The sequence below is a fragment of the Variovorax sp. Soil_C_12 genome (genome assembly GCF_057657375.1).
In genome coordinates, this window is sequence record NZ_JBDGIO010000003.1 from 221,959 (window position 1) to 331,100 (window position 109,142).

Sequence of the window (109,142 nt, forward strand, 5' to 3'; positions counted from 1 at the left end):
CGCCGCCGATCACCGGCACGTCGTTGGTTCCGATGATGGTCACGGTGACCACCTGGCTCGCTGTCCCATCGGAGGACACCGCGGTGAAGCTGTCGCTGATCGACTGGCCGGTGCCCAGTTGCTGGATCGCGCTTTGGCTGTTGTCGGCCCCATACGTCCAAGCCCCGTCGGCCGCCAGCGTGAAGCTGCCGTAGCCATTGGTCCCGGTCGTGCTTGCTTGGGGCGCGAAGTTCGACTGACCTTGGTCGACATCAGCGATCGTCAGCGCACCGCTGGTGCTCAGGTTCGGAGTCGAGGCGTCCTCACTCACCGCATCGCTCGCCACGCCCCCGATCACTGGCACATCGTTGGTTCCGGTGATGGTCACAGTCACCACCTGGCTGGCCGTGCCGTCGGACGAGACGGCAGTGAAGCTGTCGCTGAGCGATTGATTCGCGCCCAACTGTTGGATCGCCGCCTGGCTGTTGTTGGCCGTGTAGCTCCAGTTCCCATCGGCCGCCAGCGTGAAGCTGCCGTAGCCGTTGCTGCCGGCGGTGCTCGCCTGCGGCGTGAAGTTTGACTGGCCTTGGTCGACATCGGCGATCGTCAGCGCACCGCTGGTGCTCAGGTTCGGCGTCGAAGCATCCTCGCTCACCGCACCGCTGGCCACGCCACCGATCACCGGCACATCGTTAGTTCCAGTGATGGTCACCGTGACTTGCTGATCAACCGCGCCCCCATGACCGTCGCCGATGCGCACGGTGAAGTTCTCCGTGACCGTCTGGCCCGCGACCAAGTGCTGCGTGGCCGCGTTGGAGACGCTGTAGTTCCAGCTCACGGTGCCGTCGCCAGCACCCGTGGCCGCGTCGCCGACGACGGCCGTCAGCACCCCGCCCAGCGTGTTGCCCGGATCGACCGCCACGCTGACGCTGTGCGCATCGCTCAGGTCCACGTCGTCGAAACTGATCGTGCCGCTGTCGCTCAGGGTCGGCGTCGCCGCGTCCTCGGTCACTGCCCCGCTCGCGTCCGCTGCGCTGATCGCCGGCACGTCATTGGTACCGGTGATGGTCACGTCGATCTGCCGGGTGGCGAGGCCGCCGTGCTGGTCGTCCAGCGTGATGGTGAAGCTCTCGACCCGTGTCTCGCCTGCAGCCAGGTACTCGACGGCCGTCGCGTCCACGGTGTAGGTCCAGGTGAGCTGCCCGCCCGTACCGGTGCCTGTGCTGTCGCTGTCCATGACCGCCGTCAGGCTGCCCAGCACGCTGCCGATCGGCGTGCCCGTGGCGCTCACCAGATGAACATCGCTCAGGTCCGCATCGCCGAAGCCGATGACGCCGCTGTCGCTCAGCTGGCCCGCCGGCGCAAGCTGCTCGCTCACCGCGCCCGCTAGGTCCTGCGCCGTGATCACAGGACCGTCGTTGGTGCCGGTGATGGTGATGGTCACCGTGGCCACACTTGTGCCTCCGTCGGCATCCGTCACCTCATAGGTGAAGGTATCGGTCGCGCTCTCGCCCGCCGCCAAGTGCTGGAAATCGGCCGAACGGGGCTGATACTGGAAATACCAGGTCGATGGGTCGTCCATCGCCGGCTGGACGAGCGTTGCTGTCCCGTGGGCCGGAGCCGAGGCCAGCGTCAAGCTCTTGACCAGGTCGGGGACCACATCGTTCTGCAGCACGTGGACCTGCACCCCCGTGCCCTCTTCAGTCGCCGTTCCCGCATCGCCCAGCGCCCTCACCGCCTCGTTGGCCGGATTCACCTCGACGCCGTCCACGAGGACTCTCAGGACTTCCGTCATCTGGACCGTCAGCGTCGACGACCCGAATCTGAAAACGAAATCGCTGGCCGAGCCACTGGAAACCTCGCCGGTCCTGGTGTTGGTCACCGCAGCCAGATGGGCCAGATAGGCGGCGATCTGCGTCTGGGTGGCAGAGTCCAGCCACTGCGCCCGCGTGAGCTGGAGCTCGAGCGTATCGACGCCCGCCCCGCCCGTGTACACGTCTTTGGTGCCCGCTGCGATGTTTTCGCTGACGTTGTAGACCAGGGTGTCGTTCCCCGATCCCCCGTTGAGCTGGTCGCTGCCGCTGCCGCCATCGAGCGTGTCGTTGCCCGCGCCACCATTCAATGAATCGTTCCCGGCTCCGCCGGTGACGCTGTCGTCCCCATTGCCGCTGTTGATGGTGTCGCTGCCGGCCGTGCCGGTGAGAAGGTCATTGCCGTTGGAGCCGGTGATTGCGGTCATGTGCGTCCTTGATGAGCGCCGGAAGGCTGGCACATGCCGACCTCGACGCTGTATTCCTTTTGTTTTCAAATTGGACCGCACCAGCGACGCGAGCACATGGAAGGAATGCCCTTTCCTTTCCGATCGATAAGTACCGGGGCGACCCTGAAAAGCCTGGTACTTTTGTCCTGCCGAAGTCCCGGACCCGGACGAACGTGGGAACGGCGCGGGCATGGCCCGCATTGCGTCGGGCCGGACAAAAAAAAGAGCTCGCCGAAGCGAGCTCAATGATTGCCTTTGCAGCAATCCCCCAGAGAAACCATGGACGTAGTTTGCGCCGATTCCGCCGGGAAGCGCGTGAAGAAATAGACGGAACGCTGACCAGAAGCTGATGCTTTGTCACGGCGATGGCAGATCGCGTGGTTTTTTGCGCGGCAGCGGGCAAGACCATGCTCGCCGTGTTGGTTGAGATCTGCGCCGCAGGCCCGATTTCCCAGGGATCGCAGACTTCGCCGCAGCCGCGTAACATGCTTCGGCAGCGGCCGCCGTGCGGCCGCCCTCACCTGCTCTCCGCCCGTGCCCCTCGCCGATTTCCATCCTGCCGTCAGCGGCTGGTTCAGCCGCAGCTTTCCCGCTCCCACCGAAGCGCAGAAGGCCGCCTGGCCGCCCATCCGCGCCGGGCGTCACACGCTGGTCGCGGCCCCGACCGGATCGGGCAAGACGCTGACCGCCTTCCTCGCCGCGCTGGACGGGCTGGTGCGCCAGGGCCTGGCACCCGGCGGCCTGCCCGACGAGACCTCGGTGGTGTACGTCTCGCCGCTCAAGGCGCTGTCCAACGACATCCGCCTGAACCTCGAGGCGCCGCTGGCGGGCATCCGTGCCGAGCTGGCCAAGCTGGGCCTGCCGGACGTGCAGATCCGCAGCGCGGTGCGCACCGGCGACACCCCCTCCAGGGACCGCCAGCAGAGCCTGCGCCAGCCGCCGCACATCCTCGTGACCACGCCCGAGTCGCTCTACGTGCTGCTCGGCTCGGCCTCGGGCCGGGGCATGCTGTCGACGGTGCGCACGGTGATCGTCGACGAGATCCACGCCATCGCCGCCGGCAAGCGCGGCAGCCACCTCGCGCTCTCGCTGGAGCGGCTGCAGTCGCTGTGCGACCGGCCGCTCCCTGGAGTACCTTCGCCTTCGGCTGCGGAATTCGCCTTGGGAGCGGCCCGGCGGCTCACGCGCATCGGCCTGTCGGCCACGCAGAAGCCGGTCGACGAGGTCGCGCGCTTCCTGGTGGGCGCGGGGCACGTGCATGACGGCGTGGCCGACTGCGAGATCGTCGACATCGGCTACGCCAAGGAACGCGACCTCGCCCTCGAGCTGCCGCCGCAGCCGCTGGGCGCGGTGATGACCCACGAGCAATGGGACCAGGTCTACGCGCGCGTGGCCGAGCTGGTGCTGCTGCATCGCACCACGCTGGTCTTCGTCAACACGCGCCGCATGGCCGAGCGCGCCGCGCGCCACCTCGGCGAGCGCCTGGGCAAGGAAGCGGTGGCCGCGCACCACGGCAGCCTCGCGAAGGAGGCGCGTCTCGATGCCGAGCAGCGCCTCAAGCGCGGCGAGCTGCAGGTGCTGGTGGCGACCGCCTCGCTCGAGCTGGGCCTGGACATTGGTGACGTCGACCTGGTGTGCCAGCTGGGCTCGCCCCGCTCCATCGCCACCTTCCTGCAGCGCGCCGGGCGCTCGGGCCATGCGGTGGGCGGCACGCCCAAGGCGCGCCTCTTCCCGCAGTCGCGCGACGAGCTGGTCGAGTGCGCGGCCCTGCTGGACTGCATCCGCCGCGGCGAGCTCGATGCCCTGCGCGTGCCGGCCGCCCCGCTGGACGTGCTCGCGCAGCAGATCGTGGCCGAGACTGCGTGCCGCGAATGGGACGAGGACGCGCTCTTCGCCCTCGTGCGCCGCGCCTGGCCCTACGCGCAACTCGCGCGCGAGCGGTACGACGCCATCGTGCGCATGCTGGTCGACGGCTTCGCCACCCGCAACGGCCCGCGCGCAGGCTATGTGCACAAGGACGCAGTGCACCACCGGCTGCGCGAGCGCCGCGGCGCCCGCCTCACGGCCCTGACCTCCGGCGGCACCATCCCCGAGACCGGCGACTACAGCGTGGTGCTCGAGCCGCAGGCCCACCAGATCGGCACGGTGAACGAGGACTTTGCGGTCGAGAGCCTGGCCGGCGATGTGTTCCAGCTCGGCAACACCAGCTACCGCATCCTGCGCATCGAGCCGGGCCGCGTGCGCGTGGAGGACGCGCAGGGCGCCGCGCCCAACATCCCCTTCTGGCTGGGCGAGGCGCCGGGGCGCAGCGAGGAGCTGTCCTTCGGCGTTTCGCGGCTGCGCGAGGCGCTCGGCGAACGCATTGCCGCGCACGGTGCCGACGACGCCGTGCGCTGGCTGCAGGCGGCCATCGCGCTGTCCGAAGACGCCGCACGCCAGCTGGTCGACCATCTCGCGCGCACCCTCGCCGTGCTGGGCGTGCTGCCGAGCCAGCGCCAGATCGTCTTGGAGCGCTTCTTCGACGAATCGGGCGGCATGCAGTTGGTCATCCATTCGCCCTTCGGCAGCCGGCTCAACCGGGCCTGGGGTCTGGCGCTGCGCAAGCGCTTCTGCCGCAAGTTCAACTTCGAGCTCCAGGCCGCAGCGACCGAGGACGCGATCGTGCTGTCGCTGTCGACCAGCCACAGCTTCGCGCTCGACGAGGTCGCCCGCTACCTGCATTCGGCCACCGCGCAGGGCGTGCTGGTGCAGGCCCTGCTGGACGCGCCGCTGTTCGGCGTGCGCTGGCGCTGGAACGCAACCACCGCGCTGGCGTTGCCGCGCTTCGTCGGGGGCCGCAAGGTGCCGCCGCAGCTGCAGCGCATGAAGTCCGAGGACCTGCTGGCCAGCGTGTTCCCCGACCAGGTGGCCTGCGCCGAGAACCTGGCCGGCGAGCGCGACATCCCCGACCATCCGCTGGTCGCGCAGACGCTGGACGACTGCCTGCACGAGGCGATGGATGCCGAAGGCTGGCTGCGCCTGCTGCGTCGCATGGAAGCGGGCGAAGTGCAGGTGACGGCGCGCGACCTGCCCGCGCCCTCCCCGCTCGCGGCCGAGGTGCTGAACGCGCGGCCCTATGCCTTCCTTGACGACGCGCCGCTGGAAGAGCGGCGCACACAGGCCGTGCAGAGCCGGCGCTACACCGATCCGGAGAGCGCGGACGACCTGGGCCGCCTCGACGCGGAGGCGATCGAGAGCGTGCGGGAGGAAGCCTGGCCCCGCCCACGCCACGCGGACGAGATGCACGAAGCGCTGAACGGCCTGGCCGCGCTCACGGACGAGGAGGTCGCGCGCGATGCGGCCTGGAAGCCCTGGCTCGCAGCGCTGGCCGATGCCGGCCGCGCGATCCGCCTTTTGGCGGCGGACGGCAAGGGTGCGGGCCTGTGGGTGGCGGCCGAACGCATGTCGCTTGCACGCGTGCTCTATCCCTCTGCCGGCCTGCAGCCCGCCATCGAGCCGCCCGCCGAATATGCGCAGGGCCCGTCGACGCGCGACGAGGCGATGCGGGAGATGCTGCAATCGCGGCTGGGCGGGCTGGGACCGGTGTCCACGCGCGTGCTGGCGCAACAGCTTCGACTGCCCGAAGCCGAGCTGGAAACCGCGCTGCTCGGACTGCAAAGCGAAGGCCTGCTGTTGCAGGGCCGCTTCACGCCCGGCGCCGCGGAGCCCGAATGGTGCGAGCGCCATCTGCTGGCCCGTATCCACCGCTACACGCTCAAGCGCCTGCGGCGCGAGATCGAGCCGGTCGAGCCGCGCGACTTCGCGCGCTTCCTCTTCGAATGGCAGCACGTGAGCGCCGCCTCCAGGGTCAGCGGCCCCGACGCGCTGGCCGGTGTGCTGGCCCAGCTCGAAGGCTATGAGGCGCCGGCCGCGCTGTGGGAGGCCGAGCTGCTGCCGGCCCGCGTCAACGACTACGCGAGCGCCTGGCTCGACGATCTCTGCACTGCGGGCCGTGTGATGTGGACGCGCTTGCGCCCGAACGCGCCCGAGAGCCGGACCGGCCGCGCCGGCAGCTCCCTGCGCACCACCCCGATCCTGCTGCTGCCGCGCCGCAGCGCCGCACTGTGGACCCAGCTCGCGCCGGTGCCCGCCGACGATGCGACGCTCGGCTCGCGCGCGCAGCGCGTGGCGGCCTGGCTGGGCGAGCATGGCGCCTCCTTCTTCGACGAGATCGCGGACGGCGCGCGCCTGCTGGGCACCGAGCTCGAGGACGCGCTGTCCGAACTGGTGGCGCGCGGCCGCGTGCGCTGCGACAGCTATGCGGGCCTGCGGGCCCTGCTGGTACCCGCCTCCAAGCGCTCGCCGTCCCACGCGTCCCATCGGCGCCGGCGCGGCGCCCTGTTCGGCATCGAGGATGCGGGGCGCTGGTCGCCGGCGCGGCCGTCCTCGGCGGGGAGCGAGAACTCCGCTTCAGGTGCCCTCGAGCAGGTCGCACGCGTGCTGCTGCGGCGCTATGGCGTGATGTGCTGGCACCTGATCGAGCGCGAGGCCGGGTGGCTGCCGCCCTGGCGCGAGCTGGTGCGCACCTACCGGCGGCTGGAGGCCCGCGGCGAGATCCGCGGCGGCCGCTTCATCGCCGGCCTGTCGGGCGAACAGTTCGCGCTGCCGGAGGCCATCGGCCTGATGCGCAACGTGCGCCGGCAGCCGCCGGATGCCAGCCTGGTCTGCCTCTCGGCCGCCGACCCCGCCAACCTGCTGGGCAGCGTGCTGCCGGGCAACCGGGTGCCGCGCGTGCCGGGCTCGCGCGTGCTCTACCAGGGCGGCGTTCCGATCGCGACCAGCGTCGCCGGCGAGATCCAGTTCTTCGCGCAGCTCGACGCGGCGCTGGAACAGGAAGCGCGCAAGGCGCTGACGCTGGATCCGGCCTGGCGCTCGATGTCCGTCGCCACGCAGGCCCTGGGCTGAGGAAGCGCACCGCTGGCCCGTCGTCCGCCCTGCTCCACCACGCGCCCCGGTTGCCGCCCGTTCCCCAGGACCTCTGGCCAGTCGCCATCGCGGACCGCGCGACGCGGCACGCGAAGCCGGCCTGGGCACGCGCCAGTTCACACGCCATTTCACCGCCACGCTCGGCGTCGGCCCCAAGCAGTACCACCGGGTGGCACGCTTCGGCTCCATGCTGGGCGAGGCGCTGCTGGCGCCCGATGCGCTCAGCAGCCTCGCGCTGGCGCACGGCTACTTCGACCAGTCGCACCTGACCAACGAGTCGCATGCGCTGTCGGGGCTGCCCATGGGCCAACTGCTGGCGCGGATCGACGGCGGCGATCCGGGCTATTGGTCCTATCGGGTGGGGCGCGACATGCTGCGCTTCGCGCGGGCGCTGTCGCCGCGGCACTGGCCCTATCGGGTACGGCAGCGCAAGACCTTCTCGCGCTGATCGGTGATCGGCGTGCGGCCCTCGGCCCCGGCAATGGCCGCGCTCTGCGAATTGCGGCGCGCTCCTACACAGCGTCCTTGTGATCGCGCCGATGCTCAGAATTCTCTGCAGACTCGGAGGATCCCCAGATGACCAGCGACGCCGCATGTCCAACCGATGCATGCTGCAGTTTGCGCGTGCTGGTGGTGGAAGACGACCCCGAGGTCCTGGAGGCATCTCTCGAAGCACTCGAGTTGCTGGGTCACTGGGCCACGGGGGTGCGCAGCGCCGAAGGCGCGCTCGATCGTTTCCTCGAAGGCGCCTTCGATGTGCTGATGGCCGATATCGGGCTGCCGGCCCTCTCCGGTCTGGAACTCGCCGACAAGCTGCAAGCTCGCTGCGCGCTGCCGATCATCTTCGCGACGGCGAGCGAGGCTCCGGACAGGCCCATCGCCGGCTCCGTCTGGCTGTGCAAACCCTTCGGCCTCGATCAGCTGGCCGAGGCCTTGCGCCAGGCCGCCCAACGTCGCACGGCCATATCGGCATTGGCGCCCATGCAGGTGCCTGTGCCGCCCTTGACCCAAGAAGCTCAGCCCACCTGGCAGCGCGCGTAGGCCAGCGACAGATAGTCGGCGTGCCTGCGGAGGCTCTCGAGCTGTTGCAGCGTGCTGCCGCGAATCGGATCCTTCGGATCGAGGCGCAGCTCGCCATCGGGCATCAGGATGAAATGCGTCTTGTCGGCAGGACCGCCGCGCGGGTCCGACGCGCTGACGTAGCCGCAGGCCGTGCCGGTCTTCTTGTTGTAGACGACGCCGGAGAAGCTCGCAGTCGCCGGTTCGGGCAGCAGGCTCTTCACCCGGGCCTCCACCTGCCAGACCGGCCAGTAGAACCACCAGCCGCCGAGGCAGGCGGCGAAGACCATGGCACTGACCAGCAGGCAGAGGAAGACTCTCATGGCATCTCCTTATCGTCGGGTTGCACGAACTGCATCGCGAACCGGCCCAGCGGGGTCAGTTCCGTCACCGTCGCCGTTCCCTTGCGGCCAGGAGGCGCCGAGAACGAGGCCTTGACCCAGCCGCCATCCCTCAGGATACGCAGCGCCTCGATGTCCTCCATCGAGGTGAAGATCATCGGAAGTGGTCCCTTGGCCACGCGCTGGAGCACCCTATAGGACAAGGACGCCTCCGCAGCACCGGCAGGACGGCGGGTTCGACTTCGTCTCGGGACGTGAATGCATGTAGCCAATTGTAATTACATGTAGTACTTACAGGCTACTATTCTGTGTGTTGCATTTCACGAAAAAAGCACGGGACACCCCTGGGGGCCGCGGCTGGCGTCCGGCGCTGCCGGCCCGAATCTCGACAGTCGCTTAAACCGGGAAGAAGTTGCAGAAAGCAGCCAGCGTTTCCCACCCCTGCCATCGCCATGAGTGGCCGCTTTGTGTAGTCTTTGGCTTCGCAACTTCGCGAGCGTCGATGCCAAGGCCTCGCAGAATTGCGAACTGGAGGCAACCATGCAGGACTCGCTGACGCCTATCGACACATCGTTCGAACGATGGACGAAGCTGTCGGACGCCTTCGAGCAACATCTCGTGCGCATGCAGCAGGGCGACGAGAAAGCACGTGCTGAAGCACTGCGCCTGGCCCGCGAGCTCGATGCGCTGACCCGTCTGATCAGCCGCGATCTGAACACGGCGCAACAGCACAACGGCGCCTGAGCTCGGCCCCGCCCACCTTTATTCGGCAAGCCGACCGCCTCCTGCCCCTCGTGAAGCGGGCCGCAGGCGCGGCGCTCGGACCCGGGCCATCCGGCCCGATTGTTTCCGTCATGAAAACGCCGTGATTCCCAATGGCTAGGGTTTTTACCTAGTTTTGAAGGCAAACTTCATCCCACAGAGCAGCCATTCACTGTTCTGAGTGAACAGGGCACCGAGCGAGGTGGCCGCCCCCTCCGGGCGACGACCCCACCCAAGACCGGTTCGAATCAATCCAAGTCACTGCAAGGAACTGAAATGAAGACCTCGAAGATCATCGCTGCCGCCGCTCTCTCGCTTCTCGCCGCGGTCGGCGCCCATGCCGAAACCTACGAAGGCGTGCATGCGCCGGTGTCGGCCAACAGCCGCTCCGAAGTGCGTGCCCAGGCCGTCGTCGCCGCGCGCAGCGAGAACCCCTATGCCGAAGCCGTCTCGTCGCGCGTCGCGCCTGTGCTGACTGCCTCGACCGACCGCACCGGCGTGCGCAACGAGGCTGTCGCAGCCGCACACACCGTCAACCCCTACGCCGAGGGCTACGGCCAAGGCGTCGCTCCGGTGCTGGCCAGCACGGTCGACCGCGCGACGGTGCGCGCCGAGGCCCGCGCCGCCGCTCGCGGCCAGCAGCTCGCGCTGTAAGCACCATCGCGCTCGACGCGCGAGGCCGGGGTCATGCGAAATGCATGGTCCCGGCTTTTTTTCTTTCTGTCGCAAGGCGACACCTGGCTGGAGAATTGGAATGCTCCGCGCCCGCGAGCGCGGCACAATCTCGTTCAGCATGACGCAGCAATTGCCCCACCCTGACGACCTGAGCGATGCGGAACTCGCAGAACAGGCCCATGCCTGGAGGCGCCTGGCCCTGCGCGGCGACCGCAGTGCGCGGGCGCCCGCGCACGCGTACGAGACCGCCCTGCGAGAACGCGTGCGCGCCTCGATGGCCGCCGAACTGATCGCCAACGCCTCCGCCGCAGCCCCCGAACCCAAGCGCCCGTGGTGGCGCCGCTGGTGGCCGCTTTCGACGGACGAGCGCGTCACCTCCTGAGCGCCGCGCCGGCCCTGTCGCCGGCCTGTCGCTTCAGGTGCGCGGACCGTCCTTGCCGAACAGCTTTCGTATGGCCGCGACGCCGGCCACCAACGCGTTGGCGTAGCTCGCCTGCGGATCGCTCGCGGATTCGAGCGGCAGATAGGGAAGCGCATCCTCCATGGCGTAGTCGGTACCTTCCATCAATACCCAATAGAACTCCCCCTCTTCGAGTTCGTGCACGGTGAGCGCGATATTTCGCAGTTGCGACATGAGGTTGGCAGAGGTGGTCCAAGTGAGCGCTTCGATCCTATGCACCGGGCCCCGCCCGAGCCAGCGACAATTTCACGCTTTGTCGCAAATGTGACGAAAAGTAGTATTCTTGGCGAATCCCAAAAGCGCTCAGCAGTCAAACGTGTTCCATCGGCAGCTACGGGCTTTTCCTACAGCATGCAGCTGCGGTGAAGCCTAAGCTGGTTTCTCCAGCAATAAGCGTGATTGAGGAGGCACCATGAAGCACTTCGTCCTCGACTCCCACATGTGCGCAGCCTTCGGGGGCGCCTTCTACCCGACCGGCCATTCGATGGTGATGTTTCCGAAAGCGGAGGACGCGAACCTCGTCGGACATCAATTGATCGACAAGGGCTTCAGCGGCGACGAGGTCTACCTGATCCCGCCCAAGACGATGCTGGCCCAGATCTCGCCGACCGTCCGGGACGACGCCGACACCCCGCTGCCCTCCGCCGGCACCGACGGCGCGACCGTGCGGGTCTACACCAAGCTGGCGCAGGAGGGACACACCGGCCTGCTGGTCAAGACCGAGAACCGGGCGGCGGCCGAGCGCCTCATGGAAGTGGTGCGCACGGTGCCCTACTCGGTGGCCGAGCGCTATTGCCGGCTGGTCATCGAAGACCTCTGACGCCGGCCCTCAGGCGGGAGCGGCAGCACGGCTGAGCACCGCGCGCGCCATCGATTGCGCCAGTTCCTGCTCGCCCAGGAAGACGGTGGCCGCCACCTCCTGCGTCAGCAGCCGCGCCTCGTCCTCGTTGTGGCTGCGGATGACCGTCTGGATCGCCGGATTCAGGGTGCGCGCCGCCTCGATCATCTGCCGCACGTTGATCGCGTCGGCGGTGGCGACCACCAGCACGCGGGCCCGCGCGATGTGCGCCTGGATCAGCACCGCCGGATCGGCCGCATCGCCCCACACCGCCGCCATGCCCTCGCCCCGCAGCTTCTCGACCAGCTCGCGGTTCTGCTCCGCCACCACGAACGGGAGGTCGTGGGCCATCAGTTCCGCCGCGATGCGGCGGCCGACACGGCCATAGCCGACCAGCACCACTTGGCGCGACAGGTATTTCTCCTCGGTGCTCATCGGCAGCTCGGCCAGCGGATCCTCGCGCTGGGCCAGCCCGCGCGCGAGGCGCGAATACGCGTGCAGCCATCTCTGTAGCGGCCCGATCAGGCTGAACCACAGCGGGTTGGTCGCGATGGAGATCAGCGCCCCCGCCAGCAGCAGGCTCTGGCCCTCCTGCGGCAGCAGGCCCAGCGAAACCCCCAGCGCCGCCAGGATGAAAGAGAACTCGCCGATTTGCGCCAGGCTCGCGCTCACCGTCAGCGCCGTGCCCAAGGGATAGCGAAGCAGCAGCACCAGGACGCAGGCCGCGACCGACTTGCCCACCACGATCACCAGCACGACGGCCAGCACCTGCAACGGCCGCTCGATGAGCACCGCGGGGTTGAACAGCATGCCGACGGAGACGAAGAACAGCACCGCGAAGGCGTCGCGCAGCGGCAATGATTCCTGCGCCGCCCGATGGCTGAACTCGGACTCGCGCATCACCATGCCGGCGAAGAAGGCGCCGAGCGCGAAGGACACGCCGAAGAGCGCCGCCGACGCGAAGGCGATGCTCACCGCCGCGGCCACCACGCACAGCGTGAACAGCTCGCGCGAGCCGGTGCGCGTGACCTGCCAAAGAAGCCATGGGAAGACGCGGCGTCCCACCACCAGCATCAGGACCACGAAGCCGCCGACCTGCAGCAGCGTGAGCCCCAGCGTCTGCCAGAGCGGCGCCGCATCCGTGCGCGCCGCGCCGCCGCCGAGCGCCTCGGCCAGCGGTGGCAGCAGCACCAGCACCAGCACCATCGCGAGGTCTTCCACGACCAGCCAGCCCACGGCGATGCGGCCGGTGAAGGAGTCGAGCAGCCCCAGGCTTTCGAGCGCGCGCAGCAGCACCACCGTGCTCGCCACCGAGAGCGCCAGTCCGAAGACCAGCGCGCCGCCCGGGCTCCAGCCCCACCAGCTCGCCAGTGCCGCGCCGAGCAGCGTGGCCACCACGATCTGCACCAGCGCGCCGGGCAGCGCGATCTTGCGCACCGCGAGCAGGTCATCGAGCGAGAAATGCAGCCCGACGCCGAACATCAGCAGCATCACGCCGATCTCGGCCAACTGCGCGGCGATGCTCGCGTCGGCCACGAAGCCTGGCGTGAAGGGGCCGATGATCACGCCCGCGAGCAGGTAGCCCACCAGCGCCGGCAGCCGCAGCCACGCCGCCAGGAAGCCCAGCAGCAGGGCCAGGCCCAGGCCGGCCGCGACGGTGTTGATGAGGGAAACGCTGTGGGGCATCGCCTTGCATTGTGCAAGAGCGAGGCCCCGGACCGCCTCAATGCCCCGCCATCTTCCCGGTGCGCGCGTCACCAAGAAAAAAGACCCGCCAGGCGGGTCTTTTCGGGCGGGCGTCGGACGCGCGCCTCAGTGCATGTGCAGGCCGCCGTTGACCGAGAAGTCAGCGCCGGTCGAGTAGCCGCCCTCATCGGTCGCGAGCCAGGCGATGATCGAGGCGATCTCGCTGGGCTCGCCCAGCCGCTTGACGGGGATGGTGCTCACGATCTTGTCGAGCACTTCCTGGCGGATGGCGCGGACCATGTCGGTGCCGATGTAGCCCGGGCTCACGGTGTTCACCGTCACGCCCTTGGCGGCCAGCTCCTGCGCCAGCGCCATCGTGAAGCCGTGCATCCCGGCCTTGGCGGCCGAGTAGTTGGTCTGGCCGGCCTGGCCCTTGGCACCGTTGACCGAGCTGATGTTGATGATGCGGCCCCAGCCCTTCTCGACCATGTCGCCCACCACCTGCTTGGTGACGTTGAACATGCTGTTGAGGTTGGTCTCGATCACCGCACTCCAGTCCTCGGGCGTCATCTTGAGGAACATGCGGTCGCGCGTGATGCCGGCATTGTTGACCAGCACGTCGATGCTGCCATGCTCGGCCTTGGACTTGGTGAATGCCTCCACCGTGGACTCCCAGTCGCCGACGTTGCCGACCGAGGCGTGGAACTCGTAGCCCAGCGCCTTCTGTTCTGCCAGCCACTTGGCGTGATCGCGCGTGGGGCCGCAGCCTGCGATCACCGTGAAGCCATCCTTGTGCAGGCGCTGGCAGATCGCCGTACCGATGCCTCCCATGCCGCCGGTGACGTATGCAACTCTTTTGCTCATGATTTTTCCCTCGATGTTGACGCGCCTGAAGAGGCGCGATTCACTGTAGCGAAGTTTCTCACGGCTCCCGGCTCAGGAAAACACTGACCCCTCAATGCAACGGGGTGTCACAAGCCGGGCTCATATACCGAGTTCGAGATCAAGGAAGGCAGGCATCCTATGAAACTCGTGACCTGGAACACGCAATGGTGCCGCGGCCTCGACGGCCATGTGAGTACCAAACGTATCGTCGACGGCGCGCGCGCGATGGATGACTTCGACGTGCTGTGCCTGCAGGAAATCGCATCGGGCTACGACGGCATGCCCGGTGCGCCCGGCGACCAGCCGGCCGAGCTGCAGGCGCTGCTGCCGGGCTTCCGGCTCTTCTTCGGTGCGGCGGTCGATGAATTCGACCGCGAGGGCCACCCGCAGCGCTTCGGCAACCTGATCGCCACCCGTCTGCCCGTGTCGCTGGTCAGGCACCATCCCCTGCCCTGGCCGCCCGATCCCACCGTGAGCAGCATGCCGCGCATGTGCACGGTCGTGACCCTGACCAGCCCCGAGCTGGGCACCGTGCGCGTGATGACCACGCACCTCGAGTACTACTCGTCGGTACAGCGCAGGGCGCAGGCCCAAACCCTGCGCGCCCTGCACATCGAGGCTTGCGAGCAGGCGGCCGCGCCGCCGGCCGCGGAGTTCGACGACTCGCCCTTCCAGCCCAAGCCGCACACGCAGCAGGCGATCCTCTGCGGTGACTTCAACATGGAGGTTGGCGACCCGGCGCATGCCGAAATTCAGGAGCCTTTCACGGCCCCCTCGCTGCCGGCCGGCGGGGCGCCCGACCAGCGGCTGCAGGACGCCTGGCCGCTGGCGCATCCCGAACGGCCCCACGACCCCACCTTCAAGCTGTTCGACAAGACCTACGGCAAGGTCCCCGCCGCATTCGACTTCGTGTTCGTCAGCAATGCCCTTGCACCGCGCGTGCGGCGCATGGAAGTCGACCTCCGGACGCAAGCCTCGGACCACCAGCCCGTGCTGATCGAGTTCGGCGACTGAGCGTCCTCGGGCCCGTGCGGTCTACTCCGCCTGCACGCCCGCCGCGCGGATCACCTTGCCCCCGGGCGACGGGGCTCCAGCAACATGCCGACGGCGGGCGCACGCGCAACGTGCCAGAGCCGCTCCAGGGCCGCTTGCATCTCTCCCTCGCTCGCACCGCCGCTGAAGGCGGCGAGGCGCAGGGCCTTTGCATCGATCTCCTCGCGGCTGAGCGTGTTGCCGGGGTCGCCCTTGGGCTCGTCGACGCGGCCCTTCAGCACGCGGCCGTCGCGGGTATGCACCGTGACCTTCCCGATCCAGCGTTTCGGATAGGCCGCATCCACCTCGGCATCGAGTTCCATCCGCACGCAGTCGCGCAGGGCCTGGGTCTCGGCATCGCGGAAATGGGCGTCGAACTCGGCGAGGCCGGCCTGGCCGAAGCGCGCCGCCAGCGCGAGCACCGTGCCCATCGAGAACTTCGACTGATGCACCGTGGCCGGATCGACCACAGGCCCCAGCACGTCGATGGCCCCCTGGTGCACATGCGTGCTCACCTGCTCCAGATCCTCCGCGCGCAGCCCGTGCTCGCGCATCACCAGCAGCAGCGCATCGGCGGCCGGGTGCGTATGGCGGCAGGAGGCGTGGTACTTGAAGGAAGTTTCCGCCAGCGCCCAGCGCGTGCCCAGGCCATCGACCAGGCGCTGCGGGTCGGCGTCCTGCGACATGCCCGCGGCCAGGCCTTGCGCACCCTCGAGGATCTGCTGCGCCCCGGTGAAGCCGTCACGCGCCAGCGTCGCAGCCATCAGCCCGGCGGCGGCCGCATGCGCCGTGTGCAGTGGCTTGGAATCGGCCGCGGTGCGCAGGAACTCCCACAGTCCCGCCGCCTGCGTGCCGGCCGAGCCGAAGGCATGCTGCATGCGGGCGGCGTCCAGCCCCAGCAGGTGGCCGGCGGTGGCCGCCGCCGCGAGCGTGCCGGCCGTGCCGGTGGTGTGGAATACCTTGTAGTGCGAGCGCCCGAGGAATTCGCCCACGCGGATGCCGACCTCGTAGCCCGCGGCCGCAGCCGCCAGCAAGCGCTCGCCGCTCGCGCCCAGGGCCTGGGCCAAGGCCAGCGCGACCGGGAACACCACTGTCGCCGGATGGAAGACCGAGCCGTTGTGAACATCGTCCTGCTCGGCCACGTGGGAGGCCGCGGCGTTGACCATGGCCGCGAAGTACGGGCTGCTGCGCGTGCGGCCCATCAGCACTTCGCTGGGCCCGGCCGCGGGTCCCATCGCGCGTGCGAAGGCGGCGATGGTCTCGACCGGCCGCGCGCCATGCCCGGCGATGGCCGAGCCGAACCAGTCGACCAGCAGTTCCTCGGCACGACGCACGACCGGCGCCGGGATATCGCCGAAGCGAAGGCCGGAGGCAAAGCGCGCGAGGGTTTCGGTGGGTGATGTCATGGGGGCCACTTCAGATCGCTTTCGTTGCGCGCAATGCGGTGATGTCGTTCTCGCTGCATCCCGGCGAACGAAGGACGGATCCGGTGTCGCGCCCTGCCCTGCATGGTGGCCATGGCCCGGCCCACGCGCAATCTGCGATTTCGAGATCGAGCCTTCAGAAATTCCGAAGGCTTGCTAGGATGCCGCTGCCATGCAATTCGACCTGACCGATCTGCGCCTCTTCGTCGCCGCCGCCGAGCTGGGCAGCCTCACGCGCGCGGCCGAGCGCCAGCACCTGTCGCTGGCCGCGGCGAGCGCCCGCATCAAGGCGCTGGAGGCGCAAGCGGGCCTTGCGCTGCTGGCGCGGGAGGCCCGCGGCGTGCGCCTGCTGCCGCCGGGCGAGGCCTTCCTCCACCACGCGCGCATGGTGCTTCACCAGGCCGGCCAGCTCGGTGCCGAGCTCAAAGAATACGGCGGCGGCCTGCGCGGCCATCTGCGGGTGTTCGCCAACACCACCGCCGTGAGCGACTTCCTGCCCGAGATCCTGCCCGGCTTTCTGGCGCGCCATCCGCGCATCAACATCGACCTTCAGGAGAAACCGAACGCACAGATCCCGCACGGCGTGCTCGACGGCCGCGCCGACATCGGCATCGTCGCCGGCCTCATCGACACGCTGGGCCTGGAGGCGATCCACTTCAGCACCGACCGACTGGCGCTCGTGACCGCGCGCAAGCACCGCTTCGCACGGCGGCGGCGCATCGCCTTCGCCGAGACGCTGGACGAGGACGCGGTGGGCATGCAGCCGGGCAGCACGCTGCAGGCCTTCCTGGCGCAAATCACCGAGAGCCTGGGCAAGAGCCAGAAACTGCGCATCCAGCTCGGCAGCTTCGATGCCATGTGCCGCATGATCGCCAGCGGCGTCGGCATCGGCGTGGTGCCGGAGTCGGCCGCGCGCCGCAACCTCGAGAGCATGAAGCTGGCGCTGATCGAGCTCAGCGACCCGTGGTGCGTGCGCGAGCGCTACCTGCTGGTGCGCGACCGCGCCGCACTGCCCACCTATGCGCAGGCGCTGGTCGACACGCTGTGCGCGCACTACGCCGCGCAGGAGGCGCGCGCCGGCTGAGGCGCGCGCACCATGCGCTGGAACAGCAGCGCGACCGCCAGCGCGAGCAGCAGCAGGTAAGCCGACGAGGCGACGAAGGCGAACTGCGGCTTCGCCCAGCCCGCATAGAAAAGGATGCCGATCAGCGCCACGCCGACCGAGTTGCCCACCTGCTGCACCGCGGAAGCCACGCCGGCCGCGACGCCCGCATGGGCCGCAAGCGCGTCGCAATGACCTCGAAGGTCAAGTGACCGCATTCCTCGGCGCAAAAAAAAGCGCCGCGAATGAGCGCGGCGCTTTCGCAAACAGCAGGACGACTCAGCGCTCGATCGTGAGCGCGACCCCCATGCCGCCGCCGATGCACAGCGAGGCGATGCCCTTCTTCGCGTTCTGGCGCTGCATCTCGTGCAGCAGCGTCACCAGGATGCGGCAGCCCGAGGCGCCGATCGGGTGGCCGATGGCGATCGCGCCGCCGTTCACGTTGACCTTGTTGGTGTCCCAGCCCATCTCGCGGTTGACGGCGCAGGCCTGGGCGGCGAAGGCCTCGTTGATCTCGAGCACGTCGAGGTCCTGCGGCTTCCAGCCGGCGCGCTGCAGCGCCTTCTGCGAGGCCGGCACTGGGCCCATGCCCATGAAGGCCGGGTCGAGGCCGGTGCTGGCGTAGCTGGCGATGCGGCCCAGCGGCTTCAGGCCCAGCGCGGCCGCCTTCTTGGCGGTCATCACCAGGACGGCGGCAGCGCCGTCGTTGAGGCCGGAGGCATTGCCCGCCGTCACGCCGCCGGCCTTGTCGAAGGCGGGGCGCAGGCCGGCCAGGCCTTCGGCGCTGGTCTTGCGGTTGATGAACTCGTCCTGGGCGAAGACGACCGGGTCGCCCTTCTTCTGCGGGATGTTGACGGCGACGATCTCGTCCTTGAACTTGCCGGCGTCCTGTGCAGCGGCGGCCTTGGTCTGGCTGGCGAGGGCGAGCTCGTCCTGCGCGGCGCGGCTGATGTCGTACTTCTTGGCCACGTTCTCGGCCGTGATGCCCATGTGGTACTGGTTGTACACGTCCCACAGGCCGTCGACGATCATCGAGTCGACCAGCTTCCAGTCGCCCATGCGCTGGCCGTTGCGCGAGTTGGGCAGCACGTGCGGCGCGAGGCTCATGCTCTCCTGCCCGCCCGCCACGACGATCTCGCTGTCGCCGGTGGCCACGGCCTGCGCGGCCAGCATCACGGCCTTCAGGCCCGAACCGCAGACGGCGTTGATGGTGAGCGCCGGCGTTGAGTTGGTGATGCCGCTCTTCAGCAGTGCCTGGCGCGCCGGGTTCTGGCCGCTGCCTGCCGTGAGCACCTGGCCCATGATGACTTCGCCGATCTGGTCGCTGCCGACCTTGGCGCGCTCGAGCACTTCCTTGATCACGATCGAGCCGAGCTCCGTGGCCGCGATGTTGGCCAGCGATCCGCCGAACTTGCCCACGGCCGTGCGTGCGGCCGAAACGATGACGATGTCTTCCATGGTGTGTGCTCTCCGAGGCTTGAACAAAAAAGTTGAGGTGAAGGTCAGGCTCGCGCCTTGACGTAGCGGCCCGGCGCGGACTCGATCGCCTTGTAGGCGCTGCCCTTGCCGTAGGACTTCGGGGCAGGGATCTGCTTGCCCGCGTGGGTCTTGAGCCAGTTGGACCAGTCGGTCCACCAGCTGCCGGGGTGCTCGGTGGCACCGGCCAGCCATTCGGCCTGGGTCTTCGGCAGCTTGCCGTCGGCACGAATCCAGTGGCTGCGCTTCTTCTTGGCCGGCGGGTTGATCACGCCGGCGATGTGGCCCGAGGCCCCCATGACGAAGCGCTTCTTGCCCTTGAGCAGTTGCGTCGACGCATAGGCGCCGCCGATGGGCACGATGTGGTCCTCGCGCGAGCCGTAGAGGTAGACCGGCGCCTCGATGCGGCCCAGGTCGACCTGCTCGCCGGCCACGGTGAGCGCGCCGGGCACGGCCAGCTTGTTCTCGTGGTAGGTGTTGCGCAGGTACCAGCAGTACATGGGGCCGGGCAGGTTGGTGGCGTCGCTGTTCCAGTACAAGAGGTCGAAGGGCGGCGGGGTCTCGCCCTTGAGGTAGTTGCCCACCACGTAGTTCCACACGAGATCGTTGGGGCGCAGGAAGCTGAAGGTGGACGCCAGTTCGCTGCCGGGCAGCAGGCCGCCCGCGTTCATCTGCATCTCGCGAAAGCGCACGAAGCCCTCGTCGATGAAGATGTCGAGGATGCCGGTGTCCTCGAAGTCCAGCAGCGTGGTCAGCAGCGTGACGGAGGACGCGGGCTGCTCGCCGCGTGCCGCCAGCACGGCCAGCGCGGTCGACAGGATGGTGCCGCCGACGCAGAAGCCCAGCGTGTCGATCTGGCCGCCCTTCTTGTCCTGGCCCGTGATCTCGCGAGTGACCTGGATCGCCTTGATCGCGGCGTCCTCGATGTAGTCGTCCCAGGTGTACTGGCTCATCGAGGCATCGGGATTGCGCCAGCTCACCACGAACGTGCGGTGGCCCTGCTCGACCGCGTAGCGGATCAGCGAGTTCTCGGGCTGCAGGTCGAGGATGTAGAACTTGTTGATGCAGGGCGGCACCAGCAGCAGCGGCCGCTCGTAGACCTTGGCCGTCAGCGGCTTGTATTCGAGCAGTTGGAACAGCTCGTTCTCGAACACCACGGCGCCCTCGGTGGTGGCCACGTTGCGGCCGACCTCGAAGGCGCTCTCGTCGGTCATGCTGAGATGGCCCTGCTGCACGTCCTTCAGCAGGTTCTGGATGCCCTTGGCGATGCTCTCGCCCTGGCTTTCGAGCGCCTTCTTCTGCGCCTCGGCATTGAAGGCCAGGTAGTTGCTGGGCGACGAGGCTGCCACCCACTGCTCGACCGCAAAGCGCAGGCGGGCGCGGGTCTTGGCGTCGCCTTCGACGGCTTCGGCCATGCCGAGCAGCGTGCGCGTGTTGAGCAGGTAGACCGCCGCCGAGAAGGCTGCCACCGGATTGCTGCCCCAGGCCTCGGCCGCGAAGCGCCGGTCGCCGTGGGTGCGTGCCGCGATGTCCTGGCGCCACAGCTCGGTGGCCTCTTCGATGTAGTGCCGCTGCAGTTCCTGGAGCCTGGAGGCGGAGAAGGAGAAGCGGGGCATGTCCCAGGGCATGTCGGCCTGGGGGGCCTTGCCGAGCGACTGGAAGGCCTCCAGCGCCTTCTCCCAACCCTGCGTCAGCGCCTGTTGAAACGGCGCGAAAGTGGCGTCGGCCGCGGCCTGTTGTTCTTGTCTCATGTCGTCTCCTGGTTCCTCACCTTGTCGTATCGGCTTTTGAGTATGCTGCATCCGGAAGGGCCCAGCCAGCAAAAGCCCGTTATACCTTCCTGAAAACCTCGCCTATGCACCTCGTCGTCATCGCCTGGCTGTATGTCGCTCTCATGATGGCGGTGGCCGAGGCCACCAACACCAACGGCACGGTGCTCGGTGCGGTCTTCACCTTTCTACTCTATGGCTTGGCGCCGGTGGCACTGGTGGTTTACCTGATGGGCGCACCGGGGCGCCGCAAGGCCATCCGCGCACGCGAGGCCGCCGAACGAGAGGCCGCCATGCGAGCGGCAGCACCAACCTCAATCACGCCAGATGCAGGCAGCGAAACGGCCGCTGACGCGGTCCCGCCGGTGCGAGAAAAAACGTAACGGGTTGTTCACGGTGCACCAGGCGGCGCTGCCGTCGTTGCCGTAAAGCTGCACGACGCCCACCGCCTGCAGGCGCTGGCGCGCCAGGCCTGCGAGATCCGCCAGCCATTTGCCGGGAGCCGGGCCAGGCTTGAAGCACTGGGCGGCTTGCGGCGCGGCCGCTTCGAAGGCCGCCCGGACCTCGTCCCCGACCTCGAAGGCCTCGGGGCCGATGCAGGGGCCGAGCCAGGCCATGAGTTCCTCGGGACCGGCCTCGGGCGCGAAGGTGCCGACGGCCTCCTCCAGCACACCGGCGGCCAGGCCGCGCCAGCCGGCATGGGCGGCAGCCACGCGGCGGCCACGGCCATCGGTGAAAAGCACCGGCAGACAGTCGGCGACCATGATGGTGCAGGCGATGCCGCTCGCAGTGGTGGTGCAGGCGTCGGCCGTCCCGCCGTCGGGCGTGTCGGCTTGCAGCGCCAGCAGCCGGGTGCCGTGCACCTGCTGAAGGAACACCGGCCGCGCACCGATCGCCTCGCGCAGCAGCGCACGGTTGGCCGCCACGTCGGCCGGCGCGTCGCCCACGTGATCGCCGAGGTTGAGGCTTCGCCACGCGCCACCGGAGCCCCCACCCTCGCGCGTGGTACACAGCGCATGCACCCCTGGGGGCGCGGGCCAGTCGGGCACCAGCCGCTCGGCCGGCAGCATGCTCAAGGCTCCGCGTCGGGGCAGCGCGAGGGCTGGGCGCGCTGGAAGGCGTCGAGCTGCATGCAGGCCTCGAAGGCGGCCATGGTGCGCGGCAGCCCGCTGAAGTCGCAGTCGAAGCGCTGGCCGTTGAAGACCTGCGGCACCAGGCAGCAGTCGGCCAGCGTGGGCGTGTCGCCCCAGCAGTAGAGGCTGGCCGGGCGCAGCGCGAGTTGGCGCTCGAAGGCCAGCATGCCCTCGCGCACCCAGTGGCGATACCAGGTGTTCTTGGCGTCGTCGCCGAGCTTGAGCTCGCGCACCAGGTACTTGAGCACGCGCAGGTTGTTGAGCGGGTGGATCTCGCAGGCGACCGTTTGCGCCAGCGCCCGCACGTGCGCACGGCCCACGGGGTCGTGCGGCAGCAGCGCGGGCTCGGGGTGGATCTCGTCCAGGTACTCGATGATCGCCATCGACTGCGTGAAGCGCTCGCCGTCGTCTTCCAGCAGCGGCACCAGCATGTCGGGCGAGATGGCCGAGAAGGGCCCCGTCTTGTGCTCGCCGCGGGCGATGTGCACCGGGAGGTAGTCGTAGTCCAGGCCCTTGAGATTGAGCGCGATACGGACCCGGAACGAAGCGGAGGAACGGAAGTAGTTGTAGAGCTTCATCATGGCCCCGAGCATAGCGCCGGCGCCCCGGCGGGGCCAAAAGCCCGGCGGTGCCCCGCGCCCTCTGGCAAACTGCCGCTTTCGCTCGAAAAGGACTTTCCGCGCCATGGCTTCCGAATACGTCTTCACCCCGCCGGCACCGGTGTCCCTGCCGGTGGTCGGCCAGGCTGCCCGCTTCCCCGTGCACCGCATCTACTGTGTCGGCCGCAACTACGAAGAGCACGCCAAGGAAATGGGCTTTACCGGTCGTGAGCCGCCCTTCTTCTTCATGAAGCCGGCCGATGCCGTGGTGGTGGTCGATGCCGGGACGACCGGCACCATGGCCTACCCGACCTTGACCAAGAACCTGCACCACGAGATCGAGTTGGTCGCGGCGATCGGCACCGGCGGCAAGAACATCAAGGCCGCCGATGCGATGAAGCACATCTTCGGCTACGCCGTGGGCCTGGACATGACGCGCCGCGACCTGCAGGGCGACATGAAGAAGCAGGGCCGCCCCTGGGACATCGGCAAGAGCTTCGAGCAGAGCGCGCCCACCGGCCCGATCGTGCCGGCGGCCCAGGCCGGCGACATCGAGCACGCCGAGATCTCGCTGCAAGTCAACGGCCAGGACCGCCAGCGCAGCAATGTGAGCAAGCTGATCTGGAACATGGCCGAGACCATCGAGCACCTCTCGGCCGCCTGGGAGCTGCAGCCCGGCGACCTGATCTTCACCGGCACCCCGGAAGGCGTTGCCGCCGTAGTGGCCGGCGACACCCTGGTCGGCCAGGTCGCCGGCCTGCCCACGCTCACCGTCAAGGTGGCCTGAACCAACCCGCCGGCCCACGCCCGATGCTCCTGCGCGTCCCCATCAAGCACTGCAAGAACTGCGGCACCGCCGTGGTCTACCGCATCCCCGACGACGGCGACACGCGCGAGCGCGCCGTCTGCCCGGCCTGCCACACGGTGCACTACGAGAACCCGCTCAACGTGGTCGGCACCATCCCCGTGCTGGGCGACCGGGTGCTGCTGTGCAAGCGCAACATCGAGCCGCGCTGGGGCAAGTGGACGCTGCCGGCCGGCTTCATGGAGCTCAACGAGACCACCGCGCAGGGCGCAGCGCGCGAGACCGACGAGGAGGCCGGCGCCGAGTACGAGATGGAAGGCCTGTTCGCGGTGATGAGCGTGGTGCGCGTGGGCCAGGTGCACCTGTTCTACCGGGCGCGCCTTTTGAGCGACAAGTTCGACCCCGGCCACGAGACCATCGAGGCCCGCCTCTTCACCGAGGAAGAGGTCCCCTGGGACGAAATCGCCTTCCGCACGGTGCGGGAGGCGCTCACCCATTACTTCGAGGACCGGCGCCGCGGCAGCTTCGACCGCGTCCACACGCTCGACATCGTATGAAGCACCTGCGCGCCACGCTTTGCTGCGCCGCCCTGCTGCTGGCCGCGCAGGCGCAGGCCGAGCAGGTGGGCGAAGTCGACACCGCCTTCAAGCTGATCGGCCCGGACCACAAGATCGTGGTCGAGGCCTACGACGATCCCAAGGTCAGCGGCGTGACCTGCTATGTCTCGCGCGCCAGGACCGGCGGTATCTCCGGGGCCTTCGGCCTGGCCGAGGACAAGGCCGAGGCCTCCATCGCCTGCCGCCAGGTCGGGCCGGTGCGCGTGACCCAGCCGCTGCCCAAGCGTGAAGAGGTGTACAGCGAACGGCTCTCCATCCTCTTCAAGCGCCTGCGCGTGGTGCGCATGGTGGACGCCTCGCGCAACACGCTGGTCTACCTGACCTACTCCGATCGCCTGGTCGAAGGCTCGCCCAAGAACAGCATCACGGCGGTGCCCATCGACCGCGCGATACCGATCCCGCTGAAATAGATGAGCGCGCCGGCATCGCGCGAGTCACGCGGCGCGGCGCGTGCACCGCAGGGCCTTCAGCCCTGAAAAACCGCCGCGGTCCTACGCACGAGCGGGAACCACCGCCGCAAAATGAGTTCGAAAAAGCGCCATGCAATCCAAGACCTACGTTCTCCGCGCCGGCCTCATGGTCGTCGCGGCCGCCGGCCTGGTGGCCTGCAGCACCACGCCTCTCCCGCCCCAGCGGCCGTTTCCCCCTGGCCCTGCTCCCACAGTCAAGCCACCACCACCGGCGCCGGCCGCCTTCATTCGGCCCGCCGCCGGGCCCACGCTGTCGCGCTACGACGGCAAGAACAACAAGGGCCTGGACATCGCGGGCAGTCCGGGCGATGCGATCCTCGCCGCGGCCGATGGGCGCGTCGTCTATGTCGGCAGCGAGCTTCGCGGCTACGGCAACATGGTGATCGTGAAGCACAACGACACCTTCCTCAGCGCCTACGCGCACGCGCAGCAGATCCTGGTGAAGGAGAAGGACGTGGTGCGCCAGGGCCAGAAGATCGCCGAGATGGGCAACAGCGGCGCCGACCGCGTCAAGCTGCACTTCGAGCTGCGCAAGCAGGGCGTTGCGGTCGACCCCGAGCCCTATCTCAACGGCCAGCTGCGCTGATGCACTGATGCGCTGAGCTAGAGCAGGCTTTCCGGCACCAGCGGCGCGAGCAGCTCCAGCTTCAGGCGCGAGCCGAAGTCGGTCTCGGGCTCGGTGTGCTGCACCACGTCGGGCCCGCCGTCTTCCGACGGGCTCACCCATTCGACATCCCCGCGCGGTCCGAGGCGCACGCGGTAAGCCGCATCCATGGTGATGAAGCCGACCAGGCTGGTGAGCTGCGCCGCGATCTGCGGGCTGTGGATGAACAGGCCCAGCTCGGTGTTGTGCAGGTCCGAGCGCGGATCGAAATTCAGCGAGCCGATGAACACCACCTTGCCGTCGACCACCGCCGACTTGCCGTGCAGCCGCCCGCTGGCCGAGCCGAAGATGCCGAAGCGCTGCGTCTGCTCGACGCGCTTCGGGCTCAGCTCGTAGAGCTCCACGCCGAGGCGCACCAGCTCGGGCCGGTAGCGGCGGTAACCCAGGTGCACCAGCGACTCGTCGGTGGCGGCCAGCGAGTTGGTCACCAGCGTGAAGCGCACGCCGCGCTCGCGCAGCTGGCGCACGGACTCCATGCCGCCGCGCCCCGGGATCAGGTAGGGCGTGGTCACCAGCGCCTCGCGCTCGGCCGCGCGCACGTAGCGCCGGACGTTGAAGAGCACGCCCTCGGGCGAATCGGCCGCAACGCGCGGCCGCGCCTCGCGCGGGCCCAGTGCCTTGTGCGGTGTGTCGGCATAGGCCTCGGCCCGCGCCCAGATCAGCGACAGCTCGCCCGCGTCCAGGTCCTCGGCGAGCGCCTGATAGCCCAGCAGGTCGCGCTCGATCGGCGTCTGCGGCGCCCAGATCGCGGCGTCCCAGGTCATCTCCTCGAAGCGCTGGCGAAGCTGCGCGGGCGTGCCCTCCACCTGCGCCAGCGACTCGATCGGATAGACGAAGGGGCTGTTCCAGTACATGTCGAACAGCGAGGACAGCCGCGGCACCACGGCACCCGTCACCAAGGTGTCGATGTCGATGAAGTTGGAGCCGGCATTGCGCATGAAGTATTCGTTGGCGATGTTGCGCCCGCCCACCACCGCCATCGCGTTGTCGGCGACGAAGAGCTTGTTGTGCATGCGGCGATGGATGCGGTCGATGTCGAGCAGCGAGGCCCCCAGCCGCGTGAGCAGCCGGTCGCGCCCGGCCGGGAAGGGATTGAAGATGCGCACCTCCACGTTCGGATGGGCCGCCAGGCTCGCCAGCAGCGTGTCGGCGCCTGCCGTGTAGAGGTCGTCGATCAGCACGCGCACGCGCACGCCGCGCTCGGCCGCGTCGCGCAGCGTGCGCAGCAGGTAGCGGCCGGTCTCGTCGTTCTGCACCAGGTAGTACTGGATGTCGATGCTGCGCTGCGCGCGCCGCGCCAGCTCGAGCCGCGCATGCATCGAGTAGGCCGGCATGGGCAGCAGCCGGAAGCCGCTTTGCTGCCCATCCGGTGCACCGGCCACGGCCAGGCGGCCGAGCGCCGTGTTCGCGGTGTCGGCAACCGCGTACGAGGGCGGGCGCTCCACGTCCCTCGGCAGGCCTGCGCAGCCGGCCAGCAGCAAAAACAGCGCCAGGGCGGCGAGCCAGCCGATTCCCCTGCCCCAGGTGCCAAGGCGCATCGCGCGTTCAGCCCCCATCGCCGCCTTCGATCCGGGACAGCGTCCCGCGATCGGGCCGGCCGCCGAAGTACTTGTTGAGGCAGGCGCGAAAGACCGGATCGGACGGATCGGCCCTATCGAACAGGGTCATGGACGACCAGAACTTGATATCGTCCGGCGCGCCGAAGATCTGGTGGACGCCGCGGCCCTCGACCGCGAGCACCAGCGCGCTGCAGTCGCGCAGCCGCGGCCCGAGGAGCGGATGGGCCAGGTAGGCGCGGGCTTCGGCGAGCGAGGCGATGGCGTAGCGCTGCGCCATCGCGCTGTGGCCAAGGCCCGCCAGCTGCGGGAACACGAACCACATCCAGTGGCTGCGCTTGCGGCCAGTGCGCAGCTCGCCGCGGACCTCGTCGATCACGGGGTCTTGCGCATCGACGAAGCGCTGCAGCTCGAAAGGGTCGTCCATGGGCGAAATGTGTCTCTGTAGGCGCCGTCTTTCCTCGGCTCGCGAAGTATGCCGCGCCGCACGGCCTGCGCGGCAGCGTCAAATCGCGACGCGAAAAAAGAGAGGCTCTGACAAGAGAACACAATGAACTGCGAAGCGATCCATTGCGCCGAGACCAAAACCGTCCGGTTCGCCATCTATCCCGACGGCCTCGACGGCCCCCGCATCATGGCCCACGTCTCCGACACCGCCCTGCGCGGCCTCTGCGACAGCCCCGACGAAGACCTCGACCTGCCCGGTACCTGCGAGGCCTACTTCGACTGCATCGAGGCCAAAGCCCTGGAGCGCTACCGGGCAGCACCTTCCATGCCCATCGTGCTGGGGCCCGCGGACCTCAGGGAATGCGCACTCTTTCACTGAAGGCCGCGGCCCCCCGTCAGGCCGCCTGGGCGAGCACGAAGTCGAAATCCAGCGTGTAGAACGGCACTTCGCTGGTGCCGCCGTCCGGCGTGCGGCCGGGCGGATGCTCGACCCAGTCGGCGATCAGCGAGCGGCGCACGCCGAACACGGCATCGGAGTCCAGGTACTGGTCGCCGTCGCGGAACACATGCGTGATCAGCCGCTGGAAGCCCGGCGCCGTGATCATGAAATGCAGATGCGCCGGCCGCCAGGGATGACGCCCCAGCGCCTCGAGCATGCGGCCCACCGGCCCGTCGTGCGGGATCGGATACGCCTCGGCCCGGATCGACTTGAAGTGGAAGCGCCCCTCGGCATCCGCATGCAGCGTGCCGCGGGCGCGATGCTCATGGTCTCCCTTGTACTGCACGTCGTAGAGGCCGTCGGCATCGGCCTGCCAGACCTGCAGCTCGGCGTTGGGCACCGGGCTGCCGTCCGGCGCCAGCACCCGGCCGCGCACGTAGCAGGGCTCGCCGCGCGCGCCGTTGGCCACATCGGCGCCCAGCGGGTACTCGGGCGAGCCCTCGACGTGGAAGGGCCCGAACACGGTGGCCTCGGTGCACTCGCGCGGCTTGCGGTTGTTGAGCGCCGTGACCAGCATCGACAGGCCCAGCGTGTCGGACAGCAGGATGAATTCCTGGCGCTTGTCGTCGGTGATGTGACCCGCCTCGGTCAGGAAGCGGATGCCCTCGAACCACTCGGCCTCGGTGAGCCGAACGTCGCGCGCAAAGGCGTGCAGGTGCTGGACCAGGCTGGTCATGATCTCGCGCAGCCGGGCATCGGGGGCGCCGGTGTGCCGGGCCAGCACGGCCTGGGTGATGGTGTCTTCGTCGAGGTTGCGCATGTGGGGTCTCCTTGGAATCTCAGCCGGGGGACTATGGGACCGCCGCGCAGTCGCGGACAGGGGCTCCAGCGGAAAACTGTTTTGCGCAAAGGCAGGCTCCGGGCCCTGGCGGCTCGCGGGGGCTTCGGCCTACCATCGGCGTCATGCGCTCCACCTCCTCCTTCGTTTACACCAGCCAGCCGCAGCGCGTGGTCTTCGGCGCCGGCAGCCTTGCCCACCTGGGCCGCGAGATCGAGGCGCTGGGCGCGAGGCGCGCCCTGGTGCTCTCGACGCCCGAGCAGCGCACCCAGGCCGAGCGCGTGGCCGAGCTGCTCGGCCCCCAGGCCGCCGGCATCTTCGACCGGGCCGTCATGCATGTGCCCATCGAGACTGCCCGCGAGGCGCGCGAAGTCGCACGCAAGCTCGACGCCGACTGCGCCGTGGCCATCGGCGGCGGCTCCACCACCGGCCTGGGCAAGGCCATCGCGCTGGACTCGGGCCTGCCCATCCTGGCCATTCCCACCACCTACGCCGGCAGCGAGATGACGCCCATCTACGGCCTGACCGAGGCCGGACTCAAGAAAACCGGCAAGGACTTCCGAGTGCTGCCGCGCACCGTGATCTACGACCCCGAGCTCTCCCGCAGCCTGCCGGTGGGCCTGAGCGTGACCAGCGGCATCAACGCCATCGCGCACGCGGCCGAGGGCCTGTATGCGCAGGACAGCAACCCGGTGATGGACCTGATGGCCGAAGAAGGCATCGCCGCCATCGCGCGGGCGCTGCCGGCGATCCGGCGCAGCCCCGAGGACATCGAGGCGAGGTCGGACGCCCTCTACGGCGCCTGGCTGTGCGGCAGCGTGCTGGGCAACGTGGGCATGGCCCTGCACCACAAGCTGTGCCACACGCTGGGCGGCAGCTTCAACCTGCCGCATGCGGAGGTGCACACGGTGGTGCTGCCGCATGCGATCGCCTTCAATGCCGAAGCGGCGCCGGGCGCGATGCAGCGCATCGCAAGAGCTCTCGGCACGGCGGACGCGGCGCAGGGCCTGCAGGCGCTGGCGCGCGACAACGGCGCGCCGATTGCGCTGAAGGACATCGGCATGAAGGAAGCCGACCTGGACCGCGCCGCCGATCTCGCGGTGAGCAACCCTTACTGGAACCCGCGCCCCTTCGGCCCGGCCGAGCGCGGCGCCATCCGCGCGCTGCTGCAGCGCGCCTACGAAGGCGCGCCGCCGCGCTGAGCAACGCCCCCCTCCCCGCCCGCCACCGCATCGAAGCTGGTCCACTTGCGCTCGTAGTCCATGCGCTCGAAATGCGCGGCGAGGAAGTCGATGAAGGTGCGCACCTTCGCCGACATGTGCCGCCGGCTCTGGAAGGCGATGTTGATGCGCAGGCGCGGCAAGTCCCAGTCGTCGAGCACCGGCACCAGCCGGCCGGCGACGATGTCCTCGTAGACGATGTACTTGGGCTGCACCAGGATGCCGAGGCCGTCGAGCGCAGCCGCGCGCAGCACCTGGCCGTCGTTGGACTCCAGCAGGCCCTTGACCTTGATCGTGCGCTGCTCCTCGCCGCGCCGGAAGGCGAGCTCGTCGGGGTTGTTGCTGTAGGTGTAGAGCAGCAGGTCGTGCACGGCCAGTTCCTCCACCGTGCGCGGCGCGCCGCGCCGGTCCAGGTAGCCTGGCGAGGCGGCGAGGACGCGGCGGGTCTCGGCCAGGCTGCGGATGGTGATGCCGGAATCGCTCTCGTACTCGCGGGTGCGGATCGCCACGTCGATGTTGTTGTCGATCAGGTCGAGGTAGCGGTTGGCCGCCTCCACATGGACCGTGACCTTGGGGTAGCGCCCGGTGTAGGCGCGCAGCAGCGGCGCGATGTGCTGCATCGCGAAGGACAGCGACGCGGTGACGCGCAGCGTGCCCATCGGGTCGAGCGCCGTCGCGTTGACGGTCGCGTCGGCATCGCGCAGGTCGGCCAGGATGGTCTTGCAGCGGCCGTAGTAGCTCTCGCCCATCTCGGTCAGGGCCAGGCGCCGCGTATTGCGCTGCACCAGCTGCGCGCCCAGCCGCGCTTCGAGCGAGGCCAGGTGGCGGCTGGCCGCGGCATTCGACAGGCCCACTGCCTCAGCAGCGCGCGACAGGCTGCCGAGCTCCGCGGTCTGCACAAACAGTTCGATTTCGGTCCAGCGATCCATGTGTCTGCGTTGCCCGTTCCGGACCGGCATCTTAGGGTCTGCGGGTCCGGCGGGCTCCGCGGTCGCCAAAACCGCCGCCCAGAGGTTCAGCCCTTGATGAAGGCCAGCAGGTCGGGGTTGATCACCTCGGGATGCGTGGCGCACATGCCGTGCGGCAGCCCCGGGTAGACCTTGAGCTGCGCACCCTTCACGAGCTCGGCCGACAGCAGGGCCGAGGCGCCGATCGGGACGATCTGGTCGTCGTCGCCATGCATGACCAAGGTCGGCACGTCGATCTTCTTGAGGTCTTCCGTGAAGTCGGTCTCCGAGAAGGCCTTGACGCAGTCGTAGTGGGCCTTGATGCCGCCCATCATCCCCTGCAGCCACCACTGCTGGCGAATGCCCTCGGAGATCTTGGCGCCCGGCCGGTTGTAGCCGTAGAAGGGCAAGGTGATGTCGCGATAGAACTCGGCGCGGTTGCCGGCAACGCCGGCCCGGATGCCGTCGAACACGTCGATCGGCAGGCCGCCGGGATTGGCGGCGGTCTTCAGCATGATCGGCGGCACGGCGCCGATCAGCACGGCCTTGGCCACGCGCTTGGAGCCGTGGCGCCCCAGGTAGCGCGCCACCTCGCCGCCGCCGGTGGAGTGGCCGACGTGGATCGCATCGCTGAGGTCGAGCGCCGCGGTGAGCGCCGCCAGGTCGTCGGCGTAGGTGTCCATCTCGTTGCCGGTCCAGGTCTGCGTCGAGCGGCCGTGGCCGCGGCGGTCGTGCGCGATCACGCGAAAGCCCTGGCCGAGGAAGAACAGCATCTGGTTGTCCCAGTCGTCGCCGGAGAGCGGCCAGCCGTGGGAGAACACGATGGGCTGTCCCTTGCCCCAGTCCTTGTAGTAGATGGTGGTGCCGTCCTGCGTGGTGATGGTGGGCATGATGGGGTTTCCTTGGGGTGGGTCGGAGCAGGGAGTGTCGTGAAAAGACGCGAACCACGCAACGATCGACGCCCCTCGACGGCTCAGCGCAGATAGCGCTGCAGCCGCTGCCCGTCCTCCGCCAGCTGCTGGCGCATGACGGACAGAAAGGCCCGGGCCGTGGCCGACAGCACCTTGCCGGCGGGCAAGGCCAGCAGGCAGGCGAAGGGCACGTCGATCGAGAGCTTGCGCACGACCAGCCCGCGCTCGGCATAGTCGAGCGCGGTGATCGGATTGACCAGGCCGACACCCAGGCCTTGCAGCGCCATCTCGCAGACGCTGGCCGCGTAGGGCGTCTGCGCAGCCAGCCGCAAGGCGATGCCCTGCGACGCCATGGCAGCCTCGAGCCGCCGATGCGCCGGGTCCTCGGGGTTCAGGGCAAGGAACGGAAGCTCCGCGAGCTGCTGGGGCTTGATGGTCTTGAAGCGCGCCAGCGCATGGCCCTGCGGCATCACGATGACGCCGGGCATGCGCGCGAAGGTCGAATGCTCGATGCCCTCCAGGGGCAGCTCGTCGGCCATGAGGCCGAAATCCGAGATGCCCATGGCCACGCGGTCGCGCACGTCCTTCGAGCTCAGCACCTGCAGCGACACCTGCGGCCATGCGCCTTCGCCGCGCTGTGCCTTCAGCCGCGCCAGCGCGCGCGGCATGAAGCCGAGTCCGAAGGCCGGATAGCAGCTGAGCTGGAGCTGGTTGACGCCGAAGTCGCGCAGGCTGCGCAACCGGTGCTCGATGGCGTCCATGCCGATGAACACGCGCTCCACCTCGGTCCAGAGCGCATGCGCTTCCGGCGTGGGGACCAGCCGCGCGCCGATGCGCTGGAACAGCACCATGCCGGACTGGGTCTCGAGCCGCTTGAGCGACTGGCTGACGGCGGGCTGGGTTACCTGCAGCTGCGCCGCGGCCTTGCGCGTGGTGCCGCTGCGCATCAGCGCCCGGAAGGTTTCGATCTCGGTAAAGCGCATTGATAAGTTGCGTTATCGGATGAGTAGATGGGCCACTTTCATTTTATTTGCCCGCGCCTAGGATGAGGACATCGATTCACCCAGCCACGAAAGCAAGCCCAAGCAATGAGCACTGCGCTTCGCGCCCCCATGCAGCCGGCCCGGCCGATCAGGAATCCGCTCCTGCGCGGCCTGCAATGCCTGCGCTGCAACGCCCCCTATCCGATCCGCCTGACGCACGAGGGCTGCCCGGCCTGCCGCGCCGAAGGCAAGCACGTGAGCCTGCGCGCGAGCTACGGTTACGACGCGGCCCACGCGGCCGCCGCCTCGGTCCCGTTGTTGCCGTACACGCAAGGCTTCACCCTGGGCGAAGGCGACACGCCGCTGCTGGCGTTGCCGGAGCTGGCGCGCCGCTTCGGCATCGCGCACCTCGCGATCAAGGACGAGTCCTGCAATCCGACCGGCTCGCACAAGGACCGGATGACCGCCGTGGGCGTCTCGCAGGCGCTGGACTTCGGCGCCCACACGTTGGTGCTCGCCTCCTCGGGCAACGCCGCAGTCTCGGCGGCGCATTACGCGCAGCTCGCCGGCCTGACCTGCGAGGTCGCGACCTACGAAGACATGCCGGCTGCCTACGCGAAGGCCCTGGAGATCGCGGGCGCCCGGCGCTTCGCCTTCGCCGACAACGCCGGCCGCTGGGCCTTCGTGCGCGAGCGTGCGCAGCGCGCGGGCTTTTTCGCGCTCACCAACCACAGCCTGCCGGCGCTCGGCAGCGCGCCGCTCGCGATCGAGGGCTACAAGCCCATCGCCCACGAATGCCTGGAACAGGGCGGCCTGCCCGACCATGTGATCGTGCCGACGGCGCGCGGCGACCTGGCCTGGGGCCTCTTCGCCGGTTTTCGCGACCTGCTCGCCGCCGGCCGCATCGCGAAGCTGCCGCGCATCTGGGCCGTCGAGCCCTTCGCCCGGCTCTCGCACGTGCTCGAGGGCGGCGCGCTGGAGGCCGACTATCCCGGACGCACCGCGCAGTTCTCCACCGCCGGCGCCACGGTGACCTTCCTCCAATGGCAGGCGGTGGTGGCCAGCGGCGGCGGCGCGGTGGTGGTGGGCGACGACGAGGCCCGCACGGCCCGGCGCCTGCTCACGCAGGCGGGCGTCAGCGCGGAGCTTTGCGCGGCGTCCGGCCTGGGCGCACTGCAACGCCTGCGCGAGCGCGGCGCGATCGCCGCGGGCGACCACGTGGTGCTGATGCTCACCGCCGATGCCTCGCGCGATCCGAGCTGGCCCGATCCTGTCTAAGAGCTTCAAGGAGTCTTCATGTCACCGATGCATCGCCGCACCTTCCTGAGCGCGGCCGCGCTGATGGCCGCCGCGCCAAGGGCCTGGGCCGCCTTTCCGGACCGGCCGATCAAGCTGATCGTGCCCTGGGCTGCCGGCGGCAGCACCGATGCCATCGCACGCGCCATCGCCCAGGGCATGAGCGGCGCGATGGGGGTTTCCGTCGTCGTGGACAACCGGCCCGGTGCCGCCGGACAGATCGGCACAGAGGCCGCTGCCCGCGCCGCGCCGGATGGCTACACGACCGCCATCGTCGAGCTCCCGCATGCCATCGCGCCGGCGGTGATGACCCGCCTGCCCTACGACCTGCTGCGCGACTTCACGCCGGTGACGATGATCGGCACCTCGCCGCTGGTCTTCTTCGGCGGCACCGGCGCCGATGCGAAGGACTTCAGGAGCTTCATGAAGGCAGCGGCTGCCGCAGCCTCGCCGCCGGCCATCGCGCACAGCGGCGCCGGCACCGTCAGCCATCTCGCCGCCGAGCTGCTGGCCACGCGCAGCGGGATCCGCTTCAACATGGTGCCGTACCGCGGCTCGGCACCCGCACTCAACGACGTCGCGGCCGGCCTGGTGGCGGGCCACTTCGCGACGCTCGCCAGCGGCGCCAGCCTGCTCGCGTCCGGCAAGATCCGCGCCCTGGCCGTGGCCAGCCCGCGGCGCGTGCCGATGCCGGCGCTGAAGGACGTGCCCACGCTGGCGGAGGCCGGCATCAAGGGCGTCGAGATCGACCAGTGGTGGGCCATGGTGGCGCCGGCCACCACGCCGCTCGAGGTGGTCGAGCACCTGCGCAAGGAGGCCGCGGCAGCCCTCGCGCAGCCGGTGGTCAAGGAGCGGCTGTCGGCGCTGGCCGTCGAACTGAAGGCCTCGAGCAGTGGCGAGTTGCGCAGCTTCATGCGGGCGGAGGCCGAGCGCTGGCAGAAGGTGGCGAAGGAGATTGGGTTGCAGCCGCAGTAGTGGCGGGCTGTCGGCTGTGCGCCGCGAAGGCATTGCCATGAAGCCGTGCGGGCGGCCAATAAAAAAACCGGTCAGCGATTGCTGACCGGTTTTTTCTTTCTGTCGTTTGGTCGGTGTGAAAGGATTCGAACCTTCGACCCCTTGCACCCCATGCAAGTGCGCTACCAGGCTGCGCCACACACCGAAGCTCGCGATTATAGCCTGCGGTTTTCAGTGGCTCGGACTGAGCAACTCGCGAATTTCATACAGCTCGCGCCTCAGGCGCAGCAGCTGCGACAGGTCGAGGCTCGGACCCGCGGCGCTGCCGGGCGCATCGAAGTCTTCCTGGAGCGCGGCGTCGAACTCCTCCTGGTCGATCTCCACCGCTTCCATGCCTTCGAGCGGCACCTCGCCGGCCTTGCGGCGGTCGCGCTCGGACTGCACCATCTCCTGCAGCTTGTTGCGCGCGCCGCTGATGGTGAAGCCCTGGTCGTAGAGCAGGTCGCGGATGCGGCGGATCATCAGCACCTCGTGGTGCTGGTAGTAGCGGCGGTTGCCGCGCCGCTTCATCGGCCGCAACTGGGTGAACTCCTGCTCCCAATAGCGCAGCACATGGGGCTTCACGCCGCACAGCTCGCCCACTTCACCGATCGTGAAGTAGCGTTTGACGGGGATGGGCGGCAGGAGCGTTTTCTCCATTGAAATCAAGGTGGTGCGAGAGGAACCTTAGAGATTACTCCACGCTGGGCACAAGGGCCAAGCACTATTCGGTGCCGAGGCTCCACTCGACCTCCTGCGGGCCTTCGTCGCCGGCGCTGCCCTGGATCTGCTCCTTCAACTTGGCACTCGCGTGAAAGGTCGCGACGCGGCGCTCGCCGATCGGGATGGCCTCGCCGGTGCGTGGGTTGCGGCCCGGACGCGGCGCCTTCACGCGGATCTGGAAATTGCCGAAGCCCGAGATCTTCACGTCCGTGCCCTCGATCAGGCTGCGCGCGATCAGGTCGAAGAAGGCCTCGACCATGTCCTTGGACTCGCGCTTGTTGAGGCCGATCTGCTCGAACAGAAGATCGGCCAGGTGCGCCTTCGTCAGTGCCGGCGTTTCCAGGGCTTCGAGCGTGAAATCCATGAGCTTCATACCCGCAGGTGCGCGCCGAGCCGCGCGCTCAGTTGTTCGAGGATCGCGGCCACTGCCGCTTCGACCTGCTCGTCGGTCAGCGTGGCGCCGTCGCTGTTGAAGCGCAGGCGCACGGCCATGCTCTTCTCGCCGCGCGCCAGGCCTCCGGGGCCCACGGGCGCGTCGCGGTCCACCGGCGGGCGGTAGATGTCGAACAGCACGGCGTCGCGCAGGAGGGCGGGATCGGCGGCTGCGCGGATGGTCCGCATGAGCGCGTCGTGCGCGACGGCTTCGGCCACCACCACGGCGATGTCGCGCTCCACCGCCTGGTGCTTGGGCACCGGCCTGGCCACGGGCACCGGCCGCGCGGTGACGGCATCGAGTTCGAGTTCGAAGAGCACGGGCGCCTGCGCGAACTCCCATTGCTGGCGCCAGCGCGGATGGAGCTCGCCGATCACGCCCACCGGCCGGCCGTCGAGCAGCACGCGCGCGGCGCGGCCCGGATGCAGTGCCGGATGCTCGGTGGCCTCGAAGCTTGCGACGCGGGGCGCCAGCAGGGCCTCGACGTCGCCCTTGAGGTCGTAGAAGTCGGCGCGCTGCGGCTTGCCGTCCCAGCGCTCGGCCTCGGCGTCGCCCCAGGCCAGGCCGGCCACGCGCATGGGCTGGTGCACGCCCTTGACGGTGCCGTCGGTGGTGGCGACCGTGTCGTCGCGCAGGAACACGCGACCCAGTTCGAACACGCGCACGCGCGGCGCGCGGCGGTCGAGGTTGAACTTCAGCACCTGCAACAGCGAGCCGATCAGCGACGAGCGCATCACGCTCATCTGGCTGGCGATCGGGTTCAGCAGCTTGATCGGGTCGGCGTTGCCTGCGAGCTCATGCTCCCAATGCGCCTCGACGAAGCTGAAGTTGATGGTTTCCTGGTAGCCCAGCGCGGCGAGCCGGTGGCGCACGGCGAAGTTGCTGCGCTGCGCCTCGGGCGGCACGCGGGCGGTGATCGGTGCCAGCGGGGCCACGGTGGGCAGGTTGTTGTAGCCGACGAGGCGCGCGACCTCCTCGATCAGGTCTTCCTCGATCAGCAGGTCGAAGCGGTGCGGCGGGGGCGTGACCACCAGCACGCCGTCGCCCTCCTCGATCGGAAAACCGAGCCGGCGCAGGGCGTCGCGGCACTGGGCCTGGGTCAGCGGCATGCCGATCACGCGCGCGGCACGCGCGACGCGCAGCGTGACGGATTTCGCTTCGGGCTGGCGCAGGGTCTGGTCGTCGATCGGGCCGGCCTGGCCGCCGCAGATCTCGATGATCAGTTGCGTGATGCGATCGATGATCTGCACCGTGCGGCTCGGATCGACGCCGCGCTCGAAGCGGTGGCCCGCGTCGGTCGAGAAGTTGAAGCGGCGCGCACGGCCCTGGATGGACTCGGGCCACCAGAACGCGGCCTCGACGTAGATGTTGCGGGTGTCGTCGGACACCGCGGTCGCGTCGCCGCCCATGATGCCGGCCAGCGACTCGACCTGATTGCGCTCGTCGGCGATCACGCCGACCTGCTCGTCCAGCGTCACTGTGCTGCCGTTGAGCAGTTTGAGCTGCTCGCCTGCCCTGCCCCAGCGCACGACCAAGCCGTCGCCGTGGATCTTGTCGAGGTCGAAGATGTGGCTGGGCTGGCCGTACTCGAACATCACGTAGTTCGAGATGTCGACCAGCGGCGTCACGCTGCGCTGGCCGCAGCGCGCCAGGCGCTCGACCATCCAGGCGGGCGTGGCGGCCTTGGTGTCGACGCCGCGGACGATGCGGCCGGAGAAGCGGCCGCACAGGTCCGGGGCCTCGACCTTGACCGGCAGCCTGTCCGAGACGGCCGCTGCCACCGGCGGGATCGGCGGCGTCTTGAGCGGCGTGCCGGTCAATGCAGCCAGCTCGCGCGCGATGCCGTAGACGGACAGGCCGTGCGCGAGGTTCGGCGTGAGCTTGAGGGTGAGCAGGGTGTCGTCGAGCTTGAGCAGCTCGCGCACGTCGGCGCCGACCGGCGCGTCGGCCGGCAGCTCGAGCAGGCCGCCGTGGTCCTCGCTGAGCTTGAGCTCGCGCGCCGAGCACAGCATGCCCTGGCTTTCGACGCCGCGCAGCTTGCCGAGCTTGATCTGGAAAGGCTGGCCGTCCTCGCCCGGCGGAAGCTCTGCACCGACCAGCGCCAATGGGACCTTGATGCCGGTGCGCGCGTTGGGCGCGCCGCACACGATGTTCAGCAGCGTGCCCTGGCCGGCGTCGACTTGGCACACGCGCAGACGGTCGGCATTGGGATGCGGCGCGGCTTCCTTGATCTCGCCCACCACAACTTTGGTGAAGGGCGGCGCGGCGGGCCGGCGCTCCTCGACCTCGAGGCCGCCCATGGTGAGCGTCTCGGCCAGCGCTTCGCTGTCGATGGGCGGGTTGCAGAACTCGCGCAACCAGGACTCGGGGAATTGCATCTCGCGTTCTCGTTCTGTCTGTTACTGGAATTGGCTCAGGAAGCGCAGGTCGCCGTCGAAGAAGAGCCGCAGGTCGTTCACCCCATAGCGCAGCATGGTGAGCCGGTCCGGGCCCATGCCGAAGGCGAAGCCGATGTAGCGCTCGGGGTCCAGGCCCATGTTGCGCACCACCTGCGGATGCACCTGGCCTGAACCCGAGACCTCGAGCCAGCGGCCGGCCAGCGGGCCGGTCTGGAACTGGATGTCGATCTCGGCGCTCGGCTCGGTGAAGGGGAAGAAGCTCGGGCGGAAGCGCAGCACCAGGTCGTCGGTCTCGAAGAAGGTGCGGCAGAAGTCGGTGAAGATGACCTTCAGGTCCTTGAAGCTCACGTTTTCACCCAGCCACAGGCCTTCGCACTGGTGGAACATCGGCGAGTGCGTGGCGTCGCTGTCGACGCGGTAGGTGCGGCCCGGCGCGATCACGCGGATCTCGGGCGCCTTGACCGTGCCGGTGGTGTCGGCCGCCGCGGCGGCGAACTCGGCCGCGTATTTCTTGATGTGCTGCTGTGCGTAGCGCACCTGCATCGGGCTGGTGTGCGGACGCAGGTTGTAGGGGATGCCGTCCTCGCCGTTGATGTCGACGTAGAAGGTGTCCTGCATCGAGCGCGCAGGATGGTTGGGCGGGTTGTTGAGCGAGGTGAAGCTGTGCCAGTCGCTCTCGATCTCGGGGCCGTCGGCGACGTCGAAGCCCATGCTCGAGAAGATGGCCTCTATGCGCTCCATCGTGCGGCTCACGGGGTGCAGGCCGCCGCCCGCGCGCCGGCGGCCGGGCAGGGTCACATCGAGTGCCTCGGCGCGCAGCTGGACGGCGAGCTCTTCGTCGGCAAGTTGCTGGCGGCGCTCGTTCAGCGCGGCCTCGATGGCCTGCTTGGCCACGTTGATCGCGGCGCCACGCGACTTCTTCTCGTCGACGGACAGCGCGGCCATGCCCTTCATCAGCTCGGTGATGCGGCCGGCCTTGCCGAGAAACTGCGCCTTGGCGTTTTCGAGCTCGGCCGGTGCCTTGGCTTCGGCGAAGGCGGCGCGTGCGGTGGCGACCAGGGAGTCCAACTCGTTCATGGGAATTCTTGAGCGTGAAAGAGAAAGAGGCTGGAGGTGCGAATAAAAAAGGGCTGGAGCCCTTTCAAGCGCCAGCCCTTGTGCCGTGGGCGCAGGCCGCCGTCCGAGGAGCGGCAACCTGCTTGCGGGATCAAGCAGCCAGCTTGGCCTTGACCTGCTCCACGATGCCGGCAAAAGCGGCCTTGTCGTGCACGGCGATATCGGCCAGGACCTTGCGGTCGATCTCGATACCGGCCTTGCGGATGCCGTTGGCGAACTGGCTGTAGGTCAGGCCCAGTTCACGCGAAGCGGCATTGATACGGGCGATCCACAGTTGGCGGAACACGCGCTTCTTGGTACGGCGGTCACGGTAGGCGTATTGGCCCGCCTTCATCACCGCCTGCTTGGCGATGCGGAAGACATTGCCGCGGCGACCGCGGAAACCCTTTGCGAGTGCGAGAACCTTCTTGTGGCGGGCGCGGGCCGTTACACCACGTTTGACGCGAGGCATGTGTGTACTCCTTGTTCGTCGTGATTAGATGCCGCTGCCGGGCAACATGGCGGCCATCGAGACCATGTTGGTCTCATGCACTGCCGTTGCACCACGCAGGTGGCGCTTGTTCTTGGTGGTCTTCTTGGTCAGGATGTGACGCTTGAAGGCTTGACCGCGCTTGACGGTGCCACCGGGACGAACGCGGAAACGCTTTTTCGCGCTGCTCTTGGTCTTCATTTTGGGCATGTGAATGCTCCTTTCGTTTGTGCTCGTGAGGCGCCGGGGAGATTCCCACGGACTTGTCGGCCCCGAGACACTTCTTCATCCCACCGCTGCCTGCGCCCGAAGGCGCAGGCAGCGGCGAAATCTCTTCAAAACCCTGTACTGACGCTGCCGCTCAGGCCCTAGGCCGCTGCGGGCGCTGTCGTCGGCTCAGTGGCCGGCTTGGCCGTACCCCCGCCGCCCTTCTTGCGGCCCGGCGCGATCATCATGATCATCTGCCGGCCCTCGAGCTTCGGGAACTGCTCGACCACGATGGTGTCGCCGAGGTCGTCGCGGATGCGCTGCAACAGCGCCAGCCCCAGTTCCTGGTGCGTGATTTCGCGGCCGCGGAAGCGCAGCGTGATCTTGCACTTGTCGCCTTCATCAAGAAAGCGCCGGATGTTGCGCATCTTGATGTTGTAGTCGCCTTCGTCGGTCCCGGGCCGGAACTTGATTTCCTTGACCTCGATGACCTTCTGCTTCGACTTCGCCTCGGCGGCCTTCTTCTGCTCGTGGTACTTGAACTTGCCGTACTCGATCAGGCGACAGACCGGCGGATTGGCCGCCGCGACCACTTCCACCAGATCCACGTCTTGCTCACCGGCCAGCCGCAGGGCCTCGGCAAGACTCACGACACCCAATGGCTCGTTCTCGGGCCCGATCAGGCGGACTTCCGGGGCCATGATTTCCCGGTTCAGGCGGTGTTGGCGTTCCTCGCGGTGGCGGCGGTCGCGAAATGCAGTAGCGATGGTCAGGATCCTTCAATCAATTTGCTACAAAAACTGTAGCGAACACCTTCCAGTCCACGCCCACAAGCAGCTTGATGGTCGAAATCAGCCTTTGAATCGGTTCGAATTCAAAGCTTGTGTTGGATGTCGTCGGCGATCTTTTTCGAGAACGCCTCCACCGACATGGCACCGAGATCAAGATTGCCCCGGGCGCGCACTGCGACGGTACCGGCTTCCTTTTCCTTATCGCCCACGACGAGGATGTAGGGAAGCTTTTGCAACGAATGCTTCCGTATTTTATACGTAATCTTCTCGTTGTGCAGGTCGAGCAAAACTCTAAGCCCTTGATTTTGCAGCGATTTCGCAACCTGAGATGCGTAATCGGCCTGTCCTTCGCTGATATTGAGCACCGCCACCTGCACCGGCGCCAGCCAGGCGGGCAGAGCGCCCGCGTGGTGCTCGATCAGCATGCCGATGAAGCGCTCCAGGCTGCCCACAATCGCGCGGTGCAGCATGACGGGATGCGCCCGGCCGCTCGACTCCGTGACGTACTCAGCGCCGAGGCGCTCGGCCATGTTGAAGTCCACCTGCATCGTGCCGCACTGCCAATGGCGGCCGATGGCGTCGCGCAGCGTGTACTCGATCTTGGGGCCGTAGAAGGCGCCCTCGCCCGGCGAGATGACAAACTCCACGCCCGAGCGGCGCAGCGCCTCCATGAGGGAGCTCTCGGCCTTGTCCCAGAGATCGTCGGAGCCGATGCGGTTGTCGGGCCGTGTCGCGACCTTGTAGAGGATGTCGGTGAAGCCGAAATCGGCATACACCTTGAGCAGTTGGCCTGTGTAGGCCACGCACTCCTCGAGGATGTGGTCTTCCGTGCAGAAGATGTGCCCATCGTCCTGCGTGAAGCCGCGCACCCGCATGATGCCGTGCAGGCCACCCGAGGGCTCGTTGCGATGGCACTGCCCGAACTCGCCATAGCGGATCGGCAGGTCGCGGTAGCTGCGCAGATCGCTCTTGAAGATCAGCACATGGCCCGGGCAGTTCATCGGCTTGAGCGCATAGTCGCGCTTCTCCGACTCCGTCGTGAACATGTTCTCGCGGTAGTTCTGCCAGTGGCCCGTCTTCTCCCACAGGCTCTTGTCCAGGATCTGCGGTCCCTTGACTTCCTGGTAGCCCGTGTCACGGTACACCTTTCGCATGTATTGCTCGACCTGCTGCCAGATGGCCCAGCCCTTGGGATGCCAGAACACCACGCCCGGCGCCACCTCGTCGATGTGGAACAGGTCCAGCTCCTTGCCGAGCCGGCGGTGGTCGCGCTTCTCGGCCTCCTCGATGCGGCGGATGTAGTCGTCGAGCTGCTTCTTGTCGGCCCAGGCCGTGCCGTAGATGCGCTGCAGTTGCTCGTTGCGGGCGTCGCCGCGCCAGTAGGCGCCGGCCAGCTTCGTGAGCTTGAAGACCTTCAGGAAGCGCGTGTTCGGCACGTGCGGGCCACGGCACATGTCGACGTACTCCTGGTGGTAGTACAGGCCCATCGCCTTCTCGTCGGGCATGTCCTCCACCAGCCGCAGCTTGTAGTCCTCGCCACGGGACTTGAAGACCTCGACCACCTCGTCGCGCGGCGTCATCTTCTTGACGACATCGTAGTCCTGGGCGATCAGCTCGCGCATGCGAGCCTCGATCGCCTCCATGTCCTCGGGCGTGAAGGGCCGCTCGTAGGAGATGTCGTAATAGAAGCCCTCCTCGATCACGGGCCCTATCACCATCTTGGCCGTCGGGTAGAGCTGCTTGACGGCGTGGCCGACCAGGTGGGCCGTCGAGTGACGAATGATCTCCAGGCCTTCATCGTCCTTGGGCGTGATGATCTGCAGCCGGGCGTCCTGCTCGATCAGGTCGCTCGCGTCGACGAGCCGGCCGTCGACCTTGCCGGCCACCGTCATCTTCGCCAGGCCGGGGCCGATGGACTTGGCAACATCGGCCACCGAAACCGGGCCGGGGAACTCGCGGCGCGAGTTGTCGGGAAGCGTGATCTGGATCATGAAAAAAACCTCGGCGAGAAAACAAAAAGCGCGGTCATCGGACCGCGCTTGGGCTTGAGTGAGGGTGCTGGAAACTCCAGCATGCGCGGCCTACCGGCCTATTCCTTCGAGGAAAAGGCCGCTCGTTCCTTGCGGGGTAGTTCGCGGTGTCATAACCAGGATGCCTTTCTCGCCCTTGTTACTGCTCTGACGGAAGCTGGCGATTCTAGCCGCTGAGTTCAGGATGCGGGCGCGGCGTTCTTGAGGCCCAACACCTCGATGGGCTCGATGGCCGGCGGCTTGGCGAACAGCTCGGGCGCCTTGGCCATGAGGGCCTGGGCGATCGCGCCGTTCAGATGCGCCTGGCGGCCGGCCTCGTCCTCGAAGGCATCGAAGACGCCGAAGGTGGTCGGCGAGAGGCGCAGGGCGAACCAGATCGGCGTCGTCTTCTCGTCGCGCGCCATCGCCAGGCCCGCCTCCAGGAACTGCTGCACCTCGGCTTCCTTACCCGGCTTGGCTTCGAGTCGGGCAAACAGTGCGTACTTGATCATGAGAGTCTCCAGTGAACCCGGGCGCGCGGGATTGCGCGTCCATGGCCGTGACTCTAGGCATCCCCCGGGAATCGACCTATTGGCATTCTTGACATCTTTGCTATCGTTGTTGCCATGAAGGTCAACCTGCTCGCGCTGGACGGCGTGTTCGATACAGGCCTGGCCACGGTGCAGGACGTCTTCAGCACGGCCAACGAGCTCGCGGGCATGCTGGGCGTCGACATCCCGCCCTTCGAGCTCCGGGTCACGGGCATGCGAAAAAGGGTCCACACCTCGCAGCGCCTGCGCGTGCCGGTGGTCTCGGCGCCCGACGCTGGCCGCCCCGACTGGATCGTCGTGCCGGCCCTCGGCGAGAAGATGCCCGAGGGACTACAGGTCGCGCTGCAGCGGCGCGACGTGGCCGAGGCGGCAGCCGCGCTTCGCATCCAGGCAGGCCAGGGCGTGCGCATCGCGGCTGCCTGTGTCGGCACCTTCGTGCTGGCCGAATCGGGCCTGCTCGACCAGCGCCAGGCCACGACCACCTGGTGGCTGGCCTCGCTGTTCCGCCAGCGCTACCCGGCCGTGAAGCTCGACGAGTCGCGCATGCTGGTGAGCTCGGGTCCCTTCGTCACCGCCGGCGCGGCGCTGAGCCACATCGACATGGCGCTGCTGCTGGTGCGCCAAGCCAGCCCGGAGCTCGCGGCCACGGTGGCCAAGTACCTCATCGTCGACTCGCGTCCCTCGCAGTCCGCCTACGTGATCACCGACCACCTCACGCACTCGGACCCCACCGTCCAGCGCTTCGAACGCTGGGCGCGCGGCCGGCTGGCCGACGGTTTTTCGCTCGACGAGGCGGCGGCGGCGGCCGGCACCAGCAAGCGCACGCTCGCGCGGCGCATGCAGCAGGTGCTTGGCAAGACGCCGCTGTCCTACTTTCAGGACCTGCGCGTGGAGCGCGCCGTGCACCTGCTGAAGACCAGCGACAAGAGCCTGGAGCAGATCGCAGGGCTGGTCGGTTATGCCGAGGGCGTGACGCTGCGTGCCCTGCTCCGACAGCGGCTAGGCCGCGGGGTGCGCGAGCTGCGCATGGTCGACTGAGGCGAAAAAAATCCCCGCGGATTGCTCGCGCGGGGAACAAACTCAGTGACAGCGGGATATCAGTGGAATTGCTCTTCCTCGGTGGAGCCGGTCAGTGCCGTGACGCTCGACTTGCCGCCCTGGATGACGGTGGTCACGTCGTCGAAGTAGCCGGTGCCGACCTCCTGCTGGTGCGACACGAAGGTATAGCCGCGATCGCGCGCCGCGAACTCGGGCTCCTGCACCTTCTCGACATAGGCCGACATGCCGCGCTGCACGTAGTCCTGCGCCAGGTCGAACATGTTGAACCACATCGAGTGGATGCCGGCCAGCGTGATGAACTGGTACTTGTAGCCCATGGCGCCCAGCTCCCTCTGGAACTTGGCGATCGTGGCGTCGTCGAGGTTCTTCTTCCAGTTGAAGGAAGGCGAGCAGTTGTAGGCCAGCATCTTGCCCGGATGTACCTTGTGCACGGCCTCGGCAAACTTGCGCGCGAACTCGAGGTCGGGCGTCCCGGTTTCGCACCACACCAGATCGGCGTAGTGGGCGTAGGCGATGGCGCGCGAGATGGCCTGGTCGATGCCCTTCCTCGTCTTGTAGAAGCCCTCGGCGGTGCGCTCGCCGGTGAGGAAAGGCTTGTCGTTCTCGTCGTAGTCGCTGGTCAGCAGGTCGGCCGCTTCGGCATCGGTGCGCGCGATCACCAGCGTCGGGGTGCCGCAGACGTCGGCCGCCATGCGCGCGGCGATCAGCTTCTGCACAGCCTCGGTGGTCGGCACCAGCACCTTGCCGCCCATGTGGCCGCACTTCTTGACCGAGGCGAGCTGGTCCTCGAAGTGCACGCCGCCGGCGCCGGCCTTGATCATGGCCTTCATCAGCTCGAAGCCGTTGAGCACGCCGCCGAAGCCCGCTTCGGCATCGGCCACGATGGGCGCGAAGTAGTCGACGTAGCCCTTGTCGCCGGGGTTGGTGCCCTTGGACCACTGGATCTCGTCGGCGCGGCGGAAGGTGTTGTTGATGCGCTCGACCACCGTCGGCACCGAATCCACCGGATAGAGCGACTGGTCGGGGTACATCGCGGCGTAGCTGTTGTTGTCGGCGGCAACCTGCCAGCCGGACAGGTAGATCGCCTTGATGCCGGCCTTGACCTGCTGCATGGCCTGGCCGCCGGTGAGCGCGCCGAGGCAGTTGACGTAGGGCTCGTTGTTCACCAGGTCCCAGAGCTTTTCGGCGCCGCGGCGCGCGATCGTGTGCTCGATCGGGAAGGAGCCGCGCAGGCGCACCACGTCAGCAGCGCTGTAACCGCGCTTGATGCCCTTCCAGCGCGGGTTGGTCGCCCATTCTTTTTCGAGGGCGGCGATCTGCTGTTCGCGGCTCAGTTGTTCTGTGATGGTTTGAGGCATGGTGTCACTCCAAGGGTTGATTGAGGGGTGGGCGCTAGGGCCTTGGGAGCAACTGTACGCCAAGCCCTTCTGTCTTATGTCTTATAGAAGACATATTTTTAGCCTCATTAAATCAACAACTTAGAGATGAATTTCTCAATGCGGAATAAACTTTCTCATATCGAGAAAAAATATTGCGACGCAACATACGATGATTTCACAATGCGCAACGCGCTCTCTCACTCATGAAAAAGGCGGCACGCGGTCGAACCAGTTGCCCGATGCAATCACGGTACGGCCTGCGACACGGTCCGGGTGGATCTCGTAGACCAGGCAGGCGATTTCCTTTTCGCCGACCCGGACCCGCACCTCGCGCTTGATGTACTCGCCGCTGTCGTCGGGCCGCACTTCCTCGAGCTCGTCGAGCTGCGTCTCGAGCGCCGGCGTGATGGCGTAGATCTCGCCAACCAGCAGGCCGCTGCCGCCGAGCACCGCGCCCGGATAGCTGCCCAGGTCGTACAGCGTGCCGTGGATACGCGCATCGGCCACGAATCGCGGCGCCGGCGCGAAGCGCGCGATGTCGTTGCGCCCGCCGCGACGCAGCGTGCCGTAGACGAACACATGGCGGGCCTCGGAGGGGGAATGGGGCATCATCATCGGCTCGATCCTCGCAACGCGCCCAGTCTATTGAACCCCGCCCTCCCCGCACCCGGCCGTCTCGTCGCCTACGGTTGCCTGGCCCTCAGCATGTCGCTGGTCGGCAGCTACGTCGCGCTCTCCAAGCCCCTGGTGCTCGCCTTCCCCGTGTTCCTGCTCGCGTGGCTGCGCTTCGGCATCGCCGCGCTGGCGATGCCGCACTGGCTGCGCCGCCCGCACGACGAGCCGGCGATGACGGCGCGCACGCGCGGCCTGGTCTTTCTCGAGTCCTTCCTCGGCAACTTCCTGTTCTCGATCTGCATGCTGTTCGGCGTGAGCATGACCAGCGCCGTGTCGGCGGGCGTCATCATGGCCTCCATTCCCGCCGTGGTCGCGATCGGCAGCCGGGTCTTCTTGCGCGAGAGCATCGCGCTGCGAACCGCGCTCGCCATCGCCTGCGCGGCCGGCGGCATCGGCCTGCTCGCGCTCGCGCCCGCGCAGCCCTCGGCGCACGCGGGCGGCGCTACCGGCGCTTCGATGCCCTGGCTCGGCAACCTGCTGGTGTTCTGCGCCGTGCTCTGCGAGGCGGCCTACGCGGTGATCGGCAAGTCGCTCACCGGCAAGCTCGGGCCCAAGCGCATCTCCTCGCTGATCAACCTCTGGGGCTTCGTGCTCTCGACGCCGCTGGGCCTGTGGTTCGCGCTGCGCTTCGACTTCGGTGCCGTTCCGCTGGGCCTGTGGGCCCTGCTGGTGGTCTATGCGCTGGCCGCGAGCATCTGGACCGTGTGGCTCTGGATGACGGGCCTGAAGGGCGTGCCGGCCTCGCAGGCGGGCGTGTTCACGGTGATGCTGCCGGTGAGCGCGGCCATGGTCGGCGTGCTGGTCCTGGGCGAGAGCCTGTCGCCGCTGCAGGTCTGCGCCTTCGCGCTCGCGCTGCTCGGCGTGGTGCTCGCGACCTGGCCTTCGCGCCGCGCCTGAAGCACTGCAGTGCGCTCCGAGGGCACTCCCGAGTGCGAAGTACCCCCTTCTCTCCTCTGAAAAAACAACAGCTCCCAATGAAAAAGTCCCTTTTTCCCTTGGAAACGCGTTTTTTCTCCTTTAGCATCCGCAATGCCAGTGGAGACAGCGTTTTCATTGGTGACGAGTGACCAATCCAAAAAAGGAAATCAACCATGGCAACTGCAAAGAAGGCTCCGGCCAAGAAAGCGCCTGCAAAGAAGGCTGCTCCCGCGAAGAAGGCCGCCGCACCGGCGAAGAAGGCTGCTCCGGCGAAGAAGGCGGCACCCGCCAAGAAGGCTGCTCCCGCGAAGAAGGCTCCTGCGAAGAAGGCGGCACCCGCCAAGAAGCGCACGCCCAATGCCGCGTTCATGAAGGCCCTGACCCCCAGCCCGGCGCTCGCCGCGGTCGTGGGTTCGACGCCTCTGCCGCGCACTGCCGTCGTGAGCAAGCTGTGGGACTACATCAAGAAGAACAACCTGCAGGACAAGGCCAACAAGCGCAACATCAACGCCGACGCCAAGCTGAAGGAAATCTTCGGCAAGCCGCAAGTGTCGATGTTCGAGCTGGCCTCGCTGATCGGCAAGCACGTCAAGTGAGCCCGGAGCGCCTCAGGCGCTTCATTGAAAAAGCCGGCGTAAGCCGGCTTTTTTCTTGGCTGCTGCGAGGGCTCAATGGCTGCCGCGCGCCTGCGCCGCCTTCGTGATCGTCGACAGCGTGCCGCGCGTCGTGATCACCTCGGGGTCGAGCGGAATCTCGATCAGCGTGCCCGTGTCGGCCGCCAGCGCGCGCAGCAGCGCAGCCTCGAACTGCGAGGTCTCGGTCACGCGCTCGGCCGCATAGCCGTAGGCGCGGGCCAGCGCGCAGAAGTCCGGATTGGCCAGTGCCGTGCCGCTCACCTTGGCCGGGTACTCGCGCTCCTGGTGCATGCGGATGGTGCCGAACATCCCGTTGTTGAGCAGCACGATGATGCTTTTGCCGCCGTGCTGCGAGGCCGTGGCGAGCTCTTGCCCATTCATCAGGAAGTCGCCGTCGCCCGCGATGGTGAAGGCGATGCGGCCGGTCGCGATATTCGCCGCGATGCCGGCCGGCACGCCATAGCCCATGGCGCCGCTGGTCGGCGCGAGCTGCGTCTTGTGCCCCTTGGCCAGGCCGTGGTAGCGGAAGTAGCGATGCACCCAGCTCGCAAAATTGCCCGCGCCATTGGTGATGGCTGCATCCTCGGGCAGATGCTGCTGCAGGGTGCGCACCACCGCCGCCATGTCGACCGCGCCACGCGGCGACGCAGCCGGCAGCCCGGCGAGTGCCTGCGGCTCCAGGTTGGCGAGGTAATCGGCATGCAGTTGCGCGGTCCACGATTCCCAAATCACTTCAGCCGGCGCGCTCAGCACCTCGAGGCTGCGCGCCGCGGCGCTCATGCCGGCGTTGATGGCCAGATCGGCCTGGTAGACACGGTTGAGCTCCTCCGCGCTCGCGTGGATGTGCACCAGCGTCTGCGCGGATCGGGGCGCCTCGAGCAGCGTGTAGCCGCCAGTGGTCATCTCGCCCAGCCGCGGCCCGATGGCCAGCACCAGGTCGCTGTGCTTCACATGCTCGGCCAGCTTCGGATTGAGCGCGATGCCCACGTCGCCGGCGTAGAGCGGGTGGTGGTTGTCGAAGGTGTCCTGGAAGCGGAAGGCGTTCGCGACCGGCAGCCTCCAGTTCTCGGCGAAGCGCTGCAGCGCCTGCGCCGCCTGCACGGTCCAGCCGCCGCCACCCGCGATCACCAGCGGGCGCTGCGCCTTCACCAACAGCTCGCGCAGCGTGCGCAGCGCGCCCGGATCGCTCCAGGGTTGTACCGCCTCCACGCGCGCCAGCGGCCGGGCGGATGTCATGCTGCGCAGCATGTCTTCCGGCAGCACGAGCACCACGGGCCCGGGCCGGCCGTTCATCGCGGTCGCGAAGGCACGCGCGATGTACTCCGGGATGCGATCCGCGTCGTCGATGCGCTCCACGCGCTTGGCAAAGCCCTTGGTGCTGGGCCCGAAGAAGCTGCCGTAGTCGACCTCCTGGAAGGCCTCGCGATCGCGAAAGTCGCTGCCGACGTCGCCGACGAAGAGCACCATCGGCGTCGAATCCTGGAAGGCGTTGTGCACGCCGATCGAAGCGTTGGTCGCCCCGGGCCCGCGCGTCACGAAGCAGATGCCGGGCCGGCCCGTCAGCTTGCCGTGCGCCTCGGCCATGAATGCGGCCCCGCCCTCCTGCCGATTGACGACGAAGCGGATGCGCTCCGAGTAGGCATGAAAGCCGTCGAGCACGGCCAGGAAGCTTTCGCCCGGCACACCGAAGGCCAGTTCCACGCCCTGCTCGATGAGGCACTCGACGATCAGGTGGCCTGCGGTTTGCGACGAACTCATGGGTGGGTGCCTCTGCTGCAATATCGAAGGAAGCGGCGATTATCCGCACACCCTGCAAAAGCTTGCTTTAATTCTCCAACTGGTTAAATTCCGCCCATGAAGACGCCGCCCACAGCACCGCTCGAACCCCGCTCGCGCGATGCCGACCGTTCACAGCTCGCAATCCTCGACTCGGCCCGCGACGAGTTCGCGCAGCGCGGCCTGGCCGGCGCGCGCATGGACAGCATTGCCGCGCGCGCCGGACTCAACAAGCGGCTGATCTACTACTACTTCGGCAGCAAGGACGACCTGTTCCTGGCCGTGCTCGAGCGCACCTACGCCGACATCCGCGAGGCCGAGCAGCAGCTGCACCTGGACGAGGTGGAGCCGGTGGAGGCGATCCGCCGCCTGGTCTCCTTCACCTGGCACTACTACCTCGACCACCCCGAGTTCATCACGCTTCTCAATAGCGAGAACCTGCACCGCGCCGCGCACCTCAAGCGCTCCGAGCGCATCCAGGACATGAATTCGCCGCTCGTCCAGCTGCTCGACGGCGTGCTCGAGCGCGGCCGGCGCGACAAGCTCTTCCGCTCCGGCGTCGACCCGGTGCAGCTCTACATTTCCATCGCTGCGCTCTGCTACTTCTACCTGTCGAACAACGACACACTCTCGGCCATCTTCGGCCGCGACCTGCGCGCGCCCAAGGCCATGGCGCAGCGCCTGTCACACATGACCGACCTCGTACTAGGCTACGTCCTGCACTGATACGGGTATCTCCTAGGGCGGGGCCGTTGCGGGCTCGGGCAGGGCTTCTTAAAATCTCTAATTCACTTATTGGTGAATTGAAGCCGGGCCACAGCGCCCCATCCAACCAGGAGACCCCCGTGCCCCTCACCACCCGCCGCCACGCCCTCGTCGCCACGCTGGCCCTTTGCACCGCGCTTGGCGCAAGCGCCCAGGGCGCCTACCCGAACAAACCGATCCGCGTCATCGTGCCCTTCGCCGCCGGCAGCACCACCGACATCATTGCCCGCGCCATCGCCGACAAGATGGGCGCCAGCATGGGCCAGGCGCTGGTGATCGACAACCGCGGCGGCGCCAGCGGCACCATCGGCCAGCAGGCCGTGGCGACGGCGGCGCCGGACGGCTACACGATCATGATCCACTCGTCCTCGCACACGGTCAGCCCTTCGACCTTCGCCAAGCTGCCCTTCGACACGGTGGGGGACTTCGCCGGGGTCACGCCGATCTCCTCGCTGCCCAATGCCCTGGTGATCTCGCCCTCGAAGAACATCAAGACGCTGAAGGACCTGATCGCGACCGCCAAGGCCAAGCCCGGCACCGTCAACTTCGCCTCCGCGGGCCAGGGCAGCGCGACGCACTTGAACGCCGAGAAGTTCAAGATGGCCGCCAACATCGATGCGACCAACATCCCCTTCAAGGGCTCGGCCGAGGCCGTGACCGAAGTGCTGGCCGGCCGCGTGGACTACTACTTCTCGCCCATCGCGCCGGTGATCGGCCAGATCAAGGACGGCCAGTTGCTGGCGCTGGCCGTCGGCTCGCCCAAGCGCGCCGCCGCCCTGCCCGATGTGCCCACCACCGCCGAGGCCGGCGTACCCGGCTCGGAATTCAACTTCTGGATCGGGATGATGGCGCCCGCCAAGACCCCGCGCGAGATCGTCAACCGCCTGCACGACGAGGTGGCGAAGGCGCTCGCAAGCCCCGAGGTCAAGGAGCGCTTCCTCAAGCTGGGTGCCGACGCCTGGACGCTCAAGCCCGAGCAGTTCGACGCCTACATCAAGGACGAGATCGCCAGCAACGCCAAGCTGGTGAAGGCCGCGGGCCTGACGCCCCAGTGACCCTCCACGCTTTTCCCGGACCCCTCACCTCATTCGGCAGCACTTTCTGACATGGCCACCCAACGACTCGGACTCATCATGCACGGCGTCACCGGACGCATGGGCATGAACCAGCACCTCATCCGCTCCATCTGCGCGATCCGCGCGCAAGGCGGCGTCACACTTTCCAACGGGGACCGGGTCATGCCCGACCCGATCCTGATCGGGCGCAACGCCGAGAAGATCGAGGCCCTGGCCAAGGCCCACGGCATCGAGCGCTGGGGCACCGACCTCGATCGCGCGCTCGAGAACAAGGACGACACGCTCTTCTTCGACGCCGGCACCACCCAGATGCGCCCCACCCTGCTGGCGAAGGCGATCCGCGCCGGCAAGCATGTGTACTGCGAGAAGCCGATCGCCACCAACCTCAACGAGGCGGTGGAGATCGCCCGCCTGGCGCAAGGCTCGGGCCTCAAGCACGGCGCGGTGCAAGACAAGCTCTTCCTGCCCGGCCTGCGCAAGCTGGACATGCTGCGTCGCGCGGGCTTCTTCGGGCGCATGCTGTCGGTGCGCCTGGAGTTCGGCTACTGGGTGTTCGAGGGCGACCTGCAGCCGATCCAGCGGCCCTCGTGGAACTACCGAAAGGAAGACGGCGGCGGGATGATCCTGGACATGATGTGCCATTGGCGCTACGTGCTGGACAACCTGTTCGGCGAGGTGCAGTCGGTGTCGTGCATCGGCGCGACGCACATCCCCAAGCGCTGGGACGAGAACGGCCAACCCTACGAAGCCACCGCCGACGACGCAGCCTATGCGACCTGCGAGCTGCGCGGCCACGGCGGTGAGCCTGTGATCGCGCAGCTGAACATGAGCTGGGCCACCCGCGTTCGGCGCGACGACCTGGTGACCTTCCATGTGGATGGCACCGACGGCTCGGCGGTGGCGGGGCTGTCGTCCTGCCGGGCCCAGTCGCGCGTGGCGACGCCGCGGCCGGTGTGGAACCCGGACGAGAAGCAGACGATGAACTTCCTGGACCAGTGGCAGGAGATCCCGGACTCGCAGACCTACGACAACGGCTTCAAGATCCAGTGGGAGCATTTCATCCGCCATGTGGTGGAGAACGCGCCGTACAAGTGGACGCTGCCCGAGGGCGCCAAGGGCGTGCAGCTGGTCGAGGCTGCGCTCGAATCGTGGCAGGACCGTCGCTGGATCGACGTGCCGGAACTGAACATCTGAGGCGCCGATGGCTCTCTCGCTGACTCTTCCCGTTGCCGGCGGCACGCTGGCCGCCTACACCCTGCGCGGCACGACGCCGGTCAAGCCGCCGCCGGGTGTCACCTTCAACCGCATCGCCTACTCGGCCGCGCACGTGGTGGCTGACCCACTGGCGGCGATCGACCCGTGGCTGCAGTGCGCCATCGACTGGGACGCCACCATCGCCTACCGCCGCCACCTGTGGTCGCTGGGCCTGGGGGTGGCCGAGGCAATGGACACGGCGCAGCGCGGCATGGGCCTGGACTGGCCGACCTCGCTGGAGCTCATCCGCCGGTCGCTGGATGCGGCCAAGGATGTGCCGGGCGCGCTGGTCGCCTCGGGCTGCGGCACCGACCACCTGAGCCTGATCGACGTGAAAAGCGTGGACGACGTGATCCGCGCCTACGAAGAGCAGATGGCCGCCATCGAAGCGCTGGGCGGCAAGCTGATCGTGATGGCCAGCCGCGCGCTGGCGCACGTGGCCCAAAGCCCGGCGGACTACGAGCGGGTGTACGACCGGATCCTGTCGCAGGCGAAGCAGCCGGTGGTGCTGCACTGGCTGGGCGACATGTTCGACCCGGCACTCGCCGGCTACTGGGGCACGAAGAATGTCGACGCCGCGATGGACACTGCGCTGGGCATCATCGCCGCCCACGCGCACAAGGTCGACGGCATCAAGATCTCGCTGCTGGACAAGGACAAGGAGATCGCGATGCGCCGGCGCCTCCCGTCAGGCGTGCGCATGTACACGGGCGACGACTTCAACTACGCGGAGCTGATCGCCGGCGACGGCCACGGCCAGGAGCCCACGCACGGCAAGAGCGATGCGCTGCTGGGCATCTTCGATGCGATCGCGCCGGCGGCCAGCGCCGCGCTGGGCGAGCTGGCGCAAGGCAACACCGACGGGTTCCACGCCATCCTGGGTCCGACGGTCCCGTTGTCGCGGCACATCTTCGCGGCGCCCACGCGCTTCTACAAGACGGGAGTGGTCTTCATGGCCTGGCTCAACGGGCACCAGAAGCACTTCACGATGGTGGGCGGACAGCACAGCACGCGCTCGCTGCAACATCTGGCCGAGCTGTTCCGGCTGGCCGATGCGGCCAATCTGCTGGAGCAGCCGGAGCTCGCGGTCACGCGCATGAAGACGCTGTTGGCGCTGCACGGCATCGAGGCCTGAACTGCACACACCAGGGGAATCGCACCATGCCTTTGCCCGATCGCATCGCAGACCTCGAACAGCTCGAGGAACTCTTGTCCCGACCTTCCGATGCGCTCGTGCAGACGCTGGAGCGGGTCGAGGGCGACATCCTGGTGCTGGGCGTGGGCGGCAAGATGGGCCCGACCCTGGCGCGCATGGCCAAGCGCGCCGGCCCGGACCGCCAGGTGATCGGCGTGGCGCGCTTTTCCGAGCCGGGCTTGCGCGAGCGCCTGCAAGCGCAGGGCATCCGGTGCATCGAGGCCGACCTGCTTTCGCGCGAGGCGCTGGCCGCCCTGCCCGAGGTGCCCAACGTGGTTTTCATGGCCGGTCGCAAGTTCGGCTCCTCGGGCAGCGAATGGCTGACCTGGGCCATGAATGCCCATGTGCCGGCGCTGGTGGCGGAGCGTTTCCGCCGCTCGCGCATCGTGGCCTTCTCCACCGCCTGCGTGTACCCCTTTGCCGACGTGCGCGGCCCCGGTGCGCGCGAGGACGTTCCACCCACGCCGCCGCCCGGCGAGTACGCGAATTCCTGCGTCGCGCGCGAGCGTTTGTTCGAGCACTTCTCGCACCTGCACGGCACGCCGGGCCGGCTGATCCGCCTCTCCTACGCGATCGACATGCGCTACGGCGTGCTGCACGACCTGGCGCAGAAGCTGATGGCGCGCCAGCCCATCGACCTGGCGATGGGCCATGCCAACATCATCTGGCAGGGCGAGGCCAATGACTGGACGCTGCGTTCTCTGGCGCACTGCGACACGCCGACCTCGCCGCTCAACCTCAGCGGCCCGGCCATCGCCATCCGCGAAGCTGCGGAAGGACTGGCACAACGGCTCGGCGTCGAAGCGGTCTTCACCGGCCGCGAGGCCGACACCGCCTGGCTGATCGACTGCAGCCGCGCCTTCGAGCTCTTCGGCCCGCAGCAGGTCACGCTGGCGCGCATGATGGACTGGACCGCCGACTGGGTGCGGCGCGGCATGGCCAGCCTGAACAAGCCCACGCATTTCGAAGCCCGCGACGGCAAGTACTGAGCCATGCACTACACGCAGCTCCCACCCGCCTCGCTCGCCCTGCTCAGGCGCGGCACGGCGATCCCCGCGCACCTGCTGGCGCTCGATGCCCAGCGCACGCTCGACGAGCGCCGCCAGCGGGCGCTGAGCCGCTACTACCTCGATGCCGGCGCCGGCGGCCTGGCCGTGGGCGTGCACTCGACGCAGTTCGCGATCCGCGAGCAGGGCCTCTACAAACCCGTGCTCGAGCTCGCAATGCACGAGGCCCAGAACTGGGAACCGCTGGATGGCCGGCGCCCGCTCTTCATGATCGCCGGCCTGGCCGGTTCGACCGCGCAGGCCAGCGCCGAAGCCGCGACCGCCCAGGCGCTGGGCTACCACGCCGGCCTGCTGAGCCTGGCGGCGATGAAGGACGCGAGCGAAGACGCGCTGATCGCGCACTGCCGGGCCGTCGCCGAAGTGATGCCGCTGGTCGGCTTCTACCTGCAGCCCGCGGTGGGCGGCATCCATCTGCCGGCCAGCTTCTGGCGCCGCTTCGCCGCCATCGACAACGTGGTCGCCATCAAGATGGCGCCCTTCAACCGCTACCGCACGCTGGACGTGGTGCGCGGCGTGGTGGAGGCCGGCGCCGAGGGCCGCGTGACGCTCTACACCGGCAACGACGACCACATCGTGCTGGACCTGCTCGCGCCCTTCGTCTTCACCCGCGAGGGCCTGACGGTCACGGTGCGCATCAAGGGCGGGCTGCTGGGCCACTGGAGCGTGGGCACGCGGCGTGCAGTGCAGCTGCTGTCGCGATTGCACGAGGCTGTTGCGGCCGACCAGGTGCCCATGGAGCTGCTCGCGCTCGACGCCCAGGTGACCGATTGCAATGCCGCGCTGTTCGACGTGGCCCACGACTTCCACGGCTGCATCGCCGGCTGCCACGAGGTGCTGCGGCGCCAGGGCCTGCTGGCCGGCATCTGGTGCCTGGACCCGCTGGAAGGCCTGAGCCCGGGCCAGGCCGCCGAACTGACGCGCGTACACGACGCCTACCCCGAACTCCACGACGACGACTTCGTTGCGGCACACCTGCAACGCTGGCTGGGCTAGCCAGCTCTTCACGCATCCCGTTTCCCCAGTCCAACGCATCAACAGGAGACACCATGCAGAAGCGCCACTTGATCCGAAGCATCGCCCCCACCTTCGCGCTCGCAGCCCTCGCCGCGCTGGGCGCGCCCGCCCTGGCCCAGGATTGGAAGCCTTCGCGGCCCGTGACCATCATCGTGCCCTGGGCCGCCGGCGGCTCCACCGACCAGGTGACGCGCGTCACCGCGGCGGAGATCGAGAAGACGCTGGGCCAGAAGGTGGTGATCGTCAACCAGCCCGGCGCCTCGGGCTCGATCGGCAGCAAGAGCGCGCTCGACGCACCCAAGGACGGCTACACCTGGACGGCCGGCGCGGCGCAGGACCTGGGCTCCTACGAGACCCTGGGCATGCTCAAGACCAAGATCGCCGACTGGCACCTGTTCCTCAACGTCGCCAACGTGCAGGTCATCGGCGTCAACGCGTCCGCGCCCTACAAGAGCGCCAAGGACCTGCTGGATGCGATGAAGGCCAAGCCCGGCCAGATCAGCGTCGCCACCGCGGGCGTGACCTCGGCCGGCCACAACGCGATGGAGCTGATCGCCAAGAGCACCGGCGTCAAGTACCGGCACGTCACCTACGATGGCGGCAACCCGGCCGTGGTGGCCACCGTGGCCGGCGAGACCGAGGTCACCACCCAGCTCGCGGTGGAGCAGGCCGACATGATCCGCGGCAAGCGCATCCGCCCGCTGGCCACGGTGAGCGACAAGGCGCTGGAGCTGGAAGGCTTCGGCAGCATCGAGCCGCTGTCAAAGACGCTCGACGGCTTCAAGGCCCCGGCCAACTACTTCGGCATCTTCATTCCCAAGGGCGTGCCCGACGAGGTGGTGAAGACGGTGGAGAAGATCTGGGTCGACAACATCGCCAAGAGCGAGGTGCTGAAGAAGTACGCCACCAGCCGCGGTGCCTTGTTCGCCCCGCTGCATGGCGCCGAGGCACAGACCGCGGTCACCCCGGCCATCCAGGCCAACGCCTGGCTGCTGTTCGACAGCGGCAAGGCCAAGGTCTCGCCGGAAACGCTGGGCATCGCGCGGCCGTGACGAGCGCCACCGACGCAGAACGCGCCGCGGCAGAGGCCGAGGCTGCCGCGCACGCACGCAAGACCTCGCCGCGCTCGGACCTCCGGCAGTCGCTGGGCTGGATCGCGCTCGGCATCGCGACCACCATCGGCTCGCTGCGCATGGACCGGCTGGAGAAGCAGGACATCAACCCCTATACGGTGCCGGGCCTGCTGCCGGGCCTGCTGGGGGCGGCGATCGTGTTCTTCGGCGCCCTGATGCTCTTTCGCTCCTGGCGCCGGCTTGCCAAGGCGCCTCACGTGCCGCACCCGCGCACCGAGGCCGACCGCGCCGAGGCCCGCCGCATGTGGACCGTGCTGGCGCTGTGCATCGGTTTCGCGGGCGGGCTGGTGGGCCACGGCCTGCCCTTCTGGGCCGCGGCGGCCGCCTTCGTCACGGTCACCATCGGCCTGCTGCAGTTCGCCGAGCGCAGCGCGAAGAACCAGCGCCTGCGAGGCCTGGCCTTCGCACTGGCCGTGGGCCTGGGCGCCGGCATCGTCATCACGCTCGTGTTCCAGGAGTTCTTCCTGGTGCGGCTTCCCTGAGGAGACGACGGCATGCTCGAAGGCCTTCAGATGCTGGGGCATTCCTACCTCAGCTTCCTGAACTTCTGGTCGATCGTCTACGGGCTGGGCGGCGCGCTGCTGGGCATCCTGGTGGGCTGCATGCCGGGGCTCTCCGCCACGCTGTGCATCGCGCTCTTGACCACGCTCACCATCAAGATGGCGCCCAACGACGCCATCCTGATCCTGATCTGCGCCTATGTGGGCACGCTCTACGGCGGCAGCCGCAGCGCGATCCTGCTCAACATCCCGGGCACCGCGGCCAACGCGGCCTCCTGTGCCGACGGCTATGCGCTGGCGCGCAAGGGCGAGGCTGGGCGCGCCATCGGCATCGCGACCTCGGGCGCTTTCACGGGCACGCTGTTCGGCGTGCTGTGCCTGGCGATGTTCACGCCGGCGCTGGCCGAGATCGCGCTGTCCTTCGGCGCCTTCGAGTTCTTCTGGCTTGCTCTTTTCGGGGTCGCGATGTCGGGCAGCATCGTCGGGGAGGACCCGATCAAGGGCTGGCTCATGGGCTGCCTGGGCCTGCTGGTGGCGCAGATCGGCCAGGAAGGCCTCTATGCCTACGACCGCTTCACGTTCGGGTGGGACGAACTCTCGGGCGGCATCGCTCTGATCCCGGCACTGATCGGCGCCTTCGGCTTCGCCGAGGTGCTGACCTCGCTGGCCGACCCGATCGAGCGCAAGATCGTCGAGATGAAGGACTCGGTGCTGCCGCGCTTCCGCGAGGTGTTCCAGTACTGGCGCACCGTGCTGCGCTCGGGCGTGATCGGCGTGGTGACCGGCATCCTGCCCGGGATCGGCGAGGACTCGGGCGCGTGGATGTCCTATGCCGCCGCGAAGTCGGTGAGCCCCGAGCGCGAGCAGTTCGGCAAGGGCTCGATCGACGGGCTGATGGCGGCCGAGACCGGCGACATGTCGGCCATTCCGGGCGGCATCATCCCGGCGCTGGCGCTCGGCATTCCCGGGTCGGCGCCGGCCGCCGTGCTGATGGCGGCGATGATCATCCATGGCATCCAGCCCGGCCCCATGCTGATGATCAAGACGCCGCAGTTCGTCTACGACGTGGTGGCGATGACCACGCTGGCCACCTTCAGCATCCTGATCTTCGGCCTGTTCCTGGTGCGTCCGCTGCTGCACGTGCTGCGGGTGCGGCGCACGGTGCTGATGCCGGTGATCTTCGTGCTGTGCACGGTGGGCGCCTTCGCGATCGCCTCGCGGCTGTTCGACGTCTACTGCATGCTGGCGATCGGCATCGGTGCCTTCTTCCTGCGCCGCCGCGGCTACGAGATGGCGCCCTTCGTGCTGGGGCTGGTGCTTGGCGAGCTGCTGGACAAGAGCCTGCGCCGCGGGCTGGTGCTGTCCGACGGCAGCATCGCGCCCTTCTTCACGCGGCCCATTTGCGCGGCGCTGGCGGCGGTCACCATCCTGACGATGCTGATGTACATCCCGGCGGTGAACGTGCGCCTGCGCCGTGCCTGGGGCGGCGCGAAGCGCTTCGTGTTGCGCCGCAGCGCCTGAGGATTCAAGCCCATGAAGTTCGCGCTCTGCAACGAAGTGCTGAAGGAACTGCCCTTCGCCGAGCAATGCCGGGCCGCGGCGGCGCTCGGCTATGACGGGCTGGAGGTCGCGCCTTTCACGCTGGCGGCCGATCCCATGGCCATCGACGATGCGCAGGCACGCGCCTTCGGCCGCATTGCACTTGACCACGGCCTCGAGATCAGCGGCCTGCACTGGCTGCTGGTGGCGCCGGCCGGCCTCTCGATCGTGAGCGCCGACGCGGCCCTGCGCCAACGCAGCACGGCGGTGATGCAGCGCCTGGTCGAGCTCTGCGCGCTGATGGGCGGGCGCTACCTGGTTCACGGCTCGCCCAAGCAGCGCTCGGTGCCGGCGGGCGAGACCCGCGCAGCCGCGCTGGAACGCGCGCGCGAATGTCTGGCCGCCGCCGCGCGGTCCGCGGAGCAATGCGGCGTGGCGTATTGCATCGAGCCGCTGTCCACCGCCGAGACCGACCTCGTCAACACGGTGGCCGAGGCGATCGAGCTGGTGCAGGCCATCGGCTCGCCGGCCTTCAGGACCATGATCGACTGCAGCGCCGCGGGGCAGATGGAGCGCGACGACATTCCGGCGCTGATGCGCCGCTGGATGCCCACCGGGCAGATCGCCCATGTGCAGGTCAACGACCCGAACCGCCGCGGCCCGGGTCAGGGCGCGATGCGCTTCGCGCCCATCCTGGGGGCGCTGCGCGAGATGCAGGCTGCGGGGCACTACCAGGGCATCGTGGCGGTCGAACCCTTCGACTATGTGCCCGACGGCATGGGCTCGGCGGCACGCGCCATAGGCTACCTGCGCGGACTCGAGGAGGCTGCAGGACATGACTGAGGCACCCCGCTTCGCCATTCGCGAGATCACCCTCTTCGAGCGCCCGGTGGTGCTGCGCCTGCCCTTCCGCTTCGGCGTGGTGACGCTGACCGAATGCCCGCAGGCTTTCGCGCGCGCTCGCATCGAGTTCGCCGACGGGTCGAGCGCCTGGGGCGCCGCTGCCGAGCTGATGGCGCCCAAGTGGTTCGACAAGAACCTCGCGCTCAGCAACGAGGACAACTTCGATCAATTGCGCCGTGTCACGGCGCTCGCGCGCGAGGCCTACCTGGGCGACGCGACGCCCGCGACCGCCTTCGGCCACTTCGCGCGGCACCACGATGCGCACCGCACAGCCGCCCAAGGGCTGGGCTTCAATCCGCTGCTGGCAAGCTACGGACCGGCACTGCTCGACCGGGCGGTGCTCGATGCGTTGTGCCGCGCCTTGCAGATCTCCTTCTACGCGGCCGTGCGCGGCAATGCCGCCGGCATCGCAGCGGCAAGGCCCGAATTCGACGGGCTGGGCATGGACGCCTTCCTGGCGAATCTGGCTCCTTCCGGAAGCATCGAGGCACGCCATACCGTCGGCATGCTCGATGCGATCACCGCGGCCGACCTGAAGGAGCCCGTGGCCGACGGCCTGCCGGAAACGCTCGAGGAGGTGGTGCGCGTCTACGGCCACCGCTACTTCAAGCTCAAGGTGGGCGGCGACATCGCGGCCGACCTGGCGCGCCTCGGCGCCATCGAGACGGTGCTCGACGACATGGGCGGCCCCTACTTCGTCTCGCTCGACGGCAACGAACAGTACGCCGACGCGGCCGGCATCGCCGAGCTGATGGCGCGCATGCGCGAGACGCCCGCGCTCGCGCGCCTGTACGCCTCGATTCTCTTCATCGAGCAGCCGATCTCGCGCAAGCTGGCGCTGGAGTGCGACCTTCGCGACGTGCGCAGCGCCAGCATCGGCAAGCCGGTGATCATCGACGAGTCCGATGGCGAGCTCGACACCTTCGTGCAGGCCAGGGCGCGCGGCTATGCCGGCGTTTCCTCGAAGACCTGCAAGGGCTTCTACAAGTCGCTGCTCAACGCGGCACGCTGCGCGGCATGGAACGCCGAGCAGTCGCAGCTGCGCTACTTCATGTCGGGCGAAGACCTGACGACGCAGGCCGGCCTTTCCGTGCAGCAGGACCTGGCTTTGGTCAACCTGCTGGGCATCACCCATGTGGAGCGCAACGGCCATCACTACGTGAATGGCATGGCCGCGCTGCCGGCCGAGGAGCAGCGAAGCTTCCTCGACGCGCATGGCGACCTCTACGAGCGCTCCCACGGCGCGGTGCGCCTGCGCATCCGGGACGGCCGCATCGGCCTGGGCTCGCTGGATTGTGCCGGCTTCGCGAGCGCGGCGATGCCCGATTTCGAGGCCATGGCGCCGCTGGCCGGCTGACTTTTTTCTTTTTCCCTTCTCCCTTTCTTCTCATGCGCGACTTCTCCCAAGACCACGAGTGGCTCTCCCTCAACACCGCCACCATCCGCAAGCAGCTCGGCGCCGAAGTGCCGCTCGACCGCATCGTCGACCAGTGCGCCGCACTGGGCATCCGCGCCATCAGCCCTTGGCGCGACCAGGTCCACGCGGTGGGCATCGAGCGCATCGCCAAGCAGCTGCGCGCGCACGGCATGGGCCTCTCGGGCTACTGCCGCGGCGGTTTTTTCCCGGCGCCCGATGCCGCCGGCCTGAAGGCCGCGCTGGAGGACAACCGCCGCGCCATCGACGAGGCGAAGACGCTCGATGCGCCCTGCGTGGTGCTGGTGGTGGGCGCCCTGCCCGGTGCGCTCGAAGGCAAGGCGCACTACAAGGACATCGCCCGCGCGCGCGGCGAGGTGCGCGACGGCATCGCGGCATCTCTCGAGTACGCGCGCGAAGTCGGCATGCCGCTCGCGATCGAGCCCCTGCATCCCATGCAGGCGGCCGAGCGCGCCTGCATCAACACGCTGGAGCAGGCGCTGGACCTGTGCGACGCGCTCGACCCGCAGCACAGCGGCATGCTCGGCGTCGCGCTCGACATCTATCACGTGTGGTGGGACCCGAAGCTCGAGCAGCAGATCGCGCGCGCAGGCCGGGAGCGCCTGCTGGCCTACCACGTGTGCGACTGGCTCACGCCCACGCGCGACCTGCTGAACGACCGCGGCATGATGGGCGACGGCGTGGTCGAGCTGCGCAAGATCCGCGGCTGGGTCGAGGCCGCGGGCTTCGGCGGCTTCAGCGAGGTCGAGATCTTCTCGGCGCTGGACTGGTGGCGGCGGCCGGGCGAGGAGACGCTGGCCACCTGCATCGAGCGCCACCGCAGCGTGGTCTGAAGAAGCCAGCGCGCACGCGGCCGCCGGCTGTGCTGCAATTCGCCGCATGGCTGACCCGACCCTCGACGACCTGCGCCGCTACGCCGTCGCGCGCACCCTCTTCAAGGCCACGACCTTGCCGGGCGCGATCCGGCGCCTGGGCTTCGTGCAGGCCGATCCCATCCGCGCGCCGGCGCGGGCGCAGGACCTGACCCTGCGCCACCGCGTGAAGGACTACCACGCAGGGGACCTCGAGCGCCGCTACGCCAGGCTGGCGATCGAGGAGGACTGCCTCGTCAACTACGGATTCCTGCCGCGCGAGCACCTGGCCTTGATGCACCCGCGCGAAGCCAAGCGCGCCTGGGACGCCGAAACCCAGCGCAAGGCGGCCGAAGTGCTGGCCTTCGTGCGCGAACACGGGCGGGTGCATCCGCGCCAGGTCGAGGCGCATTTCGCGCATGGACGGGTGACGAACTACTGGGGCGGCTCGAGCAACGCCGCGACGCATCTGCTCGACGACATGCACTACCGCGGCCTGCTGCGCGTGGCGCGGCGCGACAGCGGCACGCGCATCTACGAGGCGGTGGCCCACGCGCCCTGCGACGACAGCCCGGCCGGCCGCGCGCAGCGCGCCGCGGCACTCGTCGAGCTGGTGGTGCGCAAGTACGCGCCGCTGCCGGCTTCGAGCCTGACCTATCTCGTGCGCCTCTTGAGCTACGGGGCGCCGCATCTCGGGCCGCAGATGCAGGCAGCCTTGCAGAAGGCGCGCGAGCAATTCCCCAGCAGCCGCATCGAGGGCACGACCTGGTACTGGCCGGTCGATGAGAACCCCGCCTCCCGCCGCCACGCGCCGGACGACGCGGTGCGCCTGCTCGCGCCCTTCGACCCGGTGGTGTGGGACCGCCGGCGCTTCGAGCTGCTTTGGGGCTGGCGCTACACCTTCGAGGCCTATGTGCCCGCGCCGAAGCGCCGGCTCGGCTATTACGCCCTGCCCCTGCTGTGGCACGACCGCGTGATCGGCTGGGCCAATGTGTCGGCGCGCGAAGGCGGGCTGCAACCGGTCCTTGGCTATGCCGGCAGGAAGCCGCGCGACGCGGCCTTTCGCACGGCGCTGGATGACGAGCTGGAGCGCATGACGCGGTTCCTGAGCGGCCCCGCCGAAGGATGAAGGCGGCTCTCAAGCCTCGACGGCCAGCTTCAGCTTCATGAGCGCGTGATCCCACTGCTGCGCGATCGCGTCGAGCGAGCGCCGGCCTTCCTCCAGCTTCGCCGGCTCGAATTCCCACCGGCGTTCGCGCCCGACCTTCACATCACGCACCAGGCCGGCACCGGCCAGCACCTGCAGGTGCTTGGTGACGGCCTGGCGCGTGATGTCGGTGCCGGCGGTGAGCTGAGCAATCGACAGCGTCCCGCCGGCGCAGAGCACGGCGACCAGGCGCAGCCGGGTCTCGTCGCCCAGGGCCGCGAAGATCGGCGCACAGCTGCGCAGCGCCGCCTTCTTGAGCGGTGCGCTAGGGCGCAGCGACATGCTTCTCGATGTTCTTCATCTGCTCGTCCCAGCCGCCGCTGTTCATGCGGAAGGCCTCCAGGACTCGTAGCCCGGATAGGTGATGTACCCCTGCACGCGCTGGCCGGCGACGAAGGCCTTGCCCTTCAGTGCCACGCCGAACCAGTTGCCGAACTCCTCGGCATTCGACAGCGCGCGCCAGACCCGCGAGCGCGGGGCCTTGAGCAGGATCTTTCTCTCGATGCGATCCGTGGATGCGTTCATATGCAACCTCCTGGCTGCATATTAGGGTGGGCTGGGGAGAAGCGCAACCGTTTCATTGCATGATTGCTGCCGATGGCCAAAGCCCCGCGCGCGGCGAGGTCTGCCGCCCACGCGACAACGCGCGCGCCGCGGCGCTTCTAGAATCGCCCGGCCGTCGCGCGAGAGCGCGGCGGCAAAGCGTTCTCAGGGCGGGGTGGAATTCCCCACCGGCGGTGATGGCGACCTGTTCGCACGAGCCCGCGAGCGCCCGCGGCGCGCCATGCGCAGCGGGGTCAGCAGACCTGGTGAGATCCCGGGGCCGACGGTTCAGGGCTTTTGACGAAGCCCCACAGTCCGGATGAAAGAGAGCGCGGTCCCGTGGCCGGGCAGGCGCGTTCGCACGTGCTTGTTCGCTTCGGGCTCGTGCGCCCTGATTCAGGCAACCCTTCCTCAAAAAGGCAAACCATGAGTCAGATCAACGACCTTCCCCTCTCCGCCGTCGCCGCGACCGATGGCTCGCGCGGCAAGCGCATCGCCTTCGTGCAGGCGCAGTGGCATTCGGACATCGTCCACCAGGCACGCGACGCCTTTCTCGAAGAGATGGAGCGCCAGGGCGTGCCGCGCGCCGACATCGACATCTTCGACGTGCCCGGCGCGTTCGAGATCCCGCTGCACGCCAAGCGGCTCGCGCGCTCAGGTCGCTATGCGGGCATCGTCGGCTGCGCGCTCGTGGTGGACGGCGGCATCTACCGCCACGAGTTCGTCGCCAGCACCGTGGTGAGCTCGCTGATGCAGGTGCAGCTGGAGACGGACGTTCCGGTCTTCTCGGCCGTGCTCACGCCGCATCACTTCCACGAGCATGTGGAACACCGCAAGTACTTCCACCGCCACTTCGCCGTCAAGGGCACCGAGGTGGCCGAGGCCTGCGTGAAGACGCTGGAGGCGCTGAAGCGCGTCAATGGCCTGATCGCGGCCTGACAAGTGTCAAGGCCGGGCCATGCACCGCGACGGCGCTCGGGTGTAGCGTTCGACGATGGACAGTCGTAACGCCTCCGCCTACACCCTCTACGGCGCGCCCGGCTCGGGCGCCACGCCCGTCCACGCCGCGCTGACGCTGATCGGCGCTCCCGTGAAAGTGGTCGACATCGCACCATGGGATGGCGAAGCCGAGCGTCAGAAGCTGCTCCCGGTCAACGCCATGCGGCAGGTGCCGGTCCTGGTCCTGCCCTCGGGCGAAGTCATGACCGAGAGCGCCGCGATCCTGATCTGGCTGGGCGACCGCCACCCCGAGGCCGGGCTGGCGCCGGGCATCGCCGACCCGCGCCGAGCCCAGTACCTGCGCTGGATGAGCTTCATTCCCGCGGCCATCTATTCCATGTACTGGGTCCGCGACGAGCCCTCGCGCCTGGCGGCCGACGTCCAGGCCGAGCCCGTGATCATGGCGCGCACGGCCGAGCGCATCGCCGAGTGCTGGCGCCTGATGGATGCACAAATGCCGCGCGGCACGCCCTACCTGCTGGGCGAGCGCATCGGCATGCTCGACCTCTACGTGACGGTGGTCTCGCGCTGGACGCCGTGCCGGATGCGCTTCTACCGCGAGGCGCCGCGCATGGCCGAGGTGGTTCGCCGTGTCGACGCCGAACCGCGCCTGGCCGGGTTCTGGGCCTCGCGCTTCCCCTTCGCGCCCGGCTGGGAAGACTCGGAGCCCTGACCCCTCCTGGCGTCGACCCAAGGGTTTGCGCTGACAAATTCGAGGTCAAACCCTGTTCCCGAGCGCCGTAAGAATTACGTAAGATTCGCGCCACGTTTTATCAGAATCTTCATGCTCGACATAGACTTGCCAGCGCCTGCTGCCGCCGTTCGCAGCGTCCTTGCCAACCGCGGGATCGTCCCGGCACTCGCCTTGCTCAACGACCGGACACCTTACCGATTCACCGCCATCTACAAGCTGAACGGCGAGGTGATGCATGCGGCGCACGCCTTCGACCGCACCGCCGAATACCGAACCTGGCTGAAGGTGGTGCCGCTCGGCAAGAGCTTCTGCCAGTACGCGATGGAGCATGGCGAGTTCGTGACCAGCCACGCGTCGGAAGATCAGCGCCTCACCCATCGCCCCTACGCCGGCTTCGTGGAGTCCTACTACGGCCAGGTGCTCACGCGCGAATGCGGCACGCCCTACGGCACCTTCATTCATTTCGATCTGGAGCCGCGCAGCATCCCGCCGGAAGAGATCGATTTCCTCCGGGGAGTGATCCCGACCTTCCTCGAGTACCTCGACTGAGCAGGCCCCTAGCCGGCCCGCGCCATCAGGACCGGCACCGAGGACGCCAGCAGCGCGACGCCCGACAGCGTCAGCAGCCCCAGCACGATTTTGCGGAATCCCGCCTCGCTGATGCCGATGTAGAGCTGCGCCCCGAGCAGCACAGGCACCAGTACCGCGAGCGCGACGATGCCCAGCAGCGGCAGCATCGGCACGCCGACCAGGCCGGTGGCCAGGTAGACCGAGAAGGTGACCAGCAGCATCGAGAGATTGAAGTTCTGGATCACCGAACGCTGCACGTCCTTGTCCAGGCCGCGCAGCGTGCACCAGAGCGTCGGAATGGCGCCGGTGAAGCCGCCCAGGCCACCGCAAACGCCGCCGATCAGGCCGGCCACGCCATCGGCCGCGCGGCCGCCTGCGCTCACGCGCGGCAGGTTGCGCGCCATCAGCATGGCCGGGCACCAGATCACCAGCAGGCCGCCGAGGCAGGCCTTGAAGAGCGGAATGTCCAGCCGCGGCAGCAGCCAGACGCCCAGCGGCACGCCCACCAGGCCGCCGAGCACGAAGGGCAGAAGCAAGGCCCGGTCGAAGCCCCGCCGCACCGTGACGGCGGCGATCACCTGGCCGGTCAGCGCGCCGAAGGTGGCGAGTACCGCTGCCAGCCTGGGGTCCACGGTCCAGGCCCAGAAGGACATCGCGACCAGGCCGAAGGCGAAGCCCGACAGGCCCTGCACGAAGCCAGCCACGATCGCGCCGAGCGCGACGATCAGGTAGAGCGACGAGTCCAACGCCCAGTGGGTCAGGCCGATGCCGGAACCAGGGCCTCCCGGCGGACGCGCCGCACGTTAAAGGCGCTCGCGATCAGCACCGCCTGTACCACCGCGAGGCCGATGATCACGCTCATGTACTGCTGGTGGTCCATCAGCCGGCCGAAGATCAGCGGCGCCACCGCCTGCCCGATGTCCAGCCCCGCATAGACCACGCCGTAGACGCGGCCCGAGGCGTTGGCTGGCGTCGAGCGCTTGACCAGCAGGTCGCGCGAGGGCCCGGCGATGCCCGAGGCGAAGCCCATCGCGCCGAACATGGCCGGCACCAGCACCGGCGGGAAGTCCACCATCGCAAGGACCAGCGCCAGCACCGCGGCCGCGCCGAAGGAAAGGCCCACGACGCGCTCGCAGCGCGCAGGGTCGGAGGCCAGGAAGCCGCCGACCACCATGCCGCCCGCGCTGGCCACCATGTAGGTCGTGAGGCAGATCGCGATCAGCGCCACCGGCACCGCATGCAGGTGTCCCGCTGCGGCCGGCGCGAAGGTCTGCACCACGCTCAGCGCCATGGCATAGAAGAAGAAGAATCCGAAGCACATCCACACCGCCGGGATCTTGAGGAAGGCGAACTCGCCGCCCGCCGCCGCGTCCGCACCCGTGGCCTTGTGAACCGCCTTCACATCCAGGGCCAGCACGGCGCGGTTGAGCCACAGCACCAGAAGCACGACCAGGGCCAGCGCCCCGGCCGAGGCCAGGGCCACGCGCCACGAGAAGGCAATGGCCAGCGGCACCACGAAGGCAGGCGCCAGCGCCCACCCCAGGCTGCCCGTGATGCCATGCACGCTGTAGGCATGGCCCAGGCGCGTGGGCGCGACCTTGCGGTTGAACAGTGTGTAGTCCACCGGGTGGAACACGCCGTTGCCCACCCCGGCCACCACGGCGCAGGCCAGCAGCATCCAGTAGCTCTGCGCCAGGGAGTAGCCGATCGCCGCCAGCGCCAGCAGGCCCAGCCCCACGAAGAGCACCGGTCGCGGCCCCAGCCGGTCGACCAAGAAGCCCGAGGCGGCCTGCACCATGCACGAGACGACGAAGAACACGGTCAGCACCGCACCGAGCTCGGTGTAGCTGACGTCGAAGGCATCCTTGAGCCAGGGGAACAGCGGCGGCAGAACCAACTGGGCGAAATGGCTGATGGCATGCGCCAGGCCGACCAGCCCGATCAGTTTGGCATCGGAACGCAGGGTGTTCGAGGGGGGAGAAGCGTCGAGGGAAGACATGAATTGCAACAAGAAACCGGGGCAGGCACTGATCGTATTCCCGCAGTGCGCGGCAGAATGGCGATACAGAGACAACATTTGTCGAAATCATGCCGTCCACCGTCTATGCGCCCGTGACGCCTGCACGGCGCGCCGCGCAGCCGGAAGGCCCTGCGCCGACCCAGTCCGTAGGCCCGCTCACGCCGCACCTGTATGCGCCCGATGCGCTTCGGCCGCTGCGAGCCAAGGAGCATTTCCTCCAGGCCGACACCTTCGTCGAGCTGCACACCCACCCGTGGCCGCAGCTCACCTTCTCGACCCGCGGCGTGATCCGCCTGAGCACGGAGGACGGCAGCTACATCGTGCCGCCCTCGCGCGCCCTCTGGGTGCCGGCAGATATGGCGCACAGCATCACGCTCATCGAAGACGCGGAGCTGCGCACGGTCTACCTGCACAGCTGGCTCGGCCCGGGCTGGGAGAAGTGCGAGGTGCTGGAGATCAGCCCCCTGCTGCGCGCCCTCATGCTGGCGCTGGACACCACGCCCGACGGCTTGCCGCCGGCCGATCCGCATGCGGCGCAGCGCGAGCGCTGGATCGCGCCGCTGCTGGTCGACGAGCTGGAGCGCGCGACGCAGATCCGCATCGACGTTCCATTGCCCGCCGACAAGCGCCTGCGCCAGCTGTGCGAGACGCTGCTGCGCAATCCCGCCGGCCGTGCCACGCTGGCCGAGCGCGCCCACACGATCGGCGCCAGCGAACGCACCGTCGCGCGCCTGTTCCGCGACCAGCTCGGCATGAGCTGGCAGCAATGGCGGCAGCAGGCGGTGCTGGCCCATGCGCTGCCGCTGCTGGCGCGCGGCATGGCCGTGAGCCAGGTGGCATCGGCCAGCGGCTATGCGACCGACAGCGCCTTCTGCGCGATGTTCAAGGCGGCGACGGGGCAGTCGCCGACGGCCTTCCAGCACAAGAGAAAGGCTTAGCGGAGCGATCGGGAGTTTGTGCAATTTGTACAAATTGCACCTTTCAAGAGGGCCGCCATGCTGACCCACTCCGCCAGCGAAGCCAAGCAGAACTTCGCCGCCATGCTCGATGCGGCCGCACGGGGAGCCGGTGGTGATCCGTCGGCACGGTCGGGACGTTGCGATGGTGATTTCGCCCGAGCAGTAACGGAAGCTGCATCGCCTCAATGTCGAGGAGCTGAAACGCCTCGTCGACGAGATCGGCGCCGAGGCCGAGAAGAATGGCATGACGCGATCGGCGGGTGGCGTTCCTGGTCCGGCTGGACGACCTCAGCAAGGCCACGCAAGGCCGCCGCGAGCACCGCCAAGGCTTGAGTCCACAGCGCTTTCGTATCATCGGCGGGTGCATCCCCAACCATTTTGCGTGGTGAAGGCATGGGCCTGAACCGCGACCAGCTCATACGCTGGCTCCCCTTCCTCGGCTGGCCACGCCCCAGCCGGGCCCTCCTCACCGGCGAAGCCATGGCCGGCATCACGGTGGCCCTGATGGTCATCCCGCAGGGCGTCGCCTATGCGGCGCTCGCCGGCATGCCGCTGGTGACGGGCATCTATGCCTCGCTGCTGCCGGCGCTCATCGGCGTTCTGTTCAGCGCATCGACCCGGCTCTCGGTCGGGCCGACCGCCCTGTCCAGTCTGCTGGTGGCGGCCTCGCTCGGCCCCCTCGCGATTCCCGGCAGCGCCGAGTGGGTGGCGCTGGCGGTCTGGCTGTGCTTCATGTCGGGCGCGATTCAGCTGCTGCTCGGGGTGGGCGGATTCGGCTGGGTGCTGCGGCTGGTCAACTCGCCGGTGCTGATGGGCTTCACCCAGGCCGCTTCGGTGCTGATCATCCTGTCGCAGCTGCCAGCGCTCTTCGGCTTCACCGGGCGAAGCATCGGCCAGCTGTGGCACGGGCCGCCGCCCGATTTCCTGGCCATTGCCTTCGGCCTCGGCAGCATGGCGGCGCTCTGGATCGCCAAGGAACGCTGGCCGCGCTTTCCGGCCGCCATGGTGGTGGTGGGCGCCTGCGCCGCCATCAGCGCGGCCATCGGCTACGCGTTGCGCGGCGGTGCCGTGGTCGGCACCCTGCCCTCCGGCCTGCCCGCCTTCTACTGGCCCGGCACCCAGCCGCTGGGCACCTTCGGCGCCCTGCTGCTGCCGGCGCTGATGATCACGCTGGTGAGCTTTCTCGAGACGGCCTCGAGCGCCAAGGTCGACAACGCGCGCGCCGGCAAGCTCTGGAACGAGAACCAGGATCTGATCGGCCAGGGCCTGGCCAAGATCGCCTCCGGCCTTTCGGGCGCCTTCCCCACCAGCTCCTCCTTCTCGCGCTCGGCCATCAACCTCTACGCCGGCGCCCAAACCGGCTGGGCCACCGTGTTCTGCGTGCTGCTGATCGGCGCTGCGCTGCTGTGGGCGATGCCGCTGCTCTATCACGTGCCGCAGGCGGTGCTGGCCTCCATCGTGGTGATCGCGATGCTGGGGTTGGTGCGCCCCGGGCAGTTCGTCTCGCTCTGGCGCATCTCGCGCGTGGAGGCGGTCACGGCGCTGGTGACCTTCGTTCTCACCATCGCCACCTCGCCCTCGATCTACTGGGGCGTGCTCGCCGGCCTGCTGATGAGTCTCAGCCACTACATGTACCGGCACCTGCACCCGCGCATCATCGAAGTGGGCCTGCATCCCGACGGCAGCCTGCGCGACCGGCATCTCTGGAACCTGCCGCCGCTGGCGCCCCAGCTGCACGCGATGCGCATGGACGCCGAGCTCGATTTCGCGACCGCCAGCACGCTGGAGCGCGCCATCACCGTCACGCTCGCGATGCGGCCCGATCTGACCGACATCTGCCTGTTCGCGCAGCCGATCAACCGCATCGACGTGACCGGCGCCGAGGTCTTCGGCGCGATCCGCCGGCTGCTGGAATCGAAGGGCGTGCGCCTGCACCTGAGCGGCCTCAAGCTGCCGGCGCAGCAGGTGCTGGAACGCGCCGGGCTGCTGACGGCCGGGCCGATGCTGTTCATCTACCGAACCGATGCCGACGCGCTCGCGGCACTGGGCGCCATGCACGGGATGACCGCTGCTGACGTGGAGGCCGCGCTCAGTCCTGCACCGGCCCGCGCTGACGCTTGACCTCCGCGCGCTGGCTCTTCCCTTCGAGCCGGCGCTGACGGGCCCCGTAGCTCGGCTTGGTGGGCCGGCGCACGCGCGGCGGCAAGGCCACGCTGTCGACCAGTTCCTGCAGCCGCGCCAGCGCGTCGGCGCGGTTCATGTCCTGGCTGCGGTGGCGCTGCGCCTTCAGCACCAGCACGCCTTCCTGGGTGATGCGGCTGTCGCGCAGCGCGAGCAGGCGCTCCTTCACCGCCTCGGGCAGCGAGCTTGCGGGGATGTCGTAGCGCAGGTGCACGGCGCTGGACACCTTGTTGACGTTCTGGCCGCCGGCGCCCTGCGCGCGCATGGCGCTGAACTCGGCCTCCGAGGGGTCGATGGGAACGAGCGGGCGCGGCGCGGGCATGCGCCATTCTGACTCGGCCCCAGCGTCGCCGCCCGCCGATTGACGCTGGCCCGAGGCCGGTCCATATTGAATGCAGGAGGTGCGACGGTCATGCCTGCTGTTCGCCCCGCCGCGGTCGCGGGGATCTTCTATCCGGGGGATGCATTGCCGTTGCGACGGCAGATCGGCGAATGCCTGGCCGGCGCCCACGACACGGTCGAGGCCGAGCGCCCACCCAAGCTGCTGATCGTTCCGCACGCGGGCTACGTGTATTCCGGTGCCGTCGCGGCGCATGCCTATGCCTTGCTCGCCCCCTGGCGCGAGCGGATCAGCCGCGTCGTGCTGCTCGGCCCGGCGCATCGCTCGGCGGTGCGTGCCCTGGCGGCTCCGGCGGCGGAGGCCTTCGACACGCCGCTCGGCCGCGTCGCACTGGACCTGCCAGCACTCGCCCAGTTGCAAGGCCTGCCGCAAGTCGTGCGCGACGACCGGCCGCACGCCTTCGAGCATTCGTTGGAGGTGCAGCTCCCGTTCCTGCAAACGCTGTTGGGCGGCACCTTCGACCTGGTGCCGCTGCTCGTCGGTCATGCCGGCCCCGCCGAAGTTGCGCAAGTGCTGGCGCGCCTGTGGAGCGGCGACGAGACACTGATCGTCGTCAGTTCCGACCTGTCGCACTACCTGCCCCATGCGCAGGCGCAGTTGCGCGATCGCGCCACGGTGGATCGCATCCTCGCCTTCGATGCCACGCTGGATCCCGAAGACGCCTGCGGCGCGCTGGCGATCAACGGTGCCCTTCAGGCGGCACAGGCACACGGCCTGCTGCCACGTCTGCTGGACCTGCGCAACTCCGGCGACACCGCGGGCGATCGCCGCCGCGTGGTCGGCTACACCGCGATCGCCTTCGAGGCGACGACGCCATGAACACGAACCCGCCCGCGCGCTGGTGGCATCCGCTGGACGACGGCCGCATCCAGTGCGACCTGTGCCCACGCGACTGCCGCCTGCACGAGGGCCAGCGCGGCATGTGCTTCGTGCGGCAGCGCATCGGCGACGAGATGGTGCTCACCACCTACGGGCGCAGCTCGGGCTTCTGCATCGACCCGATCGAGAAGAAGCCGCTGAATCATTTCCATCCGGGTTCCGGCGTGCTGTCCTTCGGCACCGCCGGCTGCAACCTGGCCTGCAAGTTCTGCCAGAACTGGGACATCTCCAAGAGCCGCGAGATGGACCGGCTGATGGACCAAGCCTCGCCGCAGCGCATCGCCGAGCTGGCGCGCCAGCGTGGCGCCCTGAGCGTGGCCTTCACCTACAACGACCCGGTGATCTTCGCCGAGTACGCCATGGACACGGCCGATGCCTGCCATGCGCTGGGCATCTTCAGCGTCGCCGTGACCGCGGGCTACATCCACGCCGCGCCGCGGCGCGAGTTCTACGCGAAGATGGACGCCGCCAACGTCGACCTCAAGGGCTTCACCGAGGACTTCTATTTCCGGCAGACGGGGGGCCATCTGGCACCAGTGCTCGATACGCTGCAGTACCTGCGGCACGAGACATCCTGCTGGTTCGAGATCACCACGCTGCTGATCCCCGGCCACAACGACAGCGATGCCGAGATCGAGGCGATGAGCCGCTGGATCTTCGACGCGCTCGGGCCCGACGTGCCGCTGCACTTCACGGCCTTCCATCCGGACTACAAGATGGTGGACGTGCCGCCCACGCCACCCGCCACGCTGAAGCGTGCCCGTGCCATCGCGCTGGCCAACGGCCTGCACCACGTCTACACCGGCAACGTGCACGACGTGGAAGGCGGCACCACCTTCTGCCCCCACTGCCGCTCAGCGCTGGTGCGCCGCGACTGGTACCTCGTGATGGATTGCGCGCTGGATGCGCGCGGCGAATGCCCGCATTGCGGCACGCCCATCGCGGGCCGTTTCGGGCCCTTCGAACACGGCTTCGGCCGCCGGCGAATCCCGGTGCGTGCGGCCGCTTGAACGCTACACGGGCAGGACATCGAGATGGTTCGCCCCCGGCAAGGCATGCAGGCTCTGCGCGAGGCGCGCGGTGTAGGAGCGGCTCAATACGGTGCTGATTTCCGTCCAGTCGGCCCGGGCTTCGGCCGGTGTCAGCGTCAGCACCAGGTAGCCGCGCTTGGTCGTCTCCGCATAGCGCAGGTCCTTGACCATCTTGGGGAATGCGTCCGTCAGGACCGGGCCCGAGATCAGCGGCAGCAGGATCTCCAGTCCCGGCGAGCTGATCGATGGCGTCGCGAACTCGACCCCGACGCGTAGCCCGGCTGCATCGGTCAGGTTGCTGGCCCATGAGTTGTGGGTATCGCCAGCGAGGGAGATGAGGTTCTTGCCCATCGAGCGGGCCGCAGCCAGCACGGTCTCGCGGGCGGCGGGATAGCCGTCCCAGGCATCGAGGTTGTAGGGAACGCGCTGCTGGGCCAGCAAGGCGCGCTGCCTGTCGCTGCGCAAGGATTCCGGCGTCGACTGCGCGGCCAGGAATTCACCGATTGTCTCCAGCGTGAACGCGCTCGCAACGCTCAGCGGAATCTCCATGCGCGCCATCAACACCTGCTGCCCGAGCACTTGCCAGGTCGCGCCGGAGGCGGCCATGCGCGCGGACAGCCAGTCCGATTGCTCGGCACCCAGCAGCTGGCGCCCCGCGCCGGCGGCCGCACCCTGCAGATAGGCGTCGAGATCCACTTGCTGGTCGCGCCCGATGACCCGCGTGTCCAGCATGTGCAGCGACGCCAGCGTGCCGAAGTCGAAGGACCGGTAGATCTTCAGCGGATTGGCAGGGTCGGGCATCCGCACGGGCAGCCACTCGCGATAGGCCTGCACGGCGGCCGTGCGGCGCGCCGCGAAACTGCCTTCGGTCGCAGGATCGTGGTTGACCGCGCCGCCGGACCAGGCGTTGTCGGCGAGGTCATGGTCGTCCCACACCGCGATGACCGGCATCTTCGCATGCAGCGCTTGCAGGTCCGGATCGGTCCGGTACTGCGCGTGGCGGCGGCGATAGTCGTCGAGCGTCAGGAGCTCGTGGGCGGGCTGCGACTCGCGATCGATCGCGAACGCGAGCTGCGATGCAAAGCCCAGCCGTCCGAACTCGTAGATGTAGTCGCCCAGGTGCAGCACCACGTCGATGTCCGTGCGCTTGGCCAGCTCGGCGCACACGTTGAAGTAGCCGGCCGGGTAGTTCGAGCAGGAGACCACGCCGAGTCGGAGTTGCGACACGCTGCCGGTCGGCAGGGTCTTCGTGCGTCCGGTGGGCGAAGGCTCGTCGCCGACATAGAAGCGGAAGAAATAGACGCTGGCCGGCTGCAGCCCGGTGGCATCCACCTTGACGGTGTAGTCCTGCTCAGCGCCCGTGCTGGCCGTGCCCCGCGCCACGATGGCGCCGAAGTTCGCGTCGCTTGCGACTTCCCAGTTCAGGTTCAGGGTGCCGGGGCTGGCGACCGTGACGCGAGTCCACAGGATCACGCGATCTGCCAAGGGATCGCCACTCGCGACGCCGTGCGAGAACAGGGACGTCGCGCCGCCGGGCGCCCCGCCCCCGCCGCCGCCCCCGCCCCCGCCTCCACCGAGGCTGCCACCGAACCCGCCTCCTCCGCCGCCACCTCCACCGCCGCAGCCGGACACGCCGGTGCCGACGAACATGGCATAGAGAATGGCGCCTCGAATGAAGGATCGGCGCGACGTCTCGGGAGTGAGGTCGGAAGCGTGTTCCGGGTCCGCGGCGGATGCGGGCGGTTCTGTGCCGTGGCTTTCGCGCATGTCTCGCTCCTTGCCCGGCACGCCAGCCGCACGGTGCGGCTTTTCGTCGCGTCGGGGGTGGCGAGATTGAAGGTCGAACGAAGCGACGTGCTCGTCAGCCGAGGTCACCGGCGAGGGTCGGCCAACCGCTTACATCGCGTCACAGTCCGTTGCGACCGGACACGGGTACTGGCGTGGCGCCAGCCGCTACTCGCCGCGCGAGACCGGACGCGCCTGCACGTCCGTCACGTTGGCATTGCGATCGCGCAGGCGCACCGGGCTGTCGGCGGCCTCGCCGCGTGCCCGCGCGCCGGCCACGTCCGCGGCCGTCGGCTCGGCCGGCTGCGCTGCGGCTCGAAAGCGATCGAAGCCATGGCGCGGGTCGAAGCGCATCACCCAAGGCCGCACCGGCTGGCCGGTGAGACGGGCCCAGCCGTAGCGCAGGCCCCACACCGCCGCCATCAACATCACCGCGACAGCGAGGCTGGCCGCGAGGACCAGGCCCATCAGGAACAGAACGACGCGCAGGAGGAAGTTCATCATCATCGGGATTAGGACACCTCCTCGGCCCGAGGTTCCCCTGCCTTGTGGAACTCGAACTGCCCCGGGGTGCGGATCGGGTCGGTGGTGACGACGATCGTGTCCTTCGGCCCGAAGCTGCCGTCGAGCAGCAGCTTCGACAGCGGGTTCTCGATGCGATGCTGGATCGCCCGCTTGAGCGGCCGCGCGCCGAACACCGGGTCGAAGCCGACCTTGGCGATCTCCGCCAGCGCTGCCGGCGAGACCTCGAGCGCGAGGTCCATCTTCGCGAGACGCTCCTGCAGCACCCTGAGCTGGATGGCCGCGATCGCCTCGATGTTCTTGGCGTCGAGCGCATGGAAGACCACGGTCTCGTCGATGCGGTTCAGGAACTCGGGGCGGAAGTAGTTCTTCAGCTCGTCCCACACCGCGTCCTTGATCTCCTCGGCCGGCCGGCCCACCATCGCCTGGATGATGGGCGAGCCGATGTTGCTGGTCATCACGATCACCGTGTTCTTGAAGTTCACGGTGCGGCCCTGGCCGTCGGTCAGGCGGCCATCGTCGAGCACCTGCAGCAGCACGTTGAACACGTCCGGGTGCGCTTTCTCGACCTCGTCGAGCAAGAGCACGCTGTAGGGCTTGCGGCGCACGGCCTCGGTCAGGTGGCCGCCCTCCTCGTAGCCCACGTAGCCGGGCGGCGCGCCGATCAGGCGCGCGACCGAATGCTTCTCCATGAACTCACTCATGTCGACGCGGATCAGGTGATCCTCGCTGTCGAACAGGAAGCCCGCCAGCGCCTTGCACAGTTCGGTCTTTCCAACGCCCGTGGGGCCGAGGAAGAGGAAGGAGCCGGTGGGGCGGTTCGGGTCGGCGAGGCCCGAGCGCGAGCGGCGGATCGCATTGGCGACCGCGCCGATGGCCTCGTCCTGGCCGACCACGCGCTCGTGCAGTTTGTCTTCCATCTGCAACAGCTTCTCGCGCTCGCCTTGCATCAGCTTGGAGACCGGGATGCCGGTGGCGCGCGCCACCACCTCGGCGATCTCCTCGGCGCCGACCTGGGTGCGCAGCAGCGTGGGCACGCTGGACTTGCCCTTGTTGGCCTCGGTGTCCTGTGCCTCCTTCAGGCGCTTCTCCAGGCCCGGCAGCTTGCCGTACTGCAGCTCGGCGACCTTGTTGAAGTCGCCCTTGCTGGTGAACTCGGCGATCTGGAACTTGATCTTGTCGATCTCCTCGCGGATCTGGGCGCTGCCCTGGGCCTGCGCCTTCTCGGCCTGCCAGATCTCGTCGAGGTCGGCCAGCTCCTTCTGCACGCGCTTGATGTCGTCCTCGATCAGGCCCAGGCGCTTCTGCGAGGCCTCGTCCTTTTCGCGGCGCACGGCCTCGCGCTCGATCTGCAGCTGGATCAGGCGGCGGTCGAGGCGGTCCATCACCTCGGGCTTGGAGTCCATCTCGATCTTGATGCGGGCCGCGGCCTCGTCGATCAGGTCGATGGCCTTGTCGGGCAGGAAGCGATCGGTGACGTAACGGTCGGACAGCTCGGCCGCGGCGACGATGGCCGGGTCGGTGATGTCGACGCCGTGATGCACCTCGTACTTCTCCTTCAGGCCCCGCAGGATGGCGATGGTTGCTTCCACGCTGGGCTCACCCACCAGGATCTTCTGGAAGCGCCGCTCCAGCGCAGCGTCCTTCTCGATGTACTTGCGATATTCGTCGAGCGTGGTGGCGCCCACGCAGTGCAGCTCGCCGCGCGCCAGCGCGGGCTTGAGCATGTTGCCGGCGTCCATCGCGCCCTCGGCCTTGCCGGCGCCCACCATGGTGTGCAGCTCGTCGATGAAGACGACGGTCTGGCCCTCGTCCTTGGCCAGTTCGTGGAGCACGGTCTTGAGCCGCTCCTCGAACTCGCCGCGGTATTTGGCGCCGGCCAGCAGCGCCGCCATGTCGAGCGACAGCACGCGCTTGCCCTTGAGCGACTCGGGCACCTCGCCCGCGACGATGCGCTGCGCCAGGCCTTCGACGATGGCGGTCTTGCCGACGCCGGGCTCGCCGATGAGCACGGGGTTGTTCTTGGTGCGGCGCTGCAGCACCTGGATGGCGCGGCGGATTTCCTCGTCGCGACCGATCACCGGGTCGAGCTTGCCCAGGCGGGCGCGCTCGGTGAGGTCGAGGGTGTACTTCTTGAGGGCCTCGCGCTGGCCTTCGGCATCGGCGCTGTTCACGCCCTGCCCGCCGCGCACGGCCTCGATGGCGGCTTCGACCGATTTGCGGGTCACGCCGTGGCTGCGCGCCAGGTTGCCGATCTCGGCCTTGCTGTCGGCCAGGGCGAGCAGGAAGAGCTCGCCGGCGATGAACTGGTCGTTGCGCTTGATGGCTTCCTTCTCGGTCGCCTGCAGCAGCTTGCCCAGCTCGGGACCAACCTGCACCTGGTCATGGCCCGACACCTGCGGCAGCTTCTTGATCGCCGCCTCGGCGGCATTCAGCAGGCCCGGCACATTGGCGCCGGCGCGTTCGAGCAGCGCGCGCGGGCCATCGTCCTGGCGCAGCATGGCGACCAGCAGGTGGACGGGTTCGATGTAGGCGTTGTCGTTGCCCAGCGCGAGCGATTGCGCGTCGGCGAGGGCTTCCTGGAATTTGGTGGTGAGTTTGTCTTGGCGCATGAATGAAAACTCCGATCCCAGCGCATCTAGGGCCCAGCGCGGCGAATTCAAGCCGTCGGGCGTGATAGCACGGCCCTGCTTCCGCGTCGCGCTCGTTCAGAATAGCCCTCCCGGAGGCTGGGCACGCGAGTTGCTCGACCTGCATTTTTCTTCATCAATGTCTGGAGTCGATCTCATGTTCTGTTCAAGGTGGATGGCTGCCGCACCGCGCACGTCGCGCCGCGTTCTTGCGCTGGGGCTGGTGGCCGCGGTGGCCGGCTTTTCGGGGCTCGCACAGGCGCAGCAGCAAGGCGCACCGATCAGGCTGCTGGTCGGCTTTCCGGCCGGCGCCGGCACCGATGCGATCGCCCGCACGCTGGGCGAGAAGCTCAAGGACCAGCTGGGTGCCCCGGTGGTGGTCGAGAACCGCGCCGGCGCCGGCGGCCAGATCGCGGCCCAGGCGCTCAAGGCCGCGCCGGCGGATGGCCATACGCTGCTGCTGTCGCACGACCACACCATCTCGATCCTGCCGCAGGTGGTGAAGAACCCGGGCTACAACTCGGCCAGCGACTTCGTGCCTGTGGCCGGCTTCGCAACCTTCGCCAACGTGCTGGCGGTTTCCGGCGGCACGCCGGCGAAGAACCTCGACGAATACCTGAAATGGGTGCGCACCCAGCGCGGCGGCAAGGACACCATCGGCGTACCCGCGCCGGCCTCGATCCCCGAGTTCCTGGTGAAGATGATCGGCACCAAGTACAAGATCGACGTGCAGGCGGCGCCCTACCGCGGCAGCGCGCCGATGACGGCGGACATGCTGGGCAACCAGATCAGCGCCGGCATTGCTTCCGTGCCCGACTTCATCGAGAACCACCGCGCCGGCAAGCTGCGCATCGTGGCCACCATCGGCGCCAAGCGCCAGGCGCTGCTGCCGCAGGTGCCGACCTTCACCGAGCTGGGCTTCGCCAACCTGGAGGACCTGCCTTACTACGGCGTGTTCGCGCCGGTGGGCACGCCGCAGCCGGTGATCGACCGCTTCGGCGAGGCGCTCGCCAAGGTGCTGGCCATGCCCGATGTGAAGCAGAAGCTCACGACCATGGGCCTGACGGTGGCGTACGAGCCGCAGGGCCAGTTCGCAGGCCGCGTGCGCAGCTACACACAGACTTGGGCAGGCATCATCAAGGCGAGCGGCTTCACGCCGCAGTAGGCCTGACTAGGCGTTGCCGGCCTGGATGCCCCAGCGCGCCAGGGCTGCATCGTCATCGACGCGTGCATCGACCCAGCGCGCGCCCTCGGGCGTCTGTTCCTTCTTCCAGAACGGCGCCTGGGTCTTCAGGTAGTCCATCAGGAACTCGCAGGCCTGGAAGCTCTGGCCGCGGTGAGCGGAGATCACGGCGACCATCATGATCTGGTCGAGTGGCTGCAGCAGCCCGACGCGATGGATCACGCGCGCGCCGAGGATGTCGAAGCGGCGATGGGCCTCGTCGATCATGGCCTCGATGGACTTCTCGGTCATGCCCGGGTAGTGCTCGAGCTCCATCGATGCCACCGCATCGCCATCGTTGCGGTCGCGCACGGTGCCGACGAAGCTGCAGACCGCGCCCACACGCTTGTCGTCCGCGCGCAACGCGGCGACCTCCTTCGCGAGGTCGAAATCGGCTGTCTGGATGAAAACACGCGGGCCGCTCATGGCGGGATTGTGGCACCGCGCTAGACTGCGGCGCATGCCTTCCCCCGCGCACCGCCCCCTTCCGTCGCCCGCCGCGATGGTCCGCGTGCGCCTGGCCGGCAAAGCCAAAAAACCCGAGCTCGTCTGACCGGAGCTTCGGTTCCGTCGTCGGATGAGCGACGGAACTGCAGGGTTCGACTTCCAGCCTCGTTTCGTGCGCGCGTCCGACGGTGGTTCATCCATCGGTCTGGTCTCAAAGGAAAACACGCGTGCCTTCCACTTCTTCCCCCACCCCTGATTTCTCGGGCCTCTGGATCCCGCTCGTCACGCCTTTTCGCGGCGATGCGGTCGACCATGCGGCGCTGACCGCGCTCGCCCAAGGGCTCGCGTCCTCGGGCATTGCCGGCTTCGTGGTCTGCGGCTCGACCGGCGAGGCCGCGGCGCTCGACGCCGACGAGCAGTTGGCCGTGCTGGCCACCGTCGCCAAGGCCGCCCCCGCCTTGCCGTGCATCATGGGTCTCTCGGGCTACCACCTGGGCAAGACCCTCGCGTGGGTTCGCCAGCTGAACGAGCAGGGTCTCGCCGGGATGCTGGTGCCGGCACCCAGCTACATCCGGCCTTCGCAGGCCGGCCTGCAGGCCTGGTTCGAGGCCATCGCCGAGGCCAGCGCGGTGCCGATCCTGATCTACGACATCCCCTACCGCACCGGCGCCACGATCACGCGCGAAACCCTGCTCGCGCTCGCGGCCGATCCGCGCATCCGCGGCGTCAAGGACTGCGGCGGCGACATGGCCAAGACCCGGGCGCTGATCGCCGATGGCCGGCTGCAGGTGCTGGCCGGCGAGGACGCGCAGATCTTCTCGACCGTGGCCGAGGGCGGCGCCGGCGCCATCGCGGCCAGCGCGCACTTGCAGACCGGGCGCTTCGTGCAGGTGATCCGGCTGCTTCGTGACGGCCGGCTGGCCGAGGCGCGCGCGCTGTGGCAGCCGCTGCTGCCGCTGATCGAGGCCCTGTTCGTCGAGCCGAATCCGGGGCCGCTGAAGGCCGTGCTCGCGCAGCAGGGCCTGATGCAGGACGCCCTGCGTTTGCCGATGACCCGCGCCGGCGATGCGCTGCGCGAGCGCCTGTCTCAGTTGCAGGCCGCGCTCAGCCGCCCGTGACCGGCGGGAAGAAGGCCACTTCCTGGCCTTCGCGCAGCGCGGCGCCCTCGGCGCTCATGACCTGGTCCAGCGCCATGCGCACCGCCTTGCCGCGGGCCAGCGCGCTCGCGTGCGGCTCGCCGCGCGCGATCAATTCGTCGCGCAGTGCGCCGAGGTCGGCAGCGGCGGTCTCGATGGTTTCGCTGCCGGTTCCCAGCGCCTCGCGCACCGAGGCGAAATAGCGCACGGTGACTTTCATGCTCAGCCCAGCAGAGAAGAGAAGGGAATGAACTGCACCATGTCGCCGGCCTTGAAGGGCTGGCCGGCCGGTGTGTCGATCACACCCTCGCCCCAGACCATGGAGGTCAGCACGCCCGAGCTCTGGTTGGCGAACAGGTCGAGCCCACCCGCGGCGTTGCGGCGCGCGCGCAGGAACTCGCGGCGGCGGTCGGCGCGCGGCCAGTCGAAGTCGGCCCGCATCGCGACCGGTGACGGCGCCACGCGGGCGGCACCCTGCAGCGTCAGCAGGAAGGGCCGCACCAGCAGCAGGAAGGTCAGGAAGCTGGAGACCGGATTGCCCGGCAGCCCGGTGAGGTGAGCGTTGCCGATGCGGCCGTACGCGAAGGGCTTGCCCGGCTTCATCGACAGCGACCAGAGGTCGAGCTGGCCCAGGGCCTGCACCGCGGCCTTGATGTGATCCTCCTCGCCGACCGAGACGCCGCCGGTGGTGATGATCAGGTCGCTGCGCTCCGAGGCGCCGCGCAGCGCGTCGATGGTCGCGTCGCGGCGGTCGGGCACGATGCCCAGGTCGTGCACCTCGCAGCCCAGCCGCACGAGCAGCGCCCGCATGAAGAAGCGGTTGGAGTTGTAGATCGAGCCCGGCTTCATCGCCTCGGGCGCTACCTCGCCGGGCATCACCAGTTCGTCGCCGGTGGACAGCAGCGTGACGCGCGGGCGCTTCGCGACCTGCAACCGGTCGAGGCCGACGCTGGCCGCCAGCCCCAGCCCCGCGGGGGTGAGGCGCTCACCGCGCGCCAGCACCACGTCGCCGGCCGACACGTCCTCGCCGGCGCGGCGGATCCACCGGCCCGACGCCGGCGCGATCTCGATGCGCACGCTGCCAAGGCTGCCCTCCTCGGGCAACGGGCTGGTGTCTTCCTGCATCACGACCGCATCGGCGCCTTCGGGGATCTGCGCGCCGGTGAAGATGCGCGCGGCGGTGCCGGCAGCCAGCGGCGTGCCCACGGTGCCGGCCGGGATGCGCTGGGCCACGCGCAGCACCGCGCCCGGTGCGGTGCAGTCGGCGCTGCGCACGGCATAGCCGTCCATCGAGCTGTTGTCGCGCGGCGGCACGGTGAGGCCCGAGCGCACATCCTGCGCGAGCACGCGGCCGTCGGCCTCGAAGGTGGACACCGACTCGGTGCCCATCTGCGGCGTGGCGGCGGCGAGCAGCCGCGCCAGCGCCTCGTCGAGCGGCATCAAGGGGGGACGTTTGGAAGCTTCAGCCATGGCGCTCCACCTTGTACTCGAAACGGCTTGCGTTCTGCAGCAGCCAGGTGCCAATGCCATCGACGTCGTTCAGGTCGAAGACCGGCAGCGCGGTGGGGGCGGGCAGGTGCTCTGGCGTGTCGGTGGCGATCGCGACGATGAATTCGTCTTCAGCGTAGCGCGCGGGCCGGGGCGCCTGGCCCTCGGACGGCTCGCGCCAGACCTCGATCTTGCGGAGATCGCTGTGCTTGAAGCCTTCGACCAGCACCCAGTCGACGCCCGCATCGAGTTCGGCAATCAGCTCGTGCACGCCGAGTTGCGTCGGTCGCTCGAATTCGCGGATCAGCGCAAGGCGCTTGTCCGAAGCCACCACCACCTCGAAGGCCCCGGCCTCGCGATGGCGGTAGGTGTCCTTGCCAGGATGGTCGATGTCGAACTTGTGGTGCGCATGCTTGACCACCGAGACGCGCTGCCCGTGCAGCCTGAGCACGGGGATCAGTCGCTCGACCAGGGTGGTCTTGCCGGCGCCGGAGAAGCCGGCGAAGCCGATGACTTTCATGCGCGGCGCGACGGCTCAGGCATCGAGGCAGTGGCGGACGATGTAGGCCTTCACGGCCTCCGCGTCGGCCGGCAGCTGGACCACGCGCCGGGGCAGTGCCTCGATGCCTTCGAAGCGCGCGGGACGCTCGGGCGCGCGGCCCAGGGCCTCGACGATGGTTTCGGCGAACTTGATGGGCAGCGCAGTCTCGAGCACGATCATCGGCACGCCGGTCACCAGGTGTTCGCGCGCGACCTTGAGGCCATCGGCCGTGTGGGTGTCGATCAGCGTCGCGAAGCGCTTGTCGGTGTCGCGAATGGTCGCCAGGCGATCGGCATGGGTGCTGCGGCTGCTCGCGAAGCCGAAGCGCGTGGCGGCCTCGGCGAAGGCGGGATCGGCGCTGAGGTCGAAGCGGCCCGTCTTGCCCAGATCGCCTTCGAACAGGCTGCGCGTCTTCGCCGCGTCGCGCCCGACCAGGTCGAACACGAAGCGCTCGAAGTTGCTGGCCTTGGAGATGTCCATCGACGGACTGGAGGTCTCGTGCGTGTCGGCCGCCGAGCGCACGCGGTAGACGCCGGTGCGGAAGAACTCGTCGAGCACGTCGTTTTCGTTGGTCGCCACCACCAGCGTGCGGATCGGCAGGCCCATCGAGCGCGCCACGTGGCCGGCGCAGACATTGCCGAAATTGCCCGAGGGGACGGTAAAGCTGACTTGCCTGTCGTTGCTGCCCGTGGCTTGGAAGTACCCGGCGAAGTAGTAGACGACCTGTGCCAGCAGCCGCGCCCAGTTGATCGAGTTGACAGTGCCGATCCTGTACTTACGCTTGAAGTCCAGGTCGTTCGACACCGCCTTGACGATGTCCTGGCAATCGTCGAACACGCCGGCGATCGCGATGTTGTGGATGTTCGGGTCCTGCAGGCTGAACATCTGGGCCTGCTGGAAAGGGCTCATGCGGCCGTCGGGCGAGGTCATGAAGACCCGCACGCCCTTCTTGCCGCGCATCGCGTACTCGGCCGCGCTGCCGGTGTCGCCGCTGGTGGCGCCGAGGATGTTGAGCTCCTCGCCGCGGCGCGCGAGTTCGTACTCGAACAGGTTGCCCAGCAGCTGCATCGCCATGTCCTTGAAGGCCAGCGTCGGGCCGTTGGACAAGGCTTCCAGGTACACGCCGTCCTCGAGCTCGCGCAGCGGCACGATGTCGGGCGTGCCGAAGACCTCGGCGGTGTAGGTCTTCGCGCAGATCGCCTTCAGATCGGCGGCAGGGATGTCGTCGATGTACAGCGACAGCACCTCGAAGGCGAGCTCGGCATAGGGCAGGCCGCGCCACTTGGCGAGCGTGGCGGCATCCACCTGCGGGTAGTGCTCGGGCAGGTACAGGCCGCCGTCGGGCGCCAGGCCCTCCAGCAGGATCTCGCAGAAGCGGCGGCGCTCCGGGTGGCCGCGCGTGGACAGGTAGCGCATCAGGACAGCTCTTCCTTGCGGATGCGCACGATCGGCGCCAGCACGGTCGGCAGCGCCTGCAGCCGCGCCAGCGCGTCGTCCAGCGTGCCCTCGCGCGTGTCGTGCGTGAGGATGATGAGGTCGGTCTGGGTCGAGCCCTCGCCGCCGACCTCGTCGGCCTCGCGCTGCAGCACCGCGTCGATGCTGATGCCGGCCGTCGCCAGCAGGCCCGTCACCTGGGCCAGCACGCCGGCCTCGTCGGCCACGCGCATGCGCAGGTAGTAGCTGGTCACCACCTCGGACATCGGCAACACCTGCAGGTCGCTCATCGCGTCGGGATGGAAGGCCAGGTGCGGCACGCGGTGTGCCGCATCGGCCGTGTGCAGACGGGTGATGTCGACCAGGTCGGCGATCACCGCGCTGGCGGTCGGCTCGCTGCCGGCGCCCTTGCCGTAATACAGCGTGGTGCCGACGGCATCGCCGTTGACCACCACCGCGTTCATCGCGCCTTCGACGTTGGCGAGCAGGCGCTTGGCCGGCACCAGGCTCGGATGCACGCGCAGCTCGATGCCCTGGGCCTTGCGCTTGGTCACGCCCAGCAGCTTGATGCGGTAGCCCAACTGCTCGGCGTACTTGATGTCCTGCGCCGCCAGCTTGGTGATGCCCTCGACGTGCGCCTTGTCGAACTGCACCGGGATGCCGAAGGCGATGGCGCTCATCAGCGTGACCTTGTGGGCGGCGTCCACGCCCTCGATGTCGAAGGTCGGGTCGGCCTCGGCATAGCCCAGGCGCTGCGCCTCCTTCAGCACGGTGGCGAAGTCCAGCCCCTTGTCGCGCATCTCGGAGAGGATGAAGTTGGTGGTGCCGTTGATGATGCCGGCGATCCACTGGATGCTGTTGGCCGTGAGCCCCTCGCGCAACGCCTTGATGATCGGGATGCCGCCGGCCACCGCGGCCTCGAAGGCCACCATCACGCCCTTGGCGTGGGCCGCTGCGAAGATCTCGGTGCCGTGCACCGCCAGCAGCGCCTTGTTGGCGGTGACCACGTGCTTGCCGGCCGCGATCGCCTCCAGCACCAGCTCGCGCGCGATGCCGTAGCCGCCGATCAGCTCGATCACGATGTCGATGTCGGGGTTGGCGATGACGGCGCGCGCATCGTTCACCACCTGCACGCCCTCGCCCACCGCGGCCCTGGCACGCGCCAGGTCGAGGTCGGCGACCATGGTGATCTCGATGCCACGCCCCGCGCGGCGCTTGATTTCTTCCTGGTTGCGCTGAAGCACCTTGAAAGTGCCGCTGCCGACCGTGCCGATGCCGAGCAGGCCTACTTGGATGGGTTTCATTCGATTCGTCTGACTGTGGAACTGGGGAACCGGGGCGCCGCCGCTACGCGTTGCGGCTGCGGTAGCGCTCGAGGAAATCGGCGATGCGCTGGATGGCCTCGCGCAGGTCCTCCTCATGGGGCAGGAACACGATGCGGAAATGGTCGGGCGTGGACCAGTTGAAGCCGGTACCCTGCACCAGCATCACGCGAGTCTCCTTCAGCACCTCGAGGAAGAACTGGCGGTCGTCCTCGATCGGGTAGACCTTGGGGTCGAGCCGGGGGAACATATAGAGCGCCGCACTGGGCTTGACGCAGGTGACGCCCGGGATCGCGGTGATCAGCTCGTAGGCGAGGTCGCGCTGGTGACGCAGGCGGCCGCCCGGGCCCACCAGGTCGTTGATGCTCTGGTAGCCGCCGAGTGCGGTCTGGATCGCCCACTGGCCCGGCACGTTCGGGCACAGGCGCATGTTCGAGAGCATGTTGAGGCCCTCGATATAGTCCTGTGCCATCTTCTTGTCGCCCGAGACGATCATCCAGCCGGCGCGGTAGCCGCAGGAGCGGTAGCTCTTCGACAGCGAGTTGAAGGTCAGCGTCAGCACGTCCTTCGAGAGACTCGCGAGGGCGGTGTGCCTGACGCCGTCGTACAGCACTTTGTCGTAAACCTCGTCGGCCAGGATCACCAGGTTGTGCTCGCGCGCGATCGCCACGATGCCCTTGAGCAGTTCGTCCGAGTACAGCGCGCCGGTGGGGTTGTTGGGATTGATGACGACGATGCCCTTGGTGCGCGGCGTGATCTTGGAGCGGATATCGGCCAGGCTGGGCATCCAGCCGTTTTCTTCGTCGCACAGGTAGTGCACCGGCTTGCCGCCCGACAGGCTCGCAACCGCGGTCCACAGCGGGTAGTCGGGCGCGGGCAGGAGGAGTTCGTCGCCGTCGTTGAGCAGCGCGTTGGCGGCCATCGCGATCAGCTCGCTCGCGCCGTTGCCCAGGTAGATGTCGTCCAGCGTGACGCCCGCGATGCCCTGCTTCTGGGTCTCGTGCATCACCGCCTTGCGCGCCGCGAAAATGCCCTTGCTATCCGAATAGCCGGACGAGGCCGGGAGGTTGCGGATCATGTCCTGCTGAACCTCTTCGGGCGCGTCGAAGCCGAACGGGGCGAGATTGCCGATGTTCAGCTTGATGATCTTCTGACCCTCTTCCTCCATCTGCTTCGCGGCGTCCATGATCGGACCACGGATGTCGTAGAGCACATTGGCCAGCTTGGCCGATTTCTTGAGCGGTTTCAAAGTCCCTCCAGGGGCGGGGTGCACGGGGGAAAACTTATAATTTGACCACAGTTCCCCCGCCCTCCTCGATGAAGCTCCAGCCCGACAGATCCGATGTCCAGACCCTGACTGCGCATGGCCCCGGCTGGGTGGCCGTCAACAACGAACGGATCGAGAGCAGCGTGGTGGTGGGCTCGCGCGGCGAGCGTTTCGCGTGGGACTGCAGCCGCTTTGACGAGCTGGGCGCCGAACACTTTTCGCAACTGGCCGAGCTGGGTGCCGAGCTGATCATCTTCGGCAGCGGTGCGCGCATCCGCTTTCCCCAGGCTGCATGGCTGCAACCGTTGATGGCCAAGCGCACGGGCGTGGAGACCATGGACACGGGAGCCGCCTGCCGCACCTACAACATCTTGGCAGGCGAAGGCCGGCACGTGGTCGCGGCGCTGCTGATCGAGAGACCGCAGGGTGGGCAATGAGGGGCATTTCAAGCTAAAATACCGGGTTGCAAACCGGCGGCCCGCCCTCACGTCCTGAACCCAGGGGGCGCCCAATCTCCATCGTATCGAGCGCTCGAAGCGCGAGCCAGAAGCGAGGGCCAAAAGCCTGACTCGAACGTGGAATCAAACGGAGAAAATAAGTTTCATGGCGATCGTTGTCAACAAACCCATCCCTGAATTCGACGCCAACGCCACCGGCGGCCTCAAGGTTTCGAACACCTCGCATCTCGGGCAAGTGCTGGTGATGTACTTCTACCCCAAGGACAACACGCCCGGCTGCACCACCGAAGCGATGCAATTCCGCGATCGCTACAAGGATTTCGAGAAGGCCGGCGCCACCGTGTTCGGCGTCTCGCGCGACAACATGAAGTCGCACGACGAGTTCAAGGCCAAGCTCGAGCTTCCCTTCGAACTGATTGCCGACACCGAGGAAAAGATGTGCCACATGTTCGGCGTGGTCAAGAACAAGATCATGTACGGCAAGAAGGTCAAGGGCATTGAGCGCAGCACCTTCCTGATCGGCGCCGACGGCGTGCTCAAGGCCGAATGGCGCGGCCTCAAGGTGCCGGGCCATGTCGACGAAGTCCTCAAAGCCGTCAAGGCGCTGAAGAAGTAATACGGATCTGCCTGATCGGCAACATTCGTGAGCTTTTACCAGGACGCGTTGGCGATGCGCAACGATCGTGGAACCTGTCACAGCCGATGTGCATAATGGTTCCATGCCGTTGAGCTCCGCGACCGCATCCACCGAACAAAGCCGCTTGGGTCTTCAGGCGGCTTTTTCGCTTTCTGGCCCCTTCTTTCCTGCGAGCGAACCGCCCCATGCCCTTGCCCCCCGCCCCCACGAAACGCGCCGCATTGCTTTCTCCGGAGGCGCACGACGCGCCGGCCCGCTCCCTGCACGGGAAGGCCGGCCGTCGCTCCTCCGACCGGCGCGCTGAGGAGACCCGATCCAGCGGGCCTCAGCCACTCGAATTGTTCGACCGGCACGGCGCGGAAGGCGGCGCCGCCATCGAGGCGCCGCCCCTGCCCCGGTTGAAAGCCCCCCTGCCCGCCGAGCGCAGCATCGAGGAGAGCCGCCCCGACACGGCAGCCAAGGGAGCGACCAGCCCGGTCAAGGGCAAGCGCAGCAAACCCAACGGCCCGGCCAAGCTGTTCGTGTTGGACACCAACGTGCTGCTGCACGACCCGATGTGCCTGTTCCGCTTCGAGGAGCACGACATCTTCCTGCCGATGATCGTGCTGGAAGAACTCGACGGTCACAAGAAGGGCACGACCGAAGTCGCGCGCAACGGCCGCCAGACCAGCCGCACACTTGACGCGCTCGCCGCTGCCCAGGGCGCCGACATCGGCAAGGGCCTGAAGCTGGACACCACCGGCCACCGCGAAGCGGGCGGCAAGCTGTTTTTCCAGACCGACCCGCTCGACTACTCCCTGCCGACCAGCCTGCCGCAAGGCAAGGCCGACAACCAGATCCTGGGCGTCGTCCACGCGCTGCGCGACCTCTACGTCAAGGACGGTCCGGGGCGGCCCCGACAAGAGGTGGTGCTGGTGTCGAAGGACATCAACATGCGCGTCAAGGCGCGCGCGCTGGGTCTCGCAGCGGACGACTACCAGAACGACAAGACACTGGAAGACGGCGACCTGCTCTACTCCGGCGCGCTGGCCCTGCCGGCCGATTTCTGGACCCGCCAGAGCAAGCCCATCGAAAGCTGGCAGAGCGGCAGCAGCACCTTCTACCGCGTCAGCGGGCCGCTGGTACCCAATCTCTACATCAACCAGTTCGTCTACTTCGAGGCGCCCGGCGAGCCCAGCATGTACGCCCGCGTCACCGAGATCCGCGACAAGACGGCGGTGCTCAAGACGCTCAAGGACTACGGCTCGGTCAAGAACGCCGTCTGGGGCGTGAACACGCGCAACCGCGAGCAGAACTTCGCGATGAACCTGCTGATGGACCCGGAGGTGGACTTCGTCACGCTGACCGGGACCGCTGGCACCGGCAAGACGCTGATGGCACTGGCCTCGGGCCTGACCCAGGTGCTTGACGACCGCCGCTACACCGAGATCATCATGACCCGCGCGACCGTGAGCGTGGGCGAGGACATCGGCTTCCTGCCGGGCACCGAGGAAGAGAAGATGGGCCCGTGGATGGGCGCACTGGACGACAACCTCGAGTTCCTGGCCAAGGGCGACGGCGGCGGCGCCGGTGAATGGGGACGCGCGGCCACCAACGAGTTGATCCGCAGCCGCATCAAGATCAAGAGCATGAACTTCATGCGCGGCCGCACCTTCCTCAACAAGTACGTGATCATCGACGAGGCGCAGAACCTGACGCCGAAGCAGATGAAGACCTTGGTCACACGCGCGGGCCCCGGCACCAAGATCATCTGCATGGGCAACCTGGCGCAGATCGACACACCCTACCTGACGGAAGGCTCTTCAGGCCTCACCTTCGCGGTCGACAAGTTCAAGGGCTGGCCGCACAGTGGCCACATCACGCTGGCACGGGGCGAACGCTCGCGGCTGGCTGATTTCGCGAGCGACGTGCTCTAACTCACGCCCGGCTGCCGGGCCGGCTTTCTTGCGCACCGCGCCAGGGCTGCTGACAGGACGTTGTCAGTAGCCGGCGCGCAGCATGGCATCTTGACTTCACGCAACTGGATCGCCGACGCGCTAAGCGTCTGCGGTCCGGCGCCCGACCTCGAGCGACAAGATGAACCTGGAGAACGAACCATGCAACCTCAGCTTCAACGCCACCAAGGCTTCAACATTGCCGGCCTCACCGTACGCACCAGCAACCGCACCGAGAACGAGCCGCACTCGGCGCGCATGAGCAAGCTCTGGACGCGCTTCTTCGACGAGCGCGTCTATGCCGTGACGCCGAATCGCGTCGACGACATGCGGCTCTATGGGGTGTACTCGGCCTACGAATCCAATGCGCATGGCGCCTTCGACCTGACGACCGGCGTCGCCGTCTCCGGCGGCCCTTCCGCCGTGAAGGTCGAAGCTGGCGACTACCTGGTCTTCACGGGGCAGGGCGAGATGCCGCAGATGGTGCTCGCTCTGTGGGAGTCGATCTGGCAGTATTTCGAGCAACACCCCGAGATCAGCCGCAGCTACCGCAGCGATTTCGAGGCCTACAGCGGCCCCGACCAGGTCGCCATTCACATCGGCGTGATCCTGGACTGAGATCGATGCCCGCTTCCCGCAGCGCCAAGCCATGGCGAGACCGGCTCGCCGGCCATCCGGGTCTGCCGGAGGTCAAGCCCATCCCCGAGCGCGTGCAGCCGCGCCACGGGACGGGCACGATCGTGATCCCCTCGCCGCGAGAGGTCGACGAGGCCATGAAGCGGGTGCCCGAGGGTCCGAGGGCCATGTGGTGGTGCAGCGCGGACGGCGCTATTTCGTGGAAGACTTCGAGAAGAAGCTCGTTCGACCTTGACTGCTTGTCCCCATGCGCCGTGCCGACCGCCTGTTCCAGATCGTCCAACTGATTCGCGGGCGACGCCTCACGACCGCCGCCTTCCTGGCCCAGCGGCTGGAGGTGTCGGATCGCACCATCTACCGCGACGTGGCCGACCTGCAGCGACAGGGCGTGCCGATCGAGGGCGAAGCCGGCGTCGGCTATCGCCTGGGCGCGGGCTTCGACCTCCCGCCGCTTATGTTCACGCAGGATGAGGCCGCAGCGCTGGTGGCGTCGGCGCGGCTGGCCCAGAGCTGGGTCGATCCGGCCATGGCAAAGGACATCCAGACCGCGCTCGGCAAGATCCTGTCTGTGCTCCCGCCGGCCGCGCGCGTGTCGGCCGAGAGTCTGGCGCTGTTCGCGCCTGCGATCGCGCTCGACGATGGAACGCGGCTGCGCCTGCAGACGCTGCGCGAAGCTGTCCAGTCGCGCAACAAGCTGCGCATGGACTACCACGACGTCAGCGGCGCGCCGAGCCAGCGCGTGGTGCGACCGCTGGGCTGTTTCTACTGGGGCCGGGTCTGGACCTTCTCGGCGTGGTGCGAGCTGAGGGAGGACTTTCGCGGCTTCCGCATCGATCGCATCGATCGCATCGAGGTCCTGCCGGAGCGCTTTCGCGACGAGCCCGGCAAGACGCTGGCCGAGATGTTGCGTCGGCTGCAGGACGATCCGGCGGAACCCCAGCCGTCCCGGCTGCAGTAGCCTTCAGAAATCGTCGCTGCCGCCGGCGAGGTTCTCGAACTTGGTGAGCGGCTTCAGGAAGGCCAGCTTGACGGTGCCGGTCGGGCCGTTGCGGTGCTTGCTGATGATCACCTCGGCCACGCCAGGTTCCTTGCTGTCCTTGTTGTAGTAGTCATCGCGGTAGATGAACATGATGAGGTCGGCATCCTGCTCGATGGCGCCGGACTCGCGCAAGTCGCTCATCATCGGGCGCTTGTCGGTGCGGCTTTCCACGCCGCGGCTGAGCTGCGACAAGGCAATCACCGGGCACTTGAGCTCCTTGGCCAGCATCTTGAGGCCGCGCGAGATCTCGCCCACCGCGGTTGCGCGGTTCTCGTCGTTCATGCTGCTGGAGACGCTCATCAGCTGAAGGTAGTCCACCACGATAAGGCCAAGCCGTCCGTACTGGCGCGCCAGACGGCGCGAGTTCGCACGCAGCTCGCTGGTGGTCAGGCCCGGCGTCTCGTCGATGTGCAGCGACACATTGCGCAGCTTCTCGATGGCCTCGGTCAGGCGCGGCCATTCCTCGTCGCTGAGCTTGCCGGTGCGCAGGTGGCCCTGGTCGATGCGGCCGATCGAGCCGACGATACGCACCGCCAACTGGGACGCGCCCATTTCCATCGAGAACACCGCCACCGGCAGCCCCTCGTTGAGCGCCACATGCTCGGCGATGTTGATCGCCAGCGAGGTCTTGCCCATGGAGGGGCGCGCCGCCAGCACGATCATGTCGCCTGGCTGCAGACCCGAGGTCATCTTGTCGAACTCGTAGAAACCGGTGCGCACGCCCGTGATGTCGTTCGGGTTCTCCGCCATCTCGCTCACGCGGTCGAGCAGTTCGACCACCAGGGATTCCATGCTCTGGAAGCCCTGCTTCATGCGCGAGCCTTCCTCGCCGATGTTGAAGATCTTCTGTTCGGCTTCGTCGAGGATCTTGTCGACTGACTTGCCCTGCGTGTTGAAGGCGTTGGTCGCGATCTCGTCGCTGGCGCTGACCAGCTTGCGCAAGATCGAGCGCTCCCGCACGATCTCGGCGTAGCGTCGGATGTTGCTGGCGCTCGGCACATATTGCGCCAGCGAGTTCAGGTAGCTCAGGCCGCCGACCTCCTCGGCCTTGCCCAGGTTCTGCAACTGTTCGAAGACGGTGATCACGTCGGCCGGCTTGCTGGCATTGATCAGCGCGCCGATCGCGGCGTAGATCAGCTTGTGCTCGTGGCGATAGAAATCGCTGTCCACCAGCAGATCACCCATCCGGTCCCAGGCCCCATTGTCGAGCAGCAGACCGCCGAGCACGCTCGACTCGGCCTCGATCGAATGGGGCGGTATGCGCAACTGCGCGATTTGACGGTCGGCCGACGGATCGTTGTCGGCGTAGGAAAAGACGGCGGACATGAACTTCCTTGCAGCCGCACATGCTAAAGCGCACGAAGGGCCACGTCATTTGATAACGCTGTGGATAAGCGGTGACTTATCAGTGCAGCACGCGGGACAACTGCGGCTGCAAAAAACAAAGGCCGCCCGAAGGCGGCCCCACAAGGACAAGGTCGCAGCTGCGAGCCTTTTTTTTCCTTGCCGAAGGCGTTACGCGCTTTCGCCGTAGACCGTGACGGTGATCTCGACCACCACGTCGGTGTGCAGCGCAACGCTGACCGTGCTGTCGCCGACTGTCTTGATCGGCCCGCTGGGCATGCGCACCTGCGACTTCGCGATCTTGTAGCCCTGCTTGCTGAGCTCGTCCGCGATATCGTGATTGGTGACCGAGCCGAACAGGCGGCCGTCGACGCCGGCCTTCTGCGTGAGCTTGACGGCGGTACCGCCGAGCTTCGCGCCTTGGGCTTCCGCCTCGGACTTCTTGGCGGCGGCGGCCTTTTCGAGCTCGACGCGCTTGGCTTCGAACTCGGCCTTGTTGGATTCGGTGGCACGGCGGGCGAGACCCGAGGGAATCAGGAAGTTGCGGGCGTAGCCGTCCTTGACCTTGACGATATCGCCGAGGACGCCGACGTTGAGGACCTTTTCCAGAAGAATGACTTGCATGGTGTCCGGCTCCTTAGACGCGGTGCTGGTCGCTGTACGGCACCATCGCGAGGAAGCGGGCGCGCTTGATCGCGGTGTTGAGCTGACGCTGGTAGATCGCGCGCGTGCCGGTCAGGCGCGCGGGGATGATCTTGCCGTTCTCGCTGATGAAATCGCGCAGGGTATCGATGTCCTTGTAGTCGATCTCTTCGACACCGGCGACGGTGAAGCGGCAGAAGCGCTTGCGCTTGAACAGCAGCGACTGGGTGTTGCGCTTCGGACGCTTGTCCTTGTTGAATTTCTTGAACGTGGCCATTGTGGGACCTCTCGTAAATTAATCTTGCTGAAAATCCTGGATGTGCAGCACTGGATGCTTGCCGTTGCGCGGTGTGGCCAGAAAGCCCTGGAAACGCCAGAGACTTCCCAATGCCTGCCTCGCGAGCCGCTCGGCCACTGCGCCGAACGCGACGGCCTTGAGGGCCGCCTTGACCTGCCGGGGCTGGGCCGCTTCGGTCATCGTCGACTCGTGTTCGAGCCGCAGATCGATGGCGGGCAGGCCGGCGGGCGTGTAACGCAAGGCACCGAGCTCGGCAACGCAGGCAGTCAGCACCAGCTGATTGACTGCGGCAGCGCTCACGCCATCATCAGTTGTTGTTGGCGGCGTACTCGGCCTGCTGGGCCTTGCGGGCCTCTTCGCGCTCCACCGTCTTCATCATCGACGAAGGGCCGGTCTCGGCCTTCTTCTTGACCACGGTGAGGTGGCGCAGGACGGCGTCGTTGAACTTGAAGGCATGCTCGAGCTCGGCCATCACGGCCTGCTCGGCCTCGATGTTCACGCACAGGTAGTGCGCCTTGTTGAGCTTGTTGATCTGATAGGCCAGCTGGCGACGGCCCCAGTCTTCGACACGATGGACCTTGCCGCCGCCGGCGGTGATCATGCCCTTGTAGCGCTCCAGCATGGCCGGAACTTGCTCGCTTTGATCCGGATGGATCAGCAGAATGATTTCATAGTGACGCATGGCACTCCTTGTGGATCTTCCGTGGAAGGGATTAAGCCACCCGCAGCGTCAGTCGCAGTGTGGCAAGGCAAAGCCGGCTATTGTAGCAGGCGATGCGGCTCTGGAGTGCCCCGTCGGAGCCGTCTGCTCAGATGCCCAGCGCGCGATCCAGCGCTACCGCCTTGTCATCGCCCACAGCGGCGCGGATCTTGGGTGCCAGGGCCAGCAATTCCTCGTAGGTCGAGGTACCCTCGACCGATAGGTTCAGCCTGAACCCGCGCAGCCCGAGGCTGCCGGTGAGCTGTGTAGCGATCGGGTAAGCGTCCTTGTAACGCTGCTGAGCCGAGGGCAACCCCATCGCGGGCGTTGCGGAAGCCTCCACCTGGAGCGCCGCGGCAGTTGGGCGCTCAGGCTGCCGGGCCGGCGATGGCGTGGGCCCGACCGGCATCGCCACCGTCCCGGCGTTGGCCGCTTCGGCCATCCCGCCTACCTGCCCCAACAACCCGAGCTCGACCATCTGATCGATGTCTTGGCGCCCAATGCCCATGCCGGCCTCGAGCACCTCGCTCACCGAGCGCTTGCCGTCGAACAGTATGAAGGCCGAGCGCTGGCGCGGCGTGAGCCGGACCGAGCGGTCCTTGAACACCTGCTGGCCGGCTTCTGTCTTGACAAGAATCATGGCGTCCTCAATGCGAAATCTCCGGCGCTCTCGGACTCTAGGTGGTCTCTTGTCCGAGCGATCCGGGCGGTCCCTCCCCGTGGGCGCCGAGTTTGACATCAAAGATGCATCCGCTTGTAACTTGACTAAGCTGACAGAGAAATTACAAACAGAAGTTGTGACGAAAGTTGTAATGCGACGGAGCAAACCAGCCCCGTCGCGCCCTTTTCAGTCGCTTCAGCGCTGCGCCAATTGCTGCCAGGTGTCGATCACGCTGTCGGGGTTGAGCGAGATCGACTCGATGCCCTGTTCGGCCAGCCACGCCGCGAAATCGGGGTGGTCGCTGGGCCCTTGTCCACAGATGCCGACGTACTTGCCTTTCTCCTTGCAGGCCTTGATCACGCGCGCCAACAGCGCCTTGACGGCGGGATCGCGCTCGTCGAAGTCGGCCGCCAGCAGCTCGAGGCCGGAATCCCGGTCCAGTCCCAGCGTGAGTTGCGTCAGGTCGTTCGAGCCGATCGAGAAGCCGTCGAAGAACTCCAGGAACTCCTCCGGCAGGATGGCGTTGCTCGGCACCTCGCACATCATGATCAGCTTGAGCTCGTTCTCGCCGCGCTTGAGGCCATGCTCGCCGAGCAGTCCGGTGACGCGGGCTGCCTGGCCCAAGGTGCGAACGAAGGGCACCATGATCTGCACGTTGGTCAAGCCCATCTCGCCGCGCACGCGCTTGAGCGCCTCGCACTCCATGGCGAAGGCCTCGCCGAAATCCGCGCTGAGGTAGCGCGCGGCGCCGCGGAAGCCGAGCATCGGGTTCTCCTCCTCCGGCTCGTAGCGGCTGCCGCCGATCAGCTTGCGGTATTCGTTGGACTTGAAGTCCGACAGCCGCACGATCACCGGCTTGGGCCAGAAGGCCGCGCCGATGGTGGCGATACCCTCGGCCACCTTGTCGACATAGAAGGCACGCGGAGACGCATGGCCGCGGGCGACCGATTCGACGGCCTTCTTGAGGTCGGCATCGACGTTCGGGTAGTCGAGGATCGCCTTGGGGTGCACGCCGATGTTGTTGTTGATGATGAATTCGAGCCGCGCAAGGCCCACGCCGTGGTTCGGCAACTGGGCGAAGTCGAAGGCCAGCTGCGGGTTGCCCACGTTCATCATGAGCTTGATGTCGATCTCGGGCATTTCGCCGCGCTGGACTTCGGTCACCTCGGTCTCGAGCAGGCCGTCGTAGATGAAGCCGGTGTCGCCCTCGGCGCAGCTCACCGTCACCAGCGTGCCGTCCTTCAGCAGGTCGGTGGCGTCGCCGCAGCCAACGACCGCCGGGATGCCGAGCTCACGCGCGATGATGGCCGCGTGACAGGTCCGCCCGCCGCGGTTGGTGACGATGGCGGCGGCGCGCTTCATCACGGGCTCCCAGTTCGGGTCGGTCATGTCGGTTACCAGCACGTCGCCGGCCTGGACCTTGTCCATCTCGCTGATGCTGTGGACCAGGCGCACCGGGCCGGTGCCGATCTTCTGGCCGATCGCGCGGCCTTCGGCCAGCACGGCGCCCTTGGCCAGCAGCTTGTAGCGCTGCTCGGCCTTGCCCTGCTGCTGGCTCTTCACGGTCTCCGGACGGGCCTGCAGGATGTAAAGCTGGCCATCGGTGCCGTCCTTGCCCCACTCGATATCCATCGGCCGGCCGTAGTGCTCCTCGATCACCAGCGCGTATTTGGACAGTTGCTCCACCTCGGCATCGGTAAGGGAATAGCGGTTGCGCTGCTCGGTCGGGACGTCGGTGGTCTTCACCAGCTTGCCGCTGGCGGCCTTCTCGGCGGCGCTGGCGAATTCCATCTGGATCAGCTTGGAGCCGAGGTTGCGGCGGATTACCGCGCGCTTGCCGGCCTTGAGCATGGGCTTGTGCACGTAGAACTCGTCCGGGTTCACCGCGCCCTGCACCACCGTTTCACCCAAACCGTAGCTGGAGGTGATGAAGACCACCTGGTCGAAGCCGGACTCGGTGTCGATGGTGAACATCACGCCCGCCGCGCCCAGGTCGCTGCGCACCATGCGCTGCACGCCGGCCGACAGCGCCACCACGTCGTGGGCAAAGCCCTTGTGCACGCGATAGCTGATGGCGCGATCGTTGTAGAGGGAGGCGAACACCTCCTTCATCTTGTGGAGCACGTCCTCGATGCCCACCACATTGAGGAAGGTCTCCTGCTGCCCGGCGAAGGAGGCGTCAGGCAGGTCTTCCGCGGTCGCCGACGAGCGCACGGCGAAAGAGGCCTCGGGATTGCCCGCGCTGAGCTTGGCGAAGGCTTCCTTGATCGCCTGCGCCAGGTCGGCCGGAAAGGGCTGGGCCTCGACCATGGCCCGGATCTCGGCCCCAGCCGCAGCCAGGGCGCGGACGTCTTCCGTATTCAGGCTCTTGAGTTTCGCGCTGATGCGATCGGCCAGGCCATCGTGGGCCAGGAACTGCCGGAACGCGTGGGCGGTGGTCGCGAAGCCGGTGGGCACGCGCACCCCTTGCGGCAGTTGGGAAATCATCTCGCCGAGGCTGGCGTTCTTGCCGCCGACCGACTCGACGTCGGTCATCCTCAGGTTTTCAAACGGTACGACCAGGGCGGTCGCTTCGAAGAGTGCAGACATGGGAAAGCTCCAGAAGTTGAAACCGGGGCGGCATGCAGACGGCGCGGCGCGATCGTTCTGATTGCTCTGGGCGCAGGGGCGGTGTGCATGGGTGAAAGCATGGGGGTGTCGGGAACGGACGGGGCCGCATTCCCGATAATGGGCCGGATTGTAGGCGCCGAGCGGGTCGGCGCGCCGCAGGACAAGGCCGCCAAGCATGCACACACGCACCGTATTCTTCGTTTCCGATGGCACCGGCATCACCGCCGAAACCTTTGGCAACGCCGTTCTGGCCCAGTTCGAGATCAAGCCCCGCCATGTGCGGCTGCCCTTCACCGACACGGTCGACAAGGCGCACCAGGCGGTGCGGCGGATCAACCACACCGCCGAAGTGGAGGGCCTGCGGCCGATCGTCTTCACCACGCTGGCGAACATGGACGTGCTGGAGGTCATCGAGACCGGCTGCAAGGGGATGCTGCTCGACATGTTCGGCACTTTCGTGCGGCCGCTCGAAATCGAGTTGGCGATGAAGTCGAACCACCGCATCGGCCGCTTCAGCGACGTCAGCAAGAGCAAGGAATACAACGCCCGCATTCAGGCTATCGACTTCAGCCTGGCGCACGACGATGGACAGAGCAACCGCGACCTGGACAACGCCGACGTGATCCTGGTGGGTGTCAGCCGAAGCGGCAAGACGCCCACCTCGCTCTACCTGGCCATGCAGCACGGCCTCAAGGCTGCCAACTACCCGCTGATCCCGGAGGACTTCGAGCGCCGGCAGTTGCCGCCGGCACTGATGCCGCATCGCAAGAAGATCTTCGGGCTCACGATCCAACCCGAGCGGCTGAGCGAGATCCGCAACGAGCGGCGGCCGAATTCGCGCTACGCAAGCATCGAGAACTGCCGCCATGAGGTGAGCGAGGCCGAGGCCATGATGCGGCGCGCCGGTATCCGCTGGCTCTCGACCACCACGAAGTCGATCGAAGAGATCGCGACCACCATCCTGCAGGAGCTGCGGCCCGAGCGGCTGACGTATTGAGCGCTCTCGGGCCTCGCGCGTTCGAAGCGCTCGCTAAACCAGCGCCTCGGCGACCGCGGCCTTCTCCGCCGGCGCCGAGGTACGGATCAGATGATCGAAGGCGCTCAGCGCCGCCTTCGCACCGTCTCCGGCCGCGATGATGATCTGCTTGAAGGGCACCGTCGTCGCATCGCCCGCCGCGAACACGCCGGGCACCGAGGTCTGGCCCTTGGCATCGACCACGATCTCACCGTGCTTCGAGAGCTCGAGCGTGCCCTTCAGCCAGTCGGTATTGGGCACAAGGCCGATCTGCACGAACACGCCTTCCAGCGGCACCTGGCGGGCCTCGCCCGTCGCGCGGTCCTTGTAGACCAGGCCGTTGACCTTCTGCTGGTCGCCGGTGATCTCGGTGGTCTGCGCGTTGGTGATGATCTCGACGTTGGCGAGGCTCTTGAGTTTGCGCTGCAGCACTGCGTCGGCGCGCAGCTGGGTGTCGTATTCGATCAGCGTGACATGACCCACGATCCCGGCCAGGTCGATCGCCGCCTCGACGCCCGAGTTGCCGCCGCCGATCACGGCCACGCGCTTGCCCTTGAAAAGCGGCCCGTCGCAGTGCGGGCAATAGGCCACGCCCTTGTTCCTGTACTCCTGCTCGCCGGGCACGTTGATGTTGCGCCAGCGCGCGCCGGTCGAGATCACGACCGAGCGGCTCTTGAGCGAGGCGCCGTTCTCGAGCTTGATCTCGATCATGTCGTCGCCGGGCACCAGCGCCGCCGCGCGCTGCAGGTTCATGATGTCGACGTCGTAGTGGCGCACATGCTCTTCGAGCGCGAGCGCGAATCGAGGTCCTTCGGTTTCCTTGATCGAGATGAAGTTCTCGATGCCGAGGGTGTCGAGCACCTGGCCGCCGAAGCGCTCGGAGGCCACGCCCGTGCGGATGCCCTTGCGCGCTGCGTAGACGGCAGCCGCTGCGCCGGCCGGGCCGCCGCCGACGATCAGGACGTCGAAGGGGTCCTTGCCGGCGATCTTCTTCGCCTCGCGCTCGACGCCGCTGGTGTCGATCTTGGCCAGGATCTCTTCCAGGCTCATGCGGCCCTGCCCGAATTCGGTGCCATTCAGGAAGACGGTGGGGACGGCCATGATCTGGCGCTCCTTCACTTCGTCCTGGAACAGGGAGCCGTCGATCATCGTGGTCTTGATGCGCGGGTTCTGCACCGCCATCAGGTTGAGCGCCTGCACCACGTCCGGGCAGTTATGACAGGTGAGCGAGATGTAGATCTCGAACTCGAAGTCGCCTTCCAGCGCACGAATCTGCTCGAGCACGGCCTGCTCTACCTTGGGCGGATAGCCGCCGACCTGCAGCAACGCGAGGACCAGCGAAGTGAACTCGTGGCCCATCGGCAGGCCGGCGAAGCGCGGGCCGTTGCTCTGGCTGGGCCGGTTGATGGAGAACGAGGGCTTGCGATGGTTGTCGTCGCGGCTTTCGGTGACCTTCACCAGCGGGGACGAGTCCGCCACATCCTTCAGCAGCGATTGCAGGTCGATCGACGCCTTGCTGTCATCGAGCGAAGCGACGATTTCGACCGGCTGCGTGATGCGGTCGAGATAGCTTTTCAATTGTGCTTTGGTGCCGGCGTCGAGCATGGTGGACTCACCTCTTTGGAAATCGGAAGACGGAAACAGAAAGGCCCGGGTGCGAACGCGCCCGGGCCTGGCGCGAACGGGCGGCTTAGATCTTGCCGACCAGGTCGAAGGACGGCTTGAGCGTCTCGGCGCCCTCGGTCCACTTCGCCGGGCAGACTTCACCCGGGTGGGCGGCGACGTACTGGGCGGCCTTCACGCGGCGCAGCAGTTCATTGGCGTCACGGCCGATGCCGTTGTCATGCACTTCGACGGTCTTGATCTTGCCCTCGGGGTCGATCACGAAGGTGCCGCGATAGGCGAGACCGGCGTCTTCGCCTTCCTCGATCAGGACCTGGAAGGCACGGGCCAGCTGTTGGCTGGGGTCGCCGATCAGGGGGTACTTCACCTTGGCGATGGTGTCCGAGGTGTCATGCCAGGCCTTGTGGGTGAAGTGGGTGTCCGTCGACACGCCGTAGATCTCCACGCCCAGTTTCTGGAATTCGGCGTAGTGGTCGGCCAAATCGCCCAGTTCGGTCGGGCACACGAAGGTGAAGTCGGCCGGGTAGAAGACGACGACGGACCACTTGCCCTTGAAGCTCTCGTTGCTGACTGGGACGAACTTGCCGTTGTGGTACGCGGTGGCTTTGAACGGGACGATTTCGGTGTTGATCAGGGACATGTATGGGTTCCTAGGTGACTGAAGAAAAAAGCGAGTGTTCAGTATAACTACCAATCTTCAGCATTTAATAGCAAAGAACTATGAAAAATAAAGCGTCGCGCTATGAGCGCGTCCGCCCTCCAGCGGATGCGAACGCCTATCACGATCAAACGCATGCAGACCGCCACAGCATGGGTTCTCTTGCCTGCGCGTTCGAGGCGAACCCACAATCCACGGTTTTAATAACAAGGAAAAGATCATGAAGGGCGACCCTCGAGTCATCGACCATCTGCAGGCCCAGCTCAAGAACGAGCTCACCGCGATCAATCAGTACTTCCTGCACTACCGCATGCTCAAGCACTGGGGCTTGGACAAGCTGGCGAAGAAGGAATACGAAGAATCCATCGGCGAGATGAAGCACGCCGACAAGCTCATGGATCGGATCTTCATGTTGGACGGTCTGCCGAACTTGCAGGACTTGGCCAAGCTCCGTGTAGGCGAGGACGTACCCGAGATCCTGCAGTGCGACCTGGCATCCGAAATGGGCGCGCAGGCCACCATCAAGGACGGCATAGCTCACTGCGAAGCGGTTCGCGACTATGTGTCGCGGGACCTCCTGCAGGAAATCCTGGACGACACCGAGGAGCACATCGACTTCCTGGAAACCCAGATCGACTTGGTCGACAAGGTCGGCCTGCAGAACTATCTGCAGGCCCAGATGGGTGAGGTCGAGTAAGGCAATCTTCGCCACTGAAGCGGGGCCTCGAGCCCCGCTTTTTTTGCGCAGCGCGCAACATGCAAATAGCATTCATTCTCATTTGTGAGGATAGAATGCCGGGCTTCGATGAACGCCCCTTCCGCCAATCGCCGCCGCGCCTACTGGCTCAAGACCTTGCACGAATGGCACTGGGTCAGCGCGGCGCTCTGCCTGATCGGCATGGTGCTGTTCAGCGTCACCGGCTTCACGCTCAATCACGCCGGAAGCATCGAGGCGAAGCCCAAGGTGAGCAGCCGCACCGGCGCCATCGACGACGCGCTGCGCGCCCGCCTCATGCGGCAGCTGCCGTCCGTCAAGGCAAACAAGGGCAAGGCCGAGCTGCCACAAGAACTGCAGGCCTGGGTGCAGCAACAATGGGCCATGGACACCGCGGGCCGAGAGGCCGAGTGGTCGGACGACGAGATCTATCTCTCGCTGCCGAGGCCCGGCGGCGACGCCTGGCTGCGACTCAGCCTGGCCGACGGTGAGATCGAATACGAGCGCACCGACCGCGGCTGGCTTTCGTACTTCAACGACCTGCACAAAGGGCGCAACACGGGCGCCGCCTGGAGCTGGTTCATCGACCTCTTCGCGGCTGCCGCACTCATTTTTTCGGTCACCGGCCTGTTCATTCTCAAGATGCACGCGGGCAATCGCCCGTTCACCTGGCCCGTGGTTGGCATGGGGCTGGTGCTGCCGGTACTGCTGGCGCTGATGTTCATTCATTGATCCTGGAAAGAGGTTTTCGTGCAAGTTCGCTATTCCCTTGCGCTCGCGGCGCTCTTCGGTGCTCCCGCCTTCGCGGCTGGTCTCACGGTCAACATCGAGGTGCCGCGCCTGACGGTGGCCGAATACCACCGGCCTTATGTCGCGGCATGGATCGAACGCGCCGACCAGTCGGTCGCGGCCACGCTGGCGGTCTGGTACGACATCAAGAACAAGGGCAATGCCGAGGGCGAAGGCACCAAATGGCTCAAGGACATGCGCCAGTGGTGGCGCCGCACGGGCCGCGAGCTGCAGATGCCGGTCGATGGCATCAGCAGCGCCACCCGTCCCGCGGGCAAGCACCAGATCAGCTTCACCGAAGGCTCGGTCGCACTTCCGAAGCTGGCGCCTGGCGCCTACAAGCTCTACGTCGAGGCGGCGCGCGAGGTCGGTGGCCGCGAGATCCTGAGCATCCCCTTCGAATGGCCGCCGAAGTCGGCAGCGCAGCCGCAGGTCGCCGGCAACAGCGAGCTTGGCGAAGTGAAGCTCGAACTCAAGCCCTGAATTCCCCCATCCTCCTCATCGGGTTCCATATGAAGCTTGCTTTCCGCACCGTCGCCCTGACCCTCGCCCTCGCCACCGCGTCCGTCCATGCACACAACGTGTGGCTGCTGCCCTCCAGCACGCTGCTGTCCAAGGGCGACTGGATCACGGTCGACGCGGCCGTGTCCAACGACCTGTTCTTCTTCAATCACAACCCGCTGGCCCTCGACAACCTCGACGTCACGGCGCCCGACGGCAGCGCCATCAAGGCCGAGAACGTTCACAAGGGCAAGCTGCGCAGCGTCTTCGACCTCAACCTCGCCCAGCCCGGTACCTACCGTGTCGCGGTGCTCAACGGCGGCGTGTTCGCGCGCTGGAAGGACAAGGCTACCGGGCAGCAGAAGCGCGCGCGCGGCACGCCGGAGAACATCGCGAGCCAGATCCCGGCAGACGCACAAGAAGTCGAAGTCACGCAGTCGACCGGCCGCATCGAAACCTTCATCACCGTGGGCAAGCCCAGCAAGCTCCAGCCGAGCGGGAAGGGGCTGGAACTGGTCGCCACCACCCATCCCACTGACCTGGTGAAGGGCGAGAAGGCCAGCTTCATCTTGCAGATCGACGGCCAGCCCGCCAAGGACCTCGAAGTGACGGTCACGCCGGGCAACACGCGCTACCGCGACAAGATGGACGAGATCACGGCCAAGACGGACGCCAAGGGCCAGTTCTCCGTGACCTGGCCGCAGGCCGGCATGTACTGGCTCGAAGCCAACACCAAGGACAGCAAGACGTCGGTCCCGCAGGCCAAGGAGCGGCGCCTGAGCTATGCCGCTACCTTGGAAGTGATGCCCTGAACACGCCCGCCAAGGTCGCGACCGCGCGGCCTTCCTTCGCCGCCCGTTGGGCGAGCGGCTACGCCGATGCCGCGCTGCCGCGCCGCGCCGATCCTGCCAGCCTTCAGGCGATCGGCGGGCGCACGATGGGCACGACCTGGTCGCTGCGCTTCGACAACCCGAAGATGATCGAGCTCGGCGCAGTCCGGCATGCCGTGCAAGCCGCGCTCGACCGCGTGATCGCCCAGATGAGCACCTGGGACCCGGGCTCGGACATCTGCCGCTTCAACGGCGCGATCGCCGGCAGCCGTCATTCGCTGGCGCCGGAATTCGCCGAAGTGCTGGGCTGCGCATTGCATTGGGCCGCGGCAAGTGGCGGCGCGATCGATCCCAGCGTCGGGCCCTTGATCTCGCTGTGGGGGTTCGGAGCACAAGCCTGCACCTCTGGGACGCCCCCCTCCCCGGCCGATCTCGCGCAAGCCCGGGCGCGGGTCGACTGGGAGCGGCTCGACTTCGATCCTGGAACCCAATCGATCCTGCAGCCGGGCGGCACTGCGCTCGATCTCTCGGGGGTGGCCAAGGGGTTCGCAGTCGATCACGTGGCCGAGGCGTTACGTGCCCTCGGCCTCGAGGACTTCATCGTCGAAGTCGGCGGCGAGCTGCGCGGCGCCGGCCACCGCCCCGGCGGCGCTCCCTGGCGAGTCCAGGTCGACGCGCCTAACGACCGCCCGGCGGTCGTCGCGCTTTCCAACCTGGCCATCGCCACCTCGGGCGACCGCTGGCACACGCACGAACACGCCGGCCGGCGCTGGTCGCACACCATCGATCCGCGCAGCGGCGAGCCGCCTCGCCACGCGTTGGCCTCGGTGACGGTGCTGCACCGCGAATGCATGCACGCCGATGCGCTGGCGACCGTTCTGACGGTGCTGGGGCCCGACGAGGGCCTGGCATTCGCCGAGCGCCACGCGGCCCCGGCTCTGTTCGTCTGTCACGAAGGCGCGCAGCCCCGGGTCCTGGCCACCAGCCACTGGCCCGCGCACAGCTCATGACCGAGGCGGTCTTGCGCGCGCTGGCGGCCGGCGCGACGATGTGCGCCTATGCGGCAATGTGCCTCGCCGTGTACCGGCGAGAGCGCGGTCGTCGACGGGTTGCAGCGCGCACGGCCGCTGCCCTGGCAGGCGACGGCAGCTCGCAAGCCGCCCTGGTGCTCTTCGCGAGCCAGACCGGCCAGGCCGAGGCCCTGGCCTGGCAAACCGCCGGTTGGCTGCGCGACGCCGGAAAGCCGGTGCGCGTGATCCCGCTCAACCAGGCCGATGCGCAGACGCTTCGAGGCGCGGGCTCAGCCCTCTTCGTTGCCAGTACCTACGGCGAAGGCGACGCGCCCGACGGCGCCAGCGTGTTCGCGGCGGACGTGATGCGCGCCGGCATGGATCTCTCTTCGCTGCGCTACGCCGTGCTCGCGCTGGGCGATCGCCAATACGCCAACTTCTGCGGCTTCGGCCGGGCGCTCGACGAGTGGCTTCATTCGACGGGCGCCACGCGAACCTTCGAGCGCATCGAGGTCGACAACGGCAACCCTGCCGCCCTGGCCCGGTGGCAGACGCTGTGCGGCGGGGCCGACGCGCTGTCGACAACGCCCGGCCATGACGGCACGCCCCTCCCATGGCGACTCCACGCGCGGGAATTGCTGAACGCCGGAAGCGCCGGCGCGCCCGTGTACCACCTCGCGTTCGAACCGCCCGCCGGGCAATCGGCACAGTGGGAATCCGGGGACATCGCCCAGATCACGCTGGCAAGCGATCCCGGCCGCCCGCGCGACTATTCGATCGCCTCGATCCCGGCCGATGGCCAGCTCCACCTGCTGGTACGCCAGGAACGGCACCCCGACGGAACGCTCGGCGCCGCTTCCGGCCTGCTGAGTTCGACGCTGGCGATCGGCGATCGCATCGCGCTGCGCCTGCGGCCGCACCGCAACTTTCGCCTCGAGGCCAACGCCCAGCGGCCCCTGATCCTCGTCGGCAACGGCACGGGGCTGGCGGGCTTGCGCGGCCACCTGCGTGCCCGCGCCGAGGCCGGGCAGCACGACAACTGGCTGGTGTTCGGCGAGCGCAATGCGCGGCACGACTTTCTCTACCGCCAGGAGATCGAGGCATGGCAGGCCTCGGGCGCGCTGCGCCGTCTCGACATGGTGTTCTCGCGCGACCAAGCCCAGCGCCAGTACGTGCAGCATCGCCTGCTGCAGGCCTCCGAGGAGGTGCAGGCCTGGCTGGCGCGAGGTGCCGCCGTGTACGTCTGCGGCAGCCTGCAGGGCATGGCCTCGGGCGTCGACGCAGCACTGCGCCAGATCGCCGGCGAGGCCTCCATGCGCGAACTCAACGCCACCGGGCGTTATCGGCGCGACGTGTACTGAAGCGCCTTGGCCAACGCTTCCAGTGGCCGCCTGGCAACGGATCTGGGAGAGATTTTGGCATCACGGCCTGCAAAACGTTAACAATGGTATTGAGATTCATTATCATCCACGCCGATCTCGCCTTTGTTCGCGACTCAGCTCACCCAGCCAATCCCCATCGCCCCACCCGGGCGCCCACAGGGACCAGCCAGACGAGTTCTCACACAGCCCTTTCCGGAGAACCCTTCATGGCCTACATCAAGAGCCGCAAGCACGCCGTCGCACGTGCCTTGCCGCCGCTCGGCAGCGCTGCCGCCGCCACACTCATGGCGCTCACCACGCTGCCCGCCTCTGCGCAGACGACCACCAGCACCCTCAAGGAGGTGCGCGTCGACGGCGCCTCGGCCGACTACAAGGCCGACACTTCGGCCAACCCCAAGTTCACCGCACCGCTGGTCGACACGCCGCAGACCATCTCGGTCGTCCGCGAGCAGATCATTCGCGAACAGGGCGCCACCACCCTGACCGAGGCGCTGCGCAACATCCCGGGGGCGGGCACCTTCTTCCTCGGCGAGAACGGCAACACCAGCACCGGCGACACGATCTTCATGCGCGGCTTCGACACCTCGAGCAGCATCTTCGTCGACGGCATCCGCGACCTGGGCTCGGTCTCGCGCGACGTGTTCAACGTCGAGCAGGTCGAGGTGGTCAAGGGCCCGGCCAGCACCGACGTGGGACGCACGTCGCCCACCGGCTATATCAACCTCATCACCAAGAAGCCGCGCCTCGAGGACAGCTTTGCGGGCTCGGTGAGCTTCGGCAGCGCCGACTACGCGCGCACCAGCATCGACTGGAACAAGATGATCAGCGCGGCGGACGGCTCCGGCACGGCCTTCCGCCTCAACGCGGTGGCACAGGACGGCGGCGTCGCCGGCCGCGACTTCGTGAAGAACAAGCGCTGGGCGATTGCACCCTCGCTGGCCATCGGCCTGAACACGCCGACGCGCATCTTCCTCGACTACGTGCACGTCAAGCAGGACAACGTTCCGGACGGGGGCGTTCCGACCATCGGCCTGCCGGGCTACTCCAACCCCGATCCGCTGGCACTCGGCGCGCGCCGCCGCACCTTCCTGAACTTCGCGTCGCCCGTCGACTCGAGCAACTTCTACGGCACGCGCTCGGACTTCGACAACGTGACGTCGGACATGTTCACCGCTCGGGTCGAGCACGACATCTCGCCGAACGTCACGCTGCGCAACACCACGCGCTTCGGCAGGACCACGCAGGACTACTTGCTCACCTCGTTCGTGCTGGGCGGCCTTGCAGCCAACGGGACCGTGCCCGCGGCCAATACGGGCTTCCTGGCCACGCCGAACCCGAGCCTGCCTGCCACCTGGACCTTCCGGCGCAGCTCGCCGACCAACAAGGACCAAGAGAACAAGATCTTCGTGAATCAGACCAACGTGACCGCCAAGATCGACACGGGCGGCATCAGCCACTCGATCAGTGCGGGTCTCGAACTGCTGCGGGAAGAACAGAACAACCTCAACTTCTTCGCGCCAGGCTTCGCCAGCGTCAACACGACCTTCGCACCCGCGGGCTCCTGGCCGGATGCGAACCTGTACAACCCGAACCCCGACGTCGTCGGCTACAACCGCCTGCGCAACGGCACGGGCTCCAACGGCAGGACCGACACCGTCGGCCTGTATGCGTTCGACACCATCAAGCTCAACGAGCAGTGGCAGATCACCGGCGGCCTGCGCTACGACCACTACAGCACCGACTTCAACTCGACCGCGCTGGCGCTGCCGTCGCGGGCGATCACGCCGACCAGCCTGTCGGTGTCGGACGGGCTGTTCACGGGCAAGCTGGGCGTCGTCTACAAGCCGGCCGAGAATGGCAGCGTCTACGCCGCCTACGGG

109 protein-coding genes, 1 tRNA gene, 1 pseudogene and 1 riboswitch (1 of these 112 running past the window's edge) are annotated in these 109,142 nt (G+C 67.8%); of the genes and pseudogenes, 56 read left to right on the plus strand and 55 right to left on the minus strand.

Annotated elements, in window-relative coordinates; genetic code table 11:
• The coding region (locus tag AC3A6X_RS09725; protein ID WP_487842001.1) for a VCBS domain-containing protein at positions 1-2,218 on the minus strand (2,218 nt) is incomplete at its 3' end.
• Positions 2,219-2,773: 555 nt separating this feature from the next.
• On the opposite strand from AC3A6X_RS09725, the gene AC3A6X_RS09730 reads away from it, so the two are divergent.
• From AC3A6X_RS09730 to AC3A6X_RS09740, 3 genes are all read left to right on the plus strand, one after another.
• The gene (locus AC3A6X_RS09730; RefSeq protein ID WP_487842002.1) at positions 2,774-7,183 is read left to right on the plus strand and encodes a DEAD/DEAH box helicase; all 4,410 of its coding nucleotides are present in this window, start codon (positions 2,774-2,776) and stop codon (positions 7,181-7,183) included.
• Between the two features lie 73 nt (positions 7,184-7,256).
• A complete protein-coding gene (locus AC3A6X_RS09735; protein WP_487842422.1) occupies positions 7,257-7,652 on the plus strand; it encodes a helix-turn-helix domain-containing protein in 396 nt (131 codons plus the stop codon).
• A 128-nt stretch (positions 7,653-7,780) separates the two neighbouring features.
• The gene (locus AC3A6X_RS09740; protein ID WP_487842003.1) at positions 7,781-8,245 is read left to right on the plus strand and encodes a response regulator transcription factor; all 465 of its coding nucleotides are present in this window, start codon (positions 7,781-7,783) and stop codon (positions 8,243-8,245) included.
• On the opposite strand, the gene AC3A6X_RS09745 is transcribed toward AC3A6X_RS09740, so the two are convergent.
• Both AC3A6X_RS09745 and AC3A6X_RS09750 read right to left on the minus strand, forming a co-directional pair.
• Positions 8,221-8,586, minus strand: coding sequence for a hypothetical protein (locus AC3A6X_RS09745; RefSeq protein ID WP_487842004.1), 366 nt, complete (start codon positions 8,584-8,586; stop codon positions 8,221-8,223). The genes AC3A6X_RS09740 and AC3A6X_RS09745 overlap by 25 nt on opposite strands.
• A complete protein-coding gene (locus tag AC3A6X_RS09750) occupies positions 8,583-8,762 on the minus strand; it encodes a hypothetical protein (RefSeq protein ID WP_487842005.1) in 180 nt (59 codons plus the stop codon). The genes AC3A6X_RS09745 and AC3A6X_RS09750 overlap by 4 nt, the downstream gene beginning before the upstream one ends.
• Before the next feature lie 382 nt (positions 8,763-9,144).
• On the opposite strand from AC3A6X_RS09750, the gene AC3A6X_RS09755 reads away from it, so the two are divergent.
• From AC3A6X_RS09755 to AC3A6X_RS09765, 3 genes are all read left to right on the plus strand, one after another.
• Complete coding sequence (locus AC3A6X_RS09755) at positions 9,145-9,348, plus strand: hypothetical protein (protein WP_487842006.1); 204 nt, start codon at positions 9,145-9,147, stop codon at positions 9,346-9,348.
• A 294-nt stretch (positions 9,349-9,642) separates the two neighbouring features.
• Positions 9,643-10,020, plus strand: coding sequence for a helicase SNF2 (locus AC3A6X_RS09760; RefSeq protein WP_487842007.1), 378 nt, complete (start codon positions 9,643-9,645; stop codon positions 10,018-10,020).
• 100 nt (positions 10,021-10,120) lie between these two features.
• Positions 10,121-10,423 carry a hypothetical protein gene (locus AC3A6X_RS09765; RefSeq protein WP_309971610.1) on the plus strand — a complete coding sequence of 101 codons (303 nt, stop codon included), beginning with the start codon at positions 10,121-10,123 and terminating at the stop codon, positions 10,421-10,423.
• 33 nt (positions 10,424-10,456) lie between these two features.
• On the opposite strand, the gene AC3A6X_RS09770 is transcribed toward AC3A6X_RS09765, so the two are convergent.
• A complete protein-coding gene (locus AC3A6X_RS09770; protein WP_309971612.1) occupies positions 10,457-10,675 on the minus strand; it encodes a hypothetical protein in 219 nt (72 codons plus the stop codon).
• A 238-nt stretch (positions 10,676-10,913) separates the two neighbouring features.
• Between AC3A6X_RS09770 and AC3A6X_RS09775 the strand changes: the two genes are divergently transcribed.
• Positions 10,914-11,321 (plus strand): hypothetical protein, encoded by a 408-nt coding sequence (locus tag AC3A6X_RS09775; RefSeq protein WP_487842008.1) that lies wholly within the window; start codon positions 10,914-10,916, stop codon positions 11,319-11,321.
• Between the two features lie 9 nt (positions 11,322-11,330).
• On the opposite strand, the gene AC3A6X_RS09780 is transcribed toward AC3A6X_RS09775, so the two are convergent.
• Together AC3A6X_RS09780 and phbB are read right to left on the minus strand one after the other, a co-directional pair.
• Positions 11,331-13,025 (minus strand): cation:proton antiporter domain-containing protein, encoded by a 1,695-nt coding sequence (locus tag AC3A6X_RS09780; protein WP_487842009.1) that lies wholly within the window; start codon positions 13,023-13,025, stop codon positions 11,331-11,333.
• A 126-nt stretch (positions 13,026-13,151) separates the two neighbouring features.
• Complete coding sequence (gene phbB, locus AC3A6X_RS09785) at positions 13,152-13,889, minus strand: Rossmann-fold NAD(P)-binding domain-containing protein (RefSeq protein WP_487842010.1); 738 nt, start codon at positions 13,887-13,889, stop codon at positions 13,152-13,154.
• A 159-nt stretch (positions 13,890-14,048) separates the two neighbouring features.
• Here phbB and AC3A6X_RS09790 point away from each other — a divergent pair, with 159 nt between their 5' ends.
• Entirely contained in the window at positions 14,049-14,924 is an 876-nt protein-coding gene (locus AC3A6X_RS09790) for an endonuclease/exonuclease/phosphatase family protein (protein ID WP_487842011.1), read from the plus strand.
• Between the two features lie 50 nt (positions 14,925-14,974).
• Here AC3A6X_RS09790 and AC3A6X_RS09795 read toward each other — a convergent pair whose 3' ends face one another.
• Positions 14,975-16,348 carry an MmgE/PrpD family protein gene (locus AC3A6X_RS09795; protein ID WP_487842012.1) on the minus strand — a complete coding sequence of 458 codons (1,374 nt, stop codon included), beginning with the start codon at positions 16,346-16,348 and terminating at the stop codon, positions 14,975-14,977.
• Between the two features lie 190 nt (positions 16,349-16,538).
• Between AC3A6X_RS09795 and AC3A6X_RS09800 the strand changes: the two genes are divergently transcribed.
• Complete coding sequence (locus AC3A6X_RS09800) at positions 16,539-17,450, plus strand: LysR family transcriptional regulator (RefSeq protein WP_487842013.1); 912 nt, start codon at positions 16,539-16,541, stop codon at positions 17,448-17,450.
• Here the strand turns inward: AC3A6X_RS09800 and AC3A6X_RS09805 are convergent.
• From AC3A6X_RS09805 to phaC, 3 genes are all read right to left on the minus strand, one after another.
• Positions 17,420-17,686 carry a hypothetical protein gene (locus AC3A6X_RS09805; RefSeq protein ID WP_487842014.1) on the minus strand — a complete coding sequence of 89 codons (267 nt, stop codon included), beginning with the start codon at positions 17,684-17,686 and terminating at the stop codon, positions 17,420-17,422. The two genes, AC3A6X_RS09800 and AC3A6X_RS09805, sit on opposite strands and share 31 nt — an antisense overlap.
• A gap of 61 nt (positions 17,687-17,747) precedes the next feature.
• A complete protein-coding gene (locus tag AC3A6X_RS09810; protein WP_487842015.1) occupies positions 17,748-18,926 on the minus strand; it encodes an acetyl-CoA C-acetyltransferase in 1,179 nt (392 codons plus the stop codon).
• A 44-nt stretch (positions 18,927-18,970) separates the two neighbouring features.
• On the minus strand, positions 18,971-20,695 hold the full coding sequence (gene phaC / locus AC3A6X_RS09815; protein WP_487842016.1) for a class I poly(R)-hydroxyalkanoic acid synthase: 1,725 nt from the start codon (positions 20,693-20,695) through the stop codon (positions 18,971-18,973).
• Positions 20,696-20,799: 104 nt separating this feature from the next.
• Here phaC and AC3A6X_RS09820 point away from each other — a divergent pair, with 104 nt between their 5' ends.
• Positions 20,800-21,096 (plus strand): hypothetical protein, encoded by a 297-nt coding sequence (locus AC3A6X_RS09820; protein ID WP_487842017.1) that lies wholly within the window; start codon positions 20,800-20,802, stop codon positions 21,094-21,096.
• Here the strand turns inward: AC3A6X_RS09820 and pgeF are convergent.
• Positions 21,028-21,783, minus strand: coding sequence for a peptidoglycan editing factor PgeF (gene pgeF / locus AC3A6X_RS09825; protein ID WP_487842018.1), 756 nt, complete (start codon positions 21,781-21,783; stop codon positions 21,028-21,030). The genes AC3A6X_RS09820 and pgeF overlap by 69 nt on opposite strands.
• A gap of 2 nt (positions 21,784-21,785) precedes the next feature.
• Positions 21,786-22,424 (minus strand): maleylacetoacetate isomerase, encoded by a 639-nt coding sequence (maiA, locus tag AC3A6X_RS09830; RefSeq protein WP_487842423.1) that lies wholly within the window; start codon positions 22,422-22,424, stop codon positions 21,786-21,788.
• A gap of 106 nt (positions 22,425-22,530) precedes the next feature.
• Here maiA and AC3A6X_RS09835 point away from each other — a divergent pair, with 106 nt between their 5' ends.
• The 4 genes from AC3A6X_RS09835 to AC3A6X_RS09850 all read left to right on the plus strand — a co-directional run bounded on the left by AC3A6X_RS09835 (position 22,531) and on the right by AC3A6X_RS09850 (position 24,923).
• The gene (locus AC3A6X_RS09835; RefSeq protein WP_487842019.1) at positions 22,531-23,232 is read left to right on the plus strand and encodes a fumarylacetoacetate hydrolase family protein; all 702 of its coding nucleotides are present in this window, start codon (positions 22,531-22,533) and stop codon (positions 23,230-23,232) included.
• A 23-nt stretch (positions 23,233-23,255) separates the two neighbouring features.
• Complete coding sequence (locus tag AC3A6X_RS09840; protein WP_487842020.1) at positions 23,256-23,807, plus strand: NUDIX hydrolase; 552 nt, start codon at positions 23,256-23,258, stop codon at positions 23,805-23,807.
• Entirely contained in the window at positions 23,804-24,277 is a 474-nt protein-coding gene (locus AC3A6X_RS09845; RefSeq protein WP_309971633.1) for a CreA family protein, read from the plus strand. The genes AC3A6X_RS09840 and AC3A6X_RS09845 overlap by 4 nt, the downstream gene beginning before the upstream one ends.
• 130 nt (positions 24,278-24,407) lie before the next feature.
• Positions 24,408-24,923, plus strand: coding sequence for a M23 peptidase family protein (locus AC3A6X_RS09850; RefSeq protein WP_487842021.1), 516 nt, complete (start codon positions 24,408-24,410; stop codon positions 24,921-24,923).
• A 17-nt stretch (positions 24,924-24,940) separates the two neighbouring features.
• Here the strand turns inward: AC3A6X_RS09850 and AC3A6X_RS09855 are convergent, their stop codons facing one another.
• Both AC3A6X_RS09855 and AC3A6X_RS09860 read right to left on the minus strand, forming a co-directional pair.
• A complete protein-coding gene (locus AC3A6X_RS09855; RefSeq protein ID WP_487842022.1) occupies positions 24,941-26,557 on the minus strand; it encodes a phospholipase D family protein in 1,617 nt (538 codons plus the stop codon).
• Positions 26,547-26,984: a DUF1810 domain-containing protein gene (locus AC3A6X_RS09860; RefSeq protein WP_487842023.1), complete on the minus strand. Its 438-nt coding sequence runs from the start codon at positions 26,982-26,984 to the stop codon at positions 26,547-26,549. Before AC3A6X_RS09860 ends, AC3A6X_RS09855 begins: the two co-directional genes overlap by 11 nt.
• Before the next feature lie 123 nt (positions 26,985-27,107).
• Here AC3A6X_RS09860 and AC3A6X_RS09865 point away from each other — a divergent pair, with 123 nt between their 5' ends.
• Positions 27,108-27,383 (plus strand): hypothetical protein, encoded by a 276-nt coding sequence (locus AC3A6X_RS09865; RefSeq protein ID WP_487842024.1) that lies wholly within the window; start codon positions 27,108-27,110, stop codon positions 27,381-27,383.
• Positions 27,384-27,399: 16 nt separating this feature from the next.
• Here AC3A6X_RS09865 and AC3A6X_RS09870 read toward each other — a convergent pair whose 3' ends face one another.
• Positions 27,400-28,263: an intradiol ring-cleavage dioxygenase gene (locus AC3A6X_RS09870; protein ID WP_487842025.1), complete on the minus strand. Its 864-nt coding sequence runs from the start codon at positions 28,261-28,263 to the stop codon at positions 27,400-27,402.
• A gap of 143 nt (positions 28,264-28,406) precedes the next feature.
• Here AC3A6X_RS09870 and AC3A6X_RS09875 point away from each other — a divergent pair, with 143 nt between their 5' ends.
• Positions 28,407-29,483 carry a maleylacetate reductase gene (locus AC3A6X_RS09875; protein WP_487842026.1) on the plus strand — a complete coding sequence of 359 codons (1,077 nt, stop codon included), beginning with the start codon at positions 28,407-28,409 and terminating at the stop codon, positions 29,481-29,483.
• Here the strand turns inward: AC3A6X_RS09875 and AC3A6X_RS09880 are convergent.
• From AC3A6X_RS09880 to AC3A6X_RS09890, 3 genes are all read right to left on the minus strand, one after another.
• Positions 29,459-30,430 (minus strand): LysR family transcriptional regulator, encoded by a 972-nt coding sequence (locus tag AC3A6X_RS09880; RefSeq protein WP_487842027.1) that lies wholly within the window; start codon positions 30,428-30,430, stop codon positions 29,459-29,461. The two genes, AC3A6X_RS09875 and AC3A6X_RS09880, sit on opposite strands and share 25 nt — an antisense overlap.
• Positions 30,431-30,516: 86 nt before the next feature.
• Positions 30,517-31,338, minus strand: a complete 822-nt coding sequence (locus AC3A6X_RS09885; RefSeq protein WP_487842028.1) for an alpha/beta fold hydrolase — start codon at positions 31,336-31,338, stop codon at positions 30,517-30,519.
• Between the two features lie 83 nt (positions 31,339-31,421).
• Complete coding sequence (locus AC3A6X_RS09890) at positions 31,422-32,342, minus strand: LysR family transcriptional regulator (RefSeq protein WP_487842029.1); 921 nt, start codon at positions 32,340-32,342, stop codon at positions 31,422-31,424.
• Positions 32,343-32,447: 105 nt separating this feature from the next.
• Here AC3A6X_RS09890 and AC3A6X_RS09895 point away from each other — a divergent pair, with 105 nt between their 5' ends.
• Together AC3A6X_RS09895 and AC3A6X_RS09900 are read left to right on the plus strand one after the other, a co-directional pair.
• Positions 32,448-33,620, plus strand: coding sequence for a pyridoxal-phosphate dependent enzyme (locus AC3A6X_RS09895; RefSeq protein ID WP_487842030.1), 1,173 nt, complete (start codon positions 32,448-32,450; stop codon positions 33,618-33,620).
• Between the two features lie 18 nt (positions 33,621-33,638).
• Positions 33,639-34,613, plus strand: a complete 975-nt coding sequence (locus tag AC3A6X_RS09900) for a tripartite tricarboxylate transporter substrate-binding protein (RefSeq protein WP_487842031.1) — start codon at positions 33,639-33,641, stop codon at positions 34,611-34,613.
• Between the two features lie 107 nt (positions 34,614-34,720).
• Here the strand turns inward: AC3A6X_RS09900 and AC3A6X_RS09905 are convergent.
• From AC3A6X_RS09905 to AC3A6X_RS09950, 10 genes are all read right to left on the minus strand, one after another.
• A tRNA-Pro gene (locus AC3A6X_RS09905) sits at positions 34,721-34,797 on the minus strand.
• Between the two features lie 26 nt (positions 34,798-34,823).
• Positions 34,824-35,291: a MerR family transcriptional regulator gene (locus tag AC3A6X_RS09910; RefSeq protein ID WP_309971653.1), complete on the minus strand. Its 468-nt coding sequence runs from the start codon at positions 35,289-35,291 to the stop codon at positions 34,824-34,826.
• A gap of 64 nt (positions 35,292-35,355) precedes the next feature.
• Positions 35,356-35,727 carry an integration host factor subunit alpha gene (locus AC3A6X_RS09915; protein ID WP_487842032.1) on the minus strand — a complete coding sequence of 124 codons (372 nt, stop codon included), beginning with the start codon at positions 35,725-35,727 and terminating at the stop codon, positions 35,356-35,358.
• Positions 35,724-38,165, minus strand: coding sequence for a phenylalanine--tRNA ligase subunit beta (pheT, locus tag AC3A6X_RS09920; RefSeq protein WP_487842033.1), 2,442 nt, complete (start codon positions 38,163-38,165; stop codon positions 35,724-35,726). The genes AC3A6X_RS09915 and pheT overlap by 4 nt, the downstream gene beginning before the upstream one ends.
• A gap of 21 nt (positions 38,166-38,186) precedes the next feature.
• The gene (gene pheS, locus AC3A6X_RS09925) at positions 38,187-39,263 is read right to left on the minus strand and encodes a phenylalanine--tRNA ligase subunit alpha (protein WP_487842034.1); all 1,077 of its coding nucleotides are present in this window, start codon (positions 39,261-39,263) and stop codon (positions 38,187-38,189) included.
• A 130-nt stretch (positions 39,264-39,393) separates the two neighbouring features.
• Positions 39,394-39,753: a 50S ribosomal protein L20 gene (rplT, locus tag AC3A6X_RS09930; protein ID WP_028253492.1), complete on the minus strand. Its 360-nt coding sequence runs from the start codon at positions 39,751-39,753 to the stop codon at positions 39,394-39,396.
• A 24-nt stretch (positions 39,754-39,777) separates the two neighbouring features.
• On the minus strand, positions 39,778-39,981 hold the full coding sequence (gene rpmI, locus AC3A6X_RS09935; protein ID WP_028253491.1) for a 50S ribosomal protein L35: 204 nt from the start codon (positions 39,979-39,981) through the stop codon (positions 39,778-39,780).
• Between the two features lie 158 nt (positions 39,982-40,139).
• Positions 40,140-40,754 carry a translation initiation factor IF-3 gene (infC, locus tag AC3A6X_RS09940; protein WP_106556793.1) on the minus strand — a complete coding sequence of 205 codons (615 nt, stop codon included), beginning with the start codon at positions 40,752-40,754 and terminating at the stop codon, positions 40,140-40,142.
• Between the two features lie 98 nt (positions 40,755-40,852).
• On the minus strand, positions 40,853-42,760 hold the full coding sequence (thrS, locus tag AC3A6X_RS09945) for a threonine--tRNA ligase (RefSeq protein ID WP_487842035.1): 1,908 nt from the start codon (positions 42,758-42,760) through the stop codon (positions 40,853-40,855).
• Between the two features lie 218 nt (positions 42,761-42,978).
• Positions 42,979-43,290, minus strand: coding sequence for a putative quinol monooxygenase (locus AC3A6X_RS09950; protein ID WP_487842036.1), 312 nt, complete (start codon positions 43,288-43,290; stop codon positions 42,979-42,981).
• A 114-nt stretch (positions 43,291-43,404) separates the two neighbouring features.
• On the opposite strand from AC3A6X_RS09950, the gene AC3A6X_RS09955 reads away from it, so the two are divergent.
• Positions 43,405-44,367 (plus strand): GlxA family transcriptional regulator, encoded by a 963-nt coding sequence (locus tag AC3A6X_RS09955; RefSeq protein ID WP_487842037.1) that lies wholly within the window; start codon positions 43,405-43,407, stop codon positions 44,365-44,367.
• A 59-nt stretch (positions 44,368-44,426) separates the two neighbouring features.
• On the opposite strand, the gene aceA is transcribed toward AC3A6X_RS09955, so the two are convergent.
• Together aceA and AC3A6X_RS09965 are read right to left on the minus strand one after the other, a co-directional pair.
• Positions 44,427-45,746 (minus strand): isocitrate lyase, encoded by a 1,320-nt coding sequence (gene aceA / locus AC3A6X_RS09960; protein ID WP_487842038.1) that lies wholly within the window; start codon positions 45,744-45,746, stop codon positions 44,427-44,429.
• Between the two features lie 222 nt (positions 45,747-45,968).
• Positions 45,969-46,376, minus strand: a complete 408-nt coding sequence (locus AC3A6X_RS09965; protein WP_487842424.1) for a gamma-glutamylcyclotransferase family protein — start codon at positions 46,374-46,376, stop codon at positions 45,969-45,971.
• A gap of 36 nt (positions 46,377-46,412) precedes the next feature.
• On the opposite strand from AC3A6X_RS09965, the gene AC3A6X_RS09970 reads away from it, so the two are divergent.
• Together AC3A6X_RS09970 and AC3A6X_RS09975 are read left to right on the plus strand one after the other, a co-directional pair.
• Positions 46,413-47,339, plus strand: coding sequence for a DMT family transporter (locus tag AC3A6X_RS09970; protein WP_487842039.1), 927 nt, complete (start codon positions 46,413-46,415; stop codon positions 47,337-47,339).
• Between the two features lie 194 nt (positions 47,340-47,533).
• Positions 47,534-47,956: an SWIB/MDM2 domain-containing protein gene (locus tag AC3A6X_RS09975; protein WP_309971673.1), complete on the plus strand. Its 423-nt coding sequence runs from the start codon at positions 47,534-47,536 to the stop codon at positions 47,954-47,956.
• 72 nt (positions 47,957-48,028) lie between these two features.
• Here AC3A6X_RS09975 and AC3A6X_RS09980 read toward each other — a convergent pair whose 3' ends face one another.
• The gene (locus AC3A6X_RS09980; RefSeq protein WP_487842040.1) at positions 48,029-49,753 is read right to left on the minus strand and encodes a thiamine pyrophosphate-binding protein; all 1,725 of its coding nucleotides are present in this window, start codon (positions 49,751-49,753) and stop codon (positions 48,029-48,031) included.
• Positions 49,754-49,849: 96 nt separating this feature from the next.
• Here AC3A6X_RS09980 and AC3A6X_RS09985 point away from each other — a divergent pair, with 96 nt between their 5' ends.
• From AC3A6X_RS09985 to AC3A6X_RS10045, 13 genes are all read left to right on the plus strand, one after another.
• Positions 49,850-50,497, plus strand: a complete 648-nt coding sequence (locus AC3A6X_RS09985; RefSeq protein WP_487842041.1) for a TetR/AcrR family transcriptional regulator — start codon at positions 49,850-49,852, stop codon at positions 50,495-50,497.
• A gap of 119 nt (positions 50,498-50,616) precedes the next feature.
• Positions 50,617-51,591 (plus strand): tripartite tricarboxylate transporter substrate binding protein, encoded by a 975-nt coding sequence (locus tag AC3A6X_RS09990; RefSeq protein WP_487842042.1) that lies wholly within the window; start codon positions 50,617-50,619, stop codon positions 51,589-51,591.
• Between the two features lie 51 nt (positions 51,592-51,642).
• Complete coding sequence (locus tag AC3A6X_RS09995; RefSeq protein ID WP_106556784.1) at positions 51,643-52,806, plus strand: Gfo/Idh/MocA family protein; 1,164 nt, start codon at positions 51,643-51,645, stop codon at positions 52,804-52,806.
• A gap of 7 nt (positions 52,807-52,813) precedes the next feature.
• On the plus strand, positions 52,814-54,001 hold the full coding sequence (locus AC3A6X_RS10000) for a dihydrodipicolinate synthase family protein (RefSeq protein ID WP_487842043.1): 1,188 nt from the start codon (positions 52,814-52,816) through the stop codon (positions 53,999-54,001).
• A 26-nt stretch (positions 54,002-54,027) separates the two neighbouring features.
• Positions 54,028-55,050: an NAD-dependent epimerase/dehydratase family protein gene (locus AC3A6X_RS10005; protein ID WP_487842044.1), complete on the plus strand. Its 1,023-nt coding sequence runs from the start codon at positions 54,028-54,030 to the stop codon at positions 55,048-55,050.
• Between the two features lie 3 nt (positions 55,051-55,053).
• Positions 55,054-56,121 (plus strand): dihydrodipicolinate synthase family protein, encoded by a 1,068-nt coding sequence (locus tag AC3A6X_RS10010; RefSeq protein WP_487842045.1) that lies wholly within the window; start codon positions 55,054-55,056, stop codon positions 56,119-56,121.
• 53 nt (positions 56,122-56,174) lie between these two features.
• Positions 56,175-57,194, plus strand: coding sequence for a Bug family tripartite tricarboxylate transporter substrate binding protein (locus AC3A6X_RS10015; RefSeq protein WP_487842046.1), 1,020 nt, complete (start codon positions 56,175-56,177; stop codon positions 57,192-57,194).
• Positions 57,191-57,757, plus strand: a complete 567-nt coding sequence (locus AC3A6X_RS10020) for a tripartite tricarboxylate transporter TctB family protein (RefSeq protein WP_487842047.1) — start codon at positions 57,191-57,193, stop codon at positions 57,755-57,757. The genes AC3A6X_RS10015 and AC3A6X_RS10020 overlap by 4 nt, the downstream gene beginning before the upstream one ends.
• A gap of 12 nt (positions 57,758-57,769) precedes the next feature.
• Complete coding sequence (locus AC3A6X_RS10025; RefSeq protein WP_487842048.1) at positions 57,770-59,296, plus strand: tripartite tricarboxylate transporter permease; 1,527 nt, start codon at positions 57,770-57,772, stop codon at positions 59,294-59,296.
• Positions 59,297-59,308: 12 nt separating this feature from the next.
• On the plus strand, positions 59,309-60,157 hold the full coding sequence (locus AC3A6X_RS10030; protein WP_487842049.1) for a sugar phosphate isomerase/epimerase family protein: 849 nt from the start codon (positions 59,309-59,311) through the stop codon (positions 60,155-60,157).
• Positions 60,150-61,574 carry an enolase C-terminal domain-like protein gene (locus tag AC3A6X_RS10035; protein WP_487842050.1) on the plus strand — a complete coding sequence of 475 codons (1,425 nt, stop codon included), beginning with the start codon at positions 60,150-60,152 and terminating at the stop codon, positions 61,572-61,574. Before AC3A6X_RS10030 ends, AC3A6X_RS10035 begins: the two co-directional genes overlap by 8 nt.
• A 32-nt stretch (positions 61,575-61,606) precedes the next feature.
• Positions 61,607-62,485: a sugar phosphate isomerase/epimerase family protein gene (locus AC3A6X_RS10040; RefSeq protein WP_487842051.1), complete on the plus strand. Its 879-nt coding sequence runs from the start codon at positions 61,607-61,609 to the stop codon at positions 62,483-62,485.
• Between the two features lie 46 nt (positions 62,486-62,531).
• Positions 62,532-63,632 carry a DNA glycosylase AlkZ-like family protein gene (locus AC3A6X_RS10045; RefSeq protein ID WP_487842052.1) on the plus strand — a complete coding sequence of 367 codons (1,101 nt, stop codon included), beginning with the start codon at positions 62,532-62,534 and terminating at the stop codon, positions 63,630-63,632.
• Between the two features lie 9 nt (positions 63,633-63,641).
• Here the strand turns inward: AC3A6X_RS10045 and AC3A6X_RS10050 are convergent, their stop codons facing one another.
• Both AC3A6X_RS10050 and AC3A6X_RS10055 read right to left on the minus strand, forming a co-directional pair.
• Positions 63,642-63,992 carry an ArsR/SmtB family transcription factor gene (locus tag AC3A6X_RS10050; RefSeq protein ID WP_487842053.1) on the minus strand — a complete coding sequence of 117 codons (351 nt, stop codon included), beginning with the start codon at positions 63,990-63,992 and terminating at the stop codon, positions 63,642-63,644.
• Positions 63,976-64,235: pseudogene (locus AC3A6X_RS10055) on the minus strand (SRPBCC family protein). Before AC3A6X_RS10055 ends, AC3A6X_RS10050 begins: the two are co-directional and overlap by 17 nt.
• Before the next feature lie 175 nt (positions 64,236-64,410).
• Positions 64,411-64,588: riboswitch (FMN riboswitch) on the plus strand.
• A 91-nt stretch (positions 64,589-64,679) separates the two neighbouring features.
• On the opposite strand from AC3A6X_RS10055, the gene AC3A6X_RS10060 reads away from it, so the two are divergent.
• The 3 genes from AC3A6X_RS10060 (at position 64,680) to AC3A6X_RS10070 (ending at position 66,495) form a co-directional block, all read left to right on the plus strand.
• Entirely contained in the window at positions 64,680-65,192 is a 513-nt protein-coding gene (locus tag AC3A6X_RS10060; RefSeq protein ID WP_487842054.1) for a 6,7-dimethyl-8-ribityllumazine synthase, read from the plus strand.
• A gap of 55 nt (positions 65,193-65,247) precedes the next feature.
• Complete coding sequence (locus AC3A6X_RS10065) at positions 65,248-65,925, plus strand: glutathione S-transferase family protein (protein ID WP_487842055.1); 678 nt, start codon at positions 65,248-65,250, stop codon at positions 65,923-65,925.
• A gap of 111 nt (positions 65,926-66,036) precedes the next feature.
• The gene (locus AC3A6X_RS10070) at positions 66,037-66,495 is read left to right on the plus strand and encodes a hypothetical protein (protein ID WP_487842056.1); all 459 of its coding nucleotides are present in this window, start codon (positions 66,037-66,039) and stop codon (positions 66,493-66,495) included.
• 8 nt (positions 66,496-66,503) lie between these two features.
• Here the strand turns inward: AC3A6X_RS10070 and AC3A6X_RS10075 are convergent, their stop codons facing one another.
• The gene (locus AC3A6X_RS10075) at positions 66,504-67,262 is read right to left on the minus strand and encodes a sulfite exporter TauE/SafE family protein (protein WP_487842057.1); all 759 of its coding nucleotides are present in this window, start codon (positions 67,260-67,262) and stop codon (positions 66,504-66,506) included.
• 11 nt (positions 67,263-67,273) lie between these two features.
• A complete protein-coding gene (locus AC3A6X_RS10080; RefSeq protein WP_487842058.1) occupies positions 67,274-68,515 on the minus strand; it encodes an MFS transporter in 1,242 nt (413 codons plus the stop codon).
• Positions 68,516-68,604: 89 nt separating this feature from the next.
• On the opposite strand from AC3A6X_RS10080, the gene AC3A6X_RS10085 reads away from it, so the two are divergent.
• Both AC3A6X_RS10085 and AC3A6X_RS10090 read left to right on the plus strand, forming a co-directional pair.
• Entirely contained in the window at positions 68,605-69,474 is an 870-nt protein-coding gene (locus AC3A6X_RS10085; RefSeq protein ID WP_487842059.1) for an AraC family transcriptional regulator, read from the plus strand.
• 414 nt (positions 69,475-69,888) lie between these two features.
• Positions 69,889-71,616, plus strand: coding sequence for a SulP family inorganic anion transporter (locus tag AC3A6X_RS10090; protein ID WP_487842060.1), 1,728 nt, complete (start codon positions 69,889-69,891; stop codon positions 71,614-71,616).
• Here AC3A6X_RS10090 and arfB read toward each other — a convergent pair.
• Complete coding sequence (gene arfB / locus AC3A6X_RS10095; RefSeq protein ID WP_309971716.1) at positions 71,585-71,998, minus strand: alternative ribosome rescue aminoacyl-tRNA hydrolase ArfB; 414 nt, start codon at positions 71,996-71,998, stop codon at positions 71,585-71,587. The genes AC3A6X_RS10090 and arfB overlap by 32 nt on opposite strands.
• A 90-nt stretch (positions 71,999-72,088) precedes the next feature.
• Here arfB and amrB point away from each other — a divergent pair, with 90 nt between their 5' ends.
• The gene (gene amrB / locus AC3A6X_RS10100; protein ID WP_487842061.1) at positions 72,089-72,895 is read left to right on the plus strand and encodes an AmmeMemoRadiSam system protein B; all 807 of its coding nucleotides are present in this window, start codon (positions 72,089-72,091) and stop codon (positions 72,893-72,895) included.
• Positions 72,892-73,965 (plus strand): AmmeMemoRadiSam system radical SAM enzyme, encoded by a 1,074-nt coding sequence (gene amrS / locus AC3A6X_RS10105; RefSeq protein ID WP_487842062.1) that lies wholly within the window; start codon positions 72,892-72,894, stop codon positions 73,963-73,965. The genes amrB and amrS overlap by 4 nt, the downstream gene beginning before the upstream one ends.
• 3 nt (positions 73,966-73,968) lie before the next feature.
• Here amrS and AC3A6X_RS10110 read toward each other — a convergent pair whose 3' ends face one another.
• The 3 genes from AC3A6X_RS10110 to clpB all read right to left on the minus strand — a co-directional run bounded on the left by AC3A6X_RS10110 (position 73,969) and on the right by clpB (position 78,905).
• The gene (locus tag AC3A6X_RS10110) at positions 73,969-75,753 is read right to left on the minus strand and encodes an alkaline phosphatase D family protein (RefSeq protein ID WP_487842063.1); all 1,785 of its coding nucleotides are present in this window, start codon (positions 75,751-75,753) and stop codon (positions 73,969-73,971) included.
• Between the two features lie 186 nt (positions 75,754-75,939).
• Positions 75,940-76,278 carry a hypothetical protein gene (locus AC3A6X_RS10115; protein ID WP_487842064.1) on the minus strand — a complete coding sequence of 113 codons (339 nt, stop codon included), beginning with the start codon at positions 76,276-76,278 and terminating at the stop codon, positions 75,940-75,942.
• A gap of 5 nt (positions 76,279-76,283) precedes the next feature.
• The gene (gene clpB, locus AC3A6X_RS10120; protein ID WP_487842065.1) at positions 76,284-78,905 is read right to left on the minus strand and encodes an ATP-dependent chaperone ClpB; all 2,622 of its coding nucleotides are present in this window, start codon (positions 78,903-78,905) and stop codon (positions 76,284-76,286) included.
• A 175-nt stretch (positions 78,906-79,080) separates the two neighbouring features.
• Here clpB and AC3A6X_RS10125 point away from each other — a divergent pair, with 175 nt between their 5' ends.
• Positions 79,081-80,088: a Bug family tripartite tricarboxylate transporter substrate binding protein gene (locus AC3A6X_RS10125; protein WP_487842066.1), complete on the plus strand. Its 1,008-nt coding sequence runs from the start codon at positions 79,081-79,083 to the stop codon at positions 80,086-80,088.
• A 6-nt stretch (positions 80,089-80,094) separates the two neighbouring features.
• Here the strand turns inward: AC3A6X_RS10125 and AC3A6X_RS10130 are convergent, their stop codons facing one another.
• Entirely contained in the window at positions 80,095-80,571 is a 477-nt protein-coding gene (locus tag AC3A6X_RS10130) for a molybdenum cofactor biosynthesis protein MoaE (RefSeq protein WP_106556756.1), read from the minus strand.
• A gap of 248 nt (positions 80,572-80,819) precedes the next feature.
• On the opposite strand from AC3A6X_RS10130, the gene dapA reads away from it, so the two are divergent.
• Positions 80,820-81,710 (plus strand): 4-hydroxy-tetrahydrodipicolinate synthase, encoded by an 891-nt coding sequence (dapA, locus tag AC3A6X_RS10135; RefSeq protein WP_487842067.1) that lies wholly within the window; start codon positions 80,820-80,822, stop codon positions 81,708-81,710.
• Here the strand turns inward: dapA and moaD are convergent.
• The 6 genes from moaD to AC3A6X_RS10165 are packed head-to-tail and all read right to left on the minus strand — an operon-like array spanning position 81,697 to position 87,762.
• The gene (gene moaD, locus AC3A6X_RS10140) at positions 81,697-81,948 is read right to left on the minus strand and encodes a molybdopterin converting factor subunit 1 (protein ID WP_487842068.1); all 252 of its coding nucleotides are present in this window, start codon (positions 81,946-81,948) and stop codon (positions 81,697-81,699) included. The two genes, dapA and moaD, sit on opposite strands and share 14 nt — an antisense overlap.
• A 2-nt stretch (positions 81,949-81,950) precedes the next feature.
• A complete protein-coding gene (locus AC3A6X_RS10145; RefSeq protein WP_487842069.1) occupies positions 81,951-83,198 on the minus strand; it encodes a molybdopterin molybdotransferase MoeA in 1,248 nt (415 codons plus the stop codon).
• Complete coding sequence (gene mobB / locus AC3A6X_RS10150; protein ID WP_487842070.1) at positions 83,191-83,736, minus strand: molybdopterin-guanine dinucleotide biosynthesis protein B; 546 nt, start codon at positions 83,734-83,736, stop codon at positions 83,191-83,193. Before mobB ends, AC3A6X_RS10145 begins: the two co-directional genes overlap by 8 nt.
• Positions 83,737-83,751: 15 nt before the next feature.
• Positions 83,752-85,173 carry a threonine synthase gene (gene thrC, locus AC3A6X_RS10155; RefSeq protein WP_487842071.1) on the minus strand — a complete coding sequence of 474 codons (1,422 nt, stop codon included), beginning with the start codon at positions 85,171-85,173 and terminating at the stop codon, positions 83,752-83,754.
• On the minus strand, positions 85,173-86,495 hold the full coding sequence (locus AC3A6X_RS10160; RefSeq protein ID WP_487842072.1) for a homoserine dehydrogenase: 1,323 nt from the start codon (positions 86,493-86,495) through the stop codon (positions 85,173-85,175). Before AC3A6X_RS10160 ends, thrC begins: the two co-directional genes overlap by 1 nt.
• A gap of 43 nt (positions 86,496-86,538) precedes the next feature.
• Entirely contained in the window at positions 86,539-87,762 is a 1,224-nt protein-coding gene (locus tag AC3A6X_RS10165) for a pyridoxal phosphate-dependent aminotransferase (RefSeq protein WP_487842073.1), read from the minus strand.
• A 68-nt stretch (positions 87,763-87,830) separates the two neighbouring features.
• Here AC3A6X_RS10165 and AC3A6X_RS10170 point away from each other — a divergent pair, with 68 nt between their 5' ends.
• From AC3A6X_RS10170 to AC3A6X_RS10190, 5 genes are all read left to right on the plus strand, one after another.
• Positions 87,831-88,217, plus strand: coding sequence for an Mth938-like domain-containing protein (locus tag AC3A6X_RS10170; protein ID WP_487842425.1), 387 nt, complete (start codon positions 87,831-87,833; stop codon positions 88,215-88,217).
• A gap of 166 nt (positions 88,218-88,383) precedes the next feature.
• Positions 88,384-88,854, plus strand: a complete 471-nt coding sequence (locus tag AC3A6X_RS10175) for a peroxiredoxin (protein ID WP_106556747.1) — start codon at positions 88,384-88,386, stop codon at positions 88,852-88,854.
• Between the two features lie 206 nt (positions 88,855-89,060).
• Positions 89,061-90,791 carry a PhoH family protein gene (locus AC3A6X_RS10180; protein WP_487842074.1) on the plus strand — a complete coding sequence of 577 codons (1,731 nt, stop codon included), beginning with the start codon at positions 89,061-89,063 and terminating at the stop codon, positions 90,789-90,791.
• Between the two features lie 180 nt (positions 90,792-90,971).
• Positions 90,972-91,427 carry a GyrI-like domain-containing protein gene (locus AC3A6X_RS10185; RefSeq protein WP_487842075.1) on the plus strand — a complete coding sequence of 152 codons (456 nt, stop codon included), beginning with the start codon at positions 90,972-90,974 and terminating at the stop codon, positions 91,425-91,427.
• A gap of 265 nt (positions 91,428-91,692) precedes the next feature.
• Complete coding sequence (locus AC3A6X_RS10190) at positions 91,693-92,403, plus strand: helix-turn-helix transcriptional regulator (RefSeq protein ID WP_487842076.1); 711 nt, start codon at positions 91,693-91,695, stop codon at positions 92,401-92,403.
• Between the two features lie 3 nt (positions 92,404-92,406).
• Here the strand turns inward: AC3A6X_RS10190 and dnaB are convergent, their stop codons facing one another.
• The 7 genes from dnaB to ppsA form a co-directional block, all read right to left on the minus strand.
• Positions 92,407-93,810 (minus strand): replicative DNA helicase, encoded by a 1,404-nt coding sequence (gene dnaB / locus AC3A6X_RS10195; RefSeq protein ID WP_309971751.1) that lies wholly within the window; start codon positions 93,808-93,810, stop codon positions 92,407-92,409.
• Positions 93,811-93,999: 189 nt separating this feature from the next.
• The gene (rplI, locus tag AC3A6X_RS10200; RefSeq protein ID WP_487842077.1) at positions 94,000-94,452 is read right to left on the minus strand and encodes a 50S ribosomal protein L9; all 453 of its coding nucleotides are present in this window, start codon (positions 94,450-94,452) and stop codon (positions 94,000-94,002) included.
• 13 nt (positions 94,453-94,465) lie between these two features.
• Positions 94,466-94,747: a 30S ribosomal protein S18 gene (gene rpsR, locus AC3A6X_RS10205; RefSeq protein ID WP_007830781.1), complete on the minus strand. Its 282-nt coding sequence runs from the start codon at positions 94,745-94,747 to the stop codon at positions 94,466-94,468.
• Positions 94,748-94,765: 18 nt separating this feature from the next.
• Positions 94,766-95,068, minus strand: coding sequence for a primosomal replication protein N (gene priB, locus AC3A6X_RS10210; RefSeq protein ID WP_487842078.1), 303 nt, complete (start codon positions 95,066-95,068; stop codon positions 94,766-94,768).
• 7 nt (positions 95,069-95,075) lie between these two features.
• Positions 95,076-95,450 (minus strand): 30S ribosomal protein S6, encoded by a 375-nt coding sequence (rpsF, locus tag AC3A6X_RS10215; protein ID WP_068683060.1) that lies wholly within the window; start codon positions 95,448-95,450, stop codon positions 95,076-95,078.
• 127 nt (positions 95,451-95,577) lie between these two features.
• A complete protein-coding gene (locus AC3A6X_RS10220; protein WP_487842079.1) occupies positions 95,578-96,108 on the minus strand; it encodes a hypothetical protein in 531 nt (176 codons plus the stop codon).
• 216 nt (positions 96,109-96,324) lie between these two features.
• Positions 96,325-98,718, minus strand: a complete 2,394-nt coding sequence (gene ppsA, locus AC3A6X_RS10225; RefSeq protein WP_487842080.1) for a phosphoenolpyruvate synthase — start codon at positions 98,716-98,718, stop codon at positions 96,325-96,327.
• A gap of 196 nt (positions 98,719-98,914) precedes the next feature.
• On the opposite strand from ppsA, the gene ppsR reads away from it, so the two are divergent.
• Positions 98,915-99,736, plus strand: coding sequence for a posphoenolpyruvate synthetase regulatory kinase/phosphorylase PpsR (gene ppsR / locus AC3A6X_RS10230; RefSeq protein ID WP_086924076.1), 822 nt, complete (start codon positions 98,915-98,917; stop codon positions 99,734-99,736).
• Between the two features lie 33 nt (positions 99,737-99,769).
• Here ppsR and ahpF read toward each other — a convergent pair whose 3' ends face one another.
• Both ahpF and ahpC read right to left on the minus strand, forming a co-directional pair.
• Positions 99,770-101,359, minus strand: coding sequence for an alkyl hydroperoxide reductase subunit F (ahpF, locus tag AC3A6X_RS10235; protein ID WP_487842081.1), 1,590 nt, complete (start codon positions 101,357-101,359; stop codon positions 99,770-99,772).
• Positions 101,360-101,444: 85 nt separating this feature from the next.
• Positions 101,445-102,017: an alkyl hydroperoxide reductase subunit C gene (ahpC, locus tag AC3A6X_RS10240; RefSeq protein WP_106556737.1), complete on the minus strand. Its 573-nt coding sequence runs from the start codon at positions 102,015-102,017 to the stop codon at positions 101,445-101,447.
• Between the two features lie 238 nt (positions 102,018-102,255).
• Between ahpC and bfr the strand changes: the two genes are divergently transcribed.
• The 7 genes from bfr to AC3A6X_RS10275 form a co-directional block, all read left to right on the plus strand.
• Positions 102,256-102,732, plus strand: coding sequence for a bacterioferritin (gene bfr, locus AC3A6X_RS10245; RefSeq protein ID WP_487842082.1), 477 nt, complete (start codon positions 102,256-102,258; stop codon positions 102,730-102,732).
• Between the two features lie 108 nt (positions 102,733-102,840).
• Positions 102,841-103,482, plus strand: coding sequence for a PepSY-associated TM helix domain-containing protein (locus AC3A6X_RS10250; RefSeq protein WP_487842083.1), 642 nt, complete (start codon positions 102,841-102,843; stop codon positions 103,480-103,482).
• 18 nt (positions 103,483-103,500) lie between these two features.
• Positions 103,501-104,022, plus strand: coding sequence for a DUF2271 domain-containing protein (locus tag AC3A6X_RS10255; RefSeq protein ID WP_487842084.1), 522 nt, complete (start codon positions 103,501-103,503; stop codon positions 104,020-104,022).
• A 29-nt stretch (positions 104,023-104,051) separates the two neighbouring features.
• Positions 104,052-104,852, plus strand: coding sequence for a DUF4198 domain-containing protein (locus tag AC3A6X_RS10260; protein ID WP_487842085.1), 801 nt, complete (start codon positions 104,052-104,054; stop codon positions 104,850-104,852).
• Between the two features lie 125 nt (positions 104,853-104,977).
• The gene (locus AC3A6X_RS10265) at positions 104,978-105,880 is read left to right on the plus strand and encodes an FAD:protein FMN transferase (RefSeq protein WP_487842086.1); all 903 of its coding nucleotides are present in this window, start codon (positions 104,978-104,980) and stop codon (positions 105,878-105,880) included.
• Positions 105,877-107,241 (plus strand): sulfite reductase subunit alpha, encoded by a 1,365-nt coding sequence (locus tag AC3A6X_RS10270; protein WP_487842087.1) that lies wholly within the window; start codon positions 105,877-105,879, stop codon positions 107,239-107,241. Before AC3A6X_RS10265 ends, AC3A6X_RS10270 begins: the two co-directional genes overlap by 4 nt.
• A gap of 227 nt (positions 107,242-107,468) precedes the next feature.
• Positions 107,469-109,142: the 5' portion of a catecholate siderophore receptor Fiu gene (locus tag AC3A6X_RS10275; RefSeq protein ID WP_487842088.1), read on the plus strand. 684 nt of this gene lie beyond the right edge of the window; only the first 1,674 of its 2,358 coding nucleotides appear in the window; the start codon lies at positions 107,469-107,471; the stop codon falls past the right edge of the window.

What these genes read in the sequence shown, in the direction of transcription:
- AC3A6X_RS09740 (WP_487842003.1), top strand. Translation starts at nt 7,781, where the DNA reads ATGACCAGCGACGCCGCATGTCCAACCGATGCATGCTGCAGTTTGCGC.
- AC3A6X_RS09745 (WP_487842004.1), bottom strand. Translation starts at nt 8,586, where the DNA reads ATGAGAGTCTTCCTCTGCCTGCTGGTCAGTGCCATGGTCTTCGCCGCC.
- AC3A6X_RS09750 (WP_487842005.1), bottom strand. Translation starts at nt 8,762, where the DNA reads ATGATCTTCACCTCGATGGAGGACATCGAGGCGCTGCGTATCCTGAGG.
- AC3A6X_RS09755 (WP_487842006.1), top strand. Translation starts at nt 9,145, where the DNA reads ATGCAGGACTCGCTGACGCCTATCGACACATCGTTCGAACGATGGACG.
- AC3A6X_RS09760 (WP_487842007.1), top strand. Translation starts at nt 9,643, where the DNA reads ATGAAGACCTCGAAGATCATCGCTGCCGCCGCTCTCTCGCTTCTCGCC.
- AC3A6X_RS09765 (WP_309971610.1), top strand. Translation starts at nt 10,121, where the DNA reads ATGCTCCGCGCCCGCGAGCGCGGCACAATCTCGTTCAGCATGACGCAG.
- AC3A6X_RS09770 (WP_309971612.1), bottom strand. Translation starts at nt 10,675, where the DNA reads ATGTCGCAACTGCGAAATATCGCGCTCACCGTGCACGAACTCGAAGAG.
- AC3A6X_RS09775 (WP_487842008.1), top strand. Translation starts at nt 10,914, where the DNA reads ATGAAGCACTTCGTCCTCGACTCCCACATGTGCGCAGCCTTCGGGGGC.
- AC3A6X_RS09780 (WP_487842009.1), bottom strand. Translation starts at nt 13,025, where the DNA reads ATGCCCCACAGCGTTTCCCTCATCAACACCGTCGCGGCCGGCCTGGGC.
- phbB (WP_487842010.1), bottom strand. Translation starts at nt 13,889, where the DNA reads ATGAGCAAAAGAGTTGCATACGTCACCGGCGGCATGGGAGGCATCGGT.
- AC3A6X_RS09790 (WP_487842011.1), top strand. Translation starts at nt 14,049, where the DNA reads ATGAAACTCGTGACCTGGAACACGCAATGGTGCCGCGGCCTCGACGGC.
- AC3A6X_RS09795 (WP_487842012.1), bottom strand. Translation starts at nt 16,348, where the DNA reads ATGACATCACCCACCGAAACCCTCGCGCGCTTTGCCTCCGGCCTTCGC.
- AC3A6X_RS09800 (WP_487842013.1), top strand. Translation starts at nt 16,539, where the DNA reads ATGCAATTCGACCTGACCGATCTGCGCCTCTTCGTCGCCGCCGCCGAG.
- AC3A6X_RS09805 (WP_487842014.1), bottom strand. Translation starts at nt 17,686, where the DNA reads ATGCGGTCACTTGACCTTCGAGGTCATTGCGACGCGCTTGCGGCCCAT.
- AC3A6X_RS09810 (WP_487842015.1), bottom strand. Translation starts at nt 18,926, where the DNA reads ATGGAAGACATCGTCATCGTTTCGGCCGCACGCACGGCCGTGGGCAAG.
- phaC (WP_487842016.1), bottom strand. Translation starts at nt 20,695, where the DNA reads ATGAGACAAGAACAACAGGCCGCGGCCGACGCCACTTTCGCGCCGTTT.
- AC3A6X_RS09820 (WP_487842017.1), top strand. Translation starts at nt 20,800, where the DNA reads ATGCACCTCGTCGTCATCGCCTGGCTGTATGTCGCTCTCATGATGGCG.
- pgeF (WP_487842018.1), bottom strand. Translation starts at nt 21,783, where the DNA reads ATGCTGCCGGCCGAGCGGCTGGTGCCCGACTGGCCCGCGCCCCCAGGG.
- maiA (WP_487842423.1), bottom strand. Translation starts at nt 22,424, where the DNA reads ATGAAGCTCTACAACTACTTCCGTTCCTCCGCTTCGTTCCGGGTCCGT.
- AC3A6X_RS09835 (WP_487842019.1), top strand. Translation starts at nt 22,531, where the DNA reads ATGGCTTCCGAATACGTCTTCACCCCGCCGGCACCGGTGTCCCTGCCG.
- AC3A6X_RS09840 (WP_487842020.1), top strand. Translation starts at nt 23,256, where the DNA reads ATGCTCCTGCGCGTCCCCATCAAGCACTGCAAGAACTGCGGCACCGCC.
- AC3A6X_RS09845 (WP_309971633.1), top strand. Translation starts at nt 23,804, where the DNA reads ATGAAGCACCTGCGCGCCACGCTTTGCTGCGCCGCCCTGCTGCTGGCC.
- AC3A6X_RS09850 (WP_487842021.1), top strand. Translation starts at nt 24,408, where the DNA reads ATGCAATCCAAGACCTACGTTCTCCGCGCCGGCCTCATGGTCGTCGCG.
- AC3A6X_RS09855 (WP_487842022.1), bottom strand. Translation starts at nt 26,557, where the DNA reads ATGGGGGCTGAACGCGCGATGCGCCTTGGCACCTGGGGCAGGGGAATC.
- AC3A6X_RS09860 (WP_487842023.1), bottom strand. Translation starts at nt 26,984, where the DNA reads ATGGACGACCCTTTCGAGCTGCAGCGCTTCGTCGATGCGCAAGACCCC.
- AC3A6X_RS09865 (WP_487842024.1), top strand. Translation starts at nt 27,108, where the DNA reads ATGAACTGCGAAGCGATCCATTGCGCCGAGACCAAAACCGTCCGGTTC.
- AC3A6X_RS09870 (WP_487842025.1), bottom strand. Translation starts at nt 28,263, where the DNA reads ATGCGCAACCTCGACGAAGACACCATCACCCAGGCCGTGCTGGCCCGG.
- AC3A6X_RS09875 (WP_487842026.1), top strand. Translation starts at nt 28,407, where the DNA reads ATGCGCTCCACCTCCTCCTTCGTTTACACCAGCCAGCCGCAGCGCGTG.
- AC3A6X_RS09880 (WP_487842027.1), bottom strand. Translation starts at nt 30,430, where the DNA reads ATGGATCGCTGGACCGAAATCGAACTGTTTGTGCAGACCGCGGAGCTC.
- AC3A6X_RS09885 (WP_487842028.1), bottom strand. Translation starts at nt 31,338, where the DNA reads ATGCCCACCATCACCACGCAGGACGGCACCACCATCTACTACAAGGAC.
- AC3A6X_RS09890 (WP_487842029.1), bottom strand. Translation starts at nt 32,342, where the DNA reads ATGCGCTTTACCGAGATCGAAACCTTCCGGGCGCTGATGCGCAGCGGC.
- AC3A6X_RS09895 (WP_487842030.1), top strand. Translation starts at nt 32,448, where the DNA reads ATGAGCACTGCGCTTCGCGCCCCCATGCAGCCGGCCCGGCCGATCAGG.
- AC3A6X_RS09900 (WP_487842031.1), top strand. Translation starts at nt 33,639, where the DNA reads ATGTCACCGATGCATCGCCGCACCTTCCTGAGCGCGGCCGCGCTGATG.
- AC3A6X_RS09910 (WP_309971653.1), bottom strand. Translation starts at nt 35,291, where the DNA reads ATGGAGAAAACGCTCCTGCCGCCCATCCCCGTCAAACGCTACTTCACG.
- AC3A6X_RS09915 (WP_487842032.1), bottom strand. Translation starts at nt 35,727, where the DNA reads ATGAAGCTCATGGATTTCACGCTCGAAGCCCTGGAAACGCCGGCACTG.
- pheT (WP_487842033.1), bottom strand. Translation starts at nt 38,165, where the DNA reads ATGCAATTCCCCGAGTCCTGGTTGCGCGAGTTCTGCAACCCGCCCATC.
- pheS (WP_487842034.1), bottom strand. Translation starts at nt 39,263, where the DNA reads ATGAACGAGTTGGACTCCCTGGTCGCCACCGCACGCGCCGCCTTCGCC.
- rplT (WP_028253492.1), bottom strand. Translation starts at nt 39,753, where the DNA reads ATGCCTCGCGTCAAACGTGGTGTAACGGCCCGCGCCCGCCACAAGAAG.
- rpmI (WP_028253491.1), bottom strand. Translation starts at nt 39,981, where the DNA reads ATGCCCAAAATGAAGACCAAGAGCAGCGCGAAAAAGCGTTTCCGCGTT.
- thrS (WP_487842035.1), bottom strand. Translation starts at nt 42,760, where the DNA reads ATGATCCAGATCACGCTTCCCGACAACTCGCGCCGCGAGTTCCCCGGC.
- AC3A6X_RS09950 (WP_487842036.1), bottom strand. Translation starts at nt 43,290, where the DNA reads ATGATCAAGTACGCACTGTTTGCCCGACTCGAAGCCAAGCCGGGTAAG.
- AC3A6X_RS09955 (WP_487842037.1), top strand. Translation starts at nt 43,405, where the DNA reads ATGAAGGTCAACCTGCTCGCGCTGGACGGCGTGTTCGATACAGGCCTG.
- aceA (WP_487842038.1), bottom strand. Translation starts at nt 45,746, where the DNA reads ATGCCTCAAACCATCACAGAACAACTGAGCCGCGAACAGCAGATCGCC.
- AC3A6X_RS09965 (WP_487842424.1), bottom strand. Translation starts at nt 46,376, where the DNA reads ATGCCCCATTCCCCCTCCGAGGCCCGCCATGTGTTCGTCTACGGCACG.
- AC3A6X_RS09975 (WP_309971673.1), top strand. Translation starts at nt 47,534, where the DNA reads ATGGCAACTGCAAAGAAGGCTCCGGCCAAGAAAGCGCCTGCAAAGAAG.
- AC3A6X_RS09980 (WP_487842040.1), bottom strand. Translation starts at nt 49,753, where the DNA reads ATGAGTTCGTCGCAAACCGCAGGCCACCTGATCGTCGAGTGCCTCATC.
- AC3A6X_RS09985 (WP_487842041.1), top strand. Translation starts at nt 49,850, where the DNA reads ATGAAGACGCCGCCCACAGCACCGCTCGAACCCCGCTCGCGCGATGCC.
- AC3A6X_RS09995 (WP_106556784.1), top strand. Translation starts at nt 51,643, where the DNA reads ATGGCCACCCAACGACTCGGACTCATCATGCACGGCGTCACCGGACGC.
- AC3A6X_RS10000 (WP_487842043.1), top strand. Translation starts at nt 52,814, where the DNA reads ATGGCTCTCTCGCTGACTCTTCCCGTTGCCGGCGGCACGCTGGCCGCC.
- AC3A6X_RS10005 (WP_487842044.1), top strand. Translation starts at nt 54,028, where the DNA reads ATGCCTTTGCCCGATCGCATCGCAGACCTCGAACAGCTCGAGGAACTC.
- AC3A6X_RS10010 (WP_487842045.1), top strand. Translation starts at nt 55,054, where the DNA reads ATGCACTACACGCAGCTCCCACCCGCCTCGCTCGCCCTGCTCAGGCGC.
- AC3A6X_RS10015 (WP_487842046.1), top strand. Translation starts at nt 56,175, where the DNA reads ATGCAGAAGCGCCACTTGATCCGAAGCATCGCCCCCACCTTCGCGCTC.
- AC3A6X_RS10025 (WP_487842048.1), top strand. Translation starts at nt 57,770, where the DNA reads ATGCTCGAAGGCCTTCAGATGCTGGGGCATTCCTACCTCAGCTTCCTG.
- AC3A6X_RS10030 (WP_487842049.1), top strand. Translation starts at nt 59,309, where the DNA reads ATGAAGTTCGCGCTCTGCAACGAAGTGCTGAAGGAACTGCCCTTCGCC.
- AC3A6X_RS10035 (WP_487842050.1), top strand. Translation starts at nt 60,150, where the DNA reads ATGACTGAGGCACCCCGCTTCGCCATTCGCGAGATCACCCTCTTCGAG.
- AC3A6X_RS10040 (WP_487842051.1), top strand. Translation starts at nt 61,607, where the DNA reads ATGCGCGACTTCTCCCAAGACCACGAGTGGCTCTCCCTCAACACCGCC.
- AC3A6X_RS10045 (WP_487842052.1), top strand. Translation starts at nt 62,532, where the DNA reads ATGGCTGACCCGACCCTCGACGACCTGCGCCGCTACGCCGTCGCGCGC.
- AC3A6X_RS10050 (WP_487842053.1), bottom strand. Translation starts at nt 63,992, where the DNA reads ATGTCGCTGCGCCCTAGCGCACCGCTCAAGAAGGCGGCGCTGCGCAGC.
- AC3A6X_RS10060 (WP_487842054.1), top strand. Translation starts at nt 64,680, where the DNA reads ATGAGTCAGATCAACGACCTTCCCCTCTCCGCCGTCGCCGCGACCGAT.
- AC3A6X_RS10065 (WP_487842055.1), top strand. Translation starts at nt 65,248, where the DNA reads ATGGACAGTCGTAACGCCTCCGCCTACACCCTCTACGGCGCGCCCGGC.
- AC3A6X_RS10070 (WP_487842056.1), top strand. Translation starts at nt 66,037, where the DNA reads ATGCTCGACATAGACTTGCCAGCGCCTGCTGCCGCCGTTCGCAGCGTC.
- AC3A6X_RS10080 (WP_487842058.1), bottom strand. Translation starts at nt 68,515, where the DNA reads ATGTCTTCCCTCGACGCTTCTCCCCCCTCGAACACCCTGCGTTCCGAT.
- AC3A6X_RS10085 (WP_487842059.1), top strand. Translation starts at nt 68,605, where the DNA reads ATGCCGTCCACCGTCTATGCGCCCGTGACGCCTGCACGGCGCGCCGCG.
- AC3A6X_RS10090 (WP_487842060.1), top strand. Translation starts at nt 69,889, where the DNA reads ATGGGCCTGAACCGCGACCAGCTCATACGCTGGCTCCCCTTCCTCGGC.
- arfB (WP_309971716.1), bottom strand. Translation starts at nt 71,998, where the DNA reads ATGCCCGCGCCGCGCCCGCTCGTTCCCATCGACCCCTCGGAGGCCGAG.
- amrB (WP_487842061.1), top strand. Translation starts at nt 72,089, where the DNA reads ATGCCTGCTGTTCGCCCCGCCGCGGTCGCGGGGATCTTCTATCCGGGG.
- amrS (WP_487842062.1), top strand. Translation starts at nt 72,892, where the DNA reads ATGAACACGAACCCGCCCGCGCGCTGGTGGCATCCGCTGGACGACGGC.
- AC3A6X_RS10110 (WP_487842063.1), bottom strand. Translation starts at nt 75,753, where the DNA reads ATGCGCGAAAGCCACGGCACAGAACCGCCCGCATCCGCCGCGGACCCG.
- AC3A6X_RS10115 (WP_487842064.1), bottom strand. Translation starts at nt 76,278, where the DNA reads ATGATGATGAACTTCCTCCTGCGCGTCGTTCTGTTCCTGATGGGCCTG.
- clpB (WP_487842065.1), bottom strand. Translation starts at nt 78,905, where the DNA reads ATGCGCCAAGACAAACTCACCACCAAATTCCAGGAAGCCCTCGCCGAC.
- AC3A6X_RS10125 (WP_487842066.1), top strand. Translation starts at nt 79,081, where the DNA reads ATGTTCTGTTCAAGGTGGATGGCTGCCGCACCGCGCACGTCGCGCCGC.
- AC3A6X_RS10130 (WP_106556756.1), bottom strand. Translation starts at nt 80,571, where the DNA reads ATGAGCGGCCCGCGTGTTTTCATCCAGACAGCCGATTTCGACCTCGCG.
- moaD (WP_487842068.1), bottom strand. Translation starts at nt 81,948, where the DNA reads ATGAAAGTCACCGTGCGCTATTTCGCCTCGGTGCGCGAGGCGCTGGGA.
- AC3A6X_RS10145 (WP_487842069.1), bottom strand. Translation starts at nt 83,198, where the DNA reads ATGGCTGAAGCTTCCAAACGTCCCCCCTTGATGCCGCTCGACGAGGCG.
- mobB (WP_487842070.1), bottom strand. Translation starts at nt 83,736, where the DNA reads ATGAAAGTCATCGGCTTCGCCGGCTTCTCCGGCGCCGGCAAGACCACC.
- thrC (WP_487842071.1), bottom strand. Translation starts at nt 85,173, where the DNA reads ATGCGCTACCTGTCCACGCGCGGCCACCCGGAGCGCCGCCGCTTCTGC.
- AC3A6X_RS10160 (WP_487842072.1), bottom strand. Translation starts at nt 86,495, where the DNA reads ATGAAACCCATCCAAGTAGGCCTGCTCGGCATCGGCACGGTCGGCAGC.
- AC3A6X_RS10170 (WP_487842425.1), top strand. Translation starts at nt 87,831, where the DNA reads ATGAAGCTCCAGCCCGACAGATCCGATGTCCAGACCCTGACTGCGCAT.
- AC3A6X_RS10175 (WP_106556747.1), top strand. Translation starts at nt 88,384, where the DNA reads ATGGCGATCGTTGTCAACAAACCCATCCCTGAATTCGACGCCAACGCC.
- AC3A6X_RS10180 (WP_487842074.1), top strand. Translation starts at nt 89,061, where the DNA reads ATGCCCTTGCCCCCCGCCCCCACGAAACGCGCCGCATTGCTTTCTCCG.
- AC3A6X_RS10185 (WP_487842075.1), top strand. Translation starts at nt 90,972, where the DNA reads ATGCAACCTCAGCTTCAACGCCACCAAGGCTTCAACATTGCCGGCCTC.
- AC3A6X_RS10190 (WP_487842076.1), top strand. Translation starts at nt 91,693, where the DNA reads ATGCGCCGTGCCGACCGCCTGTTCCAGATCGTCCAACTGATTCGCGGG.
- dnaB (WP_309971751.1), bottom strand. Translation starts at nt 93,810, where the DNA reads ATGTCCGCCGTCTTTTCCTACGCCGACAACGATCCGTCGGCCGACCGT.
- rplI (WP_487842077.1), bottom strand. Translation starts at nt 94,452, where the DNA reads ATGCAAGTCATTCTTCTGGAAAAGGTCCTCAACGTCGGCGTCCTCGGC.
- rpsR (WP_007830781.1), bottom strand. Translation starts at nt 94,747, where the DNA reads ATGGCCACGTTCAAGAAATTCAACAAGGACAAGCGTCCGAAGCGCAAC.
- rpsF (WP_068683060.1), bottom strand. Translation starts at nt 95,450, where the DNA reads ATGCGTCACTATGAAATCATTCTGCTGATCCATCCGGATCAAAGCGAG.
- AC3A6X_RS10220 (WP_487842079.1), bottom strand. Translation starts at nt 96,108, where the DNA reads ATGATTCTTGTCAAGACAGAAGCCGGCCAGCAGGTGTTCAAGGACCGC.
- ppsA (WP_487842080.1), bottom strand. Translation starts at nt 98,718, where the DNA reads ATGTCTGCACTCTTCGAAGCGACCGCCCTGGTCGTACCGTTTGAAAAC.
- ppsR (WP_086924076.1), top strand. Translation starts at nt 98,915, where the DNA reads ATGCACACACGCACCGTATTCTTCGTTTCCGATGGCACCGGCATCACC.
- ahpF (WP_487842081.1), bottom strand. Translation starts at nt 101,359, where the DNA reads ATGCTCGACGCCGGCACCAAAGCACAATTGAAAAGCTATCTCGACCGC.
- ahpC (WP_106556737.1), bottom strand. Translation starts at nt 102,017, where the DNA reads ATGTCCCTGATCAACACCGAAATCGTCCCGTTCAAAGCCACCGCGTAC.
- bfr (WP_487842082.1), top strand. Translation starts at nt 102,256, where the DNA reads ATGAAGGGCGACCCTCGAGTCATCGACCATCTGCAGGCCCAGCTCAAG.
- AC3A6X_RS10250 (WP_487842083.1), top strand. Translation starts at nt 102,841, where the DNA reads ATGAACGCCCCTTCCGCCAATCGCCGCCGCGCCTACTGGCTCAAGACC.
- AC3A6X_RS10260 (WP_487842085.1), top strand. Translation starts at nt 104,052, where the DNA reads ATGAAGCTTGCTTTCCGCACCGTCGCCCTGACCCTCGCCCTCGCCACC.
- AC3A6X_RS10265 (WP_487842086.1), top strand. Translation starts at nt 104,978, where the DNA reads ATGGGCACGACCTGGTCGCTGCGCTTCGACAACCCGAAGATGATCGAG.
- AC3A6X_RS10270 (WP_487842087.1), top strand. Translation starts at nt 105,877, where the DNA reads ATGACCGAGGCGGTCTTGCGCGCGCTGGCGGCCGGCGCGACGATGTGC.